At 37.1% G+C, this 93,897-nt stretch carries 96 protein-coding genes, 1 pseudogene and 3 other annotated features; of the genes and pseudogenes, 12 read left to right on the top strand and 85 right to left on the bottom strand.

Annotation, left to right across the window (positions count from 1 at the left end; all coding sequences use genetic code 11):
• Window positions 1-105: 105 nt before the first annotated feature.
• Together ACQKNI_RS24475 and ACQKNI_RS24470 are read right to left on the bottom strand one after the other, a co-directional pair.
• The gene (locus ACQKNI_RS24475) at window positions 106-963 is read right to left on the bottom strand and encodes a VOC family protein (RefSeq protein ID WP_088230634.1); all 858 of its coding nucleotides are present in this window, start codon (window positions 961-963) and stop codon (window positions 106-108) included.
• Between the two features lie 21 nt (window positions 964-984).
• Window positions 985-1,389 (bottom strand): DoxX family protein, encoded by a 405-nt coding sequence (locus tag ACQKNI_RS24470; protein WP_001071557.1) that lies wholly within the window; start codon window positions 1,387-1,389, stop codon window positions 985-987.
• A gap of 156 nt (window positions 1,390-1,545) precedes the next feature.
• Here ACQKNI_RS24470 and ACQKNI_RS24465 point away from each other — a divergent pair, with 156 nt between their 5' ends.
• On the top strand, window positions 1,546-2,091 hold the full coding sequence (locus ACQKNI_RS24465; protein WP_088230635.1) for a helix-turn-helix domain-containing protein: 546 nt from the start codon (window positions 1,546-1,548) through the stop codon (window positions 2,089-2,091).
• 33 nt (window positions 2,092-2,124) lie between these two features.
• Here the strand turns inward: ACQKNI_RS24465 and ACQKNI_RS24460 are convergent, their stop codons facing one another.
• The 13 genes from ACQKNI_RS24460 to ACQKNI_RS24400 form a co-directional block, all read right to left on the bottom strand.
• Window positions 2,125-2,502 carry a MaoC/PaaZ C-terminal domain-containing protein gene (locus ACQKNI_RS24460; protein WP_000025008.1) on the bottom strand — a complete coding sequence of 126 codons (378 nt, stop codon included), beginning with the start codon at window positions 2,500-2,502 and terminating at the stop codon, window positions 2,125-2,127.
• A gap of 124 nt (window positions 2,503-2,626) precedes the next feature.
• Window positions 2,627-3,085: a GNAT family N-acetyltransferase gene (locus tag ACQKNI_RS24455; RefSeq protein WP_088230636.1), complete on the bottom strand. Its 459-nt coding sequence runs from the start codon at window positions 3,083-3,085 to the stop codon at window positions 2,627-2,629.
• A gap of 69 nt (window positions 3,086-3,154) precedes the next feature.
• Entirely contained in the window at window positions 3,155-3,682 is a 528-nt protein-coding gene (locus ACQKNI_RS24450) for a GNAT family N-acetyltransferase (protein WP_098252966.1), read from the bottom strand.
• Window positions 3,683-3,965: 283 nt separating this feature from the next.
• Window positions 3,966-4,364, bottom strand: a complete 399-nt coding sequence (locus ACQKNI_RS24445) for an ankyrin repeat domain-containing protein (protein ID WP_098253002.1) — start codon at window positions 4,362-4,364, stop codon at window positions 3,966-3,968.
• Window positions 4,331-5,149, bottom strand: coding sequence for an ABC transporter ATP-binding protein (locus ACQKNI_RS24440; protein WP_098882471.1), 819 nt, complete (start codon window positions 5,147-5,149; stop codon window positions 4,331-4,333). Before ACQKNI_RS24440 ends, ACQKNI_RS24445 begins: the two co-directional genes overlap by 34 nt.
• On the bottom strand, window positions 5,136-6,164 hold the full coding sequence (locus tag ACQKNI_RS24435; RefSeq protein WP_141552079.1) for a FecCD family ABC transporter permease: 1,029 nt from the start codon (window positions 6,162-6,164) through the stop codon (window positions 5,136-5,138). Before ACQKNI_RS24435 ends, ACQKNI_RS24440 begins: the two co-directional genes overlap by 14 nt.
• Before the next feature lie 5 nt (window positions 6,165-6,169).
• On the bottom strand, window positions 6,170-7,117 hold the full coding sequence (locus ACQKNI_RS24430) for an ABC transporter substrate-binding protein (protein ID WP_088230640.1): 948 nt from the start codon (window positions 7,115-7,117) through the stop codon (window positions 6,170-6,172).
• Window positions 7,118-7,273: 156 nt separating this feature from the next.
• Entirely contained in the window at window positions 7,274-7,501 is a 228-nt protein-coding gene (locus ACQKNI_RS24425; RefSeq protein ID WP_141552080.1) for a YrhC family protein, read from the bottom strand.
• A gap of 126 nt (window positions 7,502-7,627) precedes the next feature.
• Window positions 7,628-10,231 carry a bifunctional acetaldehyde-CoA/alcohol dehydrogenase gene (gene adhE / locus ACQKNI_RS24420; protein ID WP_088230643.1) on the bottom strand — a complete coding sequence of 868 codons (2,604 nt, stop codon included), beginning with the start codon at window positions 10,229-10,231 and terminating at the stop codon, window positions 7,628-7,630.
• Window positions 10,232-10,491: 260 nt separating this feature from the next.
• Window positions 10,492-11,625: a bifunctional cystathionine gamma-lyase/homocysteine desulfhydrase gene (locus ACQKNI_RS24415; RefSeq protein WP_088230644.1), complete on the bottom strand. Its 1,134-nt coding sequence runs from the start codon at window positions 11,623-11,625 to the stop codon at window positions 10,492-10,494.
• A gap of 3 nt (window positions 11,626-11,628) precedes the next feature.
• Window positions 11,629-12,552 (bottom strand): O-acetylserine dependent cystathionine beta-synthase, encoded by a 924-nt coding sequence (locus ACQKNI_RS24410; protein ID WP_088230645.1) that lies wholly within the window; start codon window positions 12,550-12,552, stop codon window positions 11,629-11,631.
• An 82-nt stretch (window positions 12,553-12,634) separates the two neighbouring features.
• Window positions 12,635-13,330, bottom strand: a complete 696-nt coding sequence (gene mtnN / locus ACQKNI_RS24405) for a 5'-methylthioadenosine/S-adenosylhomocysteine nucleosidase (protein WP_088230646.1) — start codon at window positions 13,328-13,330, stop codon at window positions 12,635-12,637.
• A gap of 14 nt (window positions 13,331-13,344) precedes the next feature.
• Entirely contained in the window at window positions 13,345-13,983 is a 639-nt protein-coding gene (locus tag ACQKNI_RS24400) for a class I SAM-dependent DNA methyltransferase (RefSeq protein WP_088230647.1), read from the bottom strand.
• Between the two features lie 136 nt (window positions 13,984-14,119).
• Between ACQKNI_RS24400 and ACQKNI_RS24395 the strand changes: the two genes are divergently transcribed.
• A complete protein-coding gene (locus ACQKNI_RS24395) occupies window positions 14,120-14,335 on the top strand; it encodes a YrzA family protein (protein ID WP_000010984.1) in 216 nt (71 codons plus the stop codon).
• A gap of 35 nt (window positions 14,336-14,370) precedes the next feature.
• Here ACQKNI_RS24395 and ACQKNI_RS24390 read toward each other — a convergent pair whose 3' ends face one another.
• From ACQKNI_RS24390 to ACQKNI_RS24325, 14 genes are all read right to left on the bottom strand, one after another.
• On the bottom strand, window positions 14,371-15,018 hold the full coding sequence (locus tag ACQKNI_RS24390; RefSeq protein WP_088230648.1) for a YrrS family protein: 648 nt from the start codon (window positions 15,016-15,018) through the stop codon (window positions 14,371-14,373).
• 116 nt (window positions 15,019-15,134) lie between these two features.
• Window positions 15,135-16,889, bottom strand: a complete 1,755-nt coding sequence (locus ACQKNI_RS24385; protein ID WP_088230649.1) for a peptidoglycan D,D-transpeptidase FtsI family protein — start codon at window positions 16,887-16,889, stop codon at window positions 15,135-15,137.
• Between the two features lie 85 nt (window positions 16,890-16,974).
• Window positions 16,975-17,670 (bottom strand): hypothetical protein, encoded by a 696-nt coding sequence (locus ACQKNI_RS24380; protein ID WP_088230650.1) that lies wholly within the window; start codon window positions 17,668-17,670, stop codon window positions 16,975-16,977.
• Between the two features lie 167 nt (window positions 17,671-17,837).
• Entirely contained in the window at window positions 17,838-18,314 is a 477-nt protein-coding gene (gene greA / locus ACQKNI_RS24375; protein ID WP_000179964.1) for a transcription elongation factor GreA, read from the bottom strand.
• A 278-nt stretch (window positions 18,315-18,592) separates the two neighbouring features.
• Entirely contained in the window at window positions 18,593-19,231 is a 639-nt protein-coding gene (gene udk, locus ACQKNI_RS24370) for a uridine kinase (protein ID WP_000537082.1), read from the bottom strand.
• 17 nt (window positions 19,232-19,248) lie between these two features.
• Window positions 19,249-20,529, bottom strand: coding sequence for a peptidase U32 family protein (locus ACQKNI_RS24365; RefSeq protein WP_000217969.1), 1,281 nt, complete (start codon window positions 20,527-20,529; stop codon window positions 19,249-19,251).
• Between the two features lie 18 nt (window positions 20,530-20,547).
• Complete coding sequence (locus ACQKNI_RS24360; RefSeq protein WP_088230651.1) at window positions 20,548-21,477, bottom strand: peptidase U32 family protein; 930 nt, start codon at window positions 21,475-21,477, stop codon at window positions 20,548-20,550.
• Window positions 21,478-21,484: 7 nt separating this feature from the next.
• Window positions 21,485-22,126: an O-methyltransferase gene (locus tag ACQKNI_RS24355; protein ID WP_088230652.1), complete on the bottom strand. Its 642-nt coding sequence runs from the start codon at window positions 22,124-22,126 to the stop codon at window positions 21,485-21,487.
• A 203-nt stretch (window positions 22,127-22,329) separates the two neighbouring features.
• A complete protein-coding gene (mltG, locus tag ACQKNI_RS24350) occupies window positions 22,330-23,400 on the bottom strand; it encodes an endolytic transglycosylase MltG (protein WP_088230653.1) in 1,071 nt (356 codons plus the stop codon).
• A 373-nt stretch (window positions 23,401-23,773) separates the two neighbouring features.
• A complete protein-coding gene (locus ACQKNI_RS24345; RefSeq protein WP_098945906.1) occupies window positions 23,774-24,052 on the bottom strand; it encodes a DUF1292 domain-containing protein in 279 nt (92 codons plus the stop codon).
• Between the two features lie 12 nt (window positions 24,053-24,064).
• A complete protein-coding gene (gene ruvX, locus ACQKNI_RS24340) occupies window positions 24,065-24,478 on the bottom strand; it encodes a Holliday junction resolvase RuvX (protein ID WP_001221197.1) in 414 nt (137 codons plus the stop codon).
• A 3-nt stretch (window positions 24,479-24,481) separates the two neighbouring features.
• Entirely contained in the window at window positions 24,482-24,748 is a 267-nt protein-coding gene (locus ACQKNI_RS24335; protein WP_000348590.1) for an IreB family regulatory phosphoprotein, read from the bottom strand.
• 76 nt (window positions 24,749-24,824) lie between these two features.
• Window positions 24,825-27,467, bottom strand: a complete 2,643-nt coding sequence (gene alaS / locus ACQKNI_RS24330; protein WP_088230654.1) for an alanine--tRNA ligase — start codon at window positions 27,465-27,467, stop codon at window positions 24,825-24,827.
• Window positions 27,468-27,507: 40 nt separating this feature from the next.
• Window positions 27,508-27,726: a binding site (T-box leader), on the bottom strand.
• A 327-nt stretch (window positions 27,727-28,053) separates the two neighbouring features.
• Window positions 28,054-29,121 (bottom strand): AI-2E family transporter, encoded by a 1,068-nt coding sequence (locus ACQKNI_RS24325; protein ID WP_088230655.1) that lies wholly within the window; start codon window positions 29,119-29,121, stop codon window positions 28,054-28,056.
• 176 nt (window positions 29,122-29,297) lie between these two features.
• On the opposite strand from ACQKNI_RS24325, the gene ACQKNI_RS24320 reads away from it, so the two are divergent.
• On the top strand, window positions 29,298-29,510 hold the full coding sequence (locus ACQKNI_RS24320) for a hypothetical protein (protein WP_088230656.1): 213 nt from the start codon (window positions 29,298-29,300) through the stop codon (window positions 29,508-29,510).
• Between the two features lie 40 nt (window positions 29,511-29,550).
• Here ACQKNI_RS24320 and ACQKNI_RS24315 read toward each other — a convergent pair whose 3' ends face one another.
• The 7 genes from ACQKNI_RS24315 to cymR form a co-directional block, all read right to left on the bottom strand.
• Window positions 29,551-29,679 carry a YrzQ family protein gene (locus tag ACQKNI_RS24315; RefSeq protein ID WP_001053553.1) on the bottom strand — a complete coding sequence of 43 codons (129 nt, stop codon included), beginning with the start codon at window positions 29,677-29,679 and terminating at the stop codon, window positions 29,551-29,553.
• 18 nt (window positions 29,680-29,697) lie between these two features.
• Window positions 29,698-29,886 carry a hypothetical protein gene (locus tag ACQKNI_RS24310; protein WP_098252961.1) on the bottom strand — a complete coding sequence of 63 codons (189 nt, stop codon included), beginning with the start codon at window positions 29,884-29,886 and terminating at the stop codon, window positions 29,698-29,700.
• Between the two features lie 127 nt (window positions 29,887-30,013).
• Entirely contained in the window at window positions 30,014-32,350 is a 2,337-nt protein-coding gene (recD2, locus tag ACQKNI_RS24305) for an SF1B family DNA helicase RecD2 (RefSeq protein ID WP_088230658.1), read from the bottom strand.
• A 95-nt stretch (window positions 32,351-32,445) separates the two neighbouring features.
• Window positions 32,446-33,105 (bottom strand): tetratricopeptide repeat protein, encoded by a 660-nt coding sequence (locus ACQKNI_RS24300; RefSeq protein WP_088230659.1) that lies wholly within the window; start codon window positions 33,103-33,105, stop codon window positions 32,446-32,448.
• 109 nt (window positions 33,106-33,214) lie between these two features.
• Window positions 33,215-34,330: a tRNA 2-thiouridine(34) synthase MnmA gene (mnmA, locus tag ACQKNI_RS24295; protein WP_088230660.1), complete on the bottom strand. Its 1,116-nt coding sequence runs from the start codon at window positions 34,328-34,330 to the stop codon at window positions 33,215-33,217.
• Window positions 34,331-34,346: 16 nt separating this feature from the next.
• Complete coding sequence (locus ACQKNI_RS24290; protein WP_088230661.1) at window positions 34,347-35,492, bottom strand: cysteine desulfurase family protein; 1,146 nt, start codon at window positions 35,490-35,492, stop codon at window positions 34,347-34,349.
• A 35-nt stretch (window positions 35,493-35,527) separates the two neighbouring features.
• Window positions 35,528-35,944, bottom strand: coding sequence for a cysteine metabolism transcriptional regulator CymR (cymR, locus tag ACQKNI_RS24285; RefSeq protein WP_000704116.1), 417 nt, complete (start codon window positions 35,942-35,944; stop codon window positions 35,528-35,530).
• Between the two features lie 292 nt (window positions 35,945-36,236).
• Between cymR and ACQKNI_RS24280 the strand changes: the two genes are divergently transcribed.
• Together ACQKNI_RS24280 and ACQKNI_RS24275 are read left to right on the top strand one after the other, a co-directional pair.
• Window positions 36,237-37,523 (top strand): replication-associated recombination protein A, encoded by a 1,287-nt coding sequence (locus tag ACQKNI_RS24280; protein ID WP_088230662.1) that lies wholly within the window; start codon window positions 36,237-36,239, stop codon window positions 37,521-37,523.
• A 37-nt stretch (window positions 37,524-37,560) separates the two neighbouring features.
• Window positions 37,561-38,202, top strand: coding sequence for an RsfA family transcriptional regulator (locus ACQKNI_RS24275; protein ID WP_088230663.1), 642 nt, complete (start codon window positions 37,561-37,563; stop codon window positions 38,200-38,202).
• A gap of 230 nt (window positions 38,203-38,432) precedes the next feature.
• Here the strand turns inward: ACQKNI_RS24275 and ACQKNI_RS24270 are convergent, their stop codons facing one another.
• From ACQKNI_RS24270 to ACQKNI_RS24210, 13 genes are all read right to left on the bottom strand, one after another.
• Window positions 38,433-39,200, bottom strand: coding sequence for a tRNA threonylcarbamoyladenosine dehydratase (locus tag ACQKNI_RS24270; protein WP_000903182.1), 768 nt, complete (start codon window positions 39,198-39,200; stop codon window positions 38,433-38,435).
• Between the two features lie 210 nt (window positions 39,201-39,410).
• Entirely contained in the window at window positions 39,411-41,186 is a 1,776-nt protein-coding gene (aspS, locus tag ACQKNI_RS24265; protein WP_088230664.1) for an aspartate--tRNA ligase, read from the bottom strand.
• Between the two features lie 12 nt (window positions 41,187-41,198).
• On the bottom strand, window positions 41,199-42,470 hold the full coding sequence (hisS, locus tag ACQKNI_RS24260; protein ID WP_071712916.1) for a histidine--tRNA ligase: 1,272 nt from the start codon (window positions 42,468-42,470) through the stop codon (window positions 41,199-41,201).
• A gap of 69 nt (window positions 42,471-42,539) precedes the next feature.
• Window positions 42,540-42,770 (bottom strand) — a binding site (T-box leader).
• Between the two features lie 54 nt (window positions 42,771-42,824).
• Window positions 42,825-43,001 (bottom strand): hypothetical protein, encoded by a 177-nt coding sequence (locus ACQKNI_RS24255; protein WP_088230665.1) that lies wholly within the window; start codon window positions 42,999-43,001, stop codon window positions 42,825-42,827.
• 85 nt (window positions 43,002-43,086) lie between these two features.
• On the bottom strand, window positions 43,087-43,278 hold the full coding sequence (locus tag ACQKNI_RS24250; RefSeq protein ID WP_088230666.1) for a damage-inducible protein DinB: 192 nt from the start codon (window positions 43,276-43,278) through the stop codon (window positions 43,087-43,089).
• A 58-nt stretch (window positions 43,279-43,336) separates the two neighbouring features.
• Complete coding sequence (locus tag ACQKNI_RS24245; RefSeq protein WP_088230667.1) at window positions 43,337-43,690, bottom strand: YrdB family protein; 354 nt, start codon at window positions 43,688-43,690, stop codon at window positions 43,337-43,339.
• Between the two features lie 115 nt (window positions 43,691-43,805).
• Complete coding sequence (locus ACQKNI_RS24240; protein WP_001266956.1) at window positions 43,806-44,246, bottom strand: D-tyrosyl-tRNA(Tyr) deacylase; 441 nt, start codon at window positions 44,244-44,246, stop codon at window positions 43,806-43,808.
• Between the two features lie 17 nt (window positions 44,247-44,263).
• Window positions 44,264-46,447, bottom strand: coding sequence for a GTP diphosphokinase (gene relA, locus ACQKNI_RS24235; protein ID WP_001262804.1), 2,184 nt, complete (start codon window positions 46,445-46,447; stop codon window positions 44,264-44,266).
• Between the two features lie 210 nt (window positions 46,448-46,657).
• Window positions 46,658-47,170 carry an adenine phosphoribosyltransferase gene (locus ACQKNI_RS24230; RefSeq protein ID WP_000346215.1) on the bottom strand — a complete coding sequence of 171 codons (513 nt, stop codon included), beginning with the start codon at window positions 47,168-47,170 and terminating at the stop codon, window positions 46,658-46,660.
• 47 nt (window positions 47,171-47,217) lie between these two features.
• On the bottom strand, window positions 47,218-49,557 hold the full coding sequence (gene recJ / locus ACQKNI_RS24225) for a single-stranded-DNA-specific exonuclease RecJ (RefSeq protein WP_088230668.1): 2,340 nt from the start codon (window positions 49,555-49,557) through the stop codon (window positions 47,218-47,220).
• A 101-nt stretch (window positions 49,558-49,658) separates the two neighbouring features.
• Window positions 49,659-50,552, bottom strand: coding sequence for a cation diffusion facilitator family transporter (locus tag ACQKNI_RS24220; protein ID WP_088230669.1), 894 nt, complete (start codon window positions 50,550-50,552; stop codon window positions 49,659-49,661).
• A 154-nt stretch (window positions 50,553-50,706) separates the two neighbouring features.
• Window positions 50,707-52,971 (bottom strand): protein translocase subunit SecDF, encoded by a 2,265-nt coding sequence (gene secDF / locus ACQKNI_RS24215; RefSeq protein ID WP_088230670.1) that lies wholly within the window; start codon window positions 52,969-52,971, stop codon window positions 50,707-50,709.
• 269 nt (window positions 52,972-53,240) lie between these two features.
• On the bottom strand, window positions 53,241-53,525 hold the full coding sequence (locus ACQKNI_RS24210) for a post-transcriptional regulator (protein ID WP_088230671.1): 285 nt from the start codon (window positions 53,523-53,525) through the stop codon (window positions 53,241-53,243).
• A 186-nt stretch (window positions 53,526-53,711) separates the two neighbouring features.
• Between ACQKNI_RS24210 and spoVB the strand changes: the two genes are divergently transcribed.
• Entirely contained in the window at window positions 53,712-55,271 is a 1,560-nt protein-coding gene (spoVB, locus tag ACQKNI_RS24205) for a stage V sporulation protein B (RefSeq protein WP_088230672.1), read from the top strand.
• Between the two features lie 29 nt (window positions 55,272-55,300).
• On the opposite strand, the gene ACQKNI_RS24200 is transcribed toward spoVB, so the two are convergent.
• A complete protein-coding gene (locus ACQKNI_RS24200) occupies window positions 55,301-55,948 on the bottom strand; it encodes a DUF421 domain-containing protein (protein ID WP_088230673.1) in 648 nt (215 codons plus the stop codon).
• Window positions 55,949-56,125: 177 nt separating this feature from the next.
• On the opposite strand from ACQKNI_RS24200, the gene ACQKNI_RS24195 reads away from it, so the two are divergent.
• Complete coding sequence (locus ACQKNI_RS24195) at window positions 56,126-56,509, top strand: TIGR04086 family membrane protein (protein WP_088230674.1); 384 nt, start codon at window positions 56,126-56,128, stop codon at window positions 56,507-56,509.
• Window positions 56,510-56,546: 37 nt separating this feature from the next.
• Here the strand turns inward: ACQKNI_RS24195 and yajC are convergent, their stop codons facing one another.
• The 6 genes from yajC to ruvA are packed head-to-tail and all read right to left on the bottom strand — an operon-like array spanning window position 56,547 to window position 60,880.
• Window positions 56,547-56,807 carry a preprotein translocase subunit YajC gene (gene yajC / locus ACQKNI_RS24190; RefSeq protein ID WP_000991117.1) on the bottom strand — a complete coding sequence of 87 codons (261 nt, stop codon included), beginning with the start codon at window positions 56,805-56,807 and terminating at the stop codon, window positions 56,547-56,549.
• A 27-nt stretch (window positions 56,808-56,834) separates the two neighbouring features.
• Window positions 56,835-57,974, bottom strand: coding sequence for a tRNA guanosine(34) transglycosylase Tgt (gene tgt, locus ACQKNI_RS24185; protein WP_000125362.1), 1,140 nt, complete (start codon window positions 57,972-57,974; stop codon window positions 56,835-56,837).
• Between the two features lie 12 nt (window positions 57,975-57,986).
• Window positions 57,987-59,039, bottom strand: a complete 1,053-nt coding sequence (gene queA, locus ACQKNI_RS24180) for a tRNA preQ1(34) S-adenosylmethionine ribosyltransferase-isomerase QueA (RefSeq protein ID WP_088230675.1) — start codon at window positions 59,037-59,039, stop codon at window positions 57,987-57,989.
• 19 nt (window positions 59,040-59,058) lie between these two features.
• Complete coding sequence (locus tag ACQKNI_RS24175; RefSeq protein ID WP_088230676.1) at window positions 59,059-59,259, bottom strand: DUF2905 domain-containing protein; 201 nt, start codon at window positions 59,257-59,259, stop codon at window positions 59,059-59,061.
• Window positions 59,256-60,257 (bottom strand): Holliday junction branch migration DNA helicase RuvB, encoded by a 1,002-nt coding sequence (ruvB, locus tag ACQKNI_RS24170; RefSeq protein WP_088230677.1) that lies wholly within the window; start codon window positions 60,255-60,257, stop codon window positions 59,256-59,258. The genes ACQKNI_RS24175 and ruvB overlap by 4 nt, the downstream gene beginning before the upstream one ends.
• A gap of 5 nt (window positions 60,258-60,262) precedes the next feature.
• A complete protein-coding gene (gene ruvA / locus ACQKNI_RS24165) occupies window positions 60,263-60,880 on the bottom strand; it encodes a Holliday junction DNA helicase RuvA (RefSeq protein WP_088230678.1) in 618 nt (205 codons plus the stop codon).
• 188 nt (window positions 60,881-61,068) lie between these two features.
• On the opposite strand from ruvA, the gene ACQKNI_RS24160 reads away from it, so the two are divergent.
• Window positions 61,069-62,013, top strand: a complete 945-nt coding sequence (locus ACQKNI_RS24160; RefSeq protein ID WP_088230679.1) for an iron-hydroxamate ABC transporter substrate-binding protein — start codon at window positions 61,069-61,071, stop codon at window positions 62,011-62,013.
• A gap of 11 nt (window positions 62,014-62,024) precedes the next feature.
• On the opposite strand, the gene ACQKNI_RS24155 is transcribed toward ACQKNI_RS24160, so the two are convergent.
• A complete protein-coding gene (locus ACQKNI_RS24155; RefSeq protein ID WP_088230680.1) occupies window positions 62,025-62,555 on the bottom strand; it encodes a BofC C-terminal domain-containing protein in 531 nt (176 codons plus the stop codon).
• 463 nt (window positions 62,556-63,018) lie between these two features.
• On the opposite strand from ACQKNI_RS24155, the gene ACQKNI_RS24150 reads away from it, so the two are divergent.
• Window positions 63,019-63,453, top strand: a complete 435-nt coding sequence (locus ACQKNI_RS24150) for a branched-chain amino acid ABC transporter substrate-binding protein (protein ID WP_140417357.1) — start codon at window positions 63,019-63,021, stop codon at window positions 63,451-63,453.
• Window positions 63,454-63,486: 33 nt separating this feature from the next.
• Here the strand turns inward: ACQKNI_RS24150 and ACQKNI_RS24145 are convergent, their stop codons facing one another.
• The 5 genes and pseudogenes from ACQKNI_RS24145 to nadB form a co-directional block, all read right to left on the bottom strand.
• Window positions 63,487-64,131 carry a YhcN/YlaJ family sporulation lipoprotein gene (locus ACQKNI_RS24145; RefSeq protein ID WP_088230682.1) on the bottom strand — a complete coding sequence of 215 codons (645 nt, stop codon included), beginning with the start codon at window positions 64,129-64,131 and terminating at the stop codon, window positions 63,487-63,489.
• Between the two features lie 2,035 nt (window positions 64,132-66,166).
• Window positions 66,167-66,323: pseudogene (gene safA / locus ACQKNI_RS24140) on the bottom strand (SafA/ExsA family spore coat assembly protein); the annotation flags it as partial.
• Between the two features lie 219 nt (window positions 66,324-66,542).
• Entirely contained in the window at window positions 66,543-67,649 is a 1,107-nt protein-coding gene (gene nadA / locus ACQKNI_RS24135) for a quinolinate synthase NadA (RefSeq protein ID WP_088230684.1), read from the bottom strand.
• 30 nt (window positions 67,650-67,679) lie between these two features.
• The gene (nadC, locus tag ACQKNI_RS24130) at window positions 67,680-68,513 is read right to left on the bottom strand and encodes a carboxylating nicotinate-nucleotide diphosphorylase (protein WP_088230685.1); all 834 of its coding nucleotides are present in this window, start codon (window positions 68,511-68,513) and stop codon (window positions 67,680-67,682) included.
• A 19-nt stretch (window positions 68,514-68,532) separates the two neighbouring features.
• The gene (gene nadB, locus ACQKNI_RS24125; RefSeq protein WP_088230686.1) at window positions 68,533-70,062 is read right to left on the bottom strand and encodes an L-aspartate oxidase; all 1,530 of its coding nucleotides are present in this window, start codon (window positions 70,060-70,062) and stop codon (window positions 68,533-68,535) included.
• A gap of 150 nt (window positions 70,063-70,212) precedes the next feature.
• Between nadB and ACQKNI_RS24120 the strand changes: the two genes are divergently transcribed.
• The 3 genes from ACQKNI_RS24120 to ACQKNI_RS24110 all read left to right on the top strand — a co-directional run bounded on the left by ACQKNI_RS24120 (window position 70,213) and on the right by ACQKNI_RS24110 (window position 72,630).
• On the top strand, window positions 70,213-71,355 hold the full coding sequence (locus tag ACQKNI_RS24120; protein ID WP_098253402.1) for an IscS subfamily cysteine desulfurase: 1,143 nt from the start codon (window positions 70,213-70,215) through the stop codon (window positions 71,353-71,355).
• Entirely contained in the window at window positions 71,355-71,897 is a 543-nt protein-coding gene (locus ACQKNI_RS24115; protein ID WP_000812272.1) for a transcription repressor NadR, read from the top strand. The genes ACQKNI_RS24120 and ACQKNI_RS24115 overlap by 1 nt, the downstream gene beginning before the upstream one ends.
• Window positions 71,898-71,982: 85 nt before the next feature.
• A complete protein-coding gene (locus ACQKNI_RS24110) occupies window positions 71,983-72,630 on the top strand; it encodes an MOSC domain-containing protein (protein WP_088230688.1) in 648 nt (215 codons plus the stop codon).
• 30 nt (window positions 72,631-72,660) lie between these two features.
• Here ACQKNI_RS24110 and ACQKNI_RS24105 read toward each other — a convergent pair whose 3' ends face one another.
• From ACQKNI_RS24105 to ACQKNI_RS23995, 23 genes are all read right to left on the bottom strand, one after another.
• Entirely contained in the window at window positions 72,661-73,164 is a 504-nt protein-coding gene (locus ACQKNI_RS24105) for a GNAT family N-acetyltransferase (RefSeq protein ID WP_088230844.1), read from the bottom strand.
• 20 nt (window positions 73,165-73,184) lie between these two features.
• Complete coding sequence (gene pheA, locus ACQKNI_RS24100; protein ID WP_088230689.1) at window positions 73,185-74,036, bottom strand: prephenate dehydratase; 852 nt, start codon at window positions 74,034-74,036, stop codon at window positions 73,185-73,187.
• Between the two features lie 96 nt (window positions 74,037-74,132).
• A complete protein-coding gene (locus ACQKNI_RS24095; RefSeq protein WP_088230690.1) occupies window positions 74,133-76,046 on the bottom strand; it encodes an ABC transporter permease in 1,914 nt (637 codons plus the stop codon).
• Window positions 76,047-76,095: 49 nt separating this feature from the next.
• Complete coding sequence (locus tag ACQKNI_RS24090) at window positions 76,096-78,021, bottom strand: ABC transporter permease (RefSeq protein ID WP_088230691.1); 1,926 nt, start codon at window positions 78,019-78,021, stop codon at window positions 76,096-76,098.
• Window positions 77,996-78,772, bottom strand: coding sequence for an ABC transporter ATP-binding protein (locus ACQKNI_RS24085; protein ID WP_088230692.1), 777 nt, complete (start codon window positions 78,770-78,772; stop codon window positions 77,996-77,998). The genes ACQKNI_RS24090 and ACQKNI_RS24085 overlap by 26 nt, the downstream gene beginning before the upstream one ends.
• A 93-nt stretch (window positions 78,773-78,865) precedes the next feature.
• A complete protein-coding gene (locus tag ACQKNI_RS24080; RefSeq protein ID WP_088230693.1) occupies window positions 78,866-79,948 on the bottom strand; it encodes a HAMP domain-containing histidine kinase in 1,083 nt (360 codons plus the stop codon).
• The gene (locus tag ACQKNI_RS24075) at window positions 79,938-80,645 is read right to left on the bottom strand and encodes a response regulator transcription factor (protein WP_088230694.1); all 708 of its coding nucleotides are present in this window, start codon (window positions 80,643-80,645) and stop codon (window positions 79,938-79,940) included. The genes ACQKNI_RS24080 and ACQKNI_RS24075 overlap by 11 nt, the downstream gene beginning before the upstream one ends.
• A gap of 139 nt (window positions 80,646-80,784) precedes the next feature.
• Window positions 80,785-82,071, bottom strand: coding sequence for a GTPase ObgE (gene obgE / locus ACQKNI_RS24070; protein WP_088230695.1), 1,287 nt, complete (start codon window positions 82,069-82,071; stop codon window positions 80,785-80,787).
• On the bottom strand, window positions 82,071-82,619 hold the full coding sequence (locus tag ACQKNI_RS24065) for a sporulation initiation phosphotransferase B (protein ID WP_088230696.1): 549 nt from the start codon (window positions 82,617-82,619) through the stop codon (window positions 82,071-82,073). The genes obgE and ACQKNI_RS24065 overlap by 1 nt, the downstream gene beginning before the upstream one ends.
• Before the next feature lie 63 nt (window positions 82,620-82,682).
• Window positions 82,683-82,973 carry a 50S ribosomal protein L27 gene (rpmA, locus tag ACQKNI_RS24060; RefSeq protein ID WP_000944957.1) on the bottom strand — a complete coding sequence of 97 codons (291 nt, stop codon included), beginning with the start codon at window positions 82,971-82,973 and terminating at the stop codon, window positions 82,683-82,685.
• A gap of 3 nt (window positions 82,974-82,976) precedes the next feature.
• Window positions 82,977-83,321, bottom strand: coding sequence for a ribosomal-processing cysteine protease Prp (locus ACQKNI_RS24055; RefSeq protein ID WP_061677162.1), 345 nt, complete (start codon window positions 83,319-83,321; stop codon window positions 82,977-82,979).
• An 11-nt stretch (window positions 83,322-83,332) separates the two neighbouring features.
• Entirely contained in the window at window positions 83,333-83,641 is a 309-nt protein-coding gene (gene rplU, locus ACQKNI_RS24050; RefSeq protein ID WP_000270907.1) for a 50S ribosomal protein L21, read from the bottom strand.
• A 14-nt stretch (window positions 83,642-83,655) separates the two neighbouring features.
• Window positions 83,656-83,733 (bottom strand) — a sequence feature (ribosomal protein L21 leader region).
• 77 nt (window positions 83,734-83,810) lie between these two features.
• On the bottom strand, window positions 83,811-85,199 hold the full coding sequence (locus ACQKNI_RS24045; protein WP_088230697.1) for an Rne/Rng family ribonuclease: 1,389 nt from the start codon (window positions 85,197-85,199) through the stop codon (window positions 83,811-83,813).
• 67 nt (window positions 85,200-85,266) lie between these two features.
• Window positions 85,267-86,127: a stage IV sporulation intramembrane metalloprotease SpoIVFB gene (spoIVFB, locus tag ACQKNI_RS24040; RefSeq protein ID WP_088230698.1), complete on the bottom strand. Its 861-nt coding sequence runs from the start codon at window positions 86,125-86,127 to the stop codon at window positions 85,267-85,269.
• Window positions 86,120-86,866 (bottom strand): stage IV sporulation protein SpoIVFA, encoded by a 747-nt coding sequence (gene spoIVFA, locus ACQKNI_RS24035; protein WP_088230699.1) that lies wholly within the window; start codon window positions 86,864-86,866, stop codon window positions 86,120-86,122. Before spoIVFA ends, spoIVFB begins: the two co-directional genes overlap by 8 nt.
• A 133-nt stretch (window positions 86,867-86,999) precedes the next feature.
• Entirely contained in the window at window positions 87,000-87,797 is a 798-nt protein-coding gene (gene minD, locus ACQKNI_RS24030) for a septum site-determining protein MinD (RefSeq protein WP_000503310.1), read from the bottom strand.
• 2 nt (window positions 87,798-87,799) lie between these two features.
• Entirely contained in the window at window positions 87,800-88,486 is a 687-nt protein-coding gene (gene minC, locus ACQKNI_RS24025) for a septum site-determining protein MinC (RefSeq protein ID WP_088230700.1), read from the bottom strand.
• Window positions 88,487-88,520: 34 nt separating this feature from the next.
• Window positions 88,521-89,066, bottom strand: coding sequence for a rod shape-determining protein MreD (gene mreD / locus ACQKNI_RS24020; protein ID WP_098253406.1), 546 nt, complete (start codon window positions 89,064-89,066; stop codon window positions 88,521-88,523).
• Between the two features lie 14 nt (window positions 89,067-89,080).
• Window positions 89,081-89,932, bottom strand: a complete 852-nt coding sequence (mreC, locus tag ACQKNI_RS24015) for a rod shape-determining protein MreC (protein WP_088230702.1) — start codon at window positions 89,930-89,932, stop codon at window positions 89,081-89,083.
• A 41-nt stretch (window positions 89,933-89,973) separates the two neighbouring features.
• On the bottom strand, window positions 89,974-90,993 hold the full coding sequence (gene mreB, locus ACQKNI_RS24010) for a cell shape-determining protein MreB (RefSeq protein WP_000466737.1): 1,020 nt from the start codon (window positions 90,991-90,993) through the stop codon (window positions 89,974-89,976).
• 157 nt (window positions 90,994-91,150) lie between these two features.
• Window positions 91,151-91,828 carry a DNA repair protein RadC gene (radC, locus tag ACQKNI_RS24005; RefSeq protein WP_088230703.1) on the bottom strand — a complete coding sequence of 226 codons (678 nt, stop codon included), beginning with the start codon at window positions 91,826-91,828 and terminating at the stop codon, window positions 91,151-91,153.
• Between the two features lie 46 nt (window positions 91,829-91,874).
• Complete coding sequence (locus ACQKNI_RS24000; RefSeq protein ID WP_088230704.1) at window positions 91,875-92,450, bottom strand: Maf family protein; 576 nt, start codon at window positions 92,448-92,450, stop codon at window positions 91,875-91,877.
• Between the two features lie 220 nt (window positions 92,451-92,670).
• Window positions 92,671-93,627, bottom strand: a complete 957-nt coding sequence (locus tag ACQKNI_RS23995) for a stage II sporulation protein B (protein ID WP_098253407.1) — start codon at window positions 93,625-93,627, stop codon at window positions 92,671-92,673.
• Window positions 93,628-93,897: the final 270 nt, after the last annotated feature.

The raw sequence follows: 93,897 nt of genomic DNA, 5'->3' as shown, positions 1-93,897 counted from the left end.
AATCTCTCCTTTTCCTCTTTTTTATCAGTGTTGACACACAAAAAGAGGTTCAGACACAAAAACAGGCTATGGAGAAGACTTTCTCCACAGCCTGAGAAGCCTTTTTTAGGCTTCTCCTTTTATTTTGAAATATATACAATGTCCAAATGGATCCTTTGCCCGTAATATTCCATCTTTGTACGTAGCAATTTCGCCAATATTTTTTAAGCTTTCACATACTTGCTCTTTTTGTTTTTCATCCGCTAGTACAATTGTGAAATATTTCAAGCCAACGGAATTTGTCATTTGCGCTGGTATCCCTTCACCTTGCCATGTATTTAAACCGATATGATGATGATAGCCACCTGCGGATACGAACAGCGCTCCATTACGAGCTGGGATTGTTACATCAAAACCAAGACCATCAACATAGAAACGTTTCGCTTCTTCTAAGTCAGCCACATGTAAATGAATATGCCCCATCACAGTACCAGCCGGGAACCCATTCCATACACTTCCTTGCTGTAATAATTCTTCACCAGATAACGGGTTACTAACAAATGGTAGCTCTCCATTCTCATCACGCCAAACTTCTTTTTGGCGATCATGATAAATTTCAATCCCATTTCCATCTGGATCAGCTAAATAAAGAGCTTCACTAAAATAATGATCGGCTCCACCGTGCAGTGGATATACCATCTCTACAAGGTGGCGAAGAATGTTTGCTAAGTCTTGTCTACTTGGTAATAAAATTGCGTAATGATATAACCCTGTTCTTCCTCTTTGTTTCGGAAAAGCTTCTTTCTTCTCTTCAATGATAAGGAGTGGTTCATCATTTTCATTTCCAAATGTAACGACTGTTTCCTCTTCTTTTAGCACTTTCATGCTTAGTACTTCCGTATAAAAGCCTAGTGATTTCTTTATATTTGATACGTATAAATGAACAACACCAAGTGTTGTTTCGGGATGAAGTTGAAAGCTCATCTTGTTATACCCCCATTTAAATTAGTTCTTCTTTGACATTTTCTCTTTTAAGAAATTATCTACAAAACCATCAGCTTTTGCAACAAATAAGTATGCACCCATTGCTAATAATGCAAGTTCTAACTCAAATCCAGGATTTTTTCCGTCTCCTAACAAGCCAGCTGACCATTTTACTTTTACAATCGCTCCAACCATAACAAGTGCAAATAATAATCCAATATATCTTACACCTAAACCTAAAATTAACAATAGACCTCCAACTAATTCAACAGTTGCTACACCGTATGCAAGTCCTCCTGGTAAACCAATGCTTGTAAACCACCCTGCAATATTGTCAATTCCCGATTGGAATTTTGTTAAACCGTGCATAAAGAATGTTACTCCTAACACGATACGAATAATTAAATTACCGATATGTTGATTCATTTCTTTCTCTCCTTTATAGTTTTCTTATACGAAACTTTTATTCACATTACAAAACATACACTAATTTTTTTTATTCGTCAATTCATTTTTCATGAGAAAAAATATATTTTTTTTGCTATGATACAAATAGTTGTTTACAAAAAGGAGCTTGATTTTATGAATATTGGTTCTGCAATACGTGAAATTCGTCAACGTAGAGGCATAACAATCGCACAAATTTGTGAGGGAACGGGTCTTTCTAAAGGATTTATGAGTCAGGTTGAAAATAATAAAACATCACCATCTATCTCAACTTTAGAAATGATCTCTAATTTTTTGAACATTCCCCTTCCCTATTTATTATTAGAGCAAAAAGATCGTTTGAAAGTTGTCAAAAAGGTAGAGCGTAAATACAGTGTATACGGAAAAGACGAACAAAGAATTGAGCATGTTGCAGAGCAAGGTGGCCTTCGCCTAAATCTCGTAGAGATTCCTGCTGGATTTCCGAAAGAAAACTCACCAAATGCTCATGAAGGGGAAGAGTGCCATCTTGTATTACGCGGCAAACTAGAAGTTCAACATGGGGAAGACATTGCAATTGTAGAAGAAGGTGATTCTTTCTCCTGGAATGCGTGCGTTCCTCATATTGTCCGTAATATAGGGGAAGAATCTGCATTATTACTGATCTCTAGTCATGCGGAAAATCGAAAACGTGTTTACTAAATAAAGAAAGAAGCCTGATTTACAGGCTTCTTTTTATCCCCTTATAATTCCGTAACTTGTCCCAACTAGCACAGTCTTTTCATGTTGATTTCGATAAACTGACTCAATTGAAACTTTTTTATATCCTTCCATTTGTTCAATATTTGTTAAAGTTAATTCACAAGTGATTGTATCTCCTGTAAAAACTGGCCTAATAAACTCACTTACTAATTCTCTTGCTATGTAATGTAACTCTTCGCCTACTTTCGTCCCAATGCTAGCAGTCAATAAACCATGTACCATTAATCGCCCATTTTCATCATATTCCATATGATGTCTACCTTTATCACCTGTAATATTTGCAAATTCGAAAACTTCTTCCTCGGTAAATCTTCTTTCATATTTAAATACATCCCCGACTTTTATACTCATTTTCATCCCCCTAATAATAAACTGAATTTTCTTTCATATTATCATAAAATAAGCCTTAATTCATTTTCTATTATGAAAAAAATTAGAATTACTTAACTATTATTTTTCTTTACATTCCACTCATTTATCGATGCCGATCTGTTTTTGCAACTTGATATCCATAGTACGCACATGTTCCATTTCTTGATAACTCTCTCACTTCAAAACCACAGCTTCTATAAAAATCAAAATTGTTCGCAGATGTATGTGCAAACCAATCACCGTGAGGAAGTTTTTGCAAGCAAAGGGCTACAAGTTTCTTACCTAATCCTTTTCCTCTATACTCACACTTCACAACTAAATCTACTATATTCGCGACCATAATTTGATCAGAAATGACTCTAACCATAGCAATCATCTCTTCTTCATCCCAAATTGTAAAAGCCCATGTTGAATTTTCAAATGCTATCGTGAATTTCTCAATTTGCCAAGAAGGGATATTATGATTGCTCCAACCAGCATCTTCAAACAAAGCTTTAATTGCATATGCTGGTACACCACTCGTTCCCTCACGAATAATCAGTCCATTATGATAAATGTACATGTAATCCCCCCTTTATTTTTATATACCATTCTTGAAAAGATGCAATTTACCTTTTAAAAAATATTTTTTTCATCCAACCCGCTTAATGGAATAGACGAGAACATCCATCCCATGAAATGAAGTTGTTTTTTCATAACTGAGCCCTGTTTTTCTAGCAACAAATATTGAAGCGGGATGGTTCGGGTTAATAAGAGAAATTAATCTATTTATTCGTAATGCTTGGAAACCGTAGTCTCGAAATGCTGCCGCTGCTTCTTTCGCATATCCTTTTCCCCAATACTGAGGAAGTAACCAATACCCAATTTCAATTTCCTCTTTTCCATCTATATTCTGCTTTACTAACCCTGCATGACCAATTCGTATTCCTGTTTCCTTTTCAATCAGTACGAATAAACCGAGACCACTTTTATAACTAGGAATCACCCACTCCTCCAAACTTTTTTTACATTGCATATACGTTTTTAACGTTCCATTTCCAATATAGCGCATTACCTTTTCATTCCCCCATAGTGAAGCATAGAACTGTAAATCATCCATTGTATATTTACGAAATTGCAAGCGATCTGTATGGAACATTTTTAAACTCCTTCCCACCATTTTGTTCTTTATTACACGATCATATTTTGTATGTATAATAAATGTTACTCTCTATTATAAATGAACCAGCATAAAAATACAGAATATTCACTCTTAACAGAAATAAAAAAGCAGTAGACAAATATTGTCTACTGCATCCATATCATAACTAGCATAAAGAAAACTACAATTGAGGGGGTGTAGGATTTTCAAATATACTAGATACTTATCCCGTTCTAACGGGCGGTAAACTTTCCAATTATATGAAAGTGAAAAGTTTACCGCACATAAGAACTTCCTTCGTTCATTGAGAAAGCGCCGCTAAGTAATCATATACACGCTTAGATTCTTCTCCACCCATTCTTGCATGCTGAAGGAGAGAAATGCCGTGAGGGCCAGATGCATGCAATGCTTCTGGTTGTGCTACTAAAATCGCTTGTACAACTTCTAACTCTCCAAGCATAGCTGCTGCAAAAATATCCATTCGAGCACCCTTTTCAAGTAGATAAAGAGCAATATCTTTACGACCTACATGTGCCGATGCCCCTAATGCACTTTCCCAATCTGATCCATCCCAATTGTAAGAGGCATGAAGTAAGTTTGGGGATTCATCCAACAGTTCTTGTACTTTTTCTAGATCTCCGTGAGCTGCCATAACAAATTCTCTTACTAATTCATTGGTAATACGCTCTTCTGTTCGCATCGCTCTGCTCCTTTTTTAGAAATTCGTTTCGGTGTAAAAAATGGCTTGTCGCTTCCCTGAAAAATATCAACTTCTATGCCAAATACGTGTTGAAACATTTGATGACATAAAACTTCTTCTGGTACACCATCATACTGAATCTGCCCTCGCTTTAATACGAGTAAACGATCGCTATATTGAGCTGCTTGGTTAATGTCATGTAAAACCATTATAATTGTCATACCAAACTCTTCGTTCAATCGTTTTACAAGTTCCATTACTTCTAACTGGTGAACGATATCCAAAAAGGTTGATGGTTCATCTAGCAATAAGACATTTGTACGTTGTGCTAGCGTCATTGCAATCCAAGCCCGTTGTCTTTCTCCTCCTGACAAAGACTGTAAAAGACGATATTCATCCCCTGCAAGATTTGTAACAGACAATGCCCAATCAACAATTTCTTCATCTTCTTTATTTAAACGACCGCTCCATGATTTGTGGGGACCTCTTCCAAATTCAATTAATTCTTTCACTGTTAAATCTAATTGGTGATCATGCATTTGTGGTAACATTGCTAATTGCTTCGCTACATCAGCACTCTTCATCGTATGAATATTTTTTCCATCTAAAATGATCTCTCCTTCGCTTTGTTTAAGGAGTCTTGCCATTAAACGAAGCAAAGTAGATTTCCCAGATCCATTCGGTCCAATTAAACTAACGACTTCTCCAGCTTTAATATGTACATTCATATTTTGCATTTGAAATCTTTCGGAATGTGCGTAAAACACTTTTTCAACGGAAATCACTTTGTCTTCCTCCTCTATGAATTAAATATAAGAAGAACGGACCACCTAAGAAGGATAATAAAATACCAACAGGCAATTCGATTGGATCGAACCAACTTCGAGCTATCGCATCCGCGAAAACGAGTAATATCCCGCCACCAAGGCATGATAATGGTAGCAAATATCTATAATCATTTCCGACTAATAAACGTAGCATATGCGGTACAACAAGACCAACAAATCCAATAAGGCCTGAAACACTAACCGCAATTCCAGCTAATAATGTACTTACTACTATTAAATAAAACCGGCTTCTTTCCACGTTATAACCTAATAATTTCGCCATCTCATCTCCAAGCATTAATACTCGAATATGCTTAATACCAAAGAAGGCTAATATAATAGCGAATATTGCATAATAAATAATCATGTTTAAATGTACCCAGCTTACACCACCAATGCCACCAGCTAACCACGGTAATACGGATTGTACTTTATCACTATGTAGTAACATTAATGCTGATGTTGCTGCACCAATTAATGCATTGATTGACACACCTACTAAGACGATTCTTGAAGGCGGTGCCCCTTTTTGCCATGATAGAGCATAAATGACCATCGCTGTGATGAAAGCTCCTAAAAATGCTCCTAGCGGTAAAAAGGCCATATGCTGAGGAAATAGAATCATAATTACAATTGCTACAAGACCTGCTCCAGATGAAACTCCGATAATACCAGGGTCTGCAAGAGGGTTTCTCATAACCCCTTGCAGTAATGCACCAGATGCGGCTAAACATGTTCCTACTATAAATCCAACGAGCACTCTCGGTATACGAAGGTCCCATACAATTCGATGAACCGCCGAACCCTCATCTTGTATGCCTACTAGAATATCTCGTAAAGAAAAGGACAAACTTCCTGCGAACAGACCGTAAAAAAGACCTAGAATCGTTAATAGCACTAAAGTAACTGCCATGATCCATCTTTTTTTCGCAAAAGGATGTTCTTTTTCTCTTACTACTTCACTACTCTCCATACTTATCATTTCCTTACATCTTGTATACTTTTATACATAAAGTCCATCGCTTCTGTAACTTTTGTTCCTGGATTTGATCCAAATAAGTCTGGTGGTAAAATCACTACACGATTTTGTTTTACTGCGTCTAAATTTTTCCACGCTTCATTTTTCATCATTTCGCCTTCGAATGCTTTTTTCACACTATTTGGATCTCCATGTGTAATTAAATAAATCACATCAGGATTCGCCTCAATAATGCGTTCTACACTTAGCTGCGCATATTGCGGATATTCCTTCATTTCTGGAAAATCAGCTGCAATATTTTTCCCGCCTGTTTTTTCTAAAATATCACCTGATAAAGATGTTGGTAATGCGGCTAAATAAGTACCTGGTGCACCATACACTAGCAATGCTTTCACATCGTTCTTTTTCTCATATTTCTTCATTTGATCATTAATTTTTTGGTTAAGTACTTTCGCCTTATCTTCTTTCTTCATTATCGTTCCGTATAGTTCAATATTTTTTTGAATATCTTGTACAGAATTCGCAGAAGAGATTATTACTTTCGTTCCTTGTCCTTCAACCGTTGGAACATTCTTTTGGAACCCATTATTAGCAATAAGTACATCCGGCTTTAAGCTAGCAATTTGCTCAAAATTAGGCTGATGCGCATTCCCAATTACTTGCGCTTTCTTTAACTCCTCTGGAAGAGTTAATTTCGTATCCGGACGACCTACTATTTTTCCACCTAAAGCATGAATAATATCCATGTCTCCCATACTTAATGTTGCAAAACTTTCTGGCACTTTATCGAATGTTACCTTTCTTCCTGACAGGTCGGTAACCTCGATTTTCTCTTTTCCTTTTTCTGTTTTTGTTGCAGATGCTTTTTCGTCTCCTTTTGCACTGCAACCTATTAATAAGAAAAAAATAGATAAAATCGCTGTGAATAGCGTAATAGATTTTTTCATTCTTCACCTCTAATTGATAATGATAATCATTAACTACTACTCTACTTTAATTGATAGGGATTATCATTGTCAATATGAAACGCATACATTTTTGGCAAAAAGCAAAAAAGCACTACGAAAAGATTCATTCTTTTCGTAGTGCCCCATTTAACGCTATTACTCACATTCATTTTCCTCTAACTGATTGCGTATCACTTTTACGCGCTGAAAGAAAAAGACTGATAAACTTAAAAATATAACGATGCTTCCCATCATAACGAAAGATTGTATTGTTTCTTTTGCTCCATTCGGAATCAATAGACCAACCATTAACAATGTACTTACAGCGAGAAGGATTTGTCCAAACCTTGTATAATCTTCTATTTTTCCTTGTAATTCTTTCATTGTGTTCTCACTCCTCCATTTCACTGTATCATATTCTATTAAACTTAAAGACAAGTAAATACAGCCAGTGAGGGAGATGTTTTCCAAAAGAGAAAGAGTCGCTTCATTGCGACTCTTTCTTATCTATTACACACCTTTATACGCTTCCATATAAATTCCTTTCAGTTCTGAAATAAGCGGTAATTTTGGATTTGCCGTTGTACATTGATCCTCAAAAGCTCTTTCGGCTAATACTCCAACAAGCTCTTCAAATTGCTCTTGATCGACTCCTTGCCCTGCAATGCTCATATTAATATTCAGGCTTTTTCCAAGTGTAATAATTGCTTGGACGAGTGATTCTACACCTTCTGCCGCAGAACTTGCTGGAAGCCCAAGCATTCTCGCAATATGTGCATATCGTTCATCTGCTACAAAATGCTCATATTTCGGGAACAATGCGTGCTTTCTTGGCTTTATAGCATTATAGCGGACTACGTGAGGCATAAGAATTGCGTTCGCACGCCCATGTGGAATATGGAATTCTGGTCCAATTTTATGCGCTAAACTGTGATTAATACCTAAGAAAGCATTTGCAAATGCCATCCCTGCGATTGCGGAAGCATTATGCATTTTTTCTCGTGCTTCTTCATCATTTCCATCTTTATATGCTCTCGGTAAATATTTAAATACGAGATCAATTGCCTTTAATGCTAACCCATCTGTATAGTCATTTGCCAAAACAGAGACATACGCCTCGATTGCATGCGTTAATACGTCCATCCCAGTATCTGCTGTTACATGAGGTGGTACTGTCATTACAAATTGCGGGTCAACAATTGCTACATCTGGTGTTAATTCATAATCTGCGAGTGGATATTTTATATTATTTTTCTTATCTGTAATAACCGCAAATGGTGTCACTTCTGATCCTGTTCCCGATGTTGTTGGAATGGCAACAAATTGCGCTTTATTTCCTAAGTTCGGATATTTACATGTACGTTTTCTTATATCTAAAAACTTCTGTTTAATGCCATAGAATGTTGTTTCCGGATGCTCATAGAATAGCCACATGCCTTTTGCTGCATCCATTGCTGAACCACCACCAAGCGCGATAATTACATCAGGTTTGAAGCTTTTCATCATTTCCGCACCTTTAAACACAGTTTCATCTGATGGATCTGGTTCGACCTCAAAGAACACTTCAACTTTCACATCATTTGCATGTTTACGTAAATAGTGCGTCACTGTATCTACATATCCGTGTTCAACCATTCCTGAATCCGTTACAATAAATGCGCGGGAAATGTTCGGCATATTAGCTAAATATGCTGTAGCATGTTTTTCAAAATAAATTTTTGGTGGTAATTTGAACCACTGCATATTCTTTTTTCTATTCGCCAACCTTTTTATATTTAATAAATGCGTTGCTGTTACGTTTTTAGAAACTGAATTTTTCCCGTAGGAACCACAGCCAAGCGTAAGGGATGGAATAAATCCATTATATATATCTCCAATTCCACCTTGTGATGAAGGTGCATTTACAATGAGACGGCAAGCTTTCATACGTAACCCAAACTGTTTTGTCGCTTCTTTGTTTGTAGAATGAATGACTGCTGAATGGCCTAGACCACCAAGGTTCAACATGTCTTCGCAATATGTAAATCCTTCTTCTAATGAATTTGCTTTTACACAAGCTAATACTGGACTCAATTTTTCACGAGATAGTGGATATGCTGCTCCAATGCCTTGTATTTCAGCTACAAGCATTTTTGTATCTTCAGGTACAGTAATCCCTACTAATTCAGCAATATACTGTGCTGATTTCCCAACAATATCACTATTTACTGCACATGTATTTTCATTAATAACAAGTTTTTCTAATTTTTTTCTCTCTTCTTCTGTTACAAAGTAACAATTGTTTGCCATCATTTCTTTCTTAACATCATCATAAATTTCCTTATCGATAATGATTGCTTGTTCCGATGCACAAATCATACCGTTATCAAATGTCTTCGATAGAATCAAATCATTAACAGCTCGTTTTACATGTGCCGATTTCTCTATATAACATGGTACGTTCCCAGGACCAACGCCTAGTGCTGGTTTTCCGGTAGAATAAGCTGACTTCACCATACCAGCCCCTCCAGTTGCTAAAACAAGTGCAACACCTTCATGGTTCATTAATTGTTTTGTCGCTTCAACAGACGGTCTTTCAATCCATTGAATACAATGCTTTGGTGCACCAGCTTTCACCGCTGCATCGTATACTGTTTTTGCCGCTGCAATAGAACACTTTTGTGCGGAGGGATGAAATGCGAAAATAATTGGATTTCTCGTTTTTATCGCGATTAACGCTTTAAACATCGTTGTCGACGTTGGATTGGTAACTGGTGTTACTCCTGCAACGACACCGACAGGTTCCGCAATTTCTATTATTTCTTCATGAGGGTCTTCGTGAATAATTCCTACTGTTTTATCTTCTTTTATACTATGCCAAATATATTCGGTGGCAAAAATATTTTTAATACATTTGTCTTCATATACACCACGGCCCGTTTCTTCAACAGCCAACTTTGCTAGTGGCATATGTTGGTCAACACCTGCTAGTGCCATTTCATGAACAATGTTGTCAATTTGCTCTTGTGTAAAACTTTCTAATGCTTGTAAAGCTTTCCGACCGTTATTCACTAACGTATCAATCATCTCTTTTACTTCCTGCATTTCATTTACAACTTTCTCTTTGACTACCATGTAAATTTCCTCCTATTCTGCTATCTTGGACTAAATAAGACCCTATAGGTCATAATCAGTCCCGATTAGCGCAAAAAAAATAGAGTTGCTTTCCTACATGAACTTCATTGTTTGTGAAACTTTTCACAAGTTTGTTCGTGAGTAACACTTCATGAATTCAATATACATGAAATCATTTCATATGTGTATGTCTATTTTGTGAAAAATTTCACAAAATAGTATAAAAAAAATGCACTGCTCTATATTAGCAGTGCATTTTTTTATGCTAGCGCTTGTGCTAGATCTTCAATTAAATCTTCACCGTCTTCAATACCGACAGAAATACGAATTAATGTATCTGTAATTCCTAATTCTTTGCGGCGATCTGCTGGGATTGATGCATGCGTCATTTGAGATGGGATAGAAATTAAACTTTCTACTGCTCCTAAACTTTCAGCAAGTGTAAAGTATTGTAATTTCTCGAGTACTTTATTTAACGTTTCTTCACTATCTACATCAAATGAGATAATGGCACCAAATCCGTTTGCTTGTTCCGTTGCTAATTCATGGTTTTGATGTGACTCAAGACCTGGGTAATATACTTTATTTACTTTTGGATGGTTATTTAAAAACTCAGCAATTGCGCGTGAATTCGTTTCATGCTCTTCCATACGAATTCCTAATGTTTTTAAACCACGAAGTAGTAAGAAGCTATCTTGTGGGCCAAGAATGCCTCCTGTTGAGTTTTGTACAAAGTGAAGGTCTTCTGCTAATTGCGGGCTATTTACAACTACTAAACCTGCAACTACGTCGCTATGACCTCCTAAATATTTCGTTGCACTATGAAGTACAATGTCTGCTCCTAAAGAAATCGGCGACTGCCAATATGGCGTCATGAATGTATTGTCAATAATTGTTAATAAATCATTCTCTTTCGCAAGAGTGGATATTTTCTTAATATCAGTAATTTTCAGTAATGGGTTCGTTGGTGTTTCCACATAAATTGCTTTCGTATTTGGACGAATCGCTTCTACAACTTCCTCTAAGTTTGTTGTATCTACAAATGTATGTTCAATACCGAAGCGGTTTAGGACTTTCGTAATAACGCGGTATGTTCCGCCATACACATCATCTGTTAAAATGACATGATCTCCTTTTGAGAACAACATAATTGTCGCTGTAATAGCAGCCATTCCTGAACCAAATGCAAATCCAGCATGACCGTTTTCTAATACAGCAATCATCTCTTCTAAAGCTGCACGTGTTGGATTGCCTGTACGTGAATATTCATATCCTTGATGCTTACCAACTGCTTCTTGTTTATACGTACTTGTTTGATAAATCGGTACATTTACAGATCCAGTTGAAGGTTCTCCTATGCGAATACCATGAATTAACTTTGTCTTTGCTCTCATTTTTTATTCCCATCCTTTGTATATGTCTTTACTTAAATAGCGCTCACTACTATCCGGAAAAATCGTTACAATATTTGTACCTGGTTTTGCCTTTTCCGCCTCAAGTAAGCTTGCATGAAATGCTGCTCCTGAAGAGCTTCCAACGAGAAGACCTTCTTTTTGCGCTAATTCTTTCACACGTAAAAATGCATTTCGATCAGAAATTGTATGAATTTCATCAAAATACGATGTTTTTAAAAATGGCGGAATGAATTCAAGACCAATTCCTTCTGTTTCATGTGAACCCGCTTTACCACCATTTAAAATAGATCCTTCTGGTTCTACAATAACCGTTTTAATATCAATACTTTTCTCTTTTAAATAAGACGCAGTTCCCATAAACGTACCGCCAGTCCCTGCACCTGCAACAAATATGTTAATCTCTCCGTTAAGTGCATCCCAAAGTTCAGGACCTAGTGTTTTAAAATACGTACGAGGATTTGCTTCATTCGCAAATTGACTTGGAGAGTATGAATTCGGTATTTCGCTAACTAATTCTTTTGCCTTTGCAATTGCACCGGTCATTCCTTGCTCAGTCGGTGTATGCACGACCGTTGCACCTAATGCTTTCATTAATTCTTGTTTTTCAATACTAAATTTCTCTGGTACACAAACAATGACGCGTAAATCATGTTCTAACGCTGCAAGTGCCAGTCCAATACCAGTATTTCCAGCAGTCGGTTCAATAATTGTTCCACCCTGCGTAACAAGCCCTTTTTCTAGTGCATCTTCGATTAATTCTCTTCCTAAACGGTCCTTAACGCTTCCACCTGGGTTATAAAATTCAAGCTTTGCAAATAAACGGACTCCTTTCGGAAGTAAAAAACGAGTAATTTCTACAATTGGTGTATGACCAATTAACTCATGAACTCCACGATATACATTCATCGTGTTCTCCCCCTTATTTGCCAATAAAGAAAAGGCAACTGTATGTATTTTCTTTATATGAGACAGTTGCCTTTTTGTTACATTACTTTAACTCTTCTAGTACTTTTATAATAAAGTTTGTAGAATGAAGAGCTGCTTGATCTAAAAATTGATCAAATGAAACATTTGATTCTTTACCCGCAATATCAGAAAGTGCGCGAATGATAACAAACGGAACTTCATATTGGTGGCATACTTGTGCAACAGCTGCTGCTTCCATTTCTACTGCATAAAGATCTTCAAATTTATCACGAATGGCTGCAACGCGGTTCGGATCACTCATAAATGAATCGCCTGTTGCAATCATACCTTTTACAACTTGAATACTTTCTTCTGTTTGCATGCATTTTTCAGCTAATGCAACTAACGCTTCATCAGCTTTAAATCCAGGCGGCATTCCTGGTACTTGACCATACTCATAGTTAAATGCTGTTACATCTACGTCATGATGACGAACCTCAGTTGAAATAACGACATCTCCAACATTTAGAGAATGATGGAATCCACCAGCTGAACCAGTATTAATTACTTTTTCAGGCTTATATCTTTCTAATAAAATTGTCGTTGACATCGCTGCATTTACTTTACCAATACCAGACTTTAACAAGATTACTTCATGTCCTGCTAATTGTCCTTTCGTAAATTCACAACCCGCAACCGTTTCTGTTTCTGCTTGTTCTAATTTGTCACGTAAAATACGTACTTCTTCTTCCATTGCTCCAATTACAGCAATTCTCAATCTAATCCCTCTTTCTATTGCTTAGTTGCCTCCATTACCCAAACGAAATGATTTAATCTCGTAAACGTTACATGGAAGCCGTTGCTTTCAAAAATAGATTGCATGATAGGAATACGTGTGTAGTATTCTGTTTGCAAATCGTTTGCTAACTGGTGAAAACCTCTTTGTTTTGCTGTTTCAACAGTTTTATCATATGCATCTTGATCTGTAAATATCGTATCAGCAAACACTATTTTACCACCTTTGTTTAGTAATTGACTATACTTCGCAATCGCTACATTTTTTTCTTCATCTGTTAAATGATGAAATGCATAGGTGCTCACAATTGTATCAATTGAATTTGGGACTTCAAACGAAAGAAAATCACCTTCTGTAATGGAAAGCTCTTTTGGCAATTTCTCTTTAGCAATACTGCGCATTTCACGTGACGGTTCTATACCGTAAACTGTGCGGCCGGCAAGTAATAATTTATTTGTTAAATTGCCAGTACCAACGCCAAATTCTAATACATTACCAAATGACTTGTTAACTACATCCTCTAAAATGTCCTCATAACGGGCGAAAACTTCTTTATATTGTATATCTTCACCTTGTACGAATGAGTCGTACGTATGAGCCCACTCATCAAATAAACCATTAAATTCTGTACCCATAAAAATTCCCCTTTTTCTTATCGGTTTTATCAGTATGATATGCCCTCTTTCTAAAAATGTCAATTGAAATGCACATGGTATTTCCTTCTTTTCTTTGTTACACTATAGGGGATTACATAGGAGAGGGGTCGTCTTCGTGTCATTTACCTTTGAAATGTTAGAAGATAAAGTAGAATTTTTTGAAGCGGGAGACTTAGCTTCTTTAGAACGAAAAATTAGTGAACAAATCGATAATAATAAAGCACTTATGCTTGAAGTCCATCACATCTCACATCAAATGGTTATGGATCCCGAAAGCAAAAGACCGTATTATAGCGCAGTTGTTCATTTTAAATTAAAAAAATTACGCTAACTAAAAAAGAGAAGCTCCTAAGGAGCTTCTCTTTTTTAGTTTAGCGTTTGAACAAGTACTGGTTTCCAGCCCTCATTTTCTACCCAATCAATATTTACATAATATTTTTTACCTGATTGCTTATCTTGTACGTTGCCGTAAGCTTTATTCTTACCGTTATTTCCGATTCTATGAATAACTAATTGCTCTACCGGAACGTCAATTGCAGCTGAAATGGCTTGATTCATCTCATTCCAATCTGCTGTACCTTTTTTAAACGTCATCGCAGGTGTTGCACCTTGTTCTGTTCCTACTGGCTTCCAAGAAGATTTCGTATAAGCATCTGTTGCCTGTGGCTGTGTTTTTTCAGCTGGTACTTTTTCATTAGATTTAGCTTCTTCTTCTTCAGCTTTTTTCTTTTCTTCCTCAGCTTTTAGCTTCTCTTCTTCTTCTTTTTGTTTAGCTTCTGCTTGCTCTTTTTTCTTAGTAGATTCTTTATCTTCTGATTTTCCAGCCTTCTCATTCTTTGTTGTTTGTTGAGATACTTTCTTTTCAGTAGAAGATGCTTGCTCTTTCGTATTAGGAACAAACAATTGGTATGCTACAATAGCTACTAATAGTAACACAATAGCAATTGCAATATTTAAAACACCGTTTTGACGACGTTTTTGTTGTTTCTGTTGGAATCTAGATCCTCCTGCCATTCTTCAAACCTCCATGCAGTTTTTCATACTTGCTATTGTAACATTAAATCTAGAAAGGTTGAACATTTACAATAATATTTTCATGAAATGAAAACATTTTACTATAAATTGCAAGATTACTTTTCATTCTCTAATCGATAAATTGCTTCTACAACATCTTTAAAAACAGGTGTAACTTTATTTATATTGCTATCAGTTTCTATATCGACGACAACTAAAGCATATCTTGGATTTTCATATGGAAAATAACCCGCGAACCAGCGATTCACTTTCGTTCCTTTTCCTGTTTGCGCTGTCCCAGATTTTCCGGCGACACTTAATGGTAACGACCTGAATGCTGCTCCTGTTCCTTTTTCCGTTGTTACAACGCTTCTTAATAACTCTTGTAATGTTTTTACTGTTTCATACGAAAGCTGTTTTCCATTTAATGTATGGTTTTCAAATGTAAAAAAATCCGTTCCATTTTTGTACACTATTTTTTCAACAGCTTTCACTTCCATCGGTTCTCCATTTCTAGCAATCGTCGCCATCATATTTGCAATCGCTAAAGGTGATATACGTACATCTTTCTGTCCAATTGCTGTTTGTGCTACTGCTTTTTTACTATTCTTATTTACTTCACTCCCCCAAATAGTAGCACCCTTCTCCTCAGGTATTTGCTCAAAACGATCTGTATGAAATACCGAACCTTTCCACCCAATCTTTCCAGCGCCCCCTAAAGCCGCTACATAAGTTTCTAGCACCGTCCTATCCTTTTGTATTAGCTCATTACCTAACTCTGAAAACGTCCTATTACAGCTTCTAGCAAAGCTCTCTTTAAAACTAATTGTACCCATCATAACTTGCGGACGATTTTCACCATATAAATCTTTATCACAATTAAATGTACGGTTAAATACATTCACATTTTGATCAATCGCTGCCGCGGCAACTACTGTTTTAAAAACAGAGCCTGGAAAATGTGGTGTTAACATTTGATTTTCAAGTGTAGTCTTATATAAATTCTTATCTTTCATTTGTACAGATGGTTTGCTGACCATCGCCAAAATTTCATTCTTCTTTACATCAAGTAATACTAATCCCCCCTTCTTTATTTCACTTTCTTCAATTGCCTGTTCTGCTTTTTGCTGCAATTCTTTATGTAAAGTAGTCTGAATCGTAACTGGATAAAATGGATTTCCTGGTGAAGTATATTTCGCTTGTTTTCCAAAAATCGGTTCCCCTTGTCGATCCACTTGATACAATACCTTTACCTCTCCATCAGTCAATAGAAATTCATCAAATGATTGCTGTAATCCAGAAATACCGATTGGCGTTTGCTTTGAAATTTTTTTCACTTCTCCGTATCGCTTTTGAAATTCTTGTTCATTCTCTCCCACATCGCCAATTAAATGATTCATCGCTCCAGTTTTCTTTAATCGAACTTCGGCTGCTACAACACCTAATACATTTAATTGATTCACCTTTTCCATGTGCTCTTGTGTCAATCGAAATGGACCAGTTCCTCTTTGCAATACAAAGGCATTTTTCTTATCTTTCATTTGATTCTCGATCTCTTGTCTCGACAAACCAATGATATGCGCAATTTTCTCTAACATGCCATTTTTTATTTGTAAAAATGGAAAAATAATTAATACCGGATACTTTTCCTCATCTATTTCCTTACCGTTCTGATATATAAAACGCCCTCTTCCATCATCTATCGTAATAGATTGCGTCCGTTGCGTAACACTTTTTTCAATTAAATTAATCTTACGATCCGTAAATGATTCTGTATCTATAATTTGTATTTGAATTAAACGACAAAGTAATAACAACATGAAACATATAAAACAAATTAAAACAATTGTAATTCTCCGTTTTATTTCCATAAAAAACACCTCGTCTATTGTAGTTTAGACGAGGTACCATTTTATTTATACAAGCTACAAAACAAAAAACATATTACATAAGCTGTTATTGCTTCTTTGGCTGCTCTAGAAATTTCATAAGAAGCGATTTAAATTCTGTTTCATTCACTCCAGAGTTTTTGGCAGCTTCAATTACAGTAGTTGTCACGTTAGCCGCTACTTTTAAATATTCCTCACTTAAATTATTCATTTCACTTCTTTTTTCTTTAGCATTCTCGACTGTTACAGAATCAATACAAGCAATCATTTTATCTACAATTTGTAAGTAATTATTTTCTGCATCTATTATTTTTTGAATATCATCTTTATTACTTACTTTCGATTGTTTTAAATATGTGTATGCTTGATTCACTTCATCCTTTAAAATTTTATCATTATTCTTCGCCTGTTCTTGCAACATATTCTTCATATCATCTATTGTTTTTTGATCCATTGAATCTCGCAATAAATAATCTGGATTCCCAATCGCATAATCATACTTAATTGTTACATTTTGAAACATTTTCATCACAATAGCTAATTGATACGCTACGTCAAAATCATCAAATTCCTTTTTATCTTGTGGATTTTCTACGCTTTTTGAACTCTCAGTTGCTCTAGTATCCTTTTTTTCTTCTTGCTTTTTTTCTTCTTGCTTTATTTTTTCGCCCTTTGATGATGTAGTTTCCTCATTCGTTCCACATGCAACGAGCCCTAATATGGATATACTACAAACCAGTCCTGTAAAGATTTTATGTTTCATAATTAGCCCCTTTTCCCTATTAAAACCTATAGTTCTTAATTATGATATCAAAGCTGACAATATTTTTTTGACATTTCTTGTCGAATCATTCGAATGTTCATACAAGTTTTTCATTCTACAGATACAATAAAAATAAAAAAAGATTCTCCCGACGGGAGAATCTTTTTTTATTTTACAGAGATAATCTCTACTTGCATTTCTCCACCTGGAGTTTGAATTGCTACCTTCTCACCAATTTGCTTACCTAATAAGCTTTTAGCGATTGGAGAATCGTTAGAAATTCTTCCTTCAAATGGATCAGCTTCTGCGCTACCTACGATTGTGTAAGATTCTTCATCTCCACCTGGTAACTCTTTAAATGTTACTGTTTTACCTAATGTAACAACAGTAGATTCTTCACCGTTATCTGTGATGATAACTGCGTTACGAATCATGTTTTCTAATTGTGTAATACGTCCTTCTACGAACGCTTGCTCATCTTTCGCTGCATCGTACTCAGAGTTCTCAGAAAGATCTCCGAAGCTACGTGCAATCTTAATGCGCTCTACAACTTCTTTACGTTTTACCGTTTTTAAATCCTCAAGTTCGTTCTCTAGCTTTTGCTTACCCTCTTGCGTCATAGGGTATGTTTTTTCTGTTGCCATATTTTCCACTCCTTTTATATACCAATCCCCCGAAAAAAAGAGGAGTTCCATATGAAAACTCCCCCGCTTATATGTAGAGCGGAGGTTTCTAGCACGCGTGCACTAGCGGAGTTGTCACATACAACCCCGTATTTCCAATTCTTCTTTATATAAAGAAGATATGTATGGAAAGTTGATATAAATATGCCCTCACCTATATATAGATGAGGTTGCATGTTTCATTGTATTCGATAGGAAGGGAAAAAATCCCTTCCTATCGTATATCTTTTACTATGCTATTACAAATTTACTTTTTGTTCAAGAATTGTTGCAATTTTTGTCACCATAATATCAATTGCAACGTGGTTTTGTCCACCTTCAGGGATAATAATATCCGCAAATTTCTTAGAAGGCTCAATAAATTGATTGTGCATTGGACGTACAACACTTACGTATTGATCAATAACTGAATCCATTGTACGACCACGCTCTTTAATATCGCGCTGCATGCGACGCAGGATACGAAGGTCCGCATCTGTATCAACAAATAGCTTAATGTCCATTAACTCACAAAGACGTGGGTCTTCTAAAATAAGAATTCCTTCTAAAATGATTACATCTTTCGGTTCAACTGGAATAACTTCTTCTGAACGCGTATGCAATGTATAGTCATATACAGGCTTATCAATTTGCTCATATGCAAGCAACTGCTGCAAATGTTCAATTAACAAATCATTATCAAACGCAAGCGGATGATCATAATTTGTTTTTAAACGCTCTTCCATTGGTAAATGGCTTTGATCTTTGTAATAATAATCTTGCTCTAAGATTAAAATAGAATGACCTTTAAAATGGTCAAAAATCGCTTTCGTTACACTCGTTTTACCTGATCCTGAACCACCAGCAATTCCAATTACAACAGGCTTATTCGTCCCCATTCGACTATCACTCTTTCTTATTGAAGTATGCTTTTGCGCATCATATTATTCACATACACTGGTTGATCCACTTTGAATTTCACGATTTGCAACGGATGTCTCGCTGCATCTAATTCGTTTCCATCCTCATCCCAAATTTTCTCCACCGTCTGCGTAAAGTTTTCTATTTCCGGTCCAAAGAACTCCACTTCATGTCCTGGTTTGAAATGATTACGTTGCTCAATCGTTACGATGCCCGTTTCTTCATTATAATCTAACACTAAACCAGCAAAATCATACGTTGTTTTCTTGCTATGATTTCCAAACATTTGCTCTTGATGCCCTGGAACCCCTTCAAAGAATGCAGGAGCTGTATCACGATTTGCACATTTATCAAGCTCATCTAACCATTCTTGTTTAAACTCAAAGTTATCTGGATCCGCACAATACGCATCAATTACTTTGCGATATACAGTTGCTACAGTCGCTACGTAATGGATTGATTTCATACGTCCTTCAACCTTTAAGCTATCAATTCCAATTTCAATCATTTTCGGAATCGATAAGATTAAATTTAAATCTTTTGGACTCATCGCAAAGTGAGCATCTTCTTCTTGGAATAGAGGAAGCTCTTTTGCATCTTTATGTTGTGATACTGTTTGAACTAAATCGTAGTCCCAGCGACAAGACTGACAACAACCACCACGGTTAGAGTCACGTGCTGTCATATGGTTACTTAATGTACATCTTCCAGAATATGCGATACACATTGCACCATGGACGAATGCTTCAATTTCAATATCCACTTTTTCTTTAATTTCTTTCATCTCTTCATAGCTCGCTTCACGAGCTAATACAAGACGATGTAAACCTTCTTCTTTCCAATACTGTGCTGCTTTCCAGTTGGATAGTGATTGTTGTGTACTTAAATGCACCTCAACAGAAGGTGCTACACGTTTGCACGTCTCAATAATAAGCGGATCAGCAACGATAATTCCCGTTACGCCAGCTTTTTCAATCCCTTTTAAATATTCCTCTAGCCCGTCCATATTTTCATTATGCGCAAAGATATTTGTCGTTACGTATATTTTTGCTCCATATTTCTTTGCAAATTCAACGCCTTCTGCCATTTCTTCCAGCGTAAAGTTACCTGCATTCGAACGAAGACCAAATTCTTGTCCACCTAAATATACAGCATCTGCCCCGTAATGGATAGCTACTTTTAATTTTTCTAAGTTACCCGCAGGGATTAACAGTTCAGGTTTCTTCACAATAACGCGTTTGCCATCGATCACTCGTGAAATTTCTTGTACAGTCATGTCCTACACCCTCCTCGTTTAGTAAACCGTTTCTTTAAAGAAGAATCCTGTATCTAACGGACGATTTACTGGTTGCATTTCTTCTATCTCTTTATATAAATCGTCTTTCACGTCATAATACGCATCACGATCTTCTACACATAAATCAATTGCTTTACGATATTTTTTCGTTACTTCGATAATGTACTCAGAACTTTTTAATACACCATCAATTTTTAAGCTATCTACTTCACCATCGATTAGTTCCTCTAATTCATCGATGAAACAAATATCATTTGGGCTCATAATATGAGTACCATTTTCATCTTCATAAATTGGATATTTATTGTTACGCTCTGGATCATATAAGAACATATTCTCTTCATATTTTTTCTTTTCAATGTCAAGATTACGTCCTTGATACTCAAAGTAGTTTCCTACTAGCGAACGCTTCGATTGGAACATGCAAGTCATACCGTGAATTTGGACTTCAAGCTCCACTTCAGCATTTTCTTTTAATTCAACAATTTCATCTAGGCTAAGCTCGCGAGCTAATACAGCGCGTTTTGCTCCTCTTTGTCCCCAGTAGTTACAAGTAAACCAGTTTGTTGCTGTTGTTTCTGTATTCCAGTGCAACTGCATATTTGGCGCTACTTCGCGAACAGCCATTAATACCGCTGGATCTCCGAAAACAATTGCATCTACATTTACTTCGTTTAAAAATGCAACATAATCTGTTAACTCTTCTACTTTATCGTTATGGAACATAGCATTCATTGCCACATATACTTTCACACCATTTTCATGTGCAATATGAACAGCTTGTTTTACATCTTCACGTGAAAATTCCCCTGCTAAACGTAAACCAAACTTTTGCTCACCGATCATTACCGCATCTGCTCCTGCTTTCGCAAGAGGTTCGATATCCGCCACTGTTTTTGGCGTTACTAACAATTCAGGTTTCTTCATACCTTTGTCACCCTCTCTTTTTACTAACAGCTACCCCATCACCAATTGGGAAAATCGTTGTATCATATCCTTCATGGTTCATAAGCCATTCATTGTACGTCTTAATACGACGGATTAAACCACGTGTACGTCTGTTTTCAATCTTCTCTTTAGTCGTTACAAGGCCATGGTACATAACATTATCTGAAATAATAACGCCACCAGGATTTAGTAACGGTTCGTATAAATCAAAAAAGCGACGGTATTGCCCTTTCGCTGCATCAATAAAAATAACATCAAATGTTCCATGTTCTTGCACTTGTTCGCCCGTTTCTAACGCATCGCCGTAAATAACAGAAATGCGATCTGTTACTGGGGAACGTTCTATATATTCAAGTGCCTTTTCATATCGTTCACGATTGCGCTCTACTGTCACAATACGTGAATTTGGAATAGCTTCCATCATACGAATACTAGAATAACCGATTGCTGTTCCAAGTTCTAAAATGCTTTTCGGTCCAATTAAACGTAAAAATTGCAGCATAAATTCCATTCCAAGTCGATCCATAATCGGCACATGGTTTTCTGTTGCATATTCTTCCATTTCAAGAATTAATTTATCTTTTGGATCAATAAATGATAATAGGTACTCGTTAACTGCATCCTCCATAAATGGTCCTCCTTATTTACATGGAGAAGTGCCTCTATGACGTCTTTTCACACATAGAATGCAATAAAAATACAAGCCAGCTTTACCTTTAGCTTGTACGTCCCGTTTTGATATTAAAAACGATTCTTCTGCCAGTTTTTAACCCGATATATTTTACCACAAAAAAGAGGGATGTGCGACACTTTTCGCGATCCCTCCCCATTTCACTGTTTTTTCGTAATATATTTTTGCTTTAATGCATTATGCTCTTCTAACGTTTTCGCATAGTACACTTCACCACTTGGTGCAGCTAAGAAATAATAATAATCTGTTTGCGCAGGCTCTAACGCCGCTTCTATTGAATTTTTACCAGAGTTTGCAATTGGTCCAATTGGTAATCCTTTTACAACATACGTATTGTACGGTGAATTCACCTTTAAATCTTCGTATAATACACGTTGCTTATGCTTTCCAAGCGCGTATAATACCGTTGGATCCGTTTGAAGCGGCATACCTTTTGCTAAACGATTATAGAAAACGCTAGAGATCTTTTGGCGATCTGTAAAGCCTGTTGCCTCTTCTTCAATAAGTGAAGACAATGTTAAAAGCTGATGAACATCCCAGTTCTTCGCTTTCATTTTCGCCTCGTTCTGGACGATAATCGCATTTGTCTTCTCCAGCATCGGAGTCACAATCTCTTCTAATGTCGTATCCTTCTTATAGAACGAATACGTCGCAGGATATAAATACCCTTCTAACGGATATTTAATATTGCTATCAAAAATTTTATCCGTTAATAACTTCGGATACTTTTGCTGCATTTTTTGAACGAATGCTTTATCGTTTAATTGACGCACAACATCATCTTTATTCCACTTTAATTCTGTCGCAATCACTTCTGCTATTTCAGTTACTTGCGCTCCTTCTTTAATCGTCAGTTTATAAAGAGCTGGACGATGTACGTTGCCCGATGACATTTGTTCAATGACATCTTTAGCACTCATTGAAGGATTCAACAAATATGTACCAGCTTGTAAATTTTTTGATTTAGCCTTTGTATAAAAACTAAAAACTGTACCGTTTTTCACAGCACCTTTTTCTTCTAAAATCTCACCAATTTTACTAGTAGATGATCCTTTTGGGATTTCTACTTCAATTTCTTTTTTATTCCCGCTATCAACTGGTCCTAATGCAGATGAAATATACGCATAGACTGAACCAAAAACTAAAAGCAGTGCAATAATCGAAAATAAAAAAATGCGTCTACGCTTCTTTTTCACTTGATTCTCTATCAAAACTCTTCCTCCTTATTCAATTGTAGGCCATATGTACATATTTCTATACAACGCGATGGAAAAACATAGCAAACTTACCTATCGTTTTTTGATAGACACCTTATTTTTGTACAATCCGTCTCATTATACTACAAAGGATTACACAGTTTCGACAAAAAATCTTTCATTCTACATATAAAGTGAAACTTTAATCAGTGGGGATTTTATTCGACTCCCACTGATTATTAGCCTTCACCAATCGGGCGTTTACGGGCAGGGCAGCCCGCCTAACTTCTTTGCTTTCGCTAAATTTTGAGGTGCGGGGTCTTACTGTCCGGCAAATAGCGGGATAAAAAAAAGATGGACTGTATATCGTCCATCTTCTCAGCGGTTATTATTCTGCGTCTTGCTCATCAGCAAGAGTGTTGAACATTTCTTGTACCATTTCCCACTCTTCTTCAGATTCGATTGGAAGTAAAGTTCCGCCCTCTTCTTCGTTTTGCTCATAAGCCATTGCATCATAAATTTGGTCTCCATCTTCGTCTACTTCACCGATTGGAGAGAAGACTACGTATGATTTTTTGCCAAATTTTTCAGCATCAAAAGTGAAAATAATTTCACATAAATGTTCGTTACCTTTTTCGTCTACAATTGTAATTTGATTTTCTTCCATTTTGGTCACCTCTTATTTACTATCTAAAAACCCTTGTAAGATTACGACTGCAGCCATCTTATCGATGACTTGCTTTCTCTTCTTACGACTTACATCAGCTGAAATGAGTAGACGTTCCGCTGCCATCGTCGACAAACGCTCGTCCCACATTACAACGTCTAATTGTAACAGCTCTCGTAGGTTTTCTGCAAATTGCTGGCAAGCTTCACCACGTGGGCCAATTGTACCATTCATATTTTTAGGTAAACCTACTACTATTTTGTCCACATCATACTGTTTTACTAACTCAGAAATACGGTCAAAACCAAATTGACCTCGTTCTTCGTTAATCTTAATTGTTTCTAGTCCTTGCGCTGTCCAGCCCATTTCGTCACTAATCGCAACTCCGACTGTTTTTGTACCTACATCTAAACCTAATATCCGCATAAACTACTCCTCACGATGATGTTTCAAGTAAGACTTCACAAGCTCTTCGATTAACTCATCACGTTCAAGCTTGCGAATGATGCTTCGTGCATCTTTATGGCGAGGTATGTATGCTGGGTCTCCACTTAATAAATAACCAACGATTTGGTTAATCGGATTATAGCCTTTTTCTTGAAGTGCATCATACACAGTTAAAAGTACATCATTTACATGGACACTCTGTTTTTCATCTTGAATGCTAAACTTCATTGTTTTATCAAAACCGTCCATTTCAAGCACCTCACTTATATAGTAAGTATAGGGAGAAGAACTTCTCCTCTCCCTACCATTGTACACTACTATCTCTTTATTTTGAAACAGATTTAACGTACTCTTGTACAAATGCTAAAGCTTCTTCAACTTGAGCTGGGTTTTTACCGCCTGCTTGTGCCATATCAGGACGGCCACCACCGCCACCGCCGCAACGAGAAGCTACTTCTTTCACAAGTTTACCAGCATGGTAACCTTGACTAATCAAGTCTTTTGTTACACCTGCTAGAATGTTTACTTTATCATCATTTACAGAAGCTAATACGACAACTGCTGACTCTAATTTATTTTTCAGGTCATCCATCATCGTACGCAAGTTGTTCATATCTGCAACGTTTACTTTCGCCGCTAATACTTTCACGCCATCAACTGTCATTACAGAATCAGTTAAGTTTCCAGCTTCGATATTGCTTAATTTCGCAGCAAGAGATTCGTTTTCTTTTTGCAGTTGTTTCACTTCAGCAAATAGACCATCCACTCTTGTTAAAATATCTTTCGGATTTGTTTTCATTTTTCCAGCTGCTTCTTTTAATAAGCCTACTTGATCGTTCATTAATTCGTATGCAGACTTACCAGTTACCGCCTCAATACGACGAGTTCCTGCACCGATACCAGACTCAGCAACGATTTTGAAAATACCAATAGAAGCTGTGTTATCAACGTGACAACCACCGCAAAGCTCTAAGCTGTAATCGCCAACTTGTACAACGCGTACAACATCACCGTATTTTTCACCGAATAATGCCATTGCGCCCATTTCTTTCGCTTCTTCAATCGCTTTTTGAGAAATCTCAACATCAATACTTTCCCAAATTTTCTCGTTTACAATACGCTCAATTTTTTCTAATTCGTCAGCTTGTACTTGACCGAAGTGAGAGAAGTCAAAACGTAGACGTTCAGAAGTTACAAGAGAACCCGCTTGGTTAACGTGCATTCCAAGTACATCTTTTAATGCTTGGTGTAGTAAGTGAGTTGCTGTATGGTTTTTCACAACGTTACTACGGTTCTTTGTATCAATAAGAGCTTTCACAGCCGCGTCTTTCGTTAATGTACCTTCTTCCACAACAACTTTGTGTAAGTTTTGGCCGTTTGGTGCTTTTTGTACGTCTTTTACAAGCACTTTTACGCCATCTGCAAGAAGGTAACCACGGTCTGCAATTTGTCCACCGCTCTCAGCGTAGAATGGTGTTACATCAAGCATTAATTGTCCTTCTTCACCTGCTTGTAGACTGTCTGTGTATTCACCGTTTTTCACAAGTGCAACAACATTACTTTCTGTTGCAACTGTACCGTAACCAACGAATTCACTTCCTACTTTAACTTCTCCAAGGACACCGCCTTGAACTTGCATAGAATCAACGTCTTGACGAGCAGCACGTGCGCGCTCACGTTGTTTTTCCATTTCACTTTCAAAACCTGCTTGATCAACTGTCATACCAGCTTCTTCTGCATATTCTTCTGTTAATTCAATAGGGAATCCGTATGTGTCATATAGACGGAACGCATCTACTCCAGAAATAACAGTTGTTTTTTCTTCTTTTGCTTTTGCGATTACTTCAGCTAAAATTGCTTCACCATCATGAAGTGTTTCATGGAAACGCTCTTCTTCGTTTTTCACAACTCTTGCGATGAAATCTTTCTTCTCAAGTACTTCTGGATAGAAGTCTTTCATTACTTCTCCAACAACCGGTACTAATTCAAACATAAATGGACGGTTGATGTTTAATTTCTTCGAGTAACGAACAGCGCGGCGTAATAAACGACGTAATACATAACCACGGCCTTCGTTAGATGGAAGAGCACCATCACCAACAGCGAATGTTACAGTACGGATATGGTCAGCAATTACTTTAAATGCCATATCTTTTTCTAAGTCGCCATTACGATATTTCTCACCAGAAATTGACTCTGTTGCGCCAATCATCGGCATAAATAGATCTGTATCAAAGTTTGTAGGCACATCTTGAACGATAGATGTCATACGCTCTAGACCCATCCCTGTATCGATGTTTTTCTTAGGAAGTGGTGTATATGAACCGTCTGGATTATGGTTAAATTGAGAGAATACAAGGTTCCATACTTCTAAGTAACGCTCATTTTCTCCGCCAGGATATAATTCTGGGTCACTAAAATCATTACCGTAAGCTTCTCCACGGTCATAGAAAATCTCTGTATTCGGTCCACTTGGTCCTTCACCGATATCCCAGAAGTTTTCTTCTAAGCGGATAATACGCTCTTTCGGAACACCCATTTTCTCATTCCAAATTGTGAATGCTTCATCATCTTCTGGATGGATTGTAACTGATAGTAATTCCTTATCGAATCCGATCCATTTGTCGCTCGTTAAGAATTCCCAAGCCCAAGTAATTGCTTCTTCTTTAAAGTAATCACCGATTGAGAAGTTTCCTAACATTTCAAAGAATGTATGGTGACGAGCTGTTTTCCCTACGTTTTCAATATCGTTTGTACGAATTGATTTTTGAGCATTTGTAATACGTGGATTTTGCGGGATTACGCGTCCATCAAAATATTTTTTCAATGTTGCTACACCACTGTTAATCCAAAGAAGAGATGGATCTTCGTGTGGAACTAGTGATGCACTAGGTTCTACTGCATGTCCTTTTTCTTGGAAAAAGTCTAAAAACATTTGACGAATTTGAGCGCCTGTTAGTTGTTTCATTGTATTTTCCTCCTTAAATATAAAAAACTCCCGCCCCTATAAAAGGGACGAGAGTTAACTCGCGATACCACCCTAATTATGAATTGATTACGATACGAATCAAATCATCACCTCATGGTGCCGTAACGTGGCAAAACGGCAGTGATTAGCTGCTCTCAGGATTAGCTTTCTGTTACCCTTCATTTAAAGCTTCTTTCAGCCAGTGGAAGCTTCTCTCTATAAATGGACTGTAACGTACTTGTTCCGTCATTGATTTAATGTATTATATGACTAAATATAATTGAATTCTCTTAAGTTTGTCAATGTAGATAATCATTTATATTGTATTAATTACTTATTAATCATAGTTATTTTACTATCCATTCTTAACGGCCTTCTCATATATTATGCATCGTATCAATAAATGTGAATATGAAATTTTTATTATTAATAATAAAAGGAGAGGTTACAATGACAACCTTATTGAACAAAGCTAAAAACGTATTCAAACGAATGATGTGAGCTCACTCATTCAAAAAATATACGAACAGCTCCCTAAATAAATATATAATTAGCCCTCTATTCCATACATAGAGGGCTTTCATATTTAAACATCTTCTCTTTTCCAAAGAGGTCTCACATGCACAATAACTGTACGAATAACAGCTAAAATTGGAACTGATACTAGCAAGCCAACAATCCCCGCAACTTCTCCCCCAACTAGTAATGCAAGCATAATAATAACAGGGTGCATACGAAGTGATTTACCGACGATGTAAGGAGATAAAATGTTACTTTCCAAAAACTGCAAAATAGCAATCGTAATCCCCGCCTTAATGAGTAAGCTCGTCGATACCGTTGCCGCGATCATCAACGTCGGAATCGCCCCTAAAATAGGGCCAAAGTACGGGATTATATCGGTTATCCCGATGATGATGCCAAGTAATAGTGGATATTTCATACCGATAAACCAAAAAGAAAGAACAGATACTCCCCCTAATACTAAACAAACAAATAACTGACCTCGAATATAACTTCCGAGTGACTTATCAATTTCTTTCGCAAGCATTTGGCCGGTACTACGCCATTTACTCGGGACTAATTTCCAAAATATATGATAAAACTCACCATAATCTTTTAATATGTAAAATACAATGAACGGTATTAAGAAGATAATGAGCAACGAATCAAGTACACCACGAGCTGTACTCATTACTTTATTTAAAAGTGCTTGAATCTTCGTTTCTACACCACCAAAAATTTGTTTCACCTTTTCATGAATAAACGATGGGAAATTTGCGGTTTGTTCTGTAACCCCATCCATCCAAGAATCGTACATTTTTGTAAACTGCGGAAATTGTTCATTAATCTCTTGTAACTGCTTAATCACAACTGGCGTTCCTTTATAAATTCCATACCCAATCCCGCCAAAGAACAGGATGTAAATGAGCAAAATAGCAAGCGTGCGAGGCATTCCCTCTTTATGAATCTTTTCAATTAAAGGGTGCAATAAATATGCAATAAAACACGCAATAAGAAACGGTGTAATCGCCACTTTAAATACAAAAATGATCGGCGCCCATAGCGGTTTAATTTTTAAGAAGACAAGCAAACAAAGAAAAACGAGTAACAATAATCCTAAACGATATATCCAAATGATTTTAAGATTCTTCACACGAAAAACCTCCTCCACCTTTATTTTGAAAATAAATAGGGTAGGTTATGTGCGAAACTTTTAAAATCTTTTCATACAGACAATACTGTTTTGTAAAGACGTACATATATTTAACATAATAAGGACAACCATCCCTGAGAATGCAGCATGGAACAATATAATCGGGAGGGCTCATTATGGTTTTGTTTATGCTCATATTATCTGCACTTTTTATGATTCTTGAATGGATTTGTATCGGGTTTGGTATTTGGAAAGGGTTTTTTATACGCTCATCACGGAAAGAAAGAGCGAAACAATTATGGCATTACGGAATACTTGGCGTTGGCTGTTACGGCCTATCTTACCTTTTCTCAGAAATCGGACTTCTATATTTGCATATGGGTACGTAAAAAACTCCCTTACTAATAAGGGAGTTTTTATGTCGTACAATTATAAATAAGATTTAATCATCTTACGTGCTTTTTTCATATTGCGTTTTGAAAACACATCTTGTTTGCGAGCATATTGATACGCTGCAGCTCCAACACCTAATGCGATTAATGAATTGCGTAGATTCAAAGTAAATCCCCCTTTTCGTTATCCGATCGTTCTTTCATTCTCATCAAATAAATCATCAAGAGAGCTTAATGAACCATCTTCCTCTACTTGATGCGTATGGACTTTCCCCTTTGAAACCGATAATTCGATATAACAATTCCAGCAATAAAATTGGTTAACACCTATTTTTCCAATGTCTTTCCCTTTGCAATTTGGACAACTGAACATATGGCTTTCATCTCCTTACAGTCTCCCAGATTCTATTCGCCATTATGTCCAAACTGCATTCATTTATACATTGCTGGAGGCTTTCAACGTTATACGTTTGAAAGTTTCACTATATAATTTCACCTTGTTACATGAAATCATACGGTGAAATGTTTTCCACGTCCATTTCTTCCCCATTAACCGTCACCATTTGTACCTCTCCTTGTGATTCTTGCAAACGACTAGCTAAGGTCGTTTGACGCATCGCATCATCAAGACGATTTACACCGGACTGGAAAGCTGCTTCTTCCCCGCAAATAATAAGGAACTTCTTACTTCTTGTAATACCCGTGTAGATTAAATTACGACGTAACATACGGTTGTAACTTTTTACAATCGGCATAATAACAATCGGAAATTCACTACCTTGTGATTTATGAATCGAACAGCAGTATGCATGTGTAATTTGATTTAAATCTGGTTTCGTATACGTGACTTCAATTCCATCAAATGAAACGATAATCATATCCTGTTGCTCGACATTTTCTTTTGCATAAAACACTGAAACAATTTCTCCAATGTCCCCATTAAACACTTGGCTCTCTGGTTGATTGACGAGTTGCAAGACTTTATCGCCTCTTCGGTATACAACATCACCGTAAGCAATTTCTTTACTCTTTTCCCTTTTCGGATTAAATACTTGTTGCAGTGCTTCATTCAGTACATTAATACCAGCGGGTCCGCGGTACATCGGTGCTAATACTTGTACATCTCTTGCGCTAAAGCCTTTTGTCTTAGCATTTTCACAAACCTTTTTGACAACCTCTACAATTTGAGCCCCTGTACAACTAATAAATGAACGATCTTTTTTATTTTGCGCTAAATCTGGCGGAAGCGTGCCGTCCTTTATTGCATGAGCAAGTTGAATAACAGATGAGCCTTCTGCTTGGCGATAAATTTCTGTAAGTTTTACTGTTGGAACTGCACCTGCATTTAATAAATCTTTTAACACTTGTCCAGGCCCTACAGATGGTAACTGATCTTCATCACCTACAACGATAACTTGAATGTTCGTCGGCAGTGACTTAAATAGCTGATTTGCAAGCCAAATATCAACCATCGAAAACTCATCAATAATGAGTAACTTCCCTTGAACTGGATCGGTTTCATTGCGCTGGAAAGACCCTTCTGGCGTCCAGCCAAGCAAACGATGAATTGTGCAAGCAGGAAGCCCTGTTGATTCGCTCATTCGCTTCGCAGCTCTTCCTGTTGGAGCCGTTAATAATATTGGAAATGGATTATCATCACTATATTCATTCGGATTTAACGATAGCCCGTGAAGTGACGCATACATTTCAACAATACCTTTAATAACAGTTGTTTTTCCTGTTCCTGGTCCACCTGTCAGTAGCATCATCGGCTTATGAAGCGCCGTTTGAATTGCTTCTTGCTGAAATGGTGCATACTGCACATTCAGCTGCTCTTCAATTTCACCTAATGTCTTTAACACTTCTGCTTCAGGAAATGAAGGTGTTTCTTCCTGATTCATGAGCCTGCGAATAGACTTTACAACACCTTTTTCAGAGTAGAATAACGATGCTAAATACACTCGTTCTTCTTCTATAATGACTTTCCCTTCACTTTGCATCATTTCAACGCAACCTATAATATCTTCCTCTGTCACTCTGCCTTCTTGATTATTTAAAAGTGACATCGTTTCTCTTACAAGTTGATCTTTTCCCATATAAACGTGGCCGAGTTGCAATGAAACATTCTCTAACGTATAAAAACATCCCGCACGCACACGGTCATCATGATTACCCGATATCCCTAACGCACGTCCTATATCATCCGCTCTTCCAAATCCAATCCCGTCAACCTCTTCGATAAGTTGATATGGATTATTCCGAATCACTTCTAATGTCATCTCTTTATATTGCTGATAAATTTTAATAGAAAGCTTCGTTCCAAAACCGTAACCATTTAAAAAGCTCATTACTTTCTCTAATCCTTGATGCTCAACGATCGTCTCATAGATTTCCTGCGCTTTTTGCTTGTTGACAACACCATGTAACGCATCAGGATCATCCATAATTTTAGAAATAGCATGTTCCCCAAGATGGTCTACAATTTTTTCAGCTGTACGCTTTCCTATCCCCTTAAATAAATCACTTGCTAAATATTGCACCATGCCAGCTTTTGTTTGCGGCAATTCTTTTTTAAATGTTTCAACCAAATATTGCTTTCCATACTTTGGATGATCTTTAAAATGACCTGTCAATGTAAACACTTCATCTTCATGCATGCGAGGAAAATGACCGTTTATCATTACTTTTTTTTCATCGTACGTTTCATTCGTTTCAATGATTTTCATACTGACAACGGAATAGAGGTTTTCTTCGTTGTGGAAAATGGTATGAAGAACTTGCGCTTTTATAAATTTTTTCTCTTCCTCGAACAAATCCATTGCATGTTGATTTCCCATCTTTCCTCTCCTTCCCGATATTTTCACTTTAATGAGCAGTACATCCCCCACCTCTTTAGATGAGGGATAACTACCCATTAAACTACATATTCATCTTATTCGGCTTCTTGCTCTAATAAACGAATACCATTACCAGCTAAAAAATGATCTGGTTGAATTTCTGTTGCTTTCTTAAATAAAGCAAGGGCCTTCTCGTTATTTTCTTCAAATACGTAAGCAACACCTAAATTATAATACGCATCTGCATGCTCTTCATCCATTTCTAATACCTTTTCAAAATAAGGTTTTGCCTCTTGAATGTGCTCTAATCGTGCAAAACAAAGTCCACACTGAAATACAGCTTCTACATCATTTTCATCTAATTCAGTTGCTCTTTGTAAGAAAGGTAGTGCAAGACGATCCTTCCCAAGTTGCACATGTGTGATACCAAGCATAAACGTTACATCAGCTGATTGTAATCCTGCTTGCATCGCTTGTTCAAATACAGCTTTAGCCTCTGCAAATTGCTCTTGACCGTAATATACGTTTCCTAAGCCATAATAAGCAGCTGCGGATTTATCATCTAACTCTAATGCACGTTTATAAAATAAAATTGCTCTTTCACTATCGCCTAATACATCTAATAAATTCGCAAAGTTAATGTAGCCAAGCGCATCTTTCGGATTTTCTTCGATTGCTTCTGTAAAATTTTTAGCTGCTTCTTCCCAGTTTCCTTCTTGCATATATTGAATACCTGTTTCAAGTTTGTTTGACATGTCCTTCACCTCTACAACAAATTATAACAAAGAATGTATTTTCCAAGCGAACGAAAATTCGCTTTATGTAAAAGAAACCTCTAACCGCTAATCGGCAGAGGCTTCTCGTTTATCCTAAATAATCTAATTTCTTACCGCTACGGTATACTTCATCGATTGTAGCACCGCCTAAGCACTCATCCCCATCATAGAAAACAACTGCTTGTCCTGGCGTAATTGCACGAATTGGCTCATCGCAAAGAATACGAACAGTATTTTCATCAACGATTTGAACCGTTACTTTATTGTCTGCTTGACGATAACGGAATTTCGCTGTGCATTTAAATTCTGTTTCTTTTGCTTTGTTACTTACCCATCCTACATTCGTAGCAATAACTTCATCACCATATAAAAGTTCGTTATGGAATCCTTGATCAACATATAAAATGTTGTCTTTTAAGTTTTTCCCAACAGCGAACCAAGGATCACCGTTACCACCAATACCAAGACCATGACGTTGGCCAATTGTATAGTACATTAAACCATCATGTTTTCCTTTCACTTCACCAGATAATGTTTGCATTACACCTGGCTGAGCTGGTAAATAGTTACTTAAGAAATCTTTAAAGTTACGCTCACCAATGAAGCAAATACCAGTACTATCTTTTTTCGCCGCTGTTGCTAAACCAGCAGCTGTCGCCATTTCGCGAATTTGTGGTTTCTTTAATTCACCTAATGGGAACATTGTTTTTGATAATTGCTCTTGGCTTAATTGATTTAGGAAGTACGTTTGATCTTTGTTATCATCAACGCCGCGAAGCATTTTATATTCGCCGTCCATATAAGCAACACGTGCATAATGGCCTGTCGCTACATAATCAGCACCAAGCGCAATTGCATGCTCTAAAAATGCTTTAAATTTAATTTCTTTGTTACACATTACATCTGGGTTTGGTGTACGACCAGCTCGGTATTCGTCCAAGAAATACGTAAATACTTTATCCCAGTATTGTTTTTCAAAGTTTACTGCATAATACGGAATACCGATTTGGTTACACACTTCAATTACGTCATTGTAATCTTCTGTTGCTGTGCAAACACCATTCTCATCTGTATCATCCCAGTTTTTCATAAAAATTCCGATTACATCATAACCTTGCTCTTTTAATAAAAGAGCTGCTACAGATGAATCGACGCCACCGGACATCCCGATGACAACGCGTGTTTCGTGAGGTAGTTTGTTCATCATGTCACCTCCCATGCTAATTTTGTGTTAATCGCTTCACGATTTTCACTGTTTCGTACGCCGCTTTTTCAATTTGCTCTTTCGTATTTCCAAGTCCGAAACTAAAGCGTACGGATGAACGTATTTGATCGGAGTCTTTTCCAAACATCGCCACTAATACATGTGATGGATCAATTGATCCAGCTGTACAAGCAGAACCGCTTGATACTGCAATGCCTGCTAAGTCTAAGTTTACAAGAAACGGTTCAATATTCATTCCTGTAAAACTTATATTCAACACATGTGGTAAGCGATATTCCAAGTTTCCGTTTACCTCGAAAGTAATGCCTTCATTTTTGAAGACAGATACCATTATATCTTTAAACTCTTCATATTGGGCATTTTTTTGCTCACGAGTTTTTTCAGCTAACAAAATTGCTTGCTGCAAACCAACAATACTAGGTACGTTTTCAGTACCAGCACGGCGTTTTCTTTCTTGTTCTCCGCCTATTAACAGCGGTTCAAATTTCACATTTGCACCAGCGTATAGAAACCCTACACCTTTTGGCCCGTTAATTTTATGAGCTGAAATGGATAATAAATCAATACCAAATTCTTTCACATTTATTTCTACTAAACCGTAAGCTTGTACCGCATCTGTATGGAAATAAGCTTGATGCTCTTTCAGCAGCTTTCCTATTTCCGCAATTGGTTGCATTGTCCCTACTTCATTATTCCCAAACATAACAGATACAAGAACTGTCTCTTCTGTTAGTACCTTTTGTATGTCAGAAACTTGAACGCGCCCTGTTTCATCAACAGGTAAATATGTCACTTCAAACCCTTCACGCTCTAACAATTCACACGTATGTAAAATCGCATGATGTTCAATTTGCGTTGTAATAATGTGGTTTCCTTTATGACGATTCGCACGCGCTACACCTATAAGTGCTAGGTTATCAGCTTCTGTGCCACCGCTCGTAAATATAATTTCATTCGGATTCGCGTGAATACTACGTGCACACGCACGTCTTGCCTCATCTACCGCATGGCGCGTTTGACGCCCATAAAAGTGAATGCTAGACGGATTTCCAAATGTTTCTGTCATATATGGAATCATCTTTTCGACCACTTCTGGGTGAGTCGGAGATGTCGCAGCATGATCTAAGTAAATGCGTTCCATTAAATCTCCTTCTTTCCAAATCGTTTCACAAGGAATTAAATGTAAAACATATAGCCCCCGTGATTTTCTTCCTCATAACGTACTAAATCTTCTAACGTTGTACTATCTAACACTTCTTGCACCGCATCACGAACACGCATCCATAATTGGCGTTGTGCCGGTTCTTCTTCTTCGATCATTTCTACAACACTAATTGGACCCTCTAATACACGGATTACATCTCCAGCTGTAATGTTAGCTGGCTGATCAGATAATACATATCCGCCATATGCACCACGCGTACTTTTTACAAGACGAGCGTTACGAAGCGGTGAAATTAATTGCTCTAAGTAATGTTCCGATAAGTCATGTGCCTGTGCAATTGATTTTAATGAAATTGGACCTTCACCAAACTTTTTTGCAAGATCGATCATAATTGTTAAGCCATAACGGCCTTTCGTTGAAATCTTCATCTATTTTGCACCTCTTTTCAAATTTTCACTTCTATTGGTTATATCTTATTTATAAAAAAACACAATTTAAAATCCTATGAAATTATAGCATAATATAGTATTATAAGAAATTTCAACTTGTGTATCAAAATGATAACATAAAATCACATTGAAAAACTCGGGAATTATCACAATTGAAAGAAAAATAAAAATATTTATATTCATTTTCCCCATAAAACAGCATCTTATTTCAAATTCCATTACAAAAAATGATACGATAGAGTGAGATTATACATTAAGGGAGAAGGTCTAAATGAAACAACCACTCGCACATCGAATGCGCCCTACAAATATTCAAGAAATTATCGGACAACAGCATTTAGTTGGCGAAGGAAAGATTTTATGGCGAATGGTCCAAGCAAATCATTTTCAATCTATGATTTTATATGGGCCTCCAGGTACAGGAAAAACATCCATCGCTAGCGCAATTGCAGGAAGTACCGGCACCCCGTTTCGTCTATTAAACGCCGTTACTCATAATAAAAAAGATATGGAAGTTGTCGTACAAGAAGCGAAAATGCATCGACATCTCGTGTTAATTTTAGATGAAGTGCACCGCCTTGATAAAGCAAAGCAGGACTTTCTATTACCTCATTTAGAAAGTGGGCTTCTTACTTTAATTGGTGCAACGACGAGTAATCCATTCCATGCGATAAACTCCGCTATTCGGAGCAGGTGTCAAATCTTCGAATTACACGCATTAACAGAAGATGATCTTTTAATCGGCTTAAAACGAGCACTTGAAGATAAAGAAAAAGGTCTTGGAGAATATGATGTAACGGTGACAGACGAAGCACTGCACCACTTTGCAAATGCTTCCGGCGGTGACATGCGTTCTGCTTATAACGCACTTGAACTTGCTGTATTATCTAGTTTTACTACAGACGACCAAACAGCTGAGATTACGCTTGAAATCGCGGAAGAATGCTTACAAAAGAAAAGTTTCGTTCACGACAAAGGCGGAGATGCTCATTATGACGTATTATCAGCATTTCAAAAATCAGTACGCGGAAGTGATGTGAATGCAGCACTCCATTATTTAGCACGTCTTATTGAAGCTGGCGATTTACAAAGTATCGGTAGACGCCTTCTTATTATGGCATATGAAGATATCGGACTTGCTAGCCCGCAAGCTGGACCACGTACACTAGCAGCAATTGAATCAGCTGAACGAGTTGGGTTCCCAGAGGCGCGCATACCGCTTGCAAATGCCGTTATCGAGCTTTGCTTATCACCAAAATCAAATTCAGCTTATAAAGCACTTGATGACGCCTTACACGATTTACGTAACGGACAAACAGGTGATATTCCTAGTCATTTAAAAGATAGTCATTATAAAGGCGCCGAATCACTTGGAAGAGGCATTGGATACTTATATCCACATGACCATCCAAACGGCTGGGTACAACAACAATACTTACCTGACAAAATTAAAAACAAGCAATATTATAAACCGAAAACGACAGGGAAATTTGAACAAGCACTTTCTACTGTGTATGAAAGATTACAAAGTTCGAATAAAACGAAAAATAAAGGGTAACATAAACGAAAACGTCACCATTATGGAGGCTTCGCTTATGAAAACACGTCAAGATGCATGGACAAAAGAAGACGATCTCCTTTTAGCAGAAACTGTTTTGCGACATATTCGCAGTGGAAGTACACAAATAAAAGCGTTTGATGAAGTTGGCGATGCTTTAAACCGTACTTCCGCAGCTTGTGGTTTTAGATGGAACGCTGAAGTAAGACAAAATTACGAAAATGCAGTGCAACTTGCAAAAAAACAGCGTAAAGAGTTAAAACGTTCTGAAGCTAAAATAGAAAAAGAGCAATTTACAAAAACTCATCAACTCGTAATCGATGCTGAGTTTTCAGAAGATATTACGCCAAGTAAACAAGAACTTACAATGCAACATGTCATCTCATTTTTAAAAAATTTGGAGCACAATAACCCTTCACTTGCGAAATTACAAACTGAAAATGACGTATTACAAGATCAGCTCACTTCCTTGAAAAAAACAAATCATGAACTTGAAACAAAATTAGCTGTACTCACAAAGAAACAACAAGCGATCGAAGAAGATTATGCAATGCTTGTCAGAATTATGGATCGCGCTCGAAAGCTTGTTTCGGTCGAAGAACAAGAGGAACAAATTGCTCCGATTTTCAAAACGGATCAAAATGGAAATTTAGATATTGTATATTCTGCAGAGAATTAAAAACAGGGATGTCACTTTTTCAACTTAGTGACATCCCTGTTTATTTCTTCGGCAAACAGCACACCGGTAAATGAAATTATATTGATGATTTTTCAAATATATCGATCACAACTCAAAATATATCAATGATTCGACAAGGAATATCGATTTACCGATAAAAATTGCCATTAACAATATTTCTTTAAAACATACAAAAAGCATATACCCCAGGCGGATATATGCTTTCTTTTTTATTCTTGCCCTACACGTTTCACTTCTACGTTTTTAATACGCTCACGTACAACGTGACTTGCCATAATTAGGCCTGCCACAGATGGTACGAACGCATTTGAAGAAGGTGGTAATTTCGCTTTACGAATTTTTGCATTTTCGTCTGGTACGATTTCTTTACGTACTTCTTCACGAATTACGATTGGGTTTTCGTCAGAGAAGACAACTTTTACACCTTTTTTAATACCCTCTTTACGAAGCTTCGTACGAATTACTTTCGCAATTGGATCTGTATGTGTTTTAGAGATGTCCGCAATACGGAAACGAGTTGGGTCCATTTTATTTGCTGCACCCATACATGAGATAATTTTGATTTTACGACGTAAACATTGTTTAATTAAATGAATTTTGAACGTAATCGTATCAGATGCGTCCACTACGAAATCTAATCCGTGTTTAAAGAACTCTTCATATGTTTCATCTGTATAAAACATTTCTAGTCCAATTACTTCACACTCTGGATTAATGTCTGCAATACGCTCTTTCATTAATTCTACTTTTGAACGTCCAACAGTAGATACTAAAGCATGAATTTGACGGTTTACATTTGTAATATCTACAACGTCTTTATCAACTAAAACAAGACGTCCTACACCAGAACGTGCTAATGCTTCTGCCGAAAATGACCCTACGCCGCCAATTCCTAAAATACCGACTGTACTATTTTTTAATATTTCAAGTCCTTCTTTACCGAAGGCTAATTCATTACGTGAAAATTGATGTAACATTCAGCTCTACACTCCTATTACAAAAATGGTCTACCATGTATTCTAGCGTTTTTCCGACTATTTGTATAGAAAAAGTTATAGAATTCCTAAAAATACATATTTCGAAAATGAAAACATAGTATAAACCGGCTTTTATTTCTTCCTAAATACGAGTTTAAAAAAAGCCTAGATGGTATTAGTATAACCATCTAGACCCTATTTTTACTTCTCTTACTTCTCTTCTTTCAAGCTTAATTTTAAGTTTAGCTCTTCAAGCTGTGCTTCTGCAACTGGGCTTGGAGCTTCTGTTAATAAGCAGCTTGCGCTTGCTGTTTTCGGGAATGCAATTGTATCACGAAGGTTCGTACGACCTGCAAGTAACATAACAAGACGGTCTAAACCTAATGCGATACCGCCGTGTGGTGGTGTACCATATTCGAATGCTTCTAATAAGAATCCGAATTGCTCTTGTGCTTCTTCTTGTGAGAATCCAAGTGCTTTGAACATTTTTTCTTGTACGTCACGCTCGTAAATACGAAGTGATCCGCCACCAAGCTCATAACCGTTTAATACAAGGTCATATGCTTGTGCGCGTGCTTTTTCTGGTGCTGTTTCTAATAGTTCAACATCTTCACGGAATGGCATTGTGAATGGATGGTGAGCTGCAAAGTAACGATCTGCATCTTCATCGTACTCAAGAAGTGGCCAATCCGTTACCCATAAGAAGTTAAACTTACTTTCATCAATTAACTCCAGTTCTTTACCTAAACGTAAACGAAGTGCACCTAAGCTATCTGCAACAACGCTCTTCTTATCTGCTACAAATAGTAATAAATCGCCAGCAGTAGCTTCTAATGTAGTCATTAACACGTTTGCATCTTCTTCACCGAAGAATTTCGCAATCGGTCCTTTTAGGCCGTCTTCTTCCACTTTAAGCCAAGCTAGACCTTTTGCACCGTATACTTTTACAAATTCAGTTAATGCATCGATGTCTTTACGGGAGTATTTGCTCGCAGCACCTTTTGCATTAATTGCTTTTACTTGTCCGCCGCTTTCTACAGCACTTGTAAATACTTTAAAGCCACAACCTGCTGCAAATTCAGACAGGTCTGTTAGTTCCATTTCAAAACGCGTATCTGGCTTATCAGAACCGTAGCGAGCCATTGCATCAGCATATTTCATACGAGGGAATGGTGCACTCACTTCTACACCTTTCGCATCCTTCATAACTTTCGTCATCATGCGTTCCATCATATCTAAAATTTCATCTTGTGTTAAGAATGAAGCTTCAATATCGATTTGCGTGAATTCTGGTTGACGATCCGCACGTAAATCTTCGTCACGGAAACAACGTGCTACTTGATAATAACGCTCAAATCCGCCGACCATAAGAAGCTGTTTAAATAGCTGCGGAGACTGTGGTAATGCATAGAATTCACCATCATGCACACGACTTGGTACTAAATAGTCACGAGCTCCTTCTGGCGTGCTCTTCGTTAAAATTGGTGTTTCCACTTCTAAGAAATCTTCTGTATCTAAGAAGTTACGAATTGTTTTTGTTACGTCGTGACGCATTTTGAATGTGTTGAACATTACAGGACGACGTAAGTCTAAGTAACGATATTTTAAACGCACATCTTCTGATGCATCAGTATCATCAGAGATAATGATTGGTGTTGTTTTCGCTGCGTTTAATACGTTTACTTTCGTTGCTTGTACTTCAATACGGCCAGTTGCCATATTGTCATTAATTGCACCTTCCCCACGCTCAACAACTGTACCTTCTACGTGTAATACGTATTCGCTACGAATTGTCTCTGCTACTTCTAGTGCTTCTTTTGATGTTTCTGGGTTAAATACAACTTGTACGATACCTGTACGGTCACGTAAGTCAATAAAGATTAATCCACCTAAATCACGGCGTTTTTGTACCCAACCTTTTAATTGAACTGTTTGTCCAACTGCTTCTACTGTTACTTTTCCACATGCATGTGTTCTTTCAGCCACTGTAAGTTCCCCCTATATTAATTTCTCTGCTACGTATGAAGCAAATACATCTAATGCGACTTCTTCTTGTCCGCCTGTTGCCATATCTTTTAAGTTAATGACACCTTTATCTAGCTCATCTTCCCCTAATACAGCTACAAATTTCGCATTTAAACGATCTGCTGATTTAAATTGTGCTTTCATTTTGCGATCTAAATAATCTTTTTCAACTGATAAGCCAGCTTTACGAAGATCGAACGCAACTTTTGCAGCATGGTCTTTCGCTTTTTCACCAAGAGCTACAACGTAACAATCAATACTATGTTCAATTGGCAACTCAATGTTTTCAGCTTTTAGCGCCATAATTAGACGTTCAATACTCATTGCAAAACCGATACCTGGCATTTCTGGTCCACCGATTTCTTGTACAAGTCCGTTATAACGGCCACCACCGCTTAATGTAGTGATAGCACCGAAACCTTCTGCCTCACTCATAATTTCAAATACAGTGTGTTGATAGTAGTCTAAACCACGTACTAAGTTTGGATCTTTTTCAAATGGAACATCCATCATCGTTAATAGTTCTTGAACTTTGTCGTAGTATACTGCTGAATCTTCATTTAAGTATTCTGTAATAGATGGTGCTGTACCCATTAATTCATGGTTACGGTCCTTCTTACAGTCTAAAATACGAAGTGGGTTCTTTTCTAATCGAGATTGGCAATCAGAGCAGAACTCGCCAATGCGTGGCTCGAAATGAGCGATTAATGCATCGCGGTGCGCTTGACGGCTCGCTGCATCACCTAAGCTGTTTAATACAACTTTAATATTTTTTAAGCCCATGCCGCGGTAAAACTCTACAGCAAGTGCAATTACTTCTGCATCAATTGCAGGGTCATTACTACCGATTGCTTCAATACCGAATTGTACGAATTGACGATAGCGACCCGCTTGTGGTCTTTCATAACGGAACATTTGACCGATATAGTATAATTTCGTTGGTTGTGTTGCATCACCGAACATTTTGTTTTCAACGTAAGAACGTACAACAGGTGCAGTACCTTCTGGACGTAATGTTAAACTACGCTCTCCACGATCTTGGAATGAGTACATTTCTTTTTGTACGATATCTGTCGTATCACCAACACCGCGTAAAAATAGCTCAGTGTGTTCAAAAATTGGTGTGCGAATTTCTTTATAATTGTAACGACGGCAAATTTCGCGTGCTTGCCCTTCGATATACTGCCATAGCTCAACAGTGCCCGGAAGGATATCTTGCGTTCCGCGTGGGATTTGAATAGACATATTCAGTTCCTCCTCAAATTGTTTTAATCTTAATAAAAATAAAAAAACTCCCGCCTCTACTGTTTGAACAGTAGGGACGAGAGTATTATACCCGTGGTGCCACCCTAATTGAAGCACGTATGCTTCCACTTTTTTAATAACGCTTAAATATGCGTTCATCCCTACTAAGCATATATGCCGTTCAAGTTGAAACCTCTAGAGTGTCATTCAATCAGTCATCATGTAGAAATGTTTTCAGCCTAAGACATTTCTTCTCTTTCCATGTGTATCTCATTTACTCTTCTCTATCAACGGTTCTATTCATATGTAAATATAAAATTACTATACGTTTGTTCAGTAGGATTGTCAAGTGCTCTAAGAGCGCTCCATTTGCTTCTTTAGGCGCTTTACATCTTGTAGCGAAATGCCAAATTCAGAAGCAAGCTCCATTGAAGTATTGTTTTGTTCTTTCGAAATAAAATCATGTAAATTTACATTAAACAGTTGATTTGCACCATTTGTAACAGAATGCCCTTTTTCATTCATACGCATACGTATATCCCTCACATTCAATATGGATGTTTTACTTTTTATTGTTCCATATTGATGAGAGAGTTATACGTACAAACGAATAACGTTATTCCATAACGCTCTTATATAAGTAATTAGCTCTTTGAATCATAAAGAATGTTACAACCATCGCTGCCATTACAAATACTACCCAAGTACCATAACTTAACGCTGCGAAAGTAACTCCTAATGCATGTAAAAGAATAGCTAAGCTAAATCGCAATAAAAATTTTAAATCTTTAAAGACTGACCAATTCATATACTATCTCTCCTTATCACACATACATTCAAATATTTTTACCATTTTTTTCATGATACTATATAATTAATAACCCGAGGTATTGATTCCAAACAAACATTAGCATTCGATTTACAACAATAATAATAGCCAGTCCACTCGCCAGCATAGGATGCTTCAAATGATACAATGCTGCAACACCTGTTCCAAATACGATAATTTCTAAAAGTACATGTAATATACCCTGTACTTCACATTCTGCGTGCGGCGCTCCAAATAGCGCCCATATGACAGCAACAATAATTGGAAGAATAATCGCAAGTATAATTTTTATAGCCGTTATTGTTCCTACTCGAAATCCCCAGTATCCAACAATCCCAAGAACACATAACTCTAGCATAAAACGTAAAGCTATATTAAATTCTTGAAGCATGCTACACCTACTTTTCCTTTTATTCCCCTTCAAAATTATCCTATATTAAATGAACAAAACATACAACAATGTATAAAAAAGAGAGGATTATATAATCCTCTCTTTTTGGGCAACACTATTTACTTTCCACAATTAAGGTCACCGGACCATCATTGATTAAAGAAACGTCCATCATCGCTCCGAACTTCCCTGTTTCGACATGCAATCCTTGTTTACGGACCTCTTCATTGAAGAAATCGTATAAACGCTCTGCATAGTCAGGTTTCGCAGCATCCATAAAGTTTGGACGTCTTCCTTTACGGCAATCTCCGTATAATGTGAATTGCGAAATAGATAGAACTTGTCCTTCTACATCAAGTACAGAGTGGTTCATCTTTCCGCTCTCATCTTCAAAAATACGTAAGTTTGCAATTTTTTCTGCAATGTAAGTTGCATCTTTTTCTGTATCTTCATGCGTAATGCCAACTAGTAATGTTAAACCGAATGGAATTTGTCCTACAATCTCACCATCTACTGTGACGGACGCTTCCTTTGATCGTTGTAAAACAACTCTCATTTTTTCTACACTCCCTATTAATGCATCATGCGTCGTACTGCATAAATTTCTGGAACACGCTTAATGCGCTCTACTACTTTTTTCAAGTGTTGTAAGTTACGAATAGAGATTGACATATTAATTGTCGCCATCTTATTACGGTCACTTCTACCAGAAACAGCTGAAATATACGTTTTCGTCTCTGTAACAGCTTGCAGTACTTCATTTAATAAACCTCGGCGATCGTAACCTGAAATTTCAATATCAACGTTATATTCAATTTCTTTTTCAGGGCTACCTTCCCACTCCACTTCTAATAAACGTTCTACCGCTTCTTCTGTATGAACATTTACACAATCACGACGGTGAATCGATACACCTCGGCCTTTCGTAATATACCCAACGATATCATCACCCGGAACTGGGTTACAGCATTTTGATAAACGAATTAATAAATTATCAGCACCGCTTACCTTTACACCAGAATCCCATTTTCGAATTTTCATCGGTTTACGAACTTCTTTAACTTCAACAATTTCTTCTTCTTCGCGTTGTTTGCGGAACTTGTCCGTTAGTCGCGTAACAATTTGCGCGGCTGTAATTCCGTTATAACCTACTGCTGCAAACATATCTTCTTCATTCGCAAAGTTAAACTTCTCAGCAACACGTTTTAAATTATCAGGCGCTAATACTTCTTTCATCTCGTACTCTAGGCCACGTACTTCTTTTTCAACAAGCTCACGGCCCTTTTCAATATTTTCATCTCTACGTTGCTTCTTAAAGAATTGACGTATTTTATTTTTCGCATGAGATGTTTGAGCGAGTTTTACCCAATCTTGACTTGGTCCATACGAATGTTTCGATGTTAAAATTTCAATGATGTCACCTGTTTTTAATTTATAATCAAGTGTCACCATTTTCCCATTTACTTTTGCACCAATTGTTTTATTTCCAATTTCCGAATGGACACGATACGCAAAATCAATTGGAACAGATCCAAGTGGTAATTCCATTACATCGCCTTTCGGTGTAAAGACAAATACCATATCAGAGAATAAATCAATTTTTAATGACTCCATAAACTCTTCTGCATTAGAAGCTTCATTTTGCCATTCTAATATTTGACGGAACCATGTAAGTTTCTTCTCTAATGTACCTGTTGTTTCTGCTGCTTTTCCTTCTTTATACGCCCAGTGTGCCGCGATCCCGAACTCTGCAATTTCGTGCATTTCTTTCGTACGAATTTGCACTTCAAGTGGATCTCCTTTTGGTCCAATTACAGTCGTATGAAGAGATTGATATAAATTTGCTTTCGGCATTGCAATATAATCTTTAAAACGACCTGGCATTGGCTTCCAACACGTATGAATAATTCCAAGCACCGCATAACAATCTTTAATACTATTTACAACGACACGTACAGCTAATAAATCGTAAATTTCATTGAACTGTTTATTTTGCAGTGCCATTTTACGATAAATACTGTAAATATGCTTTGGTCTGCCAGAAATCTCAGGTTGAATTGCAACTTCTTTTAATTTCTCGCGAATGCCAGTCATTACTTCATCTAAATATTCTTCACGCTCTGCACGTTTACGCTTCATTAAATTTACAATACGGTAATATTGTTGTGGATTTAAATAGCGAAGTGACGTATCCTCTAGCTCCCATTTAATAGTATTAATTCCGAGTCTATGCGCTAAAGGTGCAAAGATTTCTAATGTCTCATTTGCAATGCGACGCTGCTTCTCTTGGGGCAAATGTTTCAATGTACGCATGTTATGAAGACGGTCAGCTAGTTTAATTAAAATAACTCGAATATCTTGAGCCATTGCAATAAACATTTTGCGATGGTTTTCTGCTTGTTGCTGCTCATGAGATTTATATTTAATCTTTCCGAGCTTCGTCACACCATCGACAAGCATAGCAATTTCTTTATTAAATTCCCGTTCAATATCTTCTAATGTAACCTCTGTATCTTCCACTACATCATGTAAGAAACCTGCCGACACGGTTGCTGGATCCATGTGTAAATCCACTAAAATACCAGCAACTTGAATTGGATGAATAATGTACGGTTCACCCGATTTTCTATATTGTTCACTATGCGCATCACGTGCATATTCATAGGCACGTGCCACTAGCTCAATATCTTCATTCGCTAAATATTGACTTGCTTTCTCGAGTACCTGTTCAGCTGTTAGTACCTGCTCATTTGCCATCGAATCACCTTTTATTGAAAATTGACTTTATCTTTATTAAGTAGAATAAATTATATTCTATCATTATAACCTAATGATTGTGAATTGTGAAAAGGAAAAGATTTTACTGACATTTCACCTTATTTTTTTGTGCAATTATACAAAAGTACCCGCTCCTCTCCAAGAGATTCACGGGTACTTCTTATCACCGTAGTTTTACCTATATAGCGATTAGTATTTTTCTAATACTAATACATCGTAACCATCTAACATTTTACGACCATCTAAGTAAGTAAGCTCTACTAAGAATGCAATTCCTGCTACAACTCCACCTAGCTCTTCAACTAGCTTAATTGTCGCTTCGATTGTTCCACCTGTAGCTAATAGGTCATCTGTAATTAATACGCGTTGGCCTGGCTTAATTGCATCTTTATGGATTGTTAAAACATCTTTACCATATTCTTTACCGTAGTCAACTGTAATTACTTCGCGTGGTAATTTTCCTAATTTACGAACTGGCGCAAATCCTACTTCTAATGCATAAGAAACTGGGCAACCGATAATAAAGCCACGTGCTTCCGGTCCTACTACAACATCGATATCTCTTTCTTTTGCATACTCAACGATTGCATCTGTTGCTGCTTTGTATGCTTTACCGTCGTTCATTAAAGGTGTAATGTCTTTAAACACAATACCTTCTTTCGGATAATCCGGTACAATTGCGATATGTTGCTTGAAATCCATATTTCTGAATCCTCCTCAGATCTAAAAGGTTTGTAAATACAAAACCTTTACCCTAACTGTTCTACTTCTTTATGATTACGAATCGTTTCAAACCATGTATATAATTGCTGATATGTGCTATAAACCAATTCTTTTTCTAATTGTAAGTGGTTCATTTTCTCACGATATGTGTTCGATTCAATTAAATCACGCTTTTGTTTTTTGTCTGCCATAAAAATGACGCCATCTTTTATTGTAACAAATTCTAACTCAAAAAACACCTGTGTCATGAAATTTACTGTATCTTTTGACCAACCTTTATGACGACATAGTTGTTCACCATATTGTCTTAAAGAAAATGGTGTTTTTTGGCTCAAGAAAGAATAGTACCATTTAAAGTGTTCCCTCGTTGGGATTGTACTAAATAAATGATTATTCTCTTGATAAAATAACGCATAAATTCGCGATGGGAATCCCACTTTAAATAACTCCCGTAATTCATCGGTTCCTTTTGGTAAGTCGAGTAACACAATATATTTATCATCTAAATGAGCTACTTCGGATGCATGCGTGAGCTGCTCCTTATAGTTTTCTAGAGAAAATTTATTCAATACATCTTCTGAAAAATACACCATTGTTATTTTTTCTTTCGGAAGTTCTGCTAAATTCGCTTCTGCATTACGCATACTACGCCAGTCAAATAACTGCCACGCCTCTACCGCAATATCTTGTACCATTAATTGTGGCTTCTTAAAATTATTCCATTCATTAATGGATGCTTCTCCTATTACAGATACCTTTGCAACTGGAGAAATTTCTTTTGCATACGCACCAAATCCAAATCCAATTGTGTCTAGTGTTGCTTGTCCATCACGAAGAGCCATTTTCAAATGAGAACCGTCTGATCCAATTGCCCGAATACTTTCTAACTCAGCATCTTTCACTGCAATACGTGGTTTTGGGTTTCCAACACCAAACGGTGCTAACTTTTGCATTTCCTCAATTGCCGCAAGCGTTACATCCTCCACTTTACAAAAAGCATCAACGGCTGTAATTGGAATGAAGTCTGCTTCTGTTAAAATGGCATCTGCTTGCTCATTTAAACGGCGACGTAATTCCTCTACATCATTCATATGAAGCGTCATTCCCGCTGCCATCGGATGACCTCCGAAGTGCGGTAATAACTCTCTACAATCTGACAAGTTTGCAAATAAATCAAACCCTGCAATACTACGTGCGGAGCCCTTCGCTGTTTCTTTTACAGGATCAATGCTTAATACAATTGTTGGACGATAGAAACGCTCAACTAATTTAGAAGCGACAATTCCAATTACACCTGGATTCCAACCTTCTTTTGCAAGCACTAACACTTTGTTTTCTTCTGGCGGGAAATTATTTTCAACTTCAGCGATAGCTTCTTCTGTAATTTGCTTTACAATGTCTTTTCGCAGTTTGTTCAGCTCATCAATTTCTTCGGCCAGCTCTTTCGCTTCCTCTGGATCATCTGATAATAAAAGGTGTACAGCCGGCGCTGCATCTTCTAAACGTCCAACGGCGTTAATACGTGGCGCAATTGAGAAGCCAATGCTTTCCTCTGTAATTTCACTTTGCGAAACGTTAGCCACTTTAAACAATGCCTTTAAACCGATATTTTTCGTCATGCGCATATGCTTTAAACCACGCTTCACTAGCAACCGATTTTCACCATGAAGTGAAACTAAATCGGCTACTGTACCAATTACTGCAATTTCTAATAAATGTTCTGGCACACGGCCTAATAGTGCATGTGCAACTTTAAACGCAACACCTACACCCGCTAAATAGTGAAACGGATACACACCACCATCTAGTTTCGGATGAATAATCGCAAGTGCCTCTGGTAATTCTGGCGGTGGCTCATGGTGATCTGTAATAATAAGATCTATTCCGAGCTCCTTCGCTACCTTCGCTTCATGTACCGCTGCAATACCAGTATCGACAGTAATAATTAAAGAGAACCCCGCACTATGTGCCCAACGAAACGCTTCTTCATTCGGTCCATAGCCTTCTGTAAAACGGTTCGGAATATAAAATTCTACATCTGCACCTAATTCTTGTAGAGCAAGATATAATACCGTCGTACTACTTACTCCGTCCGCATCATAATCACCAAATATTAATATTTGTTCTCCATTTTGAATCGCCTTATTTACACGCTCTACCGTTCGATCCATTCCTTCTAATAAAAATGGATCGTGGAATTCTTGATTTTCTGTATTTAAAAAATCTAAAATCTTATCTTCTGTATCTAGTCCTCTACCGAGGAATAAAGAAATAACAAGAGGTGACAATTGCAATTTACTTGCTAATTCACTCACTCGCTCTTCATTATATTCTTTTTCTTTCCAACGCGTCTTCGGTTGTAACACGAAATCACCCCTTAACCTGTTTATTATACAAGACAGATTAAGGGGTGACAATATAATGCAAACTACGATGCAATATCTGCATACTAAAATGTTAACAATGTTTAATTTGGAGAATACGGATTTATATGCACAAACACATTTTGTACGTTATCTTGTTCCATAAGTGTTTCTTTCACATGTTTTCCAATGCGGTGTCCTTCTTCTACAGTAATGTATGGATCTACAGAAACCTTAATATCTACAATAACATAATGGCCATGTTCCCTTGCATATAAAGAACCGATTTTTTTTACGCCATCCACTTGCAGAACTGCTTCTCTAAGCGGAATAACATCCTCTTCGTGAAGAACGTGGTCCAGCGTTGCATGAATTGCTTCCGCTCCAATACTCCATGCCATTTTTACAACAAGAATCGAAACAAATAACCCCGCAATCGGATCAGCATATACAAGCCAATCTAATCCGAGCTTCCCACCGATAATAGCTGCACAAATACCGATTAAAGCTGCAATTGAAGAAAATACATCCGAACGGTGCTCATATGCATTTGCAATAATTGCATCACTATTTACCTTTTTCCCTAATCGAAATTTATATTGAAACATTCCTTCTTTCACGACAATTGAAAGAACAACAGCAAAAATCGTAATTCCTTTCGGCGGTTCTAGTTCTTGCGAGAAAGCTTTTATAGATGAAATCGCTATCTCAATTCCCACAATAAATAATAACACCGCAACAATAATCGCTGAAATCGATTCCGCTTTACCATGACCATACGGATGATCTTCATCGGGTGGCTGCTTTGCTGCTCGCAATCCAAAAAGTACAGCTAGCGAACCAATTACATCTGATGCGGAATGCACAGCATCCGCTAACAGTGCTTTACTGTTCCCAATATAACCAATTACCGCCTTTACAATCGCTAATATAATATTACCAACGATTCCGACAATAGCACCAAACTCGGCCTGTTTAAAACGTTCATCTTTTTCCATAATTAAAATCCCTTCTTTTCTTAACCTATCTTTTTATTAGAATAAAAACAACGATAGCCCAACCACTTCCTTCCATCTTTCCCTTTCAAAAGTTGCTACCTTATTGTATCCACAAACGAAAAAAGAGATGCCTCATTATGAGGCATCAGCTTTTTTATACTTGCGGTTCAGATACTTCTTTCTCAACCTTTTTGTTTCCTTTACCCTTTTTCAAACGACGGTTTTCAAGTAATAACCAAATTTGAGAGGCAACGAAAACAGAAGAATACGTACCTACAACTAATCCAACAAGTAATGCAAACGAGAAGTTACGTAGTGACTCACTACCGAAGATAAGCAGTGCAATTACCGGGAATAACACTGTTAATACGGTGTTAATCGAACGACCAAGCGTTTGGCGAATACTCATATTTACGATTTCTTCTAGGTCTTTTATGTCGCGAACTCGTTTTTTCTGTTTGTATAGCTCACGGTTTCTATCAAACGTAACAATCGAGTCATTAATAGAATAACCGATGATCGTTAATACCGCAGCGATAAACGTTAAGTCCACCTCTAGCCCCAAAATACTAAACATAACAATCATAACGAATGCATCATGGAGTAATGCCAGTACTGCAGATAATGCATACGTAAATCGGAATCGAATACTTACGTATAAGATGATAACTGCAGAAGCAATTAATACTGCGATAAATGCATTTCGTGCAATTTCTTTACCGATTGTCGGTGAAACTGTACTTACGTTTGGCTCTGTACCATATTTATCTTGGAAGAATGTTTTTGCTTTCGCGATTTCATCTTTTGATAAAACGCCTACAGTACGAACAGCGAATCCTTTATTGTCCTCTCCAGTCGGTACAATATCTTCTTCCTTCACATCAATTTTCAATTCTTTCAAATCTTTATGAACATCTGACACAGTAAGTGCTTGTTTTGATTGCAAGTCCATACGTGTACCACTCGCAAAGTCAATTCCAAGATTCAATTTGAAAATTGGTAGGATAATTGCACCTGCAATTACAACTACAATCGAGAAGATAAGGAATTTATGACCGATATTTACGAAGTTAATGCGATCAAATTTCGTTGGTGGATGTACTATACCTTTTGTTAACGGAATAATATCCTTTTGTTTCACACCAAAATATCCTGGTTTTTTATCAAAATAACGACTCTTTACAAGTAATCCTAATAAGAAACGAGTACCGAATACGTTTGTAATAAAACCAACTAAAATACTTACGATTAAACTTGTTGCAAAGCCTTGCACGGAGCTTGTACCATATACGAACAACACACCTGCAGCTGCAAGAGTCGTAATGTTTGCATCTAAAATCGTTGCTAATGAACGATGGTTACCAGCACGAAATGCTGACATCATTGACTTACCAATTTTAAGTTCTTCTTTCAATCTCTCGTACGTAATGATATTCGCATCAACTGCGATACCTACCCCGAGCACTAACGCCGCAATACCTGGTAATGTAAGAACCGCGTGCATCCAGTTAAATACGAGTAGCGTAACAAAAATGTATAGGCCTAACATAATAACGGCTACAAGCCCTGGTAAACGGTAGTATACAAGCATAAATAAGAAAATAAGAGCGATACCAATCGCACTAGCGAAAATCGTTTGATCTAATGCTTGTTGACCAAATTTCGCTCCAACAGATGTTGAATACATTTCTTTTAAATCAACAGGAAGTGCACCTGCATTTAATAAAGACGAAAGTTCTTTCGCACTTTCAACTGTAAAGTTTCCACCTACGATAGATACTTCAGCTTGGTTAAATACCTGGTTTACTGTTGCTGCTGATAAAAACTTCGGATTCGGTTTTGCAGCTTCTGCTTTATACGAATCTTTTCCTTCTTCAAAATCAAGCCAAATTACCATTAAATTCGTTGGTGGTGGCATCTTTGAAATTTTTTCAGTTACTTCACGGAATTTGTCAGCGCTTTTTAGTGTAAGACCTACGCTTGCACGGCCTTGCTCATCAAATGTTTGCTTCGCTCCGCCGCCTTTTAAATCCGTTCCGTCCATAAGAAGGTTATCGTTCACATCACGGAATGTTAATTTCGCTTGTGTTGATAACATTTCACGTGCTTTTTGCTGATCTTGTACACCAGCAAGCTGCACACGAATTCGATCTTCTCCTTCAATTTGGATGTTCGGCTCACTTACACCGAGAACGTTAACACGATTTTCAAGAGCACCTACTGTACTTACAAGCGCCTCTCGATCGATTTTATCACCTTTTTTGGCTGGTTTTACTTCATACAGAATTTCAAAACCACCGCGAAGGTCTAGTCCTAGACTAATTCCTTTTGCTATGTCTTTTCCTGCCGCACCAATTACTCCACCGATTAATAAAACGATGAGAAAAAAGGCGGCAATTCTCGTACCACGCTTTGCCATATGTACCCTCTTTCCGCTACTAACACTTTCAATAAATCTCTTACGATTCACTGCTATATGTGTGCATACACCTAGTTAGTAGACTTCCTTTCTATAATTTCGCTAGCCCATCACTAGCTATGTCGGTAAGCCTTACGCAAGACCTACACTTTTATTATTTATTTTTCGCTTCCCTACCTCCTTTATATGTAATCTTAGACATCATTAATTCCTCTTTATCAATACCTATCATTATACTGCAAAAGGAAGAACAAACCAATTGCAGTCAGTTATTTATTTTCATATTCATCAAATGACCAAAGTGGCGCTTGATATGCTTCAACAGTTAAATAAGTCATATATTCATTAGTACTTACTGTTAATACATCATTAACTAATTCATACAATCTAACATCGCTGTCTATCTTCTTCCACTTTTTCACTTTAAGAAACTTCCAAATGTCATCATCTGTCACTCGATCATAACCGAACATTTGGAACTCTTCTACTTTGCTTTCTAAAACGACTTGTAACTGTCCGCGGTATGATTCTACCAATGCCTCTTTATCCAACATATATAACATCTCCTTCTTATTTCAGCACGAAAAGTCGCTTTTACTCCCGCTCTAATGGACAGCAATAACTACTACTTTCAAGAGCATTCACACTTCACTCTCTTAAATGCTTGTCATTCTTGTCTCATACGTGCATATAAATTATTGTAAATCATTCCATTGATTTTGAGAAGGTAGGAGAAGAGTATGACGAGACAAAGCTTTTTAAAAGGTGCATTTATTTTAATGATAGCTGGCTTTATTACAAAAATCCTTGGATTTATTAACCGCATTGTAATGGCACGTATACTAGGAGAAGAAGGCGTTGGCCTTTATATGATGGCTGTCCCCACCTTCATTTTAGCGATTACTTTAACACAAATCGGCCTTCCTGTGGCAATCGCAAAATTTGTAGCAGAAGCGGAAGCGGTGAATGATAAACAAAGAGTCAAAAAAATATTAACTGTCTCCTTAGCTGTTACATCCGTTATTAGTATCATTTTAACAATTGGGATTATGCTCCTCACACCTATTTTAGCAAAAACATTATTAACCGATGAAAGAACGTATTACCCGTTAATGGCTATTTTGCCTGTCGTTCCTGTTATTGCAGTTTCTTCCGTTTTACGTGGTTATTTCCAAGGGAAACAAAATATGAAGCCAAGCGCTTATGCTCAAGTTATAGAACAAGTTGTCCGCATTACAATTATCGCTGTATGCATTCGGTTATTTTTACCTTACGGCGTAGAATATGCTGCAGCCGGTGCTATGTTATCAGCCGTTCTCGGTGAAGTTGCATCCTTATTATTTTTACTCACTTTATTCCAGCGTGAAAAACATTTATCTATTCGTTCTGGATTTTTCACTACTGCAAGAAACAGCAAAGGGACATTTTATTCTCTTATGGACATTGCCCTTCCTACTACAGGGAGCCGTTTAATCGGTTCCGTTTCATATTTTTTTGAACCTATCGTCGTTATGCAAAGCTTAGCGATCGCTGGCGTTGCTGCTTCTGTCGCAACTCAGCAATATGGTATATTAAACGGCTATGCATTCCCACTTCTATCACTGCCAGCCTTCATTACATACGCTCTTTCTACAGCACTCGTTCCATCCATTAGCGAGGCGATGGCGAAAAGGCAGCACAAATTAGTAGAACACCGATTACAACAAGCTCTTCGCATCTCATTAATTACTGGTGGATGGTCAGTCGTTATACTATACGTATTTGCTTCTCCTGTTTTAACCCTTATGTACGGATCAGACAGTGCAACAGCATTCATTCAGCTCCTTGCACCTTGCTTTTTATTTCATTATTTCCAAAGCCCACTTACCTCTGTTTTGCAAGCTTTAAACCTAGCACGAGCTGCAATGATGAATACATTTATTGGCGCCATCGTGAAATTAATCGTTATTTTTGTACTAGCTTCAAGACCAGATTTTCAAATGATGGGCGTTGCACTGGCCATTGCAGCAAATATAGTAACGGTAACCTTCCTTCACTACGCTACCGTTTTAAAAAAGATTACATTTACCATTTACGCAAAAGACTATATTTTTGGCGGGCTTGCCATCGGTATTGCAGGTGGCTTCGGTTTTTACCTTCATAAGTATATTGTTTTTTCTCATTCACTTGGTGTGCAAACATTATGGGAAATCATTTTAACAACAATCGTTTATATCGTTCTCCTCTTCACTTTCAAACTGATTCGAAAAGAAGAGCTAAGTCGTCTCCCTATCATTCGTAAACTTTCATTTTTGAAGTAAACAGGCTTACTATTTCATATGGTAAGCCTCTATTTTTCTTTTAAATCAACAAAAAATTGTCCATTTTGAAAGCTGCAGTACAAAACTTGTGTTATATCGTTATAACCTAAGTTTTTTAATTTTCCAATAAGCCATTCGTTTGTATGTTCAATCATTTGCAAATGATTCGATTGAATTTCCCCATCAATAATAAGAGGAAAAGTAAACTGCAATGCATCCTGCTCACCTTTTTGTTTTTGAAAGACAGATAGCCTCCCAGACGGTTCTAAAATAGCGTATTCTACATCCCTAATGTCTCCAACACCTTGTTCCCTTAATTGCATCATCAAATCATCTATGTTATAACGCTGCTTTCTCATCTTCTTTTCATCGATCTTTCCTGCATTTACAAGAATAGCCGGCTCCCCTTCTATTAAATGCCGAAAGCGTTGAAACTTTAAAGAAATAATCGACAAAACGATTTGGATGCACATAAGAAAAGTCATCGGAACTAATTGATGCCAAAGTGATTTATCTGTATTTTCAATTGCCACTACAGCCATTTCGCCAAGCATAATAAATACGACTAAATCTAATACACTTAGTTCTCCAATTTCACGTTTACCCATAAGTCGAAAAATAATTAAAATGATAATATACAAAAGCATCGTCCGGCCAATGATTGATACCCATTCCATTTCTACATCTCCTTTTTTAATTATCTCGCATGAACGCCCGATTGGTGAGAGCTAATAATTAGCGGGGATGGTACCCACTGATTAAAGTTTCACTTTATAGATTCCCCTATAAAAAAGAAACTAGTCTAACCTGAGCAAAATGAAAATATGCTTGTATTAAAAAGGGGGAATGTATAAATGGATGGAACGAAAAAATTATCAACTGCAATTGGCTTCGGTATTATTACCTTATTAATTCTTGCCTCTATTACAAGTATGGTCATGGCTCTTTTATTAAAGTTTACGAATATTAGTGAAGGGACATTAGTAATTACGATTTTTATACTAGCCCTCCTATCCATGCTTATGTCTGGATTTATCGCTGGCAAAAAAGCGCAAGGGAAAGGTTGGCTAGTAGGTTTCACAACAGGACTTACATTCACCGCACTTGTTTTTCTAGTTAACTATTTAGGCTTTTCTCAAACTTTATCAAACTCACAGTTACTTTATCAATTAGCATTAATGGGTGCGAGTACACTCGGTGGTATTTTCGGTGTAAATATGTCAAAGCAAAATAATTAAAAAAAGGCCCTGCACATTTCATGCAGGGCCTTCCTCATTAGTTTTTCACAACTTCACGAATCGCATTGCGATCGAAAGTTAAGTGTGAACCACCAGATTTAACAACGATTTTCGTTTCATCTACTGATTCGATTGTACCGTGTAAACCACCGATTGTTACGATAGCATCACCTTTTTTTAACTCACTTTGCATTTGAGCAACTGCTTTTTGACGCTTTTGTTGCGGGCGAATTAATAAGAAATAGAAAATCGCAAACATCGCAACGATCATAACGATATTCATCATACCTGCATTCATCTTTTGTTCCTCCTTTTAAATTATGTATTAGAAGTTTTTAGCATTCGGTTTATTAAAGCCATACTGTTCAAAGAATTCTTCACGGAAATCGCCAAGACGGTCTTCACGAATAGCTTGTCTCACCTGCTCCATTAAGTTTAACAGAAAATGAAGGTTGTGATAAGACGTTAAACGAATTCCGAACGTTTCATCACATTTCATTAAGTGACGAATGTACGCACGAGAGTAATTTTTACATGTGTAGCAATCACAGTTTGGATCAAGCGGACCGAAATCTCTAGCAAATTTCGCATTTTTCACAACAAGGCGACCTTCACTTGTCATACATGTACCATTTCGAGCGATACGAGTTGGAAGCACGCAATCAAACATATCAATACCACGAATTGCACCATCAATTAACGAGTCAGGAGAACCTACTCCCATTAAGTAACGCGGTTTATTATCTGGAAGAAGTGGTGTTGTAAACTCAAGTACACGGTTCATAATATCTTTTGGCTCCCCAACAGATAACCCACCTACAGCGTAACCAGGGAAGTCCATTGAAACAAGATCTTTCGCGCTTTGACGACGAAGCTCTTCAAACTCCCCACCCTGTACAATACCGAATAAACCTTGATCTTGTGGACGTTCATGTGCTTTTAAGCAACGTTCTGCCCAGCGGCTTGTACGCTCTACAGACTTCTTCATGTATTCAAAAGTAGCCGGGAATGGTGGACACTCATCAAATGCCATCATAATATCTGAACCTAATGCATTTTGAATTTCCATCGCTTTTTCTGGTGATAAGAATAATTTATCTCCATTTAAGTGGTTACGGAAGTGAACGCCTTCCTCTTCAATACGGCGGAAGTCACTTAAACTGAATACTTGAAAACCACCAGAGTCTGTTAAAATTGCACGGTCCCAGTTCATAAACTTATGCAAACCGCCTGCTTCACGAATAATTTCGTGACCTGGACGTAGCCATAAATGATACGTATTACTTAAGATAATGCCAGAATCCATTGCTTTTAATTCTTCTGGTGACATCGTCTTAACTGTTGCAAGTGTACCAACTGGCATAAATGTTGGTGTATCAAATGAACCGTGTGGCGTATGTACACGTCCTAAACGCGCACCCGTTTGTTTACAAGTTTTAATAAATTCATAACGAATTGCTGTCATAATTTACTCCTTTTATTTGTTTCTCATTTTAGCGTGAGATGCAACGAACATCGCATCACCGAAGCTAAAGAAACGATATTTTTCTTTTACTGCTTCATTATAAGCATGAAGTACATTATCTCTGTTTGCAAATGCACTTACAAGCATAATTAATGTTGATTTTGGTAAATGGAAGTTTGTAATTAAACCATCAATTGCTTTAAATTCATAACCTGGGTACATAAAAATATCTGTCCAGCCAGAAGCAGCAAAAAGCTTACCATCATGATCTGTTGCAATTGTTTCTAACGTACGAGTTGATGTCGTACCTACTGTAATAATACGTCCACCATTCTCTTTTACGCGATTTAATAATGCCGCTGTCTCTTCAGACATATGGTAATATTCTGCGTGCATATGGTGTTCTTCAATCGTGTCTGCAGAAACTGGTCTAAATGTTCCAAGCCCTACGTGAAGTGTAATAAATGCTAACTCAACGCCTTTTTGTTTTAACTTCTCAAGTAACTCTTCTGTAAAGTGAAGTCCCGCAGTCGGCGCTGCTGCTGAACCGATTTCTTTCGCATATACCGTTTGATAGCGGTCGCGATCTTCCAGCGTTTCTTTAATATATGGAGGAAGTGGCATTTCCCCAAGTTCATCTAAAATTTCATAGAAGATGCCGTCATATGAAAATTCAAGCTGACGTCCACCTTGATCTGCAGTTCCTATGCAAGTTGCTTTTAATTTCCCTTCGCCAAAAGAGATAACAGTTCCTTCTTTTACACGTTTCGCTGGCTTCACAAGCGTTTCCCACTTATCGCCTTCTTCTTGTTTCAAAAGAAGCACTTCAATGTGCGCGCCTGTATCTTCTTTCACACCGTGCAAGCGAGCAGGCATAACTTTCGTTTCATTTAAAACTAAGCAATCCCCCTCATGTAAGTAAGAAAGAATGTCTGTAAAATGTTTATGCTCAATATCACCTGTTTCACGGTCTAACACCATTAATCTTGATGTTTCACGATCTTCTAACGGGACTTGCGCAATAAGTTCTTCTGGTAAATGAAAATCAAACAGATTAATATCCATAACTATATCCACCTATTTCTTATTTGAATCGATTTATTATATACATAATAAAAGATAATACAATACTTAACACAATACATGTGATGATAGGAAAATAAAAGGTAACGTTTCCCTTTTTCACAAAAACATCGCCTGGAAGTCTTCCAATAAACTTCCAAGCTAATCCAACAACGATAAGTAAGATACCTGCTGTAATAAGCAATTTTGGCATCTCCGTCATACTTTTGGCATCTCCATTCCGAAATGATCATATGCAAGTGGCGTTACGATGCGGCCTCTTGGCGTTCGTTGTAAAAAGCCAATTTGTAATAAATACGGCTCATATACATCTTCAATCGTATGAGATTCTTCTCCAATCGTTGCCGAAACCGTTTCTAATCCAACTGGACCACCACGGAACTTTTCAATAATACCAAGCAATAATTTATGATCGATATGATCGAGTCCTAATTTATCTACTTGCAATAGTTCTAACGCCATTTGTGTAATTTCTATTGTAACCGTGCCGTTACCACGAACTTGCGCAAAATCACGTACACGTCGTAATAGACGATTTGCAATACGAGGTGTACCACGGGCACGTCTTGCAATTTCTAGTGCGGCTAACGAGTCAATCTCAACTTCGAATACTTCTGCTGTACGTTCAACAATCTCAGAAAGCTGATCTACTGTGTAATATTCTAATCTTGAAAGTACACCGAAACGGTCACGAAGCGGCGCTGATAATGCCCCCGCACGCGTCGTTGCTCCAACTAATGTAAAGGGAGGTAAATCTAATCGTACAGACCGTGCTGACGGTCCTTTTCCAATTACAATATCAAGACAGAAGTCTTCCATCGCAGGATATAGTACTTCTTCAATTGATCTATGCAGACGATGAATTTCATCAATAAATAATACATCCCCTGGCTGAAGCGCTGTTAATACAGCCGCTAAATCACCTGGTCTTTCAATTGCAGGCCCTGAGGTTGTTCTAACATTAACGCCCATTTCATTTGCAATAATATTCGCAAGCGTCGTTTTACCAAGCCCTGGCGGTCCATATAAGAGCACGTGATCCAACGTTTCTTCACGCATTTTTGCCGCTTCAATAAACACCTCTAAATTATGTTTCGCCTTATCTTGGCCAATATACTGACGGAGCGTCTGTGGCCGTAATGAATATTCTAAATCCACATCTTCATATGCAGATTCCCCTGAAAGGAGACGTTCGTCCATTATACTCACCTCTTACCATTTAGTAAAAGACTAAGTGCCTTTTTAATATACTGATCCGTCGTTAATGATTCTTTTAATAACTCTGGTACAACACGAGAAACTTCTCGTTCTGCGTATCCAAGTGCGCGCAGAGCTTCCAACGCCTCATCAAGCTCAACTGAAGAACCTTTCTTCTCATCAAAACGTTCTTCCTCTGAGAATAAATCAACAAATGCATCTGGCACGACATCTGCTAATTTTCCTTTTAAATCTAAAATCATTTGGCGCGCTGTTTTCTTCCCGACACCTGGGAACTTCACTAAAAACTTCTCATCTTCATGTTCTATCGCTTGCACAACCTGTCCGGTTTGACCAGAAGCTAAAATGGCAAGAGCACCTTTTGGTCCAATACCAGACACACCTAACAACTTTGTAAATAATAAACGCTCTTCACGTGTTTTAAACCCGTAAAGTGCCATAATATCTTCTCTCACATAATGATATGTATAGACACGGATTTCTTGCTTACTTCTTTGAAATACATACGGATTTGGTGTAAAAATTTGATAACCAATTCCATTATGGTCAATTACGACATATTCCGGTCCTACATATTCCACGTGACCTGTAACATATTCAAACAAAATACGATCTCTCCCTCTTAAATCATGTATTCCATTTTAACATATTTAACGATAGAAAAGCGAGACTGCCCCAACAAATGTTCTCCAGTTAAAACTTCTGTTATTTTCCATTGACAGAAAGTATAAAGCCCCTTAATATACAGTAATCGATAATGATTATCAATATTAATTAAAGGGGTTACATTAGGATGAAACGCAAGCTATTTATTTTATTTACTATTATGTTAGTTGTTCTTTCTATTGTTGGCTGTTCTTCCCAAAAAGAAGAAACAAAAGCAAAAGAACAACCGAAAACAAAAGTTGTCAAACACGCTAAAGGAGAAGCTACAATTCCAGTAAATCCAAAGAGAATTGTAGACCTATCGGGATCAACAGAAGACTTGTTACTTCTTGGACACAAACCTGTTGGTACGGCAAATACGTATAAAGATAAAATCCAAAATCATTTAACAGAAAAGTTAGACGGAGTAAAAGCAGTTGGCTGGTACTGGGCACCTAAAGTTGATTTAGAAGCTGTTACGGCTTTAAAACCAGACTTAATTATTTTAAACAATCGTCAATTAAAAATTTATGATCAACTAGAAAAAGTAGCACCGACAGTTGTTCTAGAAACGAACTTAGAAGACTGGCGCGGTAAGTTTAAAGAAGTAGGCAAGCTATTTGACGAAGAGAAGGAAGCTGACAAATGGATTGCAGACTACGATAAAAAAGCAGACTCTTTATCTAAAAAAATTAAAGAAAAAACAAAAGATGAAAACTTTATGTTCGTTGCAGTTACACCACAAAACTTCCGTGTATACGGTAGCTTCGGATATGGTGATATCCTCTTTAACGACTTAAAACTTCCAGCAACAAAAGGTACAGATTTAAAACAAACGATGGCACAAGTATCACTAGAAGGTCTTGTTGCATTCCAACCTGACCAAATGTTTATTGTAAACTTCGGCGGAGAAGCTGATAAAGTGTACGAAGACTATAAAAACAGTGCCGTTTGGAAAGATAATAAAGCAGTAAAAAGCAATCACGTATATGAAGTATCAAACGAAGTCTTCAATACACAAGCATTCAATCCAATCGGAAAAGATATGCTAATTGATGAGATCGCAAAACAAATTTTAGATAAAAATAAATAAGAAAAAGCAGCTCACCATGAGCTGCTTTTTTTCTTACTTTGCACTGCATATTGCTTCATTTTTTCAATTGTCTTCACAAAACCTTCTTTTGATTTAATACGAATACCACGTTTCAATTTCGCACGCTCATAACTCTCAAGCTTTTTCATATCAATTTGAAAGAAGGAATGAATCGCATTATCACTTTTCGGCACACCTTTGAAAATTTGTAATATCCCTTCCTCTGAAACACCAAAATAACCACTCGTTTTCAATAAAGGAGAAATATCATCAACTTTCTTTTGTAATACAATTTGTACATCATCACGATCAACAAGTTGCCACTCTTTATATTGCTGTAAAAACTTTTCTAAATCCGCTACTTTTTCTGTAAATATTTCTTCACTTACTTCTCCATCAACATACATACGCTCTAATAAAATTGTAACTTGAGGGTCTTTCTCTGTTACTTCTGGTACTGGCCCTTCCGCCCTCGCACTCGTCTCATAAACTAAACAAAACAGCATAACGAAAGCTTGTACTGCAATCAGTATCCATTTCATTTCCGTTCACCTCTTTTAGGCAAGATCAAACTTTCATTTGTAGCTTTTCCGGAAATGAGGGTTTTATCCCTAATTCATAGATTGCTCCTATTAAAACTTATAGAGTTCAATATTTTCTGACTTTAAAACCAACAAAAAAGAGAAGCTTGGATTACTCCAGTCTTCTCTTTACATTCATATAAAATGAAAGACGCCTGCAAAGCAGGCGTCTTGATGCGTTTACGGCGAGAGACCAGGCGACCACATTCGCGTGTTTAGCACTTAAGCATATCTCTCGTCTTACGTAAATTAGCTCATCGCTTTGCTAATATAACATTAATAACGTATACGTGCAACATATTTATAAAAAATATTTTATTTCCTCTTTCATACAATTTTTTATGTAAATTATAAATTGATAAATGCAATATATATGTTACAATAAATATAACAGCGAAATCATAATAAACAGGGGATGTGTATTGTGAAAAAAATAAAGGATGAACGTCTCATTCTTCAAACATTAAAAAATATACGTATCGCTTTTCTTTTTCAATCCATTGGTATAATAGGTATTTTGGGTTATATCGGATTCACTGAAGGAATGGATCAAATTACGAAATCTCCATTATGGTTATTATTTATTCTTACAAGTATTGTACTTAGCTATTTACAGTTAAGTGTTTCAATCGATGTAGAAGAAAGTGAAAAGGAAATAAAGTTAACTCCTTATTATAAACTTGTCTTCCGCTCCCTTATTGTAGGAATCGTTATGGCTATTATTTATATTATTTTCAGTCCAGAAAGACCTCTGTTTGAAGCTATTTTAACAGGTAGTATTCTTTTCATATGCTTTTTAGTTTCTTACTCCGTTAGTTATTTTATTAAAAAACGTCGTTTACAAGACAACGATGAATAAAGAGGAAGGGCTACCCCCTCCTCTTTTGTTTTGCTATCGCACTGTACCAGTTAAACCGTAACGAATATCTCGGAACATATTCGCTATGTCACGATTAAAGTCGTTTGTAACTGTACCGTTACGTAGACGTGTACTCATTGCATCGACACGAGTAAACATGTCATTTCTTACAGAAACGTATACGTTTCTGTTTCCAACTTCATTTGCAACCGCTTGGCGAATTTCGTTCGCCATTGTTGTTTCATTTGTCACTGGATTACGTGGTTTTACCGCAATCGCTACATCGTTTCCATATACAACTGTAGATACTCGATCTACGTTATCCATACGTTTCACACGATTTGTAATTTTTTCTGCAGTTTTACCATCGTTGTTAACATATGAATTGTTCATTGTAATATTACGAGTCGGATTCGGATTCGCAATTTGCCCGTTATAATTTACATCGCGGTAATAATTATATCCTGTATCGTTACGACCATTCTTATATGTTACATAATCTGTATATTGATTGTTACGCGTTACATTATCGCGATACTGGTGTGTATCATTATAAGATGTATGCTCATAATTGTAATTACGTCCATCCATTGCGTTGTTATCTTTTGGTGTACCACATGCAGCTAATGCACTGGTAACTAACAAAGAAGCAGCAATCACTTTTACTTTCGTATTCAATACAAAAACCCCCTCTGTTAGAATGAACTTCTCTTCTGAAAAGCTCCCTCTTATGATGAGTAACAGAGGATGTTTTTACACTGTTAATATTTCACTAGGAATTTTCTAACACTTCATGCAAACATTCATTGTTCTTAATTAACATGAATACAAAAAAGGCGGGAATACTCCCACCTTTTTTAAACTTCCTCTTCGTCCTCTTCTTCTGAAACTGGCTCGCCAAATACATTTGGTGGCTCTGGTTGGTAATACATCGTCCCTGGCTGCGGCGCATAGGCTGACTGAGTTGGTTGATAATACAAAGGATTCGCATATTGTGGTCCTCCAGGTTGCGGACTATACAATCTACTCTCTCCTCCGCATCCACAGTCTTCTTCACCTTGCACGAGCGGTGGCATATTATTATCCATTGGCATCATATTTGGATTTGGCATAGACGTATATTGTGGCCCAAATGGTGCTCCTTGTTGATACGGCATATTATAGTACGGATTTTGTTGTTGATAATACGGATTCGGTGGCATCATAGGCTGTTGATATGGCATTTGATACGGCATCATGTTCGGTGGCTGATTGTTATCCATAATCGGCATCATGTTTGGCATTTGGTTGTTATCCATAATTGGCATCATATTTGGCATTTGATTGTTATCTATAACCGGCATCATGTTTGGCATTTGGTTGTTATCCATAATTGGCATCATGTTTGGCATTTGGTTGTTATCCATAATTGGCATCATATTTGGCATTTGATTGTTATCCATAATCGGCATTATGTTTGGCATTTGATTGTTATCCATAATTGGCATCATATTTGGCGGCTGATTGTTATCCATAATTGGCATCATATTTGGCGGCTGATTGTTATCCATAATTGGCATCATATTTGGCATTTGATTGTTATCCATAATTGGCATCATATTTGGTGGCTGATTATTATCCATGATTGGCATCATATTTGGTGGCTGATTGTTATCCATAATCGGCATCATATTTGGTGGCTGATTGTTATCCATAATCGGCATCATATTTGGCACTAGAATATTTGGTGGTATTACTTGTGGAATAACTACATTTTCTTTCGATACGTTTGGTGACACAATATTCCCTATATTTTCTTTCTTCACTTGTGGTGATACGATATTCCCTACATTTTCTTTCTTCACTTGTGGTGATACGATATTTCCTACATTTTCTTTCTTCACTTGTGGTGATACGATATTTCCTACATTTTCTTTCTTCATTTGTGGTGATACGATATTCCCTACATTTTCTTTCTTCACTTGTGGTGATATGATATTCCCTATATTTTCTTTCTTCACTTGTGGTGATATGATATTCCCTATATTTTCTTTCTTCACTTGTGGTGATACGATATTTCCTATATTTTCTTTCTTCACTTGCGGTGATACGATATTTCCTATATTTTCTTTCTTCACTTGTGGTGACACGATGTTATCTTTTTTCGCTTGCGGAGAAATGATGTTATTAGGTTTCATTTTCGTAATCTGCGGAGCAATTAACTCGCTTCCTTTTTTTATTACGTCTGAAATTTTATACTCTTTTTTCTGTTTTATTGGTGGTTGCGGCGGCTGTGGTAATACATTTACCGAAAACTTCGTATTTTCTTTTTCCGCCGGTTTTTGTTTTTCTATAACAGGTGGTTTTTGAATGACAGACGGTTTTTCAACTGGTTGTTCTTTTTGAATCGGCTGTTCTTTTTGAATCGGCTGTTCTTTTTGAATCGGCTGTTCTTTTTGAATCGGCTGTTCTTTTTGAATCGGCTGTTCTTTTTGCGGTTGTACCTGTACTTCTTTTTGCGGCTTCACTTGCATTTCCTTCTGGGGCTTTACTTGCACTTCTTTTTGTGTTTGTTGCATAGCAGGCTGCTGTGTAATTGGTGCCGATTGATACGTAACTTCTTCCTCATCCTCTATTCCAAGCGGAGTTGGTGTTGCTGCAAATTCTTTTTGTTGCACTTCTTTTACGTATTGTTTTGGAGGTGCTGAACCTGATCCAGCATGTTGTTTCACGTGGACGCTGTTTGATGGTACTTTAATTTTCATACCTGGCATGATTAAATCTGGATTACTAAGTTGTGTATTTGTTTTTTTCAACGTGTCAAAATCCACTCCGTACTTTTTCGCAATTTTCCAAAGGGTATCCCCTTTTTGCACGATATGAATTTTCAAATTTTCCCCCTCCTGTATAACTTATCTATAAGTAACAAATCTCATGAAGTAACACTTTCACGTTAACTTCTCTTCACTTTTATCACTTCTTCTATTTTCAATATAGTTCGAAGTGGAATAAGCATAAGAAAATCACAATGATTTCTTCAAAACAATGTATGCCCATTTCGTTCTCGTTATGATTATATGTATGAAAAAAGCAACGGGAATCCCGCTGCTTCACACGCGCTCTAACATACGATTTAATGCAAGAACCGCCTCTTCTGTCACCTGTTTATCTACGGTAATAACGTTAATTTCTTCTCCTCTTTCTATCGTTTCAAGTACCCATAATAAATGCGGTAAATCAATTCGGTTCATCGTTAAACACGGACACATAAAGGGATTAAGTGAAACGATTTCTTTATCTGGATGTTGTTGAATAATTCGATTCACCAAATTCATTTCTGTACCAATTGCCCATTTACTTCCAGATGGAGCCGATTCAATCATATCAATAATATATTTCGTCGAGCCTGCATAATCTGAATCTGCTACAACTTCATAGCTACATTCCGGATGTACAATAATGTTCATATCCGGATGATTTTTTCGTACACTCTCAATATTTTTCACTGTAAAGTTTTGATGAACAGAGCAATGACCTTTCCATAAAATCACTTGAATTTCTTCTATATCTCCATCATACTCTAATGAATCTGTATGCGGGTCCCATACTGCCATTTTATCTAACGGGATACCTAAATCGTACGCTGTATTTCTCCCTAAATGTTGGTCTGGCAAAAAAACGAGACGTTCTTTTTGTGTAAACGCCCAAGATACCATTTGTTTTGCATTTGAAGACGTTACTGTTGCTCCTCCGTTACGACCACAAAATGCTTTAATTGCAGCTGTAGAGTTTACATACGTTAACGGAATCATCGTATCTCCAAATAATTTCGTTAGCTCTTTCCATGCTCTTTCCGTTTGTTCAATATCTGCCATATCTGCCATTGAACAACCTGCACGCATATCTGGTAAGATAACAATTTGTTCATCTGTCGTTAACATGTCTGCTGTTTCTGCCATAAAGTGAACGCCACAAAATACAATATATTTCGCCTCTTTATTACTTGCTGCAACTTGCGCAAGCTGCAGCGAATCCCCTGCTGCATCTGAAAATTGTACAACTTCATCTTTTTGATAATGATGCCCCGGAATAAATAACGTTTCTCCCATTTTTTCTTTAATTTCGCGAACGCGCTTTTCCATATCTTCCGTTGACATCGTGTAATAACGCTCTGGTAACATCGTTTCAATTGGCTGTACTTTTTCTAAAATACTCATATACCGTTCTCCCCCTCTAAGCCACGTTCCTTACTCTTCAATATTGAAACTAATATCAAGTGCTTTCACTGAATGCGTTAACGCTCCAAGTGAAATATAATCTACCCCTGTTTTTCCGTATCCCGATAAATCTTCAACTGTAATTCCTCCTGAAGCTTCCGTAACGATGGCGCTTGGCACAATCTTTGAAAACTCCCGAATCTCATCTGGCGTACGATTATCGAACATAATAATATCCGCACCAGCAGCTACAGCTTCTCTCACTTGCCCCTCCGTTTCTGTTTCCACTTCCACTTTCACCATATGTCCTAATTTTTCTTTCACCGATGTAACGGCTTTCGTAATAGAACCAGCAAAAGCAATATGATTGTCTTTAATCATGACACCATCATATAAACCGAAACGATGGTTAAATCCACCTCCGCATACAACTGCATACTTATCAAACATACGTAGCCCTGGCATCGTTTTTCGCGTATCACAAATGCGTGTATGGCTGCTATCTAAAGCAAGAACAGCTTTATGTGTCATCGTCGCTATCCCACTCATACGCTGGATAACGTTTAATATAACGCGCTCTGCCGTTAATAACGATGCGATTGGTCCTTGCACAGTTGCGATTATTTCGCCTTTTTCTACAAGATCCCCATCTTTTTTATGAAGCTCCACTTCAATTCTCTCATCAATTAATTTAAATCCTGCTTCAATTACTAAACGTCCCGCAAAGACCCCTGTATCCTTCGCCAGAAACGTTCCTTTTGAAAGTAAATTGTCTGGAAAAATAAGCTGAGATGTTACATCTCTTTCTCCTATATCTTCTAGAAAAAATCGATTTAATGCTTCTTTCACTTTTATCGTGTTCATAAAGCCCCTCTTCCCCTCATCACACAAGTTGTAGTTTTCTTTTCACTCGAACGATTTCTTTTTTTACGCTATTTTTCCCTGGATAATCACTTCGATAATGTCCACCAAGACTTTCTTCTCTTTGCAGAGCTGAAATGACTATGAGCTCACAAACCGTTAACATATTTATAAGCGTTATCTCTTCATTTGTAAGAGCATTATGTTGCAATATCATATTGCGAACACCATACTTACTAAGCCATCTCCTTGCATAAGATAAACTTTGCTCTGTTCGTACAATCCCAACATATTTCATCATGCATTCTTGTATTTCTTCTTTCGCCGGCAAATGATTCAGAACAATAAACTTATCTTCCTTCTCCGCTAGGGTGTTCAATCTTTCTTTTGTCGCTTTAGTTAAAATATGTTGTCCTATTCTTCTTCCAAACACAAGACCTTCTAATAATGAATTACTTGCTAACCTATTTGCTCCATGAACACCATTACAGGCTACTTCACCGACCGCATATAAATTTGGAATGGACGTCTCCCCATCACAGTTCGTTTTCACGCCGCCCATATGAAAATGAGCGCCGGGTACGATCGGAATACGTTTTTCATTTATATCGACACCATTCTTTTTGCACAATGATGATACAGTCGGAAATCGTTCTTCGAAATTTTGGATAGACTCGATATTCAAATATACTTTTTCACCCGCCAAAAGCTGTTCATGAATTGCTCTTGCCACCACATCACGCGGCGCGAGATCATAATCAGGGTGTATATCCATCATAAAACGCTGCCCTTTTCCATTTATAAGGACAGCTCCTTCACCGCGGACAGCTTCAGAGACGAGGCCACAGCAACGCCCGCTCGCGTATAACATTGTTGGATGAAATTGGACAAACTCTAAATCTACGAGCTCTCCGCCCGCTCTGTACACCATTGCAAGCCCATCGCCTGTAATTGTCTCATCATTAGAAGTAAAAGCGTATAAACCACCAATTCCTCCTGTTGTTAATACGGTATAATCAGCAGTATAACGTTTTAATTCCCCTTCATTATTTCGCGCTAGAACTCCAACACATTTTTCATTTTCTATAATAAAATCGAGCACCATTTCTTGTTCCACTACCGTAACGTACGGGGCTATTTCTTGAATAAGATGCTCTAATAAATTCTTTCCTGTTGCATCGCCGCCCACATGTAAAATACGGCGCTTTCGGTGCGCGCCTTCTTTTCCAAGATGTGGGCCTGTTTCATCTCCATCAAATTTCATTCCATCTTCAATGAGAGTATTTATTTCTTTCGGTCCTTCCTCGACTAAATAACGGACCATATCTTCATTGTTATAATGACATCCTGCTACTAACGTATCTTCAAAATGATCATTTGGATTGTCATATGTAGCAACCGCTGCCGCAATTCCACCTTGGGCTAAATGTGTATTATTATTACGTTCCGTCTTCTTTGTGATAATAATCACATTCTTTTCGTGACAAATCTCTTTTGCAACACGAAGTGCCGCAACGCCACTTCCAATAATTAAGACATCTGCACTTGGCATAATTGTTGCCTCCTACTTTACACTTTTCAACTGTCTTGACACCTATATTTACATAGTTTTAAAATAATGACAAGAGTTTTTTTATAATTCTTATTTTCACTACTATAAAAAATACAAGGAATGTAACTCTTACTAGAGAGAGGAATTTACATGATGATATATCTTGACTATGCAGCTACTACACCTATGAGCGAAGAAGCGTTACAAACATATATGAAAGCAGCATCGCAATACTTTGGAAATGAACAAAGTTTACATGATATTGGAGGGACAGCCTCTTCTTTATTACAAGTTTGCAGAAAAACCTTTGCAGAAATGATTGGAGGAAAAGAACAAGGAGTATTTTTTACAAGCGGCGGTTCAGAATCTAACTATCTTGCGATTCAATCACTTCTAAATGCTAGAAACAAGAAACATATTATTACGACACCTATGGAACATGCATCCATTCGAAGTTATTTTCAATCTTTACAATTACAAGGCTATACAATCACTGAAATTCCTGTTGATAAACGCGGAATCATTCGTTTAGTAGATTTAGAAGCTGCTATTACAGAAGATACTGTTCTAGCAAGTATACAGCACGGAAACTCTGAAATCGGAACCGTTCAAAACATAGCAGAGATTGGGCCACTTTTAAAAAAATATAATGTTTTATTTCATACAGATTGTGTGCAAACGTTTGGCAAACTCCCTATCCATGTTTTTGAGATGGGGATTGATAGTCTGTCTGTTTCAGCACATAAAATATACGGGCCAAAAGGTGTCGGCGCTTGCTACATAAATCCGCAAGTTCGCTGGAAACAAATATTCCCAGGTACTTCTCACGAAAAAGGATTTCGCCCTGGTACAGTGAACGTTCCCGGAATCGCCGCTTTTTTAACAGCAGCTGAGAACATATTAAAAAATCATATGGAAGAGAATTTACGTTTCAAAGAGTTACGAACCTACTTTTTAGAACAATTACGAACACTTCCGCTAGAAATTGAAGTAGAAGGTCATTCTACTTCTTGTTTACCACATATTATTGGGGTTACAATAAAAGGAATAGAAGGTCAATATACAATGCTAGAATGTAATCGCCGCGGTATTGCCATTTCCACTGGCAGTGCATGCCAAGTCGGCAAACAAGACCCTTCGAAAACAATGCTTGCAATTGGAAAAACGTATGAAGAGGCAAAACAATATGTTCGCTTCTCTTTCGGACAGCAAACAACGAAAGATCAAATTGATACTACTATTCATGCACTACACACAATTGGAAATCAATTTTATAGAGGTGTTAAATCATAATGAAACAAAATGAACAAAAAAAGATTTTAGGTGAAGAAAGACGACAGCTTATCCTTCAGTGGCTTCTTGCTGCAAACGAACCGTTATCAGGGAATGAACTATCAAAAAAGACGAACGTAAGTAGACAAGTTATCGTACAAGATATTTCCTTGCTTAAAGCAAGAAACGAACCAATTATTGCAACTGCTCAAGGCTATTTATATTTAAAACCACAAGAGAAACAACAAGCTTTTGAACGTGTAATCGTATGCCAGCATAAACCAGCAGAAGTACGTCAAGAACTTACAATGCTTGTTGATCACGGCGTTACGATTAAAGACGTAAAAGTTGAGCATCCTGTATACGGCGACTTAACAGCATCCATCATGGTAAGTAATCGCTTTGATGTAGAGCAATATTTACAAAAAATCGAAAACACAAATGCTTCCTATCTATCGCAACTTACAGATGGTATTCACTTACATACAATTGAAGCAGATTCTAAAGAAAAATTAGATGCTGCTTGCGAGGCTTTAGATAAAGCAGGATTTCTCGTTTATTAATGTAAAGCACAGAGTTTTTATCATTCTCTGTGCTTTTATTTTGGAAATGATATAATATTGTAATCAATTGTAAAGGAGATCAAAGATGGAAATTGAACTCGTTCACTTTAGCACTGGTAAACCGAAACAAATGAAATATGGCGAAGATAAAGAAATGATAACAGGTATATGTAAAGATCCTACAGAAGAGGCCTTTCTCTCAAAAGACGGATTCCTTGGTGATGACGTAGCAGATTTAAAACATCACGGGGGACCTGATCGCGCTGTTTGTGTATACCCATATGAACATTACGCACTATGGGAAGAAGAATTTCAAACTACGCTCCCCGCTTCCACATTTGGCGAAAACATTACCGTAACAAATATGTTAGAGCGTGATGTTTGCATCGGAGATACATATGAACTAGGCGAAGCAATTATTCAAGTCACACAAGCAAGAGTACCTTGTAGCACGATTTCAAAACGCCTCGGTATTCCTGGCATACTGCCGCGCATTGTAGCAACCGGATATACTGGCTACTTATGCCGTGTTCTTCAAGAAGGTACCGTGCGTAAAGATTCTAAAATGACATTACTAGAACGTCATCCAAGCAATGTTTCTGTTCTTTTCTCTAACGAAATCTATTTCCATAATAGAAAAGATAGAGATGGCCTTGAAAAAATTCTTGCTGTTCCAGAACTAGCTGATATTTGGCGTGGTCAGTTAGAAGATCGTCTTGCGAAGTTAAAATAAAGAATCCCACCTTCTGCAGGTGGGATTTTATTAATCTAGCAAAATTGTTTCTGTTGCTTCGATAGAATAGACAGCTTGCTCTGCCCCAAATCGATAATACTTTTGAATTAGCTTCATACGTAACCGTTCTAAAAGTTTACGTGAAGGTATATTAGCCATTTGTGTTACTGCGATTACTTTTGGAAGTTGTAATTCATGAAAAGCATAACGAAGTACTTCTTGAACAACTTCCGTTGCATAGCCAACTCTCCAATACATCGGTAATAATTGATAGGATACTTCAATATCTTGGTTCACATCATTTGGATCGAGCGAGACTACCCCCATGAATGTTTTCGTCTTCCTGTCCCTAACAATCCAATACCAACAGCTTTCTTCTGGGGATAACATATCATTGACAACATCCCTAAGTGTCGCCTCTTTCCGCGGACCACCGAGATATTTCCTCACTTCTACATTTAAATACAGTTCTTTTATACTTTCGTAATCTGATTCATGAACTACGTCTAATAAACAACGTTTCGTTTCAAGCAAGTTTAACAGCTCCTCACCTCTTACAACCAATAAGAAGAATAACTCCCAAGCACCGTAACAGAAAAACCAAGTGCTTCAAGTTCCATCGTTACGCCTGGCAATAATACATCATCGTATGCTTTATCAACATCGATTAAGAAAAAGTAATTTCCAAGACCTGTTTTCATCGGGCGAGATTCAATTTTAGATAAGTTTAATTTTCTCCATGCGAAAGCTGATAACACTTGATATAGCGCTCCTGCATAATCTGCAGGTAACGTTATCATAAGCGTCGTTTTCTCTCCGCGATTTTCTCCGTTATTTGGGAGTACTGCTTTCTTTTTCTTATGCAGAACAAGGAAACGTGTATGATTGTTTTTATGCGTATGAATGCCACTTCTTACAATTGTTAAACCGTATTTTTCTGCAGCTGCTTCATTTGCAATAGCAGCGATTTTTTCTTCAGGATGTTCTTTCACATATTGCGCAGCGGCACTTGTTGATGTCATATCTCGAACAGTTACCCCTTTTAATTCTTCATTTAAAAACTTATGACATTGTGCAATAGCATGTGGATGAGAATGCACTGCATATACTTCTTCCCACACTTCTGCATACTGCGGATGTACGAGTAAATGTTGCTGAATTGGTACTGTAATTTCTCCTACAATAGAAAGTGGTTGCTCATGTACGAGATAATCAACCGTTATATTCACCGAACCTTCTATGGCGTTTTCTAGTGGTACAACTGCAAAATCTACATTTTCATTTGCGGCTGCATCTATACAATCTGGAATCGTTCGATACGGTACATGCTCTGCTTCCGGAAAAAAACGACTCACCGCCATATTTGTAAATGTTGCTTCTGGTCCTAAATATCCTACTCGAATCATCGTCTTTTCCCCTCTTTTTCGTTTTCTTACTGTTATACCATAATTTTTCATATTCTTCTATGTAAATTTCGAATATTTAAAAAAGACTAGCATACGCTAGTCTAAATGTTTCTTATATTCTCTTTGAGCGAAAAAGAAATACATGATGCATGCGGCGATATAAAACAGAATAAACAAAGCTACTTTTCTTAATGAACCATCCATAAAAATCGTATTATGAAACGTATATAACGCAACTGCACTATGCATACTTCCTACTATAATAGGCGCAAAAAATAGCATACACAATTGCCAACGAGAAACCTTCCACACTTCTTCCTTCGTCATTCCAAGTTTAGAAAGTGCCCCGTACTGCTTTCGATCGGATGCAATATTATGAAACCATTTAAAATATACGATGCTACATGATGTAAGGAAAAATAATATACTAATGAATGAACCTACAAATAAAGTAATATCGCCAAACTCTTTCATATTCACATATAACTCCATATTACTTCGAAATGCATTATTATCATCTTGTTTCATATGTTTCCGTAAATCTCCATTTAATTTTTTCGTATTTTCGATATTGGGTAATGTGTATCCTCGATATACCATTTTTTCAGAATCCGGAACTTTATTTGCTATACTGTCAAAATCTTCATCATTCATGACGAAAAACAAACCGTTAATGTGCGCGAGATGATAATTAAATCGCGCCCCTTCTTTCTGACCGTTAAATACGAATGGATACGTTTGATTCATTACTTGTAATTGAATCTCTTTTTGATTATATACATTCGGATAATTACTTTTATTATAATAAACGAGTGTAACTGTTCCTTTTTTCGGATGATACGTTTTCTTTTTTTGTTTTCTCGCTTCTTGATTGTATTCACTTTCCTTTATAAGCGGTGCAACTTCGATTTCTCCCTTATTAGACTGGAAAGATGCATACACTCCAACAAAACTCATAAATTGAAAATCATCATATCCATATTGATGCAGTAATTTTTCAACCGTACCTTCTTCAAAGACTTCATGGGTAGAAACACCTTTTTCTATGTATGAAAATGAGTGCGCGCCCCCATCCCGCCACATATCTTGCATGCTAGAAAAATATAAGAACACCGTACCTGTTGCCGTAACTACAAATGTCGTTGCCATAGAAAGCATAAAGAAAAAGCGACCATTTTCCTTCATTCGATGTGACAATTGATTCACTATAAATAAATACGGATATGTATACATAATCTTTTTATTTCGTTTAATCATTTCTAACAATTGGATTGTACCGTGTGTAAAAGAAAAGTACGTTCCGAAAAAGACAAGTATAGACACAGGGAAAAAATATAATCCTATCGTTTCCATCGTCACTTGTAGTGCTAACGTATATCCTGTCCCTAAACAAATAAAGCCGAATATACAAAGCCATATTGATGTTTTCTTCTCTTTTTTATCCGTTCGAAATTCTTTCAATAACCGAATGATTTTTATGTTCCATATACGTAAAGCACTTATAAAAGATAACAGAATAAAAACAACCATATATGTAATAAACGTTACCCCAATCGCTTTCGCGTCAAATATGACAGGGAGTTCTTTCGGAAGACGCATTAGCATGCTAAACACCATAAAAAAGAGTTTCAAAAAAATCATGCCAATCCCTATACCGAAAATATTAGCAAATACCCCAATCAACATTTGCTCGGTCATAATCACTCCTATTACGTTAGACTTCGTTGCTCCCATTAACATATATAATCCTAATTCTTTCTTTCGTGCTTCTATGAAAATAGAAGTAGAGTACAAAATAAATACGACGAAAAAAGAAATAACGATGACGTTACATATGATAAGTCCCCAGCGTACGTTTTGATACCACATCGTCTCTTGCATATACGGATGTACAATGACAGACATGTATGCAAAAGACGCAAATATTGCAAAACAACTACTCAAAAAAAACACTTTATAATTACGCCAATTTCCCTTTATATTTTGCAGCGCAAGTTGCCGAATGTTCATCTATCGTCCTCCTGTAACTTACTACATACGTAAAAAGCTAGAGGTTTCCCTAGCTTTTTACGTGTTTTAAATATCCTCTTTGCGCGATCATAAAGTAAATCGCAGAAGCTACAAAGTATGCCCCAATTACAATCGCACCTGATTTCCATAAATCGATATAAAGCATTTTCCCTAACGTATGAAGTGCAAATCCACTATGAATGGAACCGATTAATATCGGGATAAAGAAGATAACGCCCATTTGTCGAATTGCAATTTTACGAATCTCTTTATCTGTCATACCGATTCTCTTTAACGATTTAAATTGAATACGATCTTGTTCTTTATCGTTAAACCATTTAAAGTACGTCATACTACAAGCGAAGAAGAAGAATAGTACTGCTACGAAGAAACCGATAAACATTGTAATTGCTCCTGATTCCCTTATATTTTTATAAGCGAGCACCGAGTTATTTAATTCCGCTTGCTTATCTGGCGCAATTTCCTTTTTCAAATCTAACACAAGATCTTCAGTACTTTTCCAATCTTCTATATAATAACCGTAATATTTCGTCTTTTCTTCATCTGGTACGAGTTTTGCGTATTTCTCAAAATCTTGATCATTCACGATGAGATATTCACTATCATTAAAAACAGAAAATGAAGTTGGCTCATTTAATTGAACAGAGTGCGTTTGTCCGTTAATTTTAAATTCATACGGTTTCGAAAGATCTACCTTCATCATATCTTTCGCCATATCCATTATGACCATCGTTGCACTACCTGGTGCATTATGAACTTCTCTAACTTGCTCTCTCTTTTGTTTACGTACTTCAGCGTTATATTCTTTTTCTGAAACAATCGCCATTGGCACTTCATGTTCACTGTTAAACATCGTGATTTTTTGAGTTCCAGGAAGTTTTACGTACGTTACTTCCCGCGCTTTTCCTTCAAATCCGTGTTTTTTTATTAATTCTTTTGTTTTTCCTTCTTTGATGACATTATGCGAATTGATTCCTTTTTCCTCATACGAAATAGCATGCGGAGTACTAGTTACCGTCTTATAACTCATATCCTCAAAAAATACGTACAGCGTACCAACTGCTGAAGATACAACGGCCGTAATGATAGAAATTACAAATAGAAAACGAGCATTATCTTTCATTTTATAAATAAGATTGCTAAGTACGAACATATTTGGATATGTATAAAAAGATTTTTTTCGTTTTTGTAACACCTTTAATACGACTGTACTACCTTGTGTAAACAGCAAATAAGTTCCGCCTATCGTCAGCCCTACAATCGGTAAAAACAGCATGATAAAATTCATAAATGTCACTTGGAAGCTAAGTACATATGCAACAATAATACATCCTATACCCGCTACACATAACCATGTAAATGCAAAAGGTTCTACTTTCTGTTTTCTTGCTTCTCTTAATAAATCAATAATTTGCAAGCGTCCTACTGTCCAAACACTAAACAATGATAAGATTAAAAAGAGAATAAAGTATACACCAGCTGTAATCAAAACGGCTTTACCATTCCATACGAGCGGGAGTGTTTTATCAACTTTTAGTAATACGCTTAATGCTTGGAAAAACAGTTTTGAGCAAAGCATGCCAATCCCAATACCTACTACAATTGCAATGCCACCTAACATAAGTTGTTCTAGTATAATTATTCTGCCAAGTTGAGACTTCGTTCCACCTATTAATGTTAATAGACCAAATTCTTTTTTTCGTGCTCGTAAAAACGTTGAATTTGCATATAAAATAAAGAGTGCTGAGAAGATGACTACAATATAGTTCATCGATTCTAACCCTGTTGAAATCATCTCCCTCATACTAATATTACCGCTTACGACATCTGGATGATAAATGAAGGAAGCATACATGAAAAATACGACAATCGATAGACAACTACTAATCAGAAACGCTTTATAATTACGCCAATTTCCTTTTACATTATTAAGCGCGAGCTGGCGAAAGTTCATGATATTCTCCTCCTAGCATCGCAAGTACGTCCAGAATTTCTTGGAAAAAGGCTTGCTTCGTTCTTCCTTTATGAATTTCCGAGAAAATTTCTCCGTCGCGAATGAAGAGGATACGTTCGCAATAACTCGCCGCCACTGGATCATGCGTTACCATTGCAATTGTCACTTTCTTTTGCTCATGTAAATCTTGCAATGCTCCCATTAATGATTTCGCCGACTTTGAATCTAAGTTTCCAGTTGGCTCATCAGCTAAAATTAGCGTCGGTTCATGAATAATTGCTCTCGCTGCTGCTGCACGTTGTTGTTGTCCGCCTGATACTTCATATACTTTCTTATTTAAAATTTCTTCGATGTTTAAAAACTTCGCAATTTCCAGCACTTTCGTATCAATTTCATTTACAGATTTCTTCGCCATTACAAGCGGTAAAATGATATTTTCTTTAATTGATAACGTATCAAGTAAGTTGAAATCTTGGAAGATGAATCCTAAATGTGTACGGCGAAACTCCGCTAATTTTGCAGCACGCATTTGATTAATTTCTTCTCCATTTACAAGCACATGACCTGAAGTTTGCTTATCAATTGTCGCTAATAAATTTAAAAGCGTTGTTTTCCCGCTCCCTGAAGGACCCATAATTCCTACAAATTCGCCTTCTTCAATTTTAAAATTTATATCGTTTAAAGCAGTCGTCGCTACTGAACCTTTTGATTGATATACCTTCGTTAACCCTTTCACTTCAAGAACACTCATTTCTAATCCCCCTATGTGTTTTCTTCTTACATTTACTATAAGAAAAATAAGAAAAAGAAACGAGTGATTTCCCTTACAAAAAGTTTTGTTATCTTACAGTTTTGTCATTTTTCTCATTAATGTATGATATTCTTCATCTTTTGCAAATTGGAACGTGAATGTTGCCCCTTCCCCTTCAGCCGATTGCACATACATTCCATGATGTAAATTATCGCAAATTTCCTTCGTAATATATAAACCCATCCCGGTAGCTTCTCGCGTTTTACGGCCATTTATTCCCGTAAAGAACGGATCAAATATACGCTTTACATCTTGCTCTGGAATACCGATTCCATTGTCTTTAATATGCAGTAACACCTTTTGATCTTTCTCTTCAATTTGAAATTGAATTTCTTTTTTCTCTGCTTCTGAAATTTTCGTATACTTAATTGCATTTACAACAATTTGACCGATAGCAATGCTCAGCCATTTTCTATCAGATGCAACCATACAAGTATCTTCTTCAAACATCACTTTCGGAAATACAGACGATTGAATAAAAGACTTTCTATTCTCATTAATAATGCCTCGCACGACATCTATCACATTTACTACTTCTACTTTATAATCTTTCGCAAACTGCTCTAGCCTTGCCATATGTAATGCTAAATCTAAACCATTAAGTATACGATTATTTTCTTCACGAATACTTTCAACTGTTGTTCTTGCTTCACGATGCTCTTTACCAAACTTCTGTAATAGTAACTCTATAACAGATACCGGTGTTTTCATTTGATGAATCCATTGGTTCATAAATATCATTTGCTGTTGCTCTTTCGTATGTTGTTTATGAACTTCATTCATATATTGCTGTCTTAACAAAGTAAATGATTCAACGATCAACTCTTGCTCTGACGTATAAGAAGTATCAATAAGTAACGAGTCATGTAATGTATTTCCACCAGCAACATATTTTTCAATTCTCTTTAAAAACACACTCCGTTTTCGGTAATCGTAAATGAGGTATACAGTAAACACAACTGTCCCTAATAAAAGTCCGTATAACCACGTACTCCAATCAATGGATCGCTTTTCTAAAAGATTTTGCAACTGCAATACGAGCCCAAATAAACAAAGACTAACAATATAAGAAAGAAGTAAAGAAAATCGGTCTATGAGATAATTTTTAACCTTCATTCCCTGCGCCCCACTCTGTAAGAAGCGCATAACCGTATCCACGTTTCGTTACAATTGCATTTTTAATGCCTAGCTCCTCTAGTTTCTTCCTTACACGTTTCACATTTACGGTTAATGTATTATCATCAACAAATGCTACTTCATCCCACAAAGCTTCTAACAGTTCTTCGCGCGTTACATATTGATTCGCCTGTTTCATTAAACACTCTAACAAGTAAAATTCATTTTTTGTCAGTTCTGTTTGTTGCCCTTGCCACTCAACAACGTGTTGGGACGGGAATAACAACAGTCCATTAACACCTAAGCAATCGCTCTCTGCCGCAGAAGCGTACTCACCATACCCACGACGAAGTGCACTTTTCACCTTAGCCATTACAATATCTAAATGGAATGGCTTCGTAATGTAATCATCTCCGCCATTTTCAATTGCCATTACTTGATCCATTTCCCCTGTTCTTGCAGAAACAAAAATAATCGGCGCATTCGATACACTTCGGATTTGACGACACCAATAGAAACCATCAAAGTACGGTAAATTAATATCCAGTAATACGAGATGTGGATTCACTTTTACGAACTCATCTTTTATATGACGTAAATTACTTGCTCTAAATGACTGGTAGCCATACCTTTCTAAATGCTCCTCTAATATCCCCGCGATTTTTTCATCGTCTTCTACAATTAATATTTTATACATATTCTTTTTCTCCCCGTAAAATATAGTTCTAAAATCACTCCTTTTCCCATTATAAAATGAAAATTTAACCAGTGGGGATTTTTTCCTATATCAATCTGACTTTTACGGATAAAAAAAAGACCGCCATATTTCGGCAGTCTTAATCGATAAATTCAAATTCATATTCAAGAATTTTTACAATATCTCCGTCTTTTGCACCACGTGCACGAAGCGCTTCATCAATACCCATTCCGCGCATTTGACGAGCGAAACGACGTATAGATTCATCACGTGAGAAGTCCGTCATTTTGAATGTCTTCTCGATATCGTAACCAGAAATAACAAACGTGCCATCACTTTCACGTGTAATTTCAAATTTAACACCTTCAGTCTCAAATTTGTACATTACACTTGTATCAGACTCATCCACAACTTCATGTATTGGGAATTCAGGTGTTGTTTCTATTAAGTTCGCTACTTCAAACAGTAAGTCACGAACACCTTGTTTCGTTACAGCTGAGATTGGGAAGATTTTTACTTCGTCTCCCACTTTCTCTTTAAACGCTTGTAAGTTTTCTTCTGCATCTGGCATATCCATTTTGTTTGCAACAACAACTTGCGGACGCTCAGTTAAGCGAAGATTGTATTCTTTTAATTCATTATTAATCGTTACGTAATCTTCATATGGATCACGGCCTTCTAAACCAGACATATCAATAACATGCACGATTACACGTGTACGCTCAATATGACGTAAGAATTGGTGTCCAAGTCCAACGCCAGCATGTGCGCCTTCAATTAGTCCAGGAAGGTCAGCCATAACGAAGCTGCGGTTATCACCCGTTTCAACAACACCAAGATTTGGAACGATTGTTGTGAAGTGATACTCTGCAATTTTCGGACGCGCTGATGATACAACAGATAACAATGTAGATTTACCTACACTTGGGAATCCAACAAGTCCAACGTCTGCTAGTACTTTAAGTTCTAGAATGACATCACGCTCTTGACCTGGTTCCCCGTTCTCAGCGATTTCTGGCGCTGGGTTCGTAGCTGTTGCGAAACGTGAGTTACCACGGCCACCGCGGCCACCTTTTGCGATTACAGCAGTTTGTCCATGCGTTACTAAATCGGCAAGAATTTGACCAGTTTTTTCATCTTTTACTACTGTTCCCGGTGGAACCTTTACAAGTAAATCTTCAGATTTACGACCGTGCTGCCCTTTACTCATTCCGTGCTGACCACGATCAGCTTTGAAATGACGTTGGTAGCGGAAGTCCATTAATGTACGTAAGCCTTCCTCAACAATGAAAACAACATCTGCACCTTTACCACCGTCGCCACCTGCTGGGCCACCTTTAGGAACATACTTCTCACGACGATACGCAACCATTCCGTTACCACCGTCGCCGCCTTTTACATATATCTTGACCTGATCTACAAACATTATTTCACCACACTTTTTTCAATTGGTTGTAATATAACCGAGACTTCTTCGTCTCTTACTGTATAAGAAATGGAATACCATTTATTGTTTTGGTTCGCAAGCCAATTCTGTAGTTCTTCTACACTCGTTAGCTTACCACGAAAATCAAAAAAGAAACGAGCATTCTCCGCGTCACATTCAATTGTGATACAAACATAATTTTCAACATATACGTCTAAACTATGCTGAAGCATTGAGAAAAATTGATTCGTCCATGTACATACAGTCTCATCTAAGTGAGATAAGTTATGTAAATTCCCTAATACTTCGTACTCCAATAAGCACGGCTGCTGTTTCCAATTATATGTTAAAATCCACTCTGAAAATAAAGGCATTGATAGCCCCATCAGATTGGATTCTTGTCTCGCTTCTTGGACAAAACGATCGATGAGACTATGAATTTCTTCCACTTTTCCAAGGGAAAGGTTTCCTTTCACCATCTGCATACGATTGAGCCAATCATGTCTTGAATGGCGCAATGCATCTATAATTGTCCATTTTTCATTCATTGAGATACCCCTTAATATAGAAAAACTCTAACCTGCACTCAGGTTAGAGTTTTCCGTGAGTTCTTATGCTTCTTGAGCAACAGGATATACGCTCACTTGTTTGCGGTCACGGCCAAGACGCTCAAAGCGTACTACGCCGTCAACTTTCGCGTATAAAGTGTCATCGCCACCACGACCAACGTTAACACCTGGATAAATTTTTGTACCGCGTTGACGGTAAAGAATTGAACCACCTGAAACCGTTTGACCATCTGCGCGTTTAGCACCAAGACGTTTTGACTGAGAGTCACGACCGTTCTTTGTACTACCTACACCTTTCTTAGATGCGAAAAACTGAAGATCTAATCTTAACATACGTTACACCTCCTGCACTTTTTCTATTAAACGGATATACTTTCCGTAATCAAGTTCGATCGTCTTAAGCGAAACAACCAATCCTTCTAAAAGCGTTTGTGCTTTTTCTGCTGCATGAACGTCTAAATCATTAGGCAATTCATACGTCAAGAATCCGCCATCACTTCCGAGTTCAATAGTTGCCTGCACATTACAAAGTTCTTCCACTGCATTTATAGAACCAAACACAACCGCTGTAGTTCCAGCACAGACAAGGTCTTGTCCATGTGGCGCATAATTGGCATGTCCAGTCATTTTAAATGATTGGATACTTCCTAATTTCGTGCGACTTATCGTAATTTTAATCATGTTAACCAGAATTAAGCGTTGATAGCTTCAACAACTAGCTTAGTGTAAGGTTGACGATGACCTTGTTTCTTACGATTGTTCTTTTTCGCTTTGTATTTGAAAACGATGATTTTCTTAGCGCGACCTTGTTTTTCAACTTTCGCAGTAACTGTTGCACCTTCTACAACTGGGCTACCAACTTTAACGTTTTCGCCACCAACGAAAAGAACTTTGTCAAAAGTAACAGTTTCACCAGCTTCAACATCTAATTTTTCAATGTAGATTGCTTGACCAGCTTCAACTTTAATTTGTTTTCCACCTGTTTCGATAATTGCGTACATACTTGCACCTCCTCTTAATTACTAAGACTCGCCAAAAACGAGGTAGACATAAATGCCTTTAGGGAACCTGTTTTGTGCGGTTGTAGCATATAGCCGTTTAGGTGCTATAAACTATAACATAAAGATGTTACCATAATTCGTTGACTATTGTCAATGAATCTTCTACTAACTATTTTTTCCGTTCTATAATTTCTTTTTTACTCCCAAAACGGATAATAGCGTACTTTTCGATCATATCATCTTTGAAATAAATTTCAAATGGAATATTTTTTTGTAATTCTTTTTGTAAAAATTGTTTTTGCAGTTCTTTAGGTGCAGCGATTAATACTGCTTCATCTTCTATATTGCCATATGTGATGAGTTCTCTCTCTAACTCATATGCAATTGTTTCATACGACATAACATAGCCCGTCGCTTTGCAAGGCACACACTCTTCTAGTAATACGTCACGTAAAGAATGTTTCTTACGTTTACGTGTCATCTCCAAAATCCCTAACTCAGTAAACCCAAGCACTCTTGTATACGTGCGATCATTTTGCATAGCAGCTATGAGGCATTCTCTTACCTTTTCTTTATCTTCTTTTCTTTTCATATTAATAAAATCAATTAATATCATACCACCAATATCACGAAGTCTTAATTGGCGCGCAATCTCTTCAGCAGCTATTTCATTTGTGCGAAGAACTGTATCTTGTAAATTTTGTTTTCCAGTAAACTTGCCCGTATTCACATCAATTACCGTCATCGTCTCCATTTGTTCTACAATTAAATACGCGCCATTTTGTAGCCATACAATTTTTTGAAGTGCTTTTTCAATTTCACGATCCACACCAAAATGACTGAACATAGAAAACTTTTCGTTATAAAAAGATACTTTTTCTCCCCCAAGCTTCTCTTCTAATTCTTTTATTATACTTCTTGTATCTACAACTACTTTTTCAATTGTTTCAATTGGGTTCTCTTGAAATACACGATCTAAAAAGGTCGCTGGTCGATGAAGTAATAATGGTGCTTTCCCCTGGCTCTCTTTTCTTTTTAACTCTTCATATAACTGCTGCAGCCTTTGCATTTCAGCCTGTATTTCTTCAATTGGTCCTTTTTCAGAAGCAGAACGGAAAATATATCCTCCTGTTCCTTCTACCTCAATTTGAAGTAACTCTTGCCTTCTTTTATTATTTTTTATTTTCCGAGAAACAGCGCGCATTTCATCAAACGGCATATAAACAACATATTTCCCTGTAAACTCTATATTCGCTGTCAATTTAGGCCCTTTCGTATCAATTGCCTCTTTCACAACCTGTACGAGCACCGCTTGTCCTTCATGTATACGATAGGAAGATGGCACATCATCATATGAGAGGTATGCATGTTTTTCTAAACCGATATTTACAAATGCCGCGTTCATGCCGGCAATTGTCCTTGCGATACGTCCAACATAAATATGTCCGACAATTTCTTGCTCTTCATTTCGTTTCCATAACAACTCAACAATTTTTTTCTTTTCTTCAATTGCAACTCGCTTTTCCGATCCAGCATAATTCATATATAACGTTTTCAAAATTATTTCCTCACTTTATAATCTTCTTTGCTTTTACAATAATAAAAGGTTAGTGCTATCGTCAACACTAACCGATTAATTCTTCAACAGATGAAGTTGTTCGTTTTTCAGTAAAATACGCATAGAGTAATTCATTCTCATCCAACGTGTAATGCTCTTTATATTTTCCATGGACGATAATAGAGTGCTTATATCCTCTGCGAAATTTCGTGAAGATTGTATATAAACGATCTTCTGTTTGCACCTCAATAGGTGCAATCTTTTCAATTCCTCTTTTATTCCCGTAATAACGTTCTAATAAGAAGCGCATAAATGCATAGCGTCTTTGTTTCCACTCTTGATATAACGACACTGCCAAAAATATGAGCAGTATCCACATCATAATATTATTGCTATTCCAAAGTAGCTGCCATCCTAATATTACACCAAAAAAAACACATGACAATTTCATCATCTTTTCATGTGCTTGTAAATAAGGAAAACGATATGATAGTACATTAAATAGTACTTTTCCACCATCAAGCGGCCAAATAGGTAATAAATTAAATGCTAAAATTACTATATTGTTCCACATAAAGAAATAATACAACTCTGTCCCAAGCCAACCAGCTTCAAACAGTACATAACCAACGAGCATCATCCAAACGTGTTGAACAGGTCCTGCAATTACGACAACAAGTTCCTCTTTCAACGACTTATTTCCGTGTTCCTCAAGCTCAGCCACACCACCGAACGGTAACAGCTGAATTCTTTTAATACGCCAATTATAATATGCTGCTGCAAAAGCGTGCCCAAGTTCATGAATGAGAACAATACAAAATAATAATAGTAACTCTTTAAAACGCGCTGTAAAAATACCAATGACAATAATAACCCAAAACAACGGATGCACTGAAATCTTCGTTAAAACATCTCTATATTTAATCAAATGAAATCACCTGAATCGGGTCAATAAATTTTTCATTCTTTTTTATCGCGAAATAAAATTTCCCATTTTTATCATTTGCATCATTACTTACCGTTCCAATTTTTTGTTTCTTTGAAACGTAATCATATAATTTTACTGACATGTCATTTAAATTTGCATACCATGACTCAGTGCCATCTGCATGCTGAATTTGAATTGTATTTCCAAGTTCCTCTTTCTTACCTGCAAAAACAACCAACCCCTCATTCACTGACTCAACTGTTGCATTTGTAGCTGTTTGGACAAATACACCTTGGCCATTTTTTTGAAATCCTTGCATTACCTTTCCAGAAGCAGGAATTGCATAATCTTTTTGTTGAATCGCCCCTTCCTTTTTCTCATTAGGCGAATAAAAGACGAGAGGTTTTCCAAACTGTTTTTCATACCATTTCGCTACAGTAGCAAACTGAAATTCCTCTTTCATCACTCTCTCTGTAACAGCTTTAGCCCCATCAAAAGTAGAAGGAGCATTTTTATATAAAATAGCAACAGAAAGAACTAATATTGCTGATAATAAAACTTTGAAGAAAAATATTTCTTTTCGGAACAACGGGTGAATTTCCTTCTCTCCCTCTTCAACAAATACCGTTTCGCTATCAAAATTCCCTCCAGCAAAATATTGCTCTTCCTCCATCCTTTCTTGCTCTGCCTTCCTTTTTGCAATCCGCTTTTTAATTTCTTCTACACGTCTATTCTTCATACTGTCTCCTTTCTTTCGCTAAGCTAATTTAAGTAGAAACAGTTGTATACAGTTTGTACATATGTATGAGCTAGGAAAGAAAGATATTCATGTGAAGAAAAAAGAAAGCACTTCGCATATGTGCGAAGTGCTTTTAACGGATTCCAAAGAAATTTTTCATCTTTGTAAATACCGATACTTTTTCTTGTTCAAACGCTTGTAATGGTACATTCTCACCTAACAAGCGTCTTGCAATATTACGATAAGCTAACGCTGCTTTTCCGCTCGGTTGCAACGCTACAGGCTCACCTGTATTTGTAGCTCGAATAACTTCATCATCATCTTCAACAACACCAAGAAGCTCGATTGACAATGTACGTACGATTTCATCAACATCTAACATATCCTGTTCATGAAGCATATGACTACGTACACGGTTAATAACAAGTTTCGGTGGTTCAATATCCTCTTTTTCTAAAAGCCCGATAATACGATCCGCATCGCGCATTGAGGATACTTCTGGCGTCGTAACAACAATTGCTTTATCCGCACCAGCTACCGCATTTTTAAACCCCTGCTCAATCCCCGCAGGACAATCAATTAATATGTAATCATAATCTTGACGTAATACTTGTATTAATTCATCCATTTGTTCAGGTGTTACCGCTGATTTATCACTCGTTTGTGCTGCAGGTAATAAATAAAGATCATCAAAACGTTTATCTTTAATAAGAGCCTGAGGTAAACGGCAACGCCCTTCAACGACATCAACAAGATCAAATACAATACGGTTTTCCAGCCCCATTACTACGTCTAAGTTTCGAAGACCGATATCTGTGTCAATTAAGCACACTTTCTTTCCAGATAACGCTAGGGCTGTACCAATGTTCGCAGACGTTGTAGTTTTACCTACTCCGCCCTTTCCAGATGTAATTACTATTGCCTCTCCCACAGCTATACAATTCCCCTTTCTAACTTTGTTAAATTAGGTCTAAGATGAGTGAGAAGTTGCAGGCGATCGACAACAATGTGATTATTCTCATTAATATACGCACATTCTGCCGTCTCCGCTCCGTCTTCTTTCTCTTCCGGAGCCCGCATTGTCACATCACTAATTCGAAGTTGCATCGGGTTCATAACAGATGCCGCAATAACAGCTTCCGTATCTCCATCATAACCGGCGTGTGCAATTCCTCTTAATGATCCCACAACAAAAATATTCCCCCCAGCGATAACCGTTCCGCCTGGATTAACATCACCAATTAACAATAAATTTCCTTTTACATGTAAAACTTGTCCAGAGCGAACAATTTTGGAAATAGGGACAATTTCTGTTTCTTCTTTCCAAGCTATTGCTTCCGCTTTAGTCATAACATCACTTTCAATTGAATCCACAACGAGATTCTTCTTATTACGAATTAACGTACGAATCTCTTCTTGTTGGACTTCTGTTAAATAGCGATTGCCTACTTTCACGTGCACTTCAATTAAAGAGTGCCCATCACCACCATAGTAATGCGTAGAAAGCTTTTCGTCCAATTCACTTAGCAATTCAGAGAATGAACAGCAATCATCTAAATGAAGCGTTATCCCGTCTTTTGTCCCTTTTATCGTTACATTTTGTTGCTTTTTTTCTTCCACTAAAGTTCACCCCACCATTCAATTCGACATAAAATTAGAAAATCCTTTTTTCTTTTTCTTCCATCGCTTTTGAAAGACGCGTTAAATATCGTCTCAGTGGGAAACAAACTATTAATAGGAAAATTCCATTTAGCAATAAAGTAGCTAGGAGACGATCCGTTAAAAAGACATACGCTGGCATATGAGTACGTCCTAACAAAGTTAAAAATCCATACACATAATACTCTAATGCTGCAATGCTAGCTAATACGATAGAAACAACAATAAATAAATTCAATTGTAATATCTTCATCACACTATAAACTAGATAAGCTAAAATCGGATAAGCAAATATATATACACCGACAAGTTCTGTGTATACGGTATCAAATAAGAAACCAAATAATAGTCCGTAATAAATCCCTTGGACCGGACTATAATACACTGTAATAAAACATAACACAATTATAAAGAAATGCGGCGCTGCTATACTGTCTTTCCAAAAAACCTCTGTTGGAACAACAGTAGCAAACATATTTTCAAATAGAAAAACAAAAAGGAGCAAAAGAGGAAGAGCTGCTCTTTTTAAAATCTTCATCATCTCTTCTTCTCCTCCTATTCTAATGGCGCTGAAGGCATTGCACGTTTAGCAACTATAATATGCTCTACGTCATTTAAATCAGCGGCAGGTTTTACATAAGCTGTTTTTGTTAAACCGTATGGATCTGGCTGAACATCAACGATTTTTCCAATGACAAGACCTTTCGGGAAAATATCACCAAGTCCTGATGTTACAACTAGTTGATCTTTTTCTACCGGTGCATCAGAGCCAATCTTTGTGAAAAGAAGTAATTGTTTTTCTTTATCATAACCTTCAATCAATCCAAAGATTTTCTCTTGCCCTTGTACGATAGCAGAAACACGATTTGTTCGGCTCATAGAACTTAACAGCTCTACTGATGATGTAAACTGAGATACACTTTTCACTCGCCCAACTAAACCTTGTGAAGTGATTACAGCCATATCTTTTTTAATTCCTTGCTGTGCACCTTTATCAATCCCAATTAAATCGTACCATTTATCTGGATTACGAGAGACAACAGTAGCTGGAATTTCAGTATAATCACTATTTAATTGTGTTTTACCAGTTAATTCTTGTAATTTCTTTTTGTCATCTTCTAATTGCTTTACGTCACCTGATAGCTTTGCATAGTTATCTAATTTTGCTTTTAATTCTTTATTCTCTTCATACGTGCGCTTTACATCTTCTACATTTTCGAAGAATCCGGCAACATAATTCGCTGGCTTTTGGAATACACGCTCTACAACACCGACAGTATCTTTTATAAACTGCTCTGGCCATGTTAAACTGTTCCGTTCTTTCAATGAAATTCCAATCAATGCCACGAGAAGAATAATACTAACTAACAAAACAATTAATCTTTTGTTTAAGAAAAACTGTGGCACGTTCACACCCTCTTAATTTTACTGATTTTTATTTTGCAATATTATCGAGCAGCAGTTTTGAAAAGGTCGATATTGTCTAATGCTTTACCCGTTCCAATTGCTACGCAATCTAATGGGTCTTCTGCAACAAGAACTGGCATATTTGTTTCTTCACTAATAACTTTATCTAAGTTACGTAGTAATGCCCCGCCACCTGTTAATACGATACCGCGGTCCATAATATCTGCCGCTAATTCAGGTGGAGTTTTCTCTAACGTATTTTTAACTGATTCTACAATCGCATCTACTGTATCTTTTAATGCATCTGCAATTTCTTCTGGTTGAATTAGTACTGTTTTTGGTAAACCACTTACTAAATCACGACCACGAATTTCCATAGGCTCGATACCTTCTGGCTCACCTGCAGAACCGATTTCTAATTTTAATGCTTCAGCTGTTCTTTCACCGATCATTAAGTTATAGCTTTTCTTAATGTACTGAATAATTGAATCGTCCATATCATCACCAGCAACACGAACTGACTGACTTGTTACAATACCACCTAAAGAAATGATTGCAACTTCTGTTGTACCGCCACCGATATCAACAACCATACTACCAGTCGGTTCCCAAACAGGTAAGTTCGCACCAATTGCTGCTGCAAATGGTTCTTCGATAGGATAAGCATCACGTGCACCCGCTTGACGAGTCGCATCGATTACTGCACGTCTTTCTACAGCTGTAATACCAGATGGCACACATACCATTACGTATGGTTTACGTGAGAAGAATCCATTTGATTTTTGAGCTTGTTGAATATAATATTTCATCATTGTTGCTGTTGTTTCATAATCAGCAATTACACCGTCTTTCATCGGGCGAAGTGCCACAACGTTTCCTGGTGTACGACCAATCATTTGTTTTGCATCGCTACCTACAGCAACGATTTGTTTCGTATCAGTTTGTAACGCTACTACTGAAGGTTCACGTAAAACTACACCTTTTCCTTTTACATATACAAGCGTGTTCGCAGTTCCTAAATCTATTCCAAGATCGCGAGTAAAGCCACCAAATCCAAACATATTATTTATCTTCCTTTCTTGTTTTCACGGACTCATTTTTTCTTACTTTATATGATAAAAACAGTACGTTTTTTATATCTGTATCCTTTTTGCAGATAATTTTCTACAAAAAACTCATAAATCACATTATAAAACAAAATAAGTAAAAAGCATAGTCTTAAATATGACCTTTTTCCTTTAAACTCACGAATTTATGGTCACCTATTATAATATGATCAAGCACTTCAATTCCGATAATTCGGCCGCATTCTACTAAACGTTTTGTTACTTCAATATCTTCTCGGCTCGGCGTAGGATCGCCTGAGGGATGGTTATGAAGACAGATGATAGAGGCTGCTGCACGACGGAACGCTTCTTTAAAAACTTCCCTTGGGTGTACAATTGATGTGTTTAAACTTCCAATAAAAATCGTTTGCCTATGTATAACTTGATTTTTTGTGTTCAAATATAAACACACAAAATGCTCCTGCTGCAGGAAACGCATTTCTTCCATCATATACTTCGCGCAATCTTCTGGGCTTCGAATGCTATATCTATTTTGATATTCTAAACGCACCATTCTTCTCCCTAGTTCAAAGGCTGCCATAAGCTGAGACGCCTTTGCAATCCCGACACCATGTATACTAACTAGCTCTTCTAACGTTGCATCTTTCAACATACGTAAGCCATCAAAGTGATGCAAAATTTTATCTGATAACTTTAAAACCGTTTCTTCTTTAGAACCTGTTCTAAGTAACACTGCAAGGAGCTCTCGATTTGACAGACTTTCAGCTCCTTCTAATAATAAACGCTCCCGTGGCTGCTCTTCCCTGACAACATCACGAATACCGTTCATCTCTCCACCCCTTTATTTGTTCTCTCAAAGAAAACCCCATGCAATTTTACGCATGGGTTACATCAATATTAAATTGCTTCAATTCCCGAACAAGGCGTGCAATCGGTAAGCCAACTACGCTGTAGTAGTCCCCTTGAATATGTTGAACAAAAATAGACCCTTTACCTTGAATTCCATAACTTCCTGCTTTATCGAGAGGTTCCTTTGATGCAACGTATGTATCAATTTCTTCTTCTGTTAATTCCCAAAACGTAACTTCTGTACGCTCATAAAAAGTAACAGTTTTTTCTTTCGCTATAATTGCAACACCAGTATACACTTCATGTGCTTTCCCTGATAATAATTGTAACATTTCTTTCGCCTCAGCCTCACTTGAAGGCTTTCCAAGAATACGTGACTCATATGTAACAATTGTGTCTGCACCTAACACAATGTGATCACTATTCGTTTCTGCTACCGCAGATGCTTTTTGCAGAGCAAGGGACATAACAATATCAGAAGGCGATGAATACGCACCAATCGTTTCTTCAACTTCACTTACAACGATTTCAAATGGCACACCAGCTAATTCAAGCAATTCCTTCCTCCGAGGCGATCCTGAAGCTAAAATAATTTTTCTCATATTTTCTCCTTCCTTTCTCATATGAAGCAGAACAATTTACATCAATCGTATCAAAGGAATAGTTTGCCCACAAATGAAAGAAATATCATTTTCCCTGGACAAAATAATATTTCTTTATTGAATACGATTATATTCCGACCATAGAGAAAGCACTTTGCTCTAAATTCAAAAGAAAAGAAAGAAGCACCTATACTTCTTCCTTCGCCATCTCATTATCCTATCATTTCACTTTTTGTGAAACAATTTTTTCATACGAAAGTATACCATCAATAATAACTTGATTTAATTTCGTCAAAGATTCCTTATCACCTTTCCCTTCTTTCACTGTTTGTACAGCTACTGACGTATACATATACAGTTTCTTTGCTTCTTCCTGCTTCATACTTTTCCCTTCTTTTTCAATTGCTTTCCATTCTTTTTCAATCACACCTATATCTTTTTCATTACTTTTTCCGCTAGCTTGTACGCTAGAAACATATTTTATTAAATGATTATATAATGGCTGCACTTTTGTTAAAAACGCTCCTACTTCTTTATCATCTTTAAGTAACGCTTTATCTGTTATATCCCAGTTCTTTTTCAAAACGGAGACACCATCATTTTTATACTGAGTCATTAATTGATTTACGGCCTGTTCATCGCTAGCAATACCAACAACTAATGCATACTTATCGCCGCTCGGTTTCAAAGCTGCAATACCCCCATTAGCTTTCCATTCTTCAAGAGCGGCCTGTCCCTTTTCTTCAGAAGAGTAAAGCCCTCCTTGAACAAAAAATAATTTCATCGGATCTAATGACGTTCCTACCTGTGCTTTTTGTTTTTCCTCTTTTGGTCCTGGTGTTTGTTCTGCCGTTCCACCCACCTTTGATTCTTCATTCCCGGTCTGCTTTGAAGTTACTTCACTTCCCCCTGCCGTACCTTGCTTGGTGACATGCAGCATTCCCATTCCAAGCGCCGTACCCATAACAATAGCAGTAGCAACAATTATAATTAATCTATTACTCCACTTCTTTCGATACTTTTTCATAGATATCGATTTCGCTTTTTGAAACGGAACGACGTTTTTCGGTCTCTCACTTTCTACTACCATCCAGTCAAATTCATCTTTCTTCTTTTCCTCATACTTTGCTTCTGTTCCATTCACTTTCACTGAGATCGTTCGTGATTGCTTGTCCATACACTCACACCTCACCTCTTATCGTTGTCCGAATCATATCATATTCATTTCACAAAAAAACGAGATATTTGTCAGAGGAATTCGCCAAATTACCCTATATTATTATCTTATATGTATGCATTTGACTTCATTTGTAGAACAAAAAAACTAGATAGTAAATACTATCTAGTTTTTTTCAGAGTGTTTGGAAACCCTTTAGGGTTCCTAACACTCTGGAATCTTTTTTGATTTTAGCGAATGAAAACAACATAAAATAATAGAATTTAGAAA

Origin of the sequence: Bacillus sp. NPDC094064 (genome assembly GCF_050279585.1) — a bacterium.
Taxonomy (GTDB): Bacteria; Bacillota; Bacilli; order Bacillales; family Bacillaceae_G; genus Bacillus_A.
Note: the sequence above shows the minus strand (reverse complement) of the source record. Positions and strands in the feature narration are given on the sequence as shown.

Excerpts from the sequence above, each read along its gene's own strand:
- ACQKNI_RS24475 (WP_088230634.1), bottom strand. The coding sequence starts at position 963 with ATGAGCTTTCAACTTCATCCCGAAACAACACTTGGTGTTGTTCATTTA.
- ACQKNI_RS24470 (WP_001071557.1), bottom strand. The coding sequence starts at position 1,389 with ATGAATCAACATATCGGTAATTTAATTATTCGTATCGTGTTAGGAGTA.
- ACQKNI_RS24465 (WP_088230635.1), top strand. The coding sequence starts at position 1,546 with ATGAATATTGGTTCTGCAATACGTGAAATTCGTCAACGTAGAGGCATA.
- ACQKNI_RS24460 (WP_000025008.1), bottom strand. The coding sequence starts at position 2,502 with ATGAGTATAAAAGTCGGGGATGTATTTAAATATGAAAGAAGATTTACC.
- ACQKNI_RS24455 (WP_088230636.1), bottom strand. The coding sequence starts at position 3,085 with ATGTACATTTATCATAATGGACTGATTATTCGTGAGGGAACGAGTGGT.
- ACQKNI_RS24450 (WP_098252966.1), bottom strand. The coding sequence starts at position 3,682 with ATGGTGGGAAGGAGTTTAAAAATGTTCCATACAGATCGCTTGCAATTT.
- ACQKNI_RS24445 (WP_098253002.1), bottom strand. The coding sequence starts at position 4,364 with ATGCGAACAGAAGAGCGTATTACCAATGAATTAGTAAGAGAATTTGTT.
- ACQKNI_RS24435 (WP_141552079.1), bottom strand. The coding sequence starts at position 6,164 with ATGGAGAGTAGTGAAGTAGTAAGAGAAAAAGAACATCCTTTTGCGAAA.
- ACQKNI_RS24430 (WP_088230640.1), bottom strand. The coding sequence starts at position 7,117 with ATGAAAAAATCTATTACGCTATTCACAGCGATTTTATCTATTTTTTTC.
- ACQKNI_RS24425 (WP_141552080.1), bottom strand. The coding sequence starts at position 7,501 with ATGAAAGAATTACAAGGAAAAATAGAAGATTATACAAGGTTTGGACAA.
- adhE (WP_088230643.1), bottom strand. The coding sequence starts at position 10,231 with ATGGTAGTCAAAGAGAAAGTTGTAAATGAAATGCAGGAAGTAAAAGAG.
- ACQKNI_RS24415 (WP_088230644.1), bottom strand. The coding sequence starts at position 11,625 with ATGAGAGCAAAGACAAAGTTAATTCATGGTATTCGCATAGGAGAACCT.
- ACQKNI_RS24410 (WP_088230645.1), bottom strand. The coding sequence starts at position 12,552 with ATGAATGTATATCGTGGAGTTCATGAGTTAATTGGTCATACACCAATT.
- ACQKNI_RS24400 (WP_088230647.1), bottom strand. The coding sequence starts at position 13,983 with ATGGGTACAGAATTTAATGGTTTATTTGATGAGTGGGCTCATACGTAC.
- ACQKNI_RS24390 (WP_088230648.1), bottom strand. The coding sequence starts at position 15,018 with ATGGCAGGAGGATCTAGATTCCAACAGAAACAACAAAAACGTCGTCAA.
- ACQKNI_RS24385 (WP_088230649.1), bottom strand. The coding sequence starts at position 16,889 with ATGGAAATAAAACGGAGAATTACAATTGTTTTAATTTGTTTTATATGT.
- ACQKNI_RS24380 (WP_088230650.1), bottom strand. The coding sequence starts at position 17,670 with ATGAAACATAAAATCTTTACAGGACTGGTTTGTAGTATATCCATATTA.
- greA (WP_000179964.1), bottom strand. The coding sequence starts at position 18,314 with ATGGCAACAGAAAAAACATACCCTATGACGCAAGAGGGTAAGCAAAAG.
- udk (WP_000537082.1), bottom strand. The coding sequence starts at position 19,231 with ATGGGGACGAATAAGCCTGTTGTAATTGGAATTGCTGGTGGTTCAGGA.
- ACQKNI_RS24365 (WP_000217969.1), bottom strand. The coding sequence starts at position 20,529 with ATGACTGTACAAGAAATTTCACGAGTGATCGATGGCAAACGCGTTATT.
- ACQKNI_RS24360 (WP_088230651.1), bottom strand. The coding sequence starts at position 21,477 with ATGAAGAAACCTGAATTGTTAGTAACGCCAAAAACAGTGGCGGATATC.
- ACQKNI_RS24355 (WP_088230652.1), bottom strand. The coding sequence starts at position 22,126 with ATGGAGGATGCAGTTAACGAGTACCTATTATCATTTATTGATCCAAAA.
- ACQKNI_RS24345 (WP_098945906.1), bottom strand. The coding sequence starts at position 24,052 with ATGGAAGAAAATCAAATTACAATTGTAGACGAAAAAGGTAACGAACAT.
- ruvX (WP_001221197.1), bottom strand. The coding sequence starts at position 24,478 with ATGCGGATATTAGGTTTAGATGTAGGTACAAAAACAGTCGGAGTTGCG.
- ACQKNI_RS24335 (WP_000348590.1), bottom strand. The coding sequence starts at position 24,748 with ATGGACGGTTTTGATAAAACAATGAAGTTTAGCATTCAAGATGAAAAA.
- alaS (WP_088230654.1), bottom strand. The coding sequence starts at position 27,467 with ATGAAACAACTAACAGGCGCTCAAATTCGTCAAATGTTTTTAGACTTT.
- ACQKNI_RS24320 (WP_088230656.1), top strand. The coding sequence starts at position 29,298 with ATGGTTTTGTTTATGCTCATATTATCTGCACTTTTTATGATTCTTGAA.
- ACQKNI_RS24310 (WP_098252961.1), bottom strand. The coding sequence starts at position 29,886 with ATGTTCAGTTGTCCAAATTGCAAAGGGAAAGACATTGGAAAAATAGGT.
- recD2 (WP_088230658.1), bottom strand. The coding sequence starts at position 32,350 with ATGGGAAATCAACATGCAATGGATTTGTTCGAGGAAGAGAAAAAATTT.
- ACQKNI_RS24300 (WP_088230659.1), bottom strand. The coding sequence starts at position 33,105 with ATGTCAAACAAACTTGAAACAGGTATTCAATATATGCAAGAAGGAAAC.
- mnmA (WP_088230660.1), bottom strand. The coding sequence starts at position 34,330 with ATGAACAAACTACCTCACGAAACACGCGTTGTCATCGGGATGTCCGGT.
- ACQKNI_RS24290 (WP_088230661.1), bottom strand. The coding sequence starts at position 35,492 with ATGGAACGCATTTACTTAGATCATGCTGCGACATCTCCGACTCACCCA.
- cymR (WP_000704116.1), bottom strand. The coding sequence starts at position 35,944 with ATGAAGATTTCAACGAAAGGCCGTTATGGCTTAACAATTATGATCGAT.
- ACQKNI_RS24280 (WP_088230662.1), top strand. The coding sequence starts at position 36,237 with ATGAAACAACCACTCGCACATCGAATGCGCCCTACAAATATTCAAGAA.
- ACQKNI_RS24275 (WP_088230663.1), top strand. The coding sequence starts at position 37,561 with ATGAAAACACGTCAAGATGCATGGACAAAAGAAGACGATCTCCTTTTA.
- ACQKNI_RS24270 (WP_000903182.1), bottom strand. The coding sequence starts at position 39,200 with ATGTTACATCAATTTTCACGTAATGAATTAGCCTTCGGTAAAGAAGGA.
- hisS (WP_071712916.1), bottom strand. The coding sequence starts at position 42,470 with ATGTCTATTCAAATCCCACGCGGAACGCAAGATATCCTTCCGGGCACT.
- ACQKNI_RS24255 (WP_088230665.1), bottom strand. The coding sequence starts at position 43,001 with ATGCGTATGAATGAAAAAGGGCATTCTGTTACAAATGGTGCAAATCAA.
- ACQKNI_RS24250 (WP_088230666.1), bottom strand. The coding sequence starts at position 43,278 with ATGAATTGGTCAGTCTTTAAAGATTTAAAATTTTTATTGCGATTTAGC.
- ACQKNI_RS24245 (WP_088230667.1), bottom strand. The coding sequence starts at position 43,690 with ATGCTTCAAGAATTTAATATAGCTTTACGTTTTATGCTAGAGTTATGT.
- ACQKNI_RS24240 (WP_001266956.1), bottom strand. The coding sequence starts at position 44,246 with ATGAGAGTTGTTTTACAACGATCAAAGGAAGCGTCCGTCACAGTAGAT.
- relA (WP_001262804.1), bottom strand. The coding sequence starts at position 46,447 with ATGGCAAATGAGCAGGTACTAACAGCTGAACAGGTACTCGAGAAAGCA.
- ACQKNI_RS24230 (WP_000346215.1), bottom strand. The coding sequence starts at position 47,170 with ATGGATTTCAAGCAACATATCGCAATTGTACCGGATTATCCGAAAGAA.
- ACQKNI_RS24220 (WP_088230669.1), bottom strand. The coding sequence starts at position 50,552 with ATGGAAAAAGATGAACGTTTTAAACAGGCCGAGTTTGGTGCTATTGTC.
- secDF (WP_088230670.1), bottom strand. The coding sequence starts at position 52,971 with ATGGCAAAGCGTGGTACGAGAATTGCCGCCTTTTTTCTCATCGTTTTA.
- ACQKNI_RS24210 (WP_088230671.1), bottom strand. The coding sequence starts at position 53,525 with ATGTTGGATAAAGAGGCATTGGTAGAATCATACCGCGGACAGTTACAA.
- spoVB (WP_088230672.1), top strand. The coding sequence starts at position 53,712 with ATGACGAGACAAAGCTTTTTAAAAGGTGCATTTATTTTAATGATAGCT.
- ACQKNI_RS24200 (WP_088230673.1), bottom strand. The coding sequence starts at position 55,948 with ATGGAATGGGTATCAATCATTGGCCGGACGATGCTTTTGTATATTATC.
- ACQKNI_RS24195 (WP_088230674.1), top strand. The coding sequence starts at position 56,126 with ATGGATGGAACGAAAAAATTATCAACTGCAATTGGCTTCGGTATTATT.
- yajC (WP_000991117.1), bottom strand. The coding sequence starts at position 56,807 with ATGAATGCAGGTATGATGAATATCGTTATGATCGTTGCGATGTTTGCG.
- tgt (WP_000125362.1), bottom strand. The coding sequence starts at position 57,974 with ATGACAGCAATTCGTTATGAATTTATTAAAACTTGTAAACAAACGGGT.
- queA (WP_088230675.1), bottom strand. The coding sequence starts at position 59,039 with ATGGATATTAATCTGTTTGATTTTCATTTACCAGAAGAACTTATTGCG.
- ACQKNI_RS24175 (WP_088230676.1), bottom strand. The coding sequence starts at position 59,259 with ATGACGGAGATGCCAAAATTGCTTATTACAGCAGGTATCTTACTTATC.
- ruvB (WP_088230677.1), bottom strand. The coding sequence starts at position 60,257 with ATGGACGAACGTCTCCTTTCAGGGGAATCTGCATATGAAGATGTGGAT.
- ACQKNI_RS24160 (WP_088230679.1), top strand. The coding sequence starts at position 61,069 with ATGAAACGCAAGCTATTTATTTTATTTACTATTATGTTAGTTGTTCTT.
- ACQKNI_RS24155 (WP_088230680.1), bottom strand. The coding sequence starts at position 62,555 with ATGAAATGGATACTGATTGCAGTACAAGCTTTCGTTATGCTGTTTTGT.
- nadA (WP_088230684.1), bottom strand. The coding sequence starts at position 67,649 with ATGAGTATTTTAGAAAAAGTACAGCCAATTGAAACGATGTTACCAGAG.
- nadC (WP_088230685.1), bottom strand. The coding sequence starts at position 68,513 with ATGAACACGATAAAAGTGAAAGAAGCATTAAATCGATTTTTTCTAGAA.
- nadB (WP_088230686.1), bottom strand. The coding sequence starts at position 70,062 with ATGCCAAGTGCAGATGTCTTAATTATTGGAAGTGGCGTTGCGGCACTT.
- ACQKNI_RS24120 (WP_098253402.1), top strand. The coding sequence starts at position 70,213 with ATGATGATATATCTTGACTATGCAGCTACTACACCTATGAGCGAAGAA.
- ACQKNI_RS24115 (WP_000812272.1), top strand. The coding sequence starts at position 71,355 with ATGAAACAAAATGAACAAAAAAAGATTTTAGGTGAAGAAAGACGACAG.
- ACQKNI_RS24110 (WP_088230688.1), top strand. The coding sequence starts at position 71,983 with ATGGAAATTGAACTCGTTCACTTTAGCACTGGTAAACCGAAACAAATG.
- pheA (WP_088230689.1), bottom strand. The coding sequence starts at position 74,036 with ATGATTCGAGTAGGATATTTAGGACCAGAAGCAACATTTACAAATATG.
- ACQKNI_RS24095 (WP_088230690.1), bottom strand. The coding sequence starts at position 76,046 with ATGAACATTCGGCAACTTGCGCTGCAAAATATAAAGGGAAATTGGCGT.
- ACQKNI_RS24090 (WP_088230691.1), bottom strand. The coding sequence starts at position 78,021 with ATGAACTTTCGCCAGCTCGCGCTTAATAATGTAAAAGGAAATTGGCGT.
- ACQKNI_RS24085 (WP_088230692.1), bottom strand. The coding sequence starts at position 78,772 with ATGAGTGTTCTTGAAGTGAAAGGGTTAACGAAGGTATATCAATCAAAA.
- ACQKNI_RS24080 (WP_088230693.1), bottom strand. The coding sequence starts at position 79,948 with ATGAAGGTTAAAAATTATCTCATAGACCGATTTTCTTTACTTCTTTCT.
- ACQKNI_RS24075 (WP_088230694.1), bottom strand. The coding sequence starts at position 80,645 with ATGTATAAAATATTAATTGTAGAAGACGATGAAAAAATCGCGGGGATA.
- obgE (WP_088230695.1), bottom strand. The coding sequence starts at position 82,071 with ATGTTTGTAGATCAGGTCAAGATATATGTAAAAGGCGGCGACGGTGGT.
- ACQKNI_RS24065 (WP_088230696.1), bottom strand. The coding sequence starts at position 82,619 with ATGAATGAAAAATGGACAATTATAGATGCATTGCGCCATTCAAGACAT.
- rpmA (WP_000944957.1), bottom strand. The coding sequence starts at position 82,973 with ATGTTAAGATTAGATCTTCAGTTTTTCGCATCTAAGAAAGGTGTAGGT.
- ACQKNI_RS24055 (WP_061677162.1), bottom strand. The coding sequence starts at position 83,321 with ATGATTAAAATTACGATAAGTCGCACGAAATTAGGAAGTATCCAATCA.
- rplU (WP_000270907.1), bottom strand. The coding sequence starts at position 83,641 with ATGTACGCAATTATCGAAACAGGTGGAAAACAAATTAAAGTTGAAGCT.
- spoIVFA (WP_088230699.1), bottom strand. The coding sequence starts at position 86,866 with ATGAAGAATAGACGTGTAGAAGAAATTAAAAAGCGGATTGCAAAAAGG.
- mreD (WP_098253406.1), bottom strand. The coding sequence starts at position 89,066 with ATGATGAAGATTTTAAAAAGAGCAGCTCTTCCTCTTTTGCTCCTTTTT.
- mreB (WP_000466737.1), bottom strand. The coding sequence starts at position 90,993 with ATGTTTGGATTTGGTGGCTTTACTCGCGATCTTGGAATAGATTTAGGA.
- radC (WP_088230703.1), bottom strand. The coding sequence starts at position 91,828 with ATGAACGGTATTCGTGATGTTGTCAGGGAAGAGCAGCCACGGGAGCGT.
- ACQKNI_RS24000 (WP_088230704.1), bottom strand. The coding sequence starts at position 92,450 with ATGAGAAAAATTATTTTAGCTTCAGGATCGCCTCGGAGGAAGGAATTG.
- ACQKNI_RS23995 (WP_098253407.1), bottom strand. The coding sequence starts at position 93,627 with ATGGACAAGCAATCACGAACGATCTCAGTGAAAGTGAATGGAACAGAA.